Origin of the sequence: Pseudomonas sp. BAV 4579 (assembly GCF_009765395.1) — a bacterium.
GTDB classification, from domain to species: Bacteria; Pseudomonadota; Gammaproteobacteria; order Pseudomonadales; family Pseudomonadaceae; genus Chryseomonas; species Chryseomonas aestiva.
Genome location: NZ_WHOV01000028.1, coordinates 1 through 91,829, shown reverse-complemented (window position 1 = coordinate 91,829; position 91,829 = coordinate 1). Strand labels below are relative to the sequence as shown.

81 protein-coding genes, 1 tRNA gene and 1 pseudogene are annotated in these 91,829 nt (G+C 63.7%); 63 read left to right on the top strand and 20 right to left on the bottom strand.

Going from position 1 to position 91,829, the window contains the following annotated elements; genetic code table 11:
* Nucleotides 1-56 precede the first annotated feature (56 nt).
* Nucleotides 57-2,972 (bottom strand): ribonucleoside-diphosphate reductase subunit alpha, encoded by a 2,916-nt coding sequence (locus tag GSQ95_RS08755; RefSeq protein ID WP_158891720.1) that lies wholly within the window; start codon nt 2,970-2,972, stop codon nt 57-59.
* 605 nt (nt 2,973-3,577) lie between these two features.
* Nucleotides 3,578-4,318 carry a 4'-phosphopantetheinyl transferase gene (locus GSQ95_RS08750; protein WP_158891722.1) on the bottom strand — a complete coding sequence of 247 codons (741 nt, stop codon included), beginning with the start codon at nt 4,316-4,318 and terminating at the stop codon, nt 3,578-3,580.
* A gap of 375 nt (nt 4,319-4,693) precedes the next feature.
* On the opposite strand from GSQ95_RS08750, the gene GSQ95_RS08745 reads away from it, so the two are divergent.
* A complete protein-coding gene (locus GSQ95_RS08745; protein WP_158891724.1) occupies nt 4,694-6,043 on the top strand; it encodes a dicarboxylate/amino acid:cation symporter in 1,350 nt (449 codons plus the stop codon).
* A 430-nt stretch (nt 6,044-6,473) separates the two neighbouring features.
* Here GSQ95_RS08745 and GSQ95_RS08740 read toward each other — a convergent pair whose 3' ends face one another.
* The 3 genes from GSQ95_RS08740 to fabA form a co-directional block, all read right to left on the bottom strand.
* On the bottom strand, nt 6,474-7,688 hold the full coding sequence (locus GSQ95_RS08740; protein ID WP_158891726.1) for a sugar MFS transporter: 1,215 nt from the start codon (nt 7,686-7,688) through the stop codon (nt 6,474-6,476).
* A gap of 253 nt (nt 7,689-7,941) precedes the next feature.
* On the bottom strand, nt 7,942-9,159 hold the full coding sequence (gene fabB, locus GSQ95_RS08735; protein ID WP_133862490.1) for a beta-ketoacyl-ACP synthase I: 1,218 nt from the start codon (nt 9,157-9,159) through the stop codon (nt 7,942-7,944).
* Between the two features lie 11 nt (nt 9,160-9,170).
* A complete protein-coding gene (fabA, locus tag GSQ95_RS08730; protein WP_158891728.1) occupies nt 9,171-9,686 on the bottom strand; it encodes a 3-hydroxyacyl-[acyl-carrier-protein] dehydratase FabA in 516 nt (171 codons plus the stop codon).
* A 376-nt stretch (nt 9,687-10,062) separates the two neighbouring features.
* Here fabA and GSQ95_RS08725 point away from each other — a divergent pair, with 376 nt between their 5' ends.
* The 6 genes from GSQ95_RS08725 to GSQ95_RS08700 are packed head-to-tail and all read left to right on the top strand — an operon-like array spanning nt 10,063 to nt 14,061.
* On the top strand, nt 10,063-11,085 hold the full coding sequence (locus tag GSQ95_RS08725) for an NAD(P)H-dependent glycerol-3-phosphate dehydrogenase (RefSeq protein WP_158891730.1): 1,023 nt from the start codon (nt 10,063-10,065) through the stop codon (nt 11,083-11,085).
* A 31-nt stretch (nt 11,086-11,116) separates the two neighbouring features.
* Entirely contained in the window at nt 11,117-11,416 is a 300-nt protein-coding gene (locus GSQ95_RS08720) for a DUF4389 domain-containing protein (RefSeq protein WP_158891732.1), read from the top strand.
* Nucleotides 11,413-11,868: a phosphohistidine phosphatase SixA gene (gene sixA, locus GSQ95_RS08715; protein ID WP_158891734.1), complete on the top strand. Its 456-nt coding sequence runs from the start codon at nt 11,413-11,415 to the stop codon at nt 11,866-11,868. The genes GSQ95_RS08720 and sixA overlap by 4 nt, the downstream gene beginning before the upstream one ends.
* A 20-nt stretch (nt 11,869-11,888) precedes the next feature.
* Entirely contained in the window at nt 11,889-12,332 is a 444-nt protein-coding gene (locus GSQ95_RS08710; protein WP_158891736.1) for a hotdog fold thioesterase, read from the top strand.
* 31 nt (nt 12,333-12,363) lie between these two features.
* Nucleotides 12,364-13,245, top strand: a complete 882-nt coding sequence (locus GSQ95_RS08705) for an alpha/beta fold hydrolase (RefSeq protein ID WP_158891738.1) — start codon at nt 12,364-12,366, stop codon at nt 13,243-13,245.
* Nucleotides 13,246-13,251: 6 nt separating this feature from the next.
* A complete protein-coding gene (locus GSQ95_RS08700) occupies nt 13,252-14,061 on the top strand; it encodes a DUF4892 domain-containing protein (RefSeq protein ID WP_158891740.1) in 810 nt (269 codons plus the stop codon).
* Here GSQ95_RS08700 and GSQ95_RS08695 read toward each other — a convergent pair.
* Nucleotides 14,058-15,248, bottom strand: a complete 1,191-nt coding sequence (locus GSQ95_RS08695) for an MFS transporter (protein ID WP_256664504.1) — start codon at nt 15,246-15,248, stop codon at nt 14,058-14,060. The two genes, GSQ95_RS08700 and GSQ95_RS08695, sit on opposite strands and share 4 nt — an antisense overlap.
* A 343-nt stretch (nt 15,249-15,591) precedes the next feature.
* On the opposite strand from GSQ95_RS08695, the gene selD reads away from it, so the two are divergent.
* The 5 genes and pseudogenes from selD to GSQ95_RS27105 all read left to right on the top strand — a co-directional run bounded on the left by selD (nt 15,592) and on the right by GSQ95_RS27105 (nt 20,197).
* Nucleotides 15,592-16,626, top strand: coding sequence for a selenide, water dikinase SelD (selD, locus tag GSQ95_RS08690; protein WP_158891742.1), 1,035 nt, complete (start codon nt 15,592-15,594; stop codon nt 16,624-16,626).
* On the top strand, nt 16,626-17,726 hold the full coding sequence (gene mnmH, locus GSQ95_RS08685) for a tRNA 2-selenouridine(34) synthase MnmH (RefSeq protein ID WP_158891744.1): 1,101 nt from the start codon (nt 16,626-16,628) through the stop codon (nt 17,724-17,726). Before selD ends, mnmH begins: the two co-directional genes overlap by 1 nt.
* A 78-nt stretch (nt 17,727-17,804) precedes the next feature.
* The gene (locus tag GSQ95_RS08680) at nt 17,805-18,095 is read left to right on the top strand and encodes a hypothetical protein (protein ID WP_133862481.1); all 291 of its coding nucleotides are present in this window, start codon (nt 17,805-17,807) and stop codon (nt 18,093-18,095) included.
* A gap of 149 nt (nt 18,096-18,244) precedes the next feature.
* Nucleotides 18,245-19,312: pseudogene (locus tag GSQ95_RS27110) on the top strand (HAMP domain-containing protein); the annotation flags it as partial.
* 21 nt (nt 19,313-19,333) lie between these two features.
* On the top strand, nt 19,334-20,197 hold the full coding sequence (locus GSQ95_RS27105) for a methyl-accepting chemotaxis protein (RefSeq protein ID WP_372241636.1): 864 nt from the start codon (nt 19,334-19,336) through the stop codon (nt 20,195-20,197).
* A gap of 9 nt (nt 20,198-20,206) precedes the next feature.
* On the opposite strand, the gene GSQ95_RS08670 is transcribed toward GSQ95_RS27105, so the two are convergent.
* Genes GSQ95_RS08670 through GSQ95_RS08655 form a run of 4 tightly spaced genes read right to left on the bottom strand, consistent with a single transcriptional unit; the run spans nt 20,207 to nt 23,681 of the window.
* Nucleotides 20,207-20,941, bottom strand: coding sequence for a YciK family oxidoreductase (locus tag GSQ95_RS08670; RefSeq protein WP_158891748.1), 735 nt, complete (start codon nt 20,939-20,941; stop codon nt 20,207-20,209).
* Between the two features lie 8 nt (nt 20,942-20,949).
* Complete coding sequence (gene mupP, locus GSQ95_RS08665) at nt 20,950-21,621, bottom strand: N-acetylmuramic acid 6-phosphate phosphatase MupP (protein ID WP_158891750.1); 672 nt, start codon at nt 21,619-21,621, stop codon at nt 20,950-20,952.
* Between the two features lie 3 nt (nt 21,622-21,624).
* A complete protein-coding gene (gene ubiG, locus GSQ95_RS08660) occupies nt 21,625-22,323 on the bottom strand; it encodes a bifunctional 2-polyprenyl-6-hydroxyphenol methylase/3-demethylubiquinol 3-O-methyltransferase UbiG (RefSeq protein WP_059315629.1) in 699 nt (232 codons plus the stop codon).
* Between the two features lie 32 nt (nt 22,324-22,355).
* Nucleotides 22,356-23,681 carry a TRZ/ATZ family hydrolase gene (locus tag GSQ95_RS08655; RefSeq protein ID WP_158891752.1) on the bottom strand — a complete coding sequence of 442 codons (1,326 nt, stop codon included), beginning with the start codon at nt 23,679-23,681 and terminating at the stop codon, nt 22,356-22,358.
* A 118-nt stretch (nt 23,682-23,799) separates the two neighbouring features.
* On the opposite strand from GSQ95_RS08655, the gene mtnA reads away from it, so the two are divergent.
* The 4 genes from mtnA (at nt 23,800) to pheA (ending at nt 30,126) form a co-directional block, all read left to right on the top strand.
* The gene (gene mtnA, locus GSQ95_RS08650; RefSeq protein WP_158891754.1) at nt 23,800-24,873 is read left to right on the top strand and encodes an S-methyl-5-thioribose-1-phosphate isomerase; all 1,074 of its coding nucleotides are present in this window, start codon (nt 23,800-23,802) and stop codon (nt 24,871-24,873) included.
* A gap of 233 nt (nt 24,874-25,106) precedes the next feature.
* A complete protein-coding gene (gyrA, locus tag GSQ95_RS08645; RefSeq protein ID WP_158891756.1) occupies nt 25,107-27,944 on the top strand; it encodes a DNA gyrase subunit A in 2,838 nt (945 codons plus the stop codon).
* A complete protein-coding gene (serC, locus tag GSQ95_RS08640; RefSeq protein ID WP_158973773.1) occupies nt 27,944-29,029 on the top strand; it encodes a 3-phosphoserine/phosphohydroxythreonine transaminase in 1,086 nt (361 codons plus the stop codon). Before gyrA ends, serC begins: the two co-directional genes overlap by 1 nt.
* A 2-nt stretch (nt 29,030-29,031) precedes the next feature.
* Nucleotides 29,032-30,126, top strand: coding sequence for a prephenate dehydratase (pheA, locus tag GSQ95_RS08635; RefSeq protein WP_158892948.1), 1,095 nt, complete (start codon nt 29,032-29,034; stop codon nt 30,124-30,126).
* A gap of 24 nt (nt 30,127-30,150) precedes the next feature.
* Here the strand turns inward: pheA and bamE are convergent, their stop codons facing one another.
* Entirely contained in the window at nt 30,151-30,627 is a 477-nt protein-coding gene (bamE, locus tag GSQ95_RS08630; RefSeq protein WP_158892950.1) for an outer membrane protein assembly factor BamE, read from the bottom strand.
* Between the two features lie 288 nt (nt 30,628-30,915).
* Here bamE and mgtE point away from each other — a divergent pair, with 288 nt between their 5' ends.
* Nucleotides 30,916-32,361 carry a magnesium transporter gene (gene mgtE, locus GSQ95_RS08625; protein WP_372240057.1) on the top strand — a complete coding sequence of 482 codons (1,446 nt, stop codon included), beginning with the start codon at nt 30,916-30,918 and terminating at the stop codon, nt 32,359-32,361.
* A gap of 51 nt (nt 32,362-32,412) precedes the next feature.
* On the opposite strand, the gene GSQ95_RS08620 is transcribed toward mgtE, so the two are convergent.
* Nucleotides 32,413-32,727 carry an Arc family DNA-binding protein gene (locus GSQ95_RS08620; protein ID WP_007160462.1) on the bottom strand — a complete coding sequence of 105 codons (315 nt, stop codon included), beginning with the start codon at nt 32,725-32,727 and terminating at the stop codon, nt 32,413-32,415.
* A gap of 258 nt (nt 32,728-32,985) precedes the next feature.
* On the opposite strand from GSQ95_RS08620, the gene GSQ95_RS08615 reads away from it, so the two are divergent.
* The 9 genes from GSQ95_RS08615 (at nt 32,986) to GSQ95_RS08575 (ending at nt 41,296) form a co-directional block, all read left to right on the top strand.
* A tRNA-Arg gene (locus GSQ95_RS08615) sits at nt 32,986-33,062 on the top strand.
* A gap of 245 nt (nt 33,063-33,307) precedes the next feature.
* Nucleotides 33,308-34,330 carry a glycosyltransferase gene (locus GSQ95_RS08610; protein ID WP_158892952.1) on the top strand — a complete coding sequence of 341 codons (1,023 nt, stop codon included), beginning with the start codon at nt 33,308-33,310 and terminating at the stop codon, nt 34,328-34,330.
* 47 nt (nt 34,331-34,377) lie between these two features.
* Nucleotides 34,378-35,442: an FAD-dependent oxidoreductase gene (locus GSQ95_RS08605; protein WP_372240059.1), complete on the top strand. Its 1,065-nt coding sequence runs from the start codon at nt 34,378-34,380 to the stop codon at nt 35,440-35,442.
* Entirely contained in the window at nt 35,423-37,054 is a 1,632-nt protein-coding gene (locus GSQ95_RS08600) for a hypothetical protein (protein ID WP_256664502.1), read from the top strand. Before GSQ95_RS08605 ends, GSQ95_RS08600 begins: the two co-directional genes overlap by 20 nt.
* Nucleotides 37,055-37,059: 5 nt before the next feature.
* A complete protein-coding gene (locus GSQ95_RS08595; RefSeq protein WP_158892956.1) occupies nt 37,060-37,848 on the top strand; it encodes a pyridine nucleotide transhydrogenase in 789 nt (262 codons plus the stop codon).
* Nucleotides 37,848-38,681, top strand: a complete 834-nt coding sequence (locus GSQ95_RS08590) for a sugar phosphate isomerase/epimerase (protein ID WP_158892958.1) — start codon at nt 37,848-37,850, stop codon at nt 38,679-38,681. The genes GSQ95_RS08595 and GSQ95_RS08590 overlap by 1 nt, the downstream gene beginning before the upstream one ends.
* A complete protein-coding gene (locus GSQ95_RS08585; protein WP_158892960.1) occupies nt 38,678-39,034 on the top strand; it encodes an SMR family transporter in 357 nt (118 codons plus the stop codon). The genes GSQ95_RS08590 and GSQ95_RS08585 overlap by 4 nt, the downstream gene beginning before the upstream one ends.
* Nucleotides 39,035-39,047: 13 nt before the next feature.
* On the top strand, nt 39,048-39,896 hold the full coding sequence (locus GSQ95_RS08580; protein WP_158892962.1) for a glycosyltransferase family 2 protein: 849 nt from the start codon (nt 39,048-39,050) through the stop codon (nt 39,894-39,896).
* A 44-nt stretch (nt 39,897-39,940) separates the two neighbouring features.
* Nucleotides 39,941-41,296 (top strand): MFS transporter, encoded by a 1,356-nt coding sequence (locus tag GSQ95_RS08575; RefSeq protein WP_158892964.1) that lies wholly within the window; start codon nt 39,941-39,943, stop codon nt 41,294-41,296.
* A 42-nt stretch (nt 41,297-41,338) separates the two neighbouring features.
* Here the strand turns inward: GSQ95_RS08575 and GSQ95_RS08570 are convergent, their stop codons facing one another.
* The 4 genes from GSQ95_RS08570 to flgA all read right to left on the bottom strand — a co-directional run bounded on the left by GSQ95_RS08570 (nt 41,339) and on the right by flgA (nt 43,892).
* Nucleotides 41,339-42,073 carry a flagellar brake protein gene (locus GSQ95_RS08570; RefSeq protein WP_158892966.1) on the bottom strand — a complete coding sequence of 245 codons (735 nt, stop codon included), beginning with the start codon at nt 42,071-42,073 and terminating at the stop codon, nt 41,339-41,341.
* 88 nt (nt 42,074-42,161) lie between these two features.
* On the bottom strand, nt 42,162-42,632 hold the full coding sequence (locus tag GSQ95_RS08565) for a flagella synthesis protein FlgN (RefSeq protein WP_158892968.1): 471 nt from the start codon (nt 42,630-42,632) through the stop codon (nt 42,162-42,164).
* A gap of 54 nt (nt 42,633-42,686) precedes the next feature.
* The gene (gene flgM, locus GSQ95_RS08560) at nt 42,687-42,998 is read right to left on the bottom strand and encodes a flagellar biosynthesis anti-sigma factor FlgM (RefSeq protein ID WP_158892970.1); all 312 of its coding nucleotides are present in this window, start codon (nt 42,996-42,998) and stop codon (nt 42,687-42,689) included.
* A 165-nt stretch (nt 42,999-43,163) separates the two neighbouring features.
* Complete coding sequence (gene flgA / locus GSQ95_RS08555; RefSeq protein ID WP_158893042.1) at nt 43,164-43,892, bottom strand: flagellar basal body P-ring formation chaperone FlgA; 729 nt, start codon at nt 43,890-43,892, stop codon at nt 43,164-43,166.
* A gap of 99 nt (nt 43,893-43,991) precedes the next feature.
* Between flgA and GSQ95_RS08550 the strand changes: the two genes are divergently transcribed.
* From GSQ95_RS08550 to GSQ95_RS27100, 28 genes are all read left to right on the top strand, one after another.
* A complete protein-coding gene (locus GSQ95_RS08550; protein ID WP_044340938.1) occupies nt 43,992-44,924 on the top strand; it encodes a chemotaxis protein CheV in 933 nt (310 codons plus the stop codon).
* A gap of 42 nt (nt 44,925-44,966) precedes the next feature.
* Nucleotides 44,967-45,794: a protein-glutamate O-methyltransferase CheR gene (gene cheR / locus GSQ95_RS08545; protein ID WP_158892972.1), complete on the top strand. Its 828-nt coding sequence runs from the start codon at nt 44,967-44,969 to the stop codon at nt 45,792-45,794.
* Nucleotides 45,795-46,015: 221 nt separating this feature from the next.
* Nucleotides 46,016-46,438, top strand: coding sequence for a flagellar basal body rod protein FlgB (gene flgB, locus GSQ95_RS08540; RefSeq protein WP_158892974.1), 423 nt, complete (start codon nt 46,016-46,018; stop codon nt 46,436-46,438).
* A 2-nt stretch (nt 46,439-46,440) separates the two neighbouring features.
* Complete coding sequence (flgC, locus tag GSQ95_RS08535) at nt 46,441-46,878, top strand: flagellar basal body rod protein FlgC (protein WP_158892976.1); 438 nt, start codon at nt 46,441-46,443, stop codon at nt 46,876-46,878.
* A 16-nt stretch (nt 46,879-46,894) separates the two neighbouring features.
* The gene (locus GSQ95_RS08530) at nt 46,895-47,617 is read left to right on the top strand and encodes a flagellar hook assembly protein FlgD (protein WP_158892978.1); all 723 of its coding nucleotides are present in this window, start codon (nt 46,895-46,897) and stop codon (nt 47,615-47,617) included.
* A 28-nt stretch (nt 47,618-47,645) separates the two neighbouring features.
* The gene (flgE, locus tag GSQ95_RS08525) at nt 47,646-48,956 is read left to right on the top strand and encodes a flagellar hook protein FlgE (protein WP_158892980.1); all 1,311 of its coding nucleotides are present in this window, start codon (nt 47,646-47,648) and stop codon (nt 48,954-48,956) included.
* Between the two features lie 148 nt (nt 48,957-49,104).
* On the top strand, nt 49,105-49,845 hold the full coding sequence (locus tag GSQ95_RS08520) for a flagellar basal body rod protein FlgF (protein WP_158892982.1): 741 nt from the start codon (nt 49,105-49,107) through the stop codon (nt 49,843-49,845).
* 46 nt (nt 49,846-49,891) lie between these two features.
* On the top strand, nt 49,892-50,677 hold the full coding sequence (flgG, locus tag GSQ95_RS08515) for a flagellar basal-body rod protein FlgG (RefSeq protein WP_145008913.1): 786 nt from the start codon (nt 49,892-49,894) through the stop codon (nt 50,675-50,677).
* A 26-nt stretch (nt 50,678-50,703) separates the two neighbouring features.
* Nucleotides 50,704-51,399 (top strand): flagellar basal body L-ring protein FlgH, encoded by a 696-nt coding sequence (gene flgH / locus GSQ95_RS08510; protein ID WP_144959602.1) that lies wholly within the window; start codon nt 50,704-50,706, stop codon nt 51,397-51,399.
* 11 nt (nt 51,400-51,410) lie between these two features.
* On the top strand, nt 51,411-52,514 hold the full coding sequence (locus tag GSQ95_RS08505) for a flagellar basal body P-ring protein FlgI (RefSeq protein ID WP_145008914.1): 1,104 nt from the start codon (nt 51,411-51,413) through the stop codon (nt 52,512-52,514).
* Nucleotides 52,515-52,527: 13 nt separating this feature from the next.
* A complete protein-coding gene (gene flgJ, locus GSQ95_RS08500) occupies nt 52,528-53,799 on the top strand; it encodes a flagellar assembly peptidoglycan hydrolase FlgJ (protein WP_158892984.1) in 1,272 nt (423 codons plus the stop codon).
* A 9-nt stretch (nt 53,800-53,808) separates the two neighbouring features.
* Nucleotides 53,809-55,818, top strand: a complete 2,010-nt coding sequence (flgK, locus tag GSQ95_RS08495; protein ID WP_158892986.1) for a flagellar hook-associated protein FlgK — start codon at nt 53,809-53,811, stop codon at nt 55,816-55,818.
* A gap of 12 nt (nt 55,819-55,830) precedes the next feature.
* Nucleotides 55,831-57,420, top strand: coding sequence for a flagellar hook-associated protein 3 (locus tag GSQ95_RS08490; RefSeq protein ID WP_158892988.1), 1,590 nt, complete (start codon nt 55,831-55,833; stop codon nt 57,418-57,420).
* Nucleotides 57,421-57,437: 17 nt separating this feature from the next.
* Nucleotides 57,438-58,088 (top strand): TIGR02466 family protein, encoded by a 651-nt coding sequence (locus GSQ95_RS08485; protein ID WP_158892990.1) that lies wholly within the window; start codon nt 57,438-57,440, stop codon nt 58,086-58,088.
* A gap of 41 nt (nt 58,089-58,129) precedes the next feature.
* Nucleotides 58,130-58,903, top strand: a complete 774-nt coding sequence (gene rfbF, locus GSQ95_RS08480) for a glucose-1-phosphate cytidylyltransferase (protein WP_158892992.1) — start codon at nt 58,130-58,132, stop codon at nt 58,901-58,903.
* Complete coding sequence (gene rfbG / locus GSQ95_RS08475; protein ID WP_158892994.1) at nt 58,885-59,964, top strand: CDP-glucose 4,6-dehydratase; 1,080 nt, start codon at nt 58,885-58,887, stop codon at nt 59,962-59,964. Before rfbF ends, rfbG begins: the two co-directional genes overlap by 19 nt.
* Nucleotides 59,961-60,521 (top strand): dTDP-4-dehydrorhamnose 3,5-epimerase family protein, encoded by a 561-nt coding sequence (locus GSQ95_RS08470; protein ID WP_158892996.1) that lies wholly within the window; start codon nt 59,961-59,963, stop codon nt 60,519-60,521. Before rfbG ends, GSQ95_RS08470 begins: the two co-directional genes overlap by 4 nt.
* Entirely contained in the window at nt 60,518-61,744 is a 1,227-nt protein-coding gene (locus GSQ95_RS08465; protein ID WP_158892998.1) for a class I SAM-dependent methyltransferase, read from the top strand. Before GSQ95_RS08470 ends, GSQ95_RS08465 begins: the two co-directional genes overlap by 4 nt.
* The gene (locus GSQ95_RS08460; protein ID WP_158893000.1) at nt 61,741-62,658 is read left to right on the top strand and encodes an NAD(P)-dependent oxidoreductase; all 918 of its coding nucleotides are present in this window, start codon (nt 61,741-61,743) and stop codon (nt 62,656-62,658) included. Before GSQ95_RS08465 ends, GSQ95_RS08460 begins: the two co-directional genes overlap by 4 nt.
* A 31-nt stretch (nt 62,659-62,689) precedes the next feature.
* On the top strand, nt 62,690-63,337 hold the full coding sequence (locus GSQ95_RS08455; RefSeq protein WP_158893002.1) for a hypothetical protein: 648 nt from the start codon (nt 62,690-62,692) through the stop codon (nt 63,335-63,337).
* Between the two features lie 50 nt (nt 63,338-63,387).
* Nucleotides 63,388-68,103 carry a TIGR00180 family glycosyltransferase gene (locus GSQ95_RS08450; RefSeq protein ID WP_158893004.1) on the top strand — a complete coding sequence of 1,572 codons (4,716 nt, stop codon included), beginning with the start codon at nt 63,388-63,390 and terminating at the stop codon, nt 68,101-68,103.
* A 262-nt stretch (nt 68,104-68,365) separates the two neighbouring features.
* Nucleotides 68,366-69,517: a flagellin gene (locus GSQ95_RS08445; RefSeq protein WP_145008926.1), complete on the top strand. Its 1,152-nt coding sequence runs from the start codon at nt 68,366-68,368 to the stop codon at nt 69,515-69,517.
* A gap of 72 nt (nt 69,518-69,589) precedes the next feature.
* On the top strand, nt 69,590-69,973 hold the full coding sequence (locus GSQ95_RS08440) for a flagellar protein FlaG (protein WP_158893006.1): 384 nt from the start codon (nt 69,590-69,592) through the stop codon (nt 69,971-69,973).
* A 64-nt stretch (nt 69,974-70,037) separates the two neighbouring features.
* Nucleotides 70,038-71,534, top strand: coding sequence for a flagellar filament capping protein FliD (fliD, locus tag GSQ95_RS08435; protein ID WP_158893008.1), 1,497 nt, complete (start codon nt 70,038-70,040; stop codon nt 71,532-71,534).
* 96 nt (nt 71,535-71,630) lie between these two features.
* Entirely contained in the window at nt 71,631-72,014 is a 384-nt protein-coding gene (gene fliS / locus GSQ95_RS08430) for a flagellar export chaperone FliS (RefSeq protein ID WP_158893010.1), read from the top strand.
* Between the two features lie 17 nt (nt 72,015-72,031).
* Entirely contained in the window at nt 72,032-72,328 is a 297-nt protein-coding gene (locus GSQ95_RS08425) for a flagellar protein FliT (RefSeq protein WP_158893012.1), read from the top strand.
* A gap of 164 nt (nt 72,329-72,492) precedes the next feature.
* Nucleotides 72,493-73,971 carry a sigma-54 dependent transcriptional regulator gene (locus GSQ95_RS08420; protein ID WP_158893014.1) on the top strand — a complete coding sequence of 493 codons (1,479 nt, stop codon included), beginning with the start codon at nt 72,493-72,495 and terminating at the stop codon, nt 73,969-73,971.
* Nucleotides 73,972-74,060: 89 nt separating this feature from the next.
* Nucleotides 74,061-74,420, top strand: a complete 360-nt coding sequence (locus GSQ95_RS27100) for a transposase (protein WP_372241635.1) — start codon at nt 74,061-74,063, stop codon at nt 74,418-74,420.
* Nucleotides 74,421-74,971: 551 nt separating this feature from the next.
* On the opposite strand, the gene GSQ95_RS08410 is transcribed toward GSQ95_RS27100, so the two are convergent.
* Nucleotides 74,972-75,724, bottom strand: coding sequence for a YkgJ family cysteine cluster protein (locus GSQ95_RS08410; protein ID WP_158893018.1), 753 nt, complete (start codon nt 75,722-75,724; stop codon nt 74,972-74,974).
* A gap of 420 nt (nt 75,725-76,144) precedes the next feature.
* On the opposite strand from GSQ95_RS08410, the gene GSQ95_RS08405 reads away from it, so the two are divergent.
* The 7 genes from GSQ95_RS08405 (at nt 76,145) to GSQ95_RS08375 (ending at nt 87,301) form a co-directional block, all read left to right on the top strand.
* On the top strand, nt 76,145-77,344 hold the full coding sequence (locus GSQ95_RS08405; protein ID WP_372240058.1) for a PAS domain-containing sensor histidine kinase: 1,200 nt from the start codon (nt 76,145-76,147) through the stop codon (nt 77,342-77,344).
* Entirely contained in the window at nt 77,341-78,723 is a 1,383-nt protein-coding gene (locus tag GSQ95_RS08400) for a sigma-54 dependent transcriptional regulator (protein ID WP_158893020.1), read from the top strand. The genes GSQ95_RS08405 and GSQ95_RS08400 overlap by 4 nt, the downstream gene beginning before the upstream one ends.
* 241 nt (nt 78,724-78,964) lie before the next feature.
* Nucleotides 78,965-81,049, top strand: coding sequence for a transketolase (gene tkt, locus GSQ95_RS08395; protein ID WP_158893022.1), 2,085 nt, complete (start codon nt 78,965-78,967; stop codon nt 81,047-81,049).
* Nucleotides 81,046-83,865 (top strand): bifunctional transaldolase/phosoglucose isomerase, encoded by a 2,820-nt coding sequence (locus GSQ95_RS08390; protein WP_158893024.1) that lies wholly within the window; start codon nt 81,046-81,048, stop codon nt 83,863-83,865. Before tkt ends, GSQ95_RS08390 begins: the two co-directional genes overlap by 4 nt.
* A gap of 18 nt (nt 83,866-83,883) precedes the next feature.
* Nucleotides 83,884-84,861 (top strand): phosphogluconate dehydrogenase (NAD(+)-dependent, decarboxylating), encoded by a 978-nt coding sequence (gnd, locus tag GSQ95_RS08385; protein ID WP_158893026.1) that lies wholly within the window; start codon nt 83,884-83,886, stop codon nt 84,859-84,861.
* Nucleotides 84,862-84,944: 83 nt separating this feature from the next.
* Nucleotides 84,945-86,501 (top strand): glucose-6-phosphate dehydrogenase, encoded by a 1,557-nt coding sequence (zwf, locus tag GSQ95_RS08380; RefSeq protein ID WP_158893028.1) that lies wholly within the window; start codon nt 84,945-84,947, stop codon nt 86,499-86,501.
* A complete protein-coding gene (locus GSQ95_RS08375; RefSeq protein WP_158893030.1) occupies nt 86,483-87,301 on the top strand; it encodes an HAD family hydrolase in 819 nt (272 codons plus the stop codon). The genes zwf and GSQ95_RS08375 overlap by 19 nt, the downstream gene beginning before the upstream one ends.
* A 208-nt stretch (nt 87,302-87,509) precedes the next feature.
* Here GSQ95_RS08375 and GSQ95_RS08370 read toward each other — a convergent pair whose 3' ends face one another.
* Nucleotides 87,510-88,412, bottom strand: coding sequence for a LysR family transcriptional regulator (locus GSQ95_RS08370; RefSeq protein ID WP_158893032.1), 903 nt, complete (start codon nt 88,410-88,412; stop codon nt 87,510-87,512).
* 145 nt (nt 88,413-88,557) lie between these two features.
* Between GSQ95_RS08370 and GSQ95_RS08365 the strand changes: the two genes are divergently transcribed.
* The gene (locus GSQ95_RS08365) at nt 88,558-89,286 is read left to right on the top strand and encodes an SDR family oxidoreductase (RefSeq protein ID WP_158893034.1); all 729 of its coding nucleotides are present in this window, start codon (nt 88,558-88,560) and stop codon (nt 89,284-89,286) included.
* Here GSQ95_RS08365 and GSQ95_RS08360 read toward each other — a convergent pair.
* A complete protein-coding gene (locus GSQ95_RS08360; protein WP_158893036.1) occupies nt 89,283-90,203 on the bottom strand; it encodes a LysR family transcriptional regulator in 921 nt (306 codons plus the stop codon). The genes GSQ95_RS08365 and GSQ95_RS08360 overlap by 4 nt on opposite strands.
* Before the next feature lie 62 nt (nt 90,204-90,265).
* On the bottom strand, nt 90,266-91,264 hold the full coding sequence (locus tag GSQ95_RS08355; protein ID WP_133862424.1) for an acyltransferase: 999 nt from the start codon (nt 91,262-91,264) through the stop codon (nt 90,266-90,268).
* Nucleotides 91,265-91,745: 481 nt separating this feature from the next.
* Here GSQ95_RS08355 and GSQ95_RS26445 point away from each other — a divergent pair.
* On the top strand, nt 91,746-91,829 hold an 84-nt coding region (locus tag GSQ95_RS26445; protein WP_256664506.1), incomplete at its 3' end, for a hypothetical protein.

The following is a 91,829-nucleotide window of genomic DNA, read 5'->3' as shown; positions in this document are numbered from 1 at the left end:
CTCCCAGAGGGAGAGGGGATAAAGAGCGGCCCTCTGCTAAGAGAGGGCTTGGGGTGTTACTGGCAGGCTTCGCACTCGGGATCGTCGAGGCTGCAGGCCTTGGGTACCGGAGCCGGTGCCGCGGCGGGCGCCGCTTCGAACTTCTGCGCCGGGGCGGGAGCCGCGCTGGCCTGGACGCCGGTGATGGGATCGGCGCTCACGGCGTTCAGCTTGCCGGTGTTGATGGTGGACTTCTCGGTGCTGGTGGCAGCCAGGGCACGGAGGTAGTAGGTGGTCTTCAGACCGCGGAACCAGGCCATGCGGTAGGTCACGTCGAGCTTCTTGCCCGAGGCGCCGGCAATGTACAGGTTCAGCGACTGGGCCTGGTCGATCCACTTCTGGCGACGGCTGGCGGCCTCGACGATCCACTTGGTCTCCACTTCGAAGGCGGTGGCGTAGAGGTCCTTCAGATCCTGCGGGATGCGCTCGATCTGCTGCACGGAACCGTCGTAGTACTTGAGGTCGTTGACCATCACCGAGTCCCACAGGCCGCGCGCCTTGAGGTCGCGTACCAGGTAGGGGTTGATGACGGTGAATTCGCCCGAGAGGTTCGACTTCACATAGAGGTTCTGGTAGGTCGGCTCGATCGACTGGGACACGCCGGTGATGTTGGCGATGGTCGCGGTCGGCGCGATGGCCATGATGTTGGAGTTGCGGATGCCCTTCTTGGCACGCTCGCGCAGCGGGGCCCAGTCCAGGGTCTCGGACAGGTCGACCTCGATGTACTTGGCGCCGCGCTCTTCGATCAGACGCTTCTCGGAGTCGATCGGCAGGATGCCCTGGAACCACAGCGAACCCTGGAAGCTGGAGTAGCTGCCACGCTCTTCGGCCAGGTCACAGGAGGCCTGGATGGCGAAGTAGCTGATCACTTCCATGGAGGTGTCGGCGAACTGCACGGCGGCATCCGAACCGTAGGCGATGTGCTGCAGGTACAGCGCATCCTGGAAGCCCATGATGCCCATGCCGACCGGACGGTGCTTGAGGTTGGAGTTCTCCGCCTGGGGCACCGAGTAGTAGTTGATGTCTATGACGTTGTCGAGCATGCGCACGGCGGTCTTGACGGTGCGGGCGACCTTGGCCACGTCCAGCTTGCCGTCGACGATGTGGTTCACCAGGTTCACCGAACCCAGGTTGCACACGGCGATCTCGTCCTTATTGGTGTTCAGGGTGATCTCGGTGCAGAGGTTGGAGCTGTGCACCACGCCCACGTGCTGCTGCGGGCTGCGCAGGTTGCACGGGTCCTTGAAGGTCAGCCACGGGTGGCCGGTCTCGAACAGCATGGACAGCATCTTGCGCCAGAGGTCCTTGGCCTTGATGGTCTTGTGCAGCTTGAGCTTGCCGTACTCGGTCAGGGCTTCGTAGTACTCGTAGCGCTCTTCGAAGGCCTTGCCATAGAGGTCATGCAGGTCGGGCACGTCGGCGGGGGAGAACAGGGTCCAGTTGCCGTCCTCGAAGACACGCTTCATGAACAGGTCGGGAATCCAGTTGGCGGTGTTCATGTCGTGGGTACGCCGACGGTCGTCACCGGTGTTCTTGCGCAGTTCGAGGAATTCCTCGATGTCCAGGTGCCAGGTTTCCAGGTAGGCGCAGACCGCGCCCTTGCGCTTGCCGCCCTGGTTGACCGCCACGGCGGTGTCGTTGACCACCTTGAGGAAGGGCACGACGCCCTGGCTCTTGCCGTTGGTGCCCTTGATGTAGGAGCCCAGGGCGCGCACCGGGGTCCAGTCGTTGCCCAGGCCGCCGGCGAACTTCGACAGCATGGCGTTATCGTGGATGGCGCCATAGATGCCGGACAGGTCGTCGGGCACAGTGGTCAGGTAGCAGCTGGACAGCTGCGGACGCAGGGTGCCGGCGTTGAACAGCGTCGGGGTGGACGCCATGTAGTCGAAGCTGGCCAGCAGGTTGTAGAACTCGATGGCGCGGGCTTCTTTATCTTTCTCCATGTGCGCCAGGCCCATGGCCACGCGCATGAAGAACAGCTGCGGCAGCTCGAAGCGGGTGCCATGGCTGTGCAGGAAGTAGCGATCGTACAGGGTCTGCAGACCCAGGTAGGTGAACTGCTGGTCGCGCTCGTGATCGATGGCGGCGCCCAGGCGCTCCAGGTCGAAGCTGGCCAGTTTCGGGTCCAGCAGCTCCAGCTCCACGCCCTTGGCGACATAGGCGGGCAGGGCCTTGGCGTAGAGGTCGGCCATCTCGTGGTGGGTGGCGGATTCGGCGACGCCGAGGAAGCTCAGGCCTTCGGCGCGCAGGCTGTCCAGCAGCAGGCGGGCGGTGACGTAGGAGTAGTTGGGCTCGCGCTCGACCAGGGTGCGGGAGGTCATCACCAGGGCGGTGTTGACGTCCTTCTCGGCCACGCCGTCGTACAGGTTCTTCAGCGTCTCCTTCTGGATCAGCTCGCCGTTCACCTCTTCGAGGCCTTCGCAGGCTTCGGTGATGATGGTGTTCAGGCGGCCCATGTCCAGCGGCTGGGTGGTGCCGTCGGCCTTGGTGACGCGGATGCTCGGGTGCGGCTCGGCGATATCGCTGACGGCGCCCTGCTTGCGCTCCTGGCTGCGGGCTTCACGGTAGATCACGTAGCTGCGGGCGACCTTCTGTTCGCCGGCGCGCATCAGGGCCAGTTCGACCTGGTCCTGGATCTCTTCGATGTGGATGGTGCCACCGGAGGGCATGCGGCGCTTGAAGGTGCTGCTGACCTGGTCGGTGAGCTGCTTGACGGTGGTGTGGATGCGCGAAGAAGCCGCGGCGTTACCGCCTTCCACGGCGAGGAAAGCCTTGCTGATGGCCACGGTGATCTTGTCGTCGGTATAGGGGACGACGGTACCGTTGCGCTTGATGACGCGCAGTTGACCGGGGGCGGTGGCGCCCAGGTCCTGGCTGTCATCTTGCGCCGGGCGGCCCTGCTGGGCTTGCTCGCGGGTCAGGTCGGTGTGCATGCGGAACTCCCTTGATCGGAAAGAGGGGATCGTCGGCGAGCCGGCGATCCGGAAAAGTGTTGGTCTGGGCCTGCGCGACGACTGCTGATCGCGTCCTTATCCCTGAAGATTCCAACGAAAAGCCGTACTGTCACCGATTCCCGAGGGAATCGGCGTTCGGGGTCAAGGACCCTGAAAATTCATGATTCGGGCAACAGGATAAGCCCTCCTCGCTAGGGAAGACAGTCTTGACAGAGGGGTGTTTCGCCGTCCCGGGTCATACCGACGAACTGCTATATATGGTGGTGTGGGGGTGCAAGGGCCACTAGATGTCGCGTTTATCACATTTTCGGCTGTGGATAAGACGTGGATAAGCTGTTCGGGACTGGGGGGTATCCTGGGGGTGGTACCTGGCCAGTGCGCGTGAAGGCTGGGCTCAGAGCGGAGTGGTCAAATAACGTACAACACGACGGGTGTGGTGAGACGTAAGCGGCAAGGGATATACCGGTTCGCTATGAGCACCCTCTCCACCATAAGAAAACGTTCGATGCCCGCTGCGACGTTCTGCCCCGGCCGGCGTCCGTGCGCCTGATCGACCAGGGCAGGCTTCCTCTATATAGCGTCACTCAGTGACGAGGCGCGACCAGCGTCAACAGCCGATCTTCTTCGTCCAGGCGGAAGTGACCGCGCAGCGCGGTTCCGGCGGACCAGCGCGGCGACAGCTCGATCAGCAGCCGGAGATCGAAGTTGCCGCCGGGATCCATGGCGAGGATCTCGGCGTCCTGGAAGAAGAACATCTGCCCGACCTGGGGATGCAGCGCCTTGAACAGACTCTCCTTGGCGGAAAAGGCCAGGGTGATGGCAAAGGCCTGCTGCCTTTCGTCCAGCGGCTGCAGGCGTTTCCGTTCGGCCGGGGTGAGGATCTGCTCGGCCAGGCGCAGGGCCTTGTCCGGTTCGAGCAGGGTTTCCACGTCCAGACCAAGGCCCAGGTAGTCCCGTGCCTTGCCCACCACGGCGGCTGCCCAGCCATGGCTATGGGTGATGGCACCGACCCAGCCGGAAGGCCAGGCGGGCCCACGGTCCGTAGTGCGATGGCCGGGGACGACGGCGGTGCCGCTCAACTGGCGCAGGGCCTCGCGGGCACAGAGACGACCGGCCAGGTATTCGGCCTGGCGCTTGGCCACGGCGCGACGGATGTTGTCCGGCGGCAGGGCGCCGAGGCGCAGGGCGTCGCGCTCGAAGCTCACCTGGGCGGGATCGAAGCGGCAGTGCCGCAGGGCGAGGGCGTCGAGCTCGGCAGCCAGCGGCGGCAGCGGCTCGGGCGGCGTGCAGCAGCCGGGCAGGTCGGAGGCGGGCAGGGCAGGCATCTCAGCCGACCACTCGGGGAAGACAGCAACGGATCACGACGGGCTCCGATGAAAAGGCGCGTAAAGAATAGTCGACTACCGACTCCGGCTGGCGGAAAACCGCCTCGGGCCCGGGGGGATTTCCGCCGGTTTCCGTCGGATGGCGGGGTTCCGCCCGCTTCTGGCAACTAGACTTTCGACTGAAAGGTGCATGAAAGCTGGCCCTTTGATTGCGCACCAAGAAGTGGAACGGCGATTGCTTATATCTTGCCAGATGCTGGTGTCACCGTCGCACGGCCACCGGATCCACAACAAAAAGCTCTCAGGATGAGAGAGCCACTTTCAGTCAGTGCCCACTCAGACAGGACGTCAGCAGTGGCCACAAGGGATCGAGCCATGACAGCAACCGTCGATACAACAACAACTACCACAGCTCCCGCGCCCAAGGTGCCCGTCAAGCAGCCGCTCTACAAGAGTCTCTACTTCCAGGTGATCCTGGCGATCGTCCTGGGCATCTTGCTCGGCCACTTCTATCCCCAGACCGGCGCTGCCATGAAGCCCCTGGGTGACGGTTTCATCAAGCTGATCAAGATGGTCATCGCACCCATCATCTTCTGCACCGTGGTGACCGGTATCGCCGGCATGCAGAACATGAAGGCCGTGGGCAAGACCGGCGGCATGGCGCTGCTGTACTTCGAGATCTTCTCCACCATCGCGCTGCTGATCGGCCTGATCGTGGTCAACATCGTCCAGCCGGGCGCCGGCATGAACGTCGACGTCAGCACCCTGGACACCAAGGGCATCGCGGCCTATGCCGCTGCCGCGGAAAAGCAGACCACCATCGATTTCCTGCTGAACATCATCCCCTCGACGGTCGTCAACGCCTTCGCTACCGGTGAGATCCTGCAGGTCCTGTTCTTCGCCGTGCTGTTCGGCTACGCCCTGCATCGCCTGGGCGAGACCGGTCAACTGGTGTTCAACTTCATCGACCGCATCTCCCACGTCTTCTTCAACATCATCAACGTCATCATGAAGCTCGCCCCCATCGGCGCCTTCGGTGCCATGGCGTTTACCATCGGCAAATACGGCGTCGGCACCCTAGTGCAGCTGGGCTACCTGATGGCCTGCTTCTACATCACCTGCCTGCTGTTCGTGCTGCTGGTACTGGGCGCCGTGGCGCGCCTGCACGGCTTCAGCATCCTCAAGTTCATCAAGTACATCCGTGAAGAACTGCTGATCGTGCTGGGCACCTCGTCTTCCGAGTCCGCCCTGCCGCGCATGCTGACCAAGATGCAGAAGCTGGGTGCCGAGAAGTCGGTGGTTGGCCTGGTGATCCCCACCGGCTACTCCTTCAACCTCGACGGTACCGCCATCTACCTGACCATGGCTGCGGTGTTCATCGCCCAGGCCACCAATACCCAGATGGACATTACCCACCAGATCACCCTGCTGCTGGTGCTGCTGATCTCCTCCAAGGGCGCTGCGGGCGTCACCGGTAGCGGCTTCATCGTGCTGGCCGCCACCCTGTCCGCCGTCGGTCACGTACCGGTCGCCGGCCTGGCGCTGATCCTGGGTATCGACCGCTTCATGTCCGAAGCCCGCGCCCTGACCAACCTGGTCGGCAACGGCGTGGCCTCCATCGTGGTCGCCAAGTGGTGCGGCCAGCTGGACGAGCAGACCCTGAAGACCGAACTCGCTCGCGGCCCGAACGCCGTCGAAGTCGAGGAAGCTCGCCAGACTGCCTGAGCCTGACGCAAGGCCGCTCCTGGAGCGGTCCTGCGGTAACTGCCAAACGCCCGTGTCGAAAGATACGGGCGTTTTCTTTTGCCCAGGATACGGTGCGGGAGGTCGGCGGTGGCGTGCCTGGCTGAGAGTGCCGAGCGGTCAGTCGACGGGGCTCAGGGTGACGGCTAGGTGTCAGGGCGGCAGCTCCATCACGGGCGGAGTGGCAGCCGGGCTGGGCGAAAGGCGAAGAGCGGCAGGGCGTCCTGGGCGGGTCTTGCGAGCCCCCTCCTGCCGAAGGGCTGGTAGGGGCTGGGGGAATGACCCGTGAGCGCCGGACAGACGCGTACGACCCGCCAGGCAGCCGGGTTGTCGAGGCAGAGGTATAGGGAGAGGGGCGGGTAGCGGCAGGAGGGGCGAAGCGCTGGCAGGCCGCCAGCGCTTCGGGATTGGATCAGCGACGCAGGGTGGGGCGATAGCCCATCACGCCGTAGAACAGGATGTAGAGGTAGCAGACCAGCGGGATCAGGAAGGAGGGCAGCAGGCCGATGGTGTCGGCGAAGTAGCCCTGGATGGCCGGCACCAGCGCGCCACCGACGATACCCATGCACAGCAGGCCCGAACCCTTGGAGGTGAACTTGCCCAGGCCCTTGAGCGCCAGGGAGAAGATGGTCGGGAACATGATGGAGTTGAAGAAGCCGATGGTCAGCAGGGACCACATGGCGACCTTGCCACCTTGCAGCACGGCGATGGCCAGCAGTACGCCAATGGCGATGGCGTTGAAGGTCAGCACCAGATTCGGCCGCACCTTGGTCATGATCACACCGCCGATGAAGCGACCGATCATGGCGCCACCCCAGTAAAGCGACAGGTACTTGGCGGCGGTGGCGGCGTTCAGGCCGGCCACATCCGGGCTTTCCATCAGGCTCACCAGGTAGCTGCCGATGGAGACTTCCGCGCCCACGTACATGAAGATGCCGACCACGCCGAGCAGCAGGTGGCGATAGGCCCAGACGCTGCTGGCGGTCAGGGCGTTCTCATCAGTAGCGTTGTCCTGTTCGGTGTCCTTGATCTGCGGCAGGCGGAAGAGGCCGATGATCACCGCCAGGGCCACCAGCATGCCGGCCAGGATCAGGTAGGGCAGCTGCACCGAGTGGGCGGCGGAGTCTTCGCCGACCAGTGCCAGGATGGTCACCGCGCCCACCAGCGGGCCGACGGTGGTACCCAGGGAGTTGAAGGCCTGGGTCAGGTTGAGGCGCGAGGCCGCGGTTTCCGGCTTGCCGAGGATGGTGACATAGGGATTCGCTGCCACCTGCAGCACGGTGATACCGGCCGCCAGGACGAACAGAGCGGTCAGGAAGAAGCCGTAGGACTGGGCTCCGGCCGCCGGGTAGAACAGCACGCAACCGACGCCGGCGGTGAGCAGGCCGACGATGATGCCCTTCTTGTAGCCCAGGCTTTCCACCAGGCGACCCGCCGGGAAGGACACGATGAAGTAGGCGGTGAAGAAGCAGAACTGGATCAGCGAGGCCTGCAGATAGCTGAGGGTGAAGACTGCCTTGAGGTGGGGAATGAGGATGTCGTTCAGCGAGGTGATCAGACCCCACATGAAGAACAGCATGGTGAGGACGATCAAGGGTCCGCGGTAGCTCTGGTTTTGATTGTGCATTGGGGCTCCATGGGTACTACAGTTTCTTGTTTCTGTCCGGCATGTCCGGACAGCGCTGTCTAGGGCGGCTGCGCAGACACAGCGAAGCGGCGCGAGATTAAGCTATTCACGCTGCTGAATCCATTCTTCCTGGAGGTTCGCAGGCGAAGTGCCGGCGCCTTCGACCGCGGGGCCTGGGACCGGTTCAGCCGGCAAGGTGCAGAAATGAAAAACGGCGCCAGAGGCGCCGTTTGGGTCACACAAGCGAGGGCTATCAGCCCTGCCAGCGCTTCAGGACCAGGGTGGCGTTGGTGCCGCCAAAGCCGAAGCTGTTGCTCATGATGAGGTCCAGCTTGGCGTCTTCCTTGGTCTCGCGCAGGATCGGCAGGTCGGCGACCTCCGGATCCAGCTCGTCGATGTTGGCCGAGCCGGCGATGAAGTTGCCTTCCATCATCAGCATGCAGTAGATGGCCTCGTGCACACCGGCCGCGCCCAGGGAGTGACCGGACAGGCTCTTGGTCGAGCTGATGGCCGGAGCCTTGTCGCCGAACACGGCGCGCACGCCCTTGATCTCGGCCACGTCGCCCACCGGGGTGGAGGTGCCGTGGGTGTTCAGGTAGTCGATCTCGCCATCGACGGTGGACAGCGCCTGCTGCATGCAGCGGATGGCGCCTTCGCCGCTCGGGGCGACCATGTCGTAGCCATCGGAGGTCGCGCCGTAGCCGACGATCTCGGCGTAGATCTTGGCGCCCCGGGCCAGGGCGTGTTCGAGTTCCTCGACCACCACCATGCCGCCGCCGCCAGCGATGACGAAACCGTCACGCTTGCTGTCGTAGGCACGGGAGGCCTTTTCCGGCGTCTCGTTGTAGTCGCTGGAGAGCGCGCCCATGGCATCGAACAGCATGCTCTGGGTCCAGTGCTCTTCCTCGCCGCCGCCGGCGAAGACGACGTCCTGCTTGCCGAGCTGGATCTGCTCCATGGCCAGGCCGATGCAGTGGGCGCTGGTGGCGCAGGCCGAGGCTACGGAGTAGTTCAGGCCCTTGATCTTGAAGGGGGTAGCCAGGCAGGCGGAGACCGTGCTGCTCATGGTCCGGGTCACGCGGTAGGGACCGACGCGCTTGACGCCCTTCTCGCGCAGGATGTCCAGGGCTTCCATCTGGTTGAAGGTGGAAGCGCCACCGGAGCCGGCGATCAGGCCGGTACGGGGATTGGAAACCTGGTCTTCGGCCAGGCCGGAGTCCTTGATCGCCTGCTCCATCGCCAGATAGGCGTAGGCAGCGGCATCGCCGACGAAGCGCTTGACCTTGCGGTCGATCAATTCTTCGAGGTTCAGGTCGATGGAACCGGAAACCTGACTGCGTAGACCCATTTCGGCATATTCCGGATTGTGACGGATGCCGGCACGGCCTGCGCGCAGGTTGGCGGAAACGGTGTCTTTATCATTGCCCAGGCACGAAACGATACCCAGACCGGTAATGACGACGCGACGCATGCGAAAAGCCCTTAGAAGCTATCGGTGGAAGTGAACAGGCCAACGCGCAGACCTTCGGCGGAGTAGATCTCGCGGCCGTCCACGCTTACGGTGCCATCGGCGATGGCGAGAATCAGCGACCTGTTGATGGTGCGTTTGATATGGATATTGTAGGTGACCTTCTTGGCGGTCGGCAGTACCTGGCCGAAGAACTTCACTTCACCAGAGCCCAGGGCGCGACCGCGACCCGGATTGCCCTGCCAGCCAAGGTAGAAACCGACCAGTTGCCACATGGCATCCAGGCCCAGGCAGCCCGGCATTACCGGATCTCCTTCGAAATGGCAGCCGAAGAACCAGAGGTCGGGAAGGATATCGAGTTCCGCCACCAGTTCGCCCTTGCCGTATTTCCCGCCTACCTCACTGATATGCACGATCCGATCGATCATCAGCATGTTCGGTGCGGGCAATTGGGCATTGCCCGGACCGAAGAGCTCGCCACGGCTGCAGCGCAGCAAGTCTTCGTAGGTAAAGGCGTGTTGTTTGGTCATGCAAGCTCCTGTAGCTGGCCTAGGTCCAGGCCCTGGCGACTCCAATGGTCGCTCTGGGTATGGCTTCGTGTAGCAGTAGACTGCCGGGGCATGGGGAAAGTCACAGGCCAGCGCCCCGCTCGTTAACGGACCATTGTGCACTTTCCGCAGTCAATTCTCCATCCTGTGAGCCTGTTCAGGATCACGCGAGCTAGAGCCAAGCAAGGCGAAAAGGCCTGAGGAAGCGGAGTTTACGAGTGGTAAATGAGCATTCCGAAGAGCTTTTCAACGCCGTTTGGCCGACGCGCAGCAGATCATGAACAGGCTCTGAGCCGCGCGAGCGGCTGCCGTATACTGGCAACGAGGCCGCGCGATCGCGGTGAAGCCGAGAGTTTCGATGACAGTCCAATCCCCCATCGCCGTCCTGGGCGGCGGCAGTTTCGGTACCGCCCTGGCCAATCTGGTCGCCGAGAACGGGCTGCCGGTGCGCCTGTGGATGCGTGATCCGCAACAGGCCGAGACCATCCGTCGCGAGCGCGAGAATCCACGCTACCTGAAGGGCATCAAGGTGCACGCCGCGGTGGAGGCCACCAGTGACCTGCAGGGCGCCATCCAGGGCTGCGAACTGATCCTGGTGGCGCTGCCGTCCAGCGCGCTGCGCCAGGCGCTGGCGCCCATCGCCCAGCAACTGGAAGGGCGTTTTCTGGTCAGCACCACCAAGGGCATCGAGGCGCATTCCTTCATGCTGATGAGCGAGATCCTCGCGGAAATTGTGCCGCGGGCGCGCATCGGCATCATCTCCGGGCCCAACCTCGCCCGCGAGATCGCCGAGCATCAGCTCACCGCCACGGTGGTAGCCAGCGAAGACGAAGAGGTCTGCCGGCAGGTCCAGGCGGCGCTGCACGGCCGCACCTTCCGCGTCTATGCCAGCGCCGACCGCCTCGGCGTGGAGCTGGCCGGTGCCCTGAAGAATGTCTACGCCATCATCGCCGGCATGGCCGCGGCCCTGGCGATGGGCGAGAACACCCGCAGCATGCTGATTACCCGGGCCCTGGCCGAAATGACCCGCTTCGCCGTGCAGCGTGGCGCCAATCCCATCACCTACCTGGGCCTGGCCGGGGTGGGGGACCTGATCGTGACCTGCTCGTCGGAGAAGAGCCGCAACTACCGGGTGGGCCATGCCCTCGGTCGGGGACAGACCCTGGACGAGGCGGTGGCGCAGATCGGCGAGACCGCCGAGGGCGTCAACACCCTGCGCGTGCTCAAGGAAAAAGCGGATGAGTTGGGCGTCTACATGCCCCTGGTCAACGGCCTCTATGCGATCCTGTTCGAGGGTCGCAGCCTGGGCCAGGTGATCGAGGCCCTGATGGGCGGTGAGCCCAAGACCGATGTCGATGTGGCGGACGTCCCTTTTAATTGAGCCGCTACACTGTCTGAAAAGAGGAATTCCCATGTCTCAACCCGAGCATTCCCGCGAGCTGCTGGGCCTGCGCCTGATCTGGATGCTGCTGTTCCTGTTCGTCTGGCTGGGTGCGCAGTACGTGCTGGCGGTGGTGGTACTGGTGCAACTGGTGGTGCGCCTGATCAAGGGCGAGGCCAATCCCGGGCTGATCGCCTTCGGCGCCGCCCTGGGCGCCTATCTGGCGCAGATCGTCCGCTTCGGCACCTTCGCCAGCGAAGTAAAGCCCTGGCCCTTCGCCGACTGGCCGGCCACCGCGCAACCCGACGACCGCTCCGCCACCGCGCCATGAGGCTCTGGCTGCTGCGCCATGGCGAAGCCGAAGCGCGGGCGTCGAGCGACGAGGTGCGCGAGCTGACCGCGGCCGGTCGCGCCGAGGTGCTGCGCAGCGCCCTGCAGCTGCAGGAAGCAAAGCTGCAGCTCATCCTGGCCAGTCCCTATGTGCGCGCGCAGCAGACGGCGGCCCTGGTCCGGCAGCAACTGGGCTGGCCGGGCGAGGTGCGCAGCTGCTCCTGGGCCACGCCCGACGGCGAGCCGGAGCGCGCCCTGGCGGAACTGGCGCGACTGGAGGTGGAGGAGCTGCTGCTGGTGACCCACAATCCCTTCGTCGGTGAACTGGCCGGCTGGTTGCTGCACGGTCATCGGCAGGCGCCGGTGGCCATGGGCACCGCCTCCCTGCTGTGCCTGGAAGCGCCACTGCCCCTGGCCGGCGGTTTCGATCTGGTCAGTCGCTTCCACGCCTGACGCCCTTGCAAGGAAAGTACATGAGCATCTGGCAGACCCTTCCGGATCCCGCGGACCTCGAGCGTGCGCTCGAGAACACCCTGGCCGAACACCTGGACATGCGCATCGAGGCCTGGGACGACAGCAGCCTGACCGCCAGCATGGTGGTCGACCGCCGCACTCACCAGCCGATGGGGCTGCTGCATGGCGGCGCCTCGGTGGCCCTGGCGGAAACCGTGGGCTCGATCGCCAGCATGCTTTGCGTGGATCGCTCGCGCTTCTATTGCGTGGGTCAGGAAATCAATGCCAACCACCTGCGCGGGGTCCGGTCCGGGCGGGTGACGGCGGTGGCCCGGCCCCTGCATCTGGGGCGCAGCAGCCATGTCTGGGATATCCGTCTGAGCGATGACGAGGGACGCCTGACCTGTGTCTCGCGCCTGACGGTAGCCGTGGTCGCCTTGCAGCGGGACGCCTCCCAGGCATGAAGCCCGCACTGTCGTCGGCGGAGCCGGATTCATGACCGCCCAGGTGCAGGAATTGCGCCTGGAGTTGCCTCATATCGAGCTGAGCGCCCGGGTCTTCGGCCCGGAAGACGGCTATCCGGTGCTGGCGCTGCATGGCTGGCTCGACAATGCCATGACCTTCGCCCAGCTCGCCCCGCGGCTGCACGGTCTGCGCATCGTCGCCCTGGACCTGCCCGGACATGGCCTGTCGGCACATCGCCCCGCGGGCGTCGGCTATGCCATTCAGGACTATGGGCTGGACGTGCTCGCCGCAGCCCGGCAACTGGGCTGGGGCCGCTTCGGCCTGCTCGGGCATTCCATGGGGGCCATCGTTGGCGTCATCGCCGCCGCCGCCCTGCCGGAGCAGATCGAGCGCCTGGCGCTGATCGATGGCCTGCTGCCCTACACCACGCCGGCGGAGGAGGTCGCCGAGAAGCTGGGCAAGGCCTTGCTCGCCGAACTGGAAGTGCCCAATCGGCGCAAGCCGGTCTACGCCACAGTGGAAGACGCCGTGGCGGCGCGGTTGAAGGGCGCCCTGACGGTCAGTCGCGAAGCCGCCGAGTTGCTTGCCGAGCGCGGCCTGATGGCGGTGCCCGGCGGCTACACCTGGCGCTCCGATCCGCGCTTGCGCCTGCCCAGCCGGATCCGCTTCACGCCGGAACAGGCCGCCGCCTGTCTGGGTGCCGTGCGTTGCCCGACGGCGCTGGTGGTGGCCGCGGGCGGCCTGGTGGCGCCCCATGCCGAGGCCATGTGCCTGGCACGGCAGCAGCCGAATGTCCGTCTCCATGAACTGCCGGGCGGGCACCATCTGCATCTGGACGATGCCACGGGCGCCCAGGCCGTCGCAGATTGTTTCAATGCCCTCTTTGCCGCCGGCACCGGGCACGACGAATAATGCGGCATGCCTAGCCGTCCGTTTTGCTCGCGCTTTTCCTCCGTTCGACGCTCTCTGCTGATCGGCCTGCTGCTGTCCGCCGGGATGGCGCAGGCGGAGGTATTGCCGGAGATCGCGCCCATGGATCATGCCCAGCTCGTGCGCGAAAGCGGACCGGCCAACGCCGAACGCCTCTATCCACTGGGACCGGTCAGTCGCATTGGCGGTCGGCTGCGCCTGGAGGACTCGCTGCAGCTGGAAGGCCAACTGCTGACCCAGACCTTCGAACTGGCCAGCGGTCATCCGCCGCTGGCACGGTTGGACAGCGAACGGCAGCGCCTGCAGCAGCAGGGCGCGACGCTGCTCTACTGGTGCGAAGGGCGTGATTGCGGCGCCAGCAATGTCATCGCCAACAGCCTGCTGGGCGAAGCCATGCTCTATGGGCCGGATGATCAGCAGGGGCTGCTGGTGCTGCAACTGGCAGAGCCGCAGACGGTGCTGACCCTCTATGGCATCACCCGTGGCAATCGTCGCGGCTACCTGCATGCCGAGCGGCTGCAGGCCGGCCAGCCCCTGCCTGAACTGTTGCCGAGCGCCGCCACCCTGCTCAAGGAATTGCAGCGCGACGGCCAACTGCTCTTGCCCGCCCTGGAACGGGCGCCAGAGCAACCCTGGATCGCCCGCCTCGCGGCGGCCCTGGCGCTCAATGGCGATGTGGCGGTGATCCTCGGCGGCGTGCAGGCCACAGCCTGGCAGAGCGCCCTGCGCGAGGCGGGAATCCGCGCGCCGCGGCTGCAGACCGAAGCCGGTCGCGCCGCCGGGCTCTATTGCCGCTAGACGTCGTTGACGTAGCGGGTCCGCCCTGCGCCCAGGCCGAACAGCGTGGCCAGCACGGCGATCAGGGTAAAGAGCACGCCCATGGGCGCCCAGCCGTGGGTGGCGTCGTGGATGATGCCCACCAGCAGTGGACCGAGCGAGGCCAGGCTGTAGCCCGCGCCCTGGGCCATGCCCGACAGCCGCCCGGCGGTTTCCGCGTCCCGCGAGCGCAGCACAAGCAGGGCGAGGGCCAGGCTGAAGGTGCCGCCCTGACCCAGGCCGAGGATCACCGCCCACAGCCAGAGACTGCCGACGGGGGCGTACAGGCAGCCGAGCAGGCCGGCGAGGGTCAGACTCATCACCACCACGATGGCCAGGCGCTGGTCCTGGCAGCGGGTCGCCAGCCAGGGGGCGGTGAGGGCGCTGACCAGTTGGGTCATCACCGAGCCCGACAACATCAGGCCGGCCTGCACCATGCCCAGGCCGCGATCCATCAGCAGGGTCGGCAGCCAGCCGAAGACGATATAGGCCAGCGACGACTGCAAGCCCATGTAGAGGGTGATCTGCCAGGCCAGCCGATTGCGCCACAGCGAGCCGCCAGCACCCCGCGCCGGTGCGGTCGTGGGCGCCTGGCGCAGCTGTGGCAGCCAGACCAGCAAAGCGATCACGGCGACCAGGGCCCAGGCGGCGAGGGCGGGCTGCCAGTGGCCGTCGAAGGCTTCGGCAAGGGGCGCGGTGGCCCCGGCGGCCACGGCGGCGCCTATGCACAGCATCATGGTGTAGAGCCCCATCAGCTGGCCGGCCTGGGCGGGAAAGTCGCGCTTGACCAGGGCCGGCAGCAGCACGCCAAGGATGCCGATGCAGGCGCCGGCGATCAGGCTGCCGAGAAACAGCCCCAGGGGCGGCAGCAGGCTGCGCAGGACGATGCCACAGGCAAGCAGCGCCAGGATGGCGCCCAGGGTGCGTTCGCTGCCCCAGCGGCGCGCCAGGCGCGGCGCCAGGGGCGCGAACAACCCCAGACAGAGCACCGGCAGGGTGGTGAGCAGGCCGATGGCGCTGCTGGACAGGCCCGTGCTGGCCTCGATCTGCCGCAGCAGGGGCGCCAGGCTGGAGAGGGCCGGGCGCAGGTTGAGGGCGATGAGCATGAGGCTGGCGAGCAGCAGGCCGCGTTGCCAGGACGTGAGATGGGAAGTCGCTGAGGAAGACATGAGCACTGCTATGACCGGGGAAACCGCCAATGCTAGCGCACCCTGGCCATAACGCACGGCGCTTCCATTCGCTACCCTGCAACGGGAAAAAATAGTTGGCGGACCGGCTAAAAAATCGCCAGTTCGTCAATCGCCGCACCGCCGCTCGCTTGTCCGGGGTCAGCTGGAGGTTTTCCACGAGGTTATCCACAGCAACTGTGGATTACCCTCAGAAAACAGCCCTTTTGCTTTGGCGGGCGATCTGTTAAGCGCGGCCGGTGCCCGCCAGCAGACGGGCATTTGCTACTATTACGCCCCTTCGCGCTGCCTGTCGAACCAGCGCCATCGCTGAACCGGAGTAACGATGACCGATCCCATTCGCCTCACCCAATACAGCCACGGTGCCGGTTGTGGCTGCAAGATCGCCCCCAAGACCCTGGAGACCATCCTGGCCGGCAGCGGCGCCCAGCACCTGGATCCGCGGCTGTGGGTGGGCAATGCCTCGCGCGACGACGCGGCGGTCTATGGGCTGGATGACGAGCGCGGGGTGGTCTCCACCACCGATTTCTTCATGCCTATCGTCGATGACCCCTTCGATTTCGGCCGCATCGCCGCCACCAATGCCATCAGCGACATCTACGCCATGGGTGGCGATCCGCTGCTGGCCATCGCCATCCTCGGCTGGCCGGTCAACGTGCTGCCGCCGGAAGTGGCGCGCGAAGTCATCGCCGGTGGCCGGCGGGTCTGCGACGAGGCCGGCATTCCCCTGGCTGGCGGTCATTCCATCGACGCCCCCGAGCCGATCTTCGGCCTGGCCGTCACCGGGATCGTGGAAAGGCGCCACCTCAAGCGCAACGACACCGCGACCCTGGGCAGTCGTCTCTATCTGACCAAGCCGCTGGGCATCGGCATCCTCACCACCGCCGAGAAGCGCGCCCTGCTGCGGCCCGAGGATCGCCATCTGGCGCGCGACACCATGTGCCAGCTCAATCGTCCCGGCAGTCGCTTCGGTCGCCTGACCGGGGTCACGGCGATGACCGACGTCACCGGCTTCGGCCTGCTCGGCCACCTGGTGGAGATGGCCGACGGCAGTGGCCTCACCGCCGAACTCGACTTCGCCGCCATCCCCCGCCTCGAAGGGGTGGAGTTCTACCTGCAGCAGGGCTGCGTGCCCGGCGGGACCGAGCGCAACTTCGACAGCTACGGCAGCCGTATCGCCCCGCTGGCCGAAGACCGCCGCCAACTGCTGTGCGATCCCCAGACCAGCGGCGGCCTGCTGGTGGCCGTGGCGCCCGAGGGCGAGGCGGAATTCCTCGCCGTCGCCGCGGAACTGGGCCTGGCCCTGCAACCCATAGGGCAACTGGTGGATCGGCGTGCCCATGCGGTCGAGGTGGCCTGATGAGCCAGCGTGAGGATGCCCGCGACCTGCAGGCGCTGTTCCTGAGCGATGTCCCCCTGGTCGATGTCCGCGCCCCCGTGGAGTTCGGCAAGGGTGCCTTTCCCCAGGCGACCAATCTGCCGCTGATGAACGACCTGGAACGCCAGCGCGTCGGCACCCGCTACAAGCAGCAGGGCCAGCAGGCGGCGCTGCAGCTGGGTCATCAACTGGTGTCCGGGGCGGTGAAGGAAACGCGCATCCAGGCCTGGGCCGACTTCGCCCGGGCGCATCCCGAGGGCTATCTCTATTGCTTTCGCGGCGGCTTGCGCTCGCAGATCAGCCAGGAATGGCTGCGCAGCGAAGCCGGCATTGCCTATCCACGGGTGGTGGGCGGCTACAAGGCCATGCGCACCTTCCTCATCGACACGCTGCAGCAGGCGCTCGCCGAGTGCGGCTTCGTGGTGGTGGGCGGCATGACCGGCACCGGCAAGACCGAGGTGGTGGCCCAGCTCGACAACGCCGTCGATCTCGAAGGTCACGCCAACCACCGGGGCTCCAGTTTCGGCAAGCGCGCCACGCCACAGCCGGGGCAGATCGATTTCGAGAACAGCCTGGCCATCGATCTGCTGCGGCGCCGCCATGCAGGGCAGGCGCAATTCGTGCTGGAAGACGAATCGCGCCTGGTCGGTCGCTGCTCCCTGCCACTGGAATTGCACCAGGGCATGCAGCAGTACCCCTTGGTCTGGCTGGAAGACAGCCGGGAAAACCGCATCGAGCGCATCCTGCGCGACTATGTCATCGACCTGGCGGCGGAATTCATCGGCCTGCACGGCCCCGAACAGGGCTTCGCGCTGTTCGCCGAGCAGTTGCGCAGGAGTCTTTCCGGCATCGCCAAGCGTCTGGGTGGGGAACGCTTCCAGCGGCTCTCGGCCATCCTCGAAGAGGCCCTGGCGGAGCAGGAGCGCTCGGGCGACGTCGCGGCCCATCGTGGCTGGATCGAGGGGCTGCTGGCGGAATACTACGACCCCATGTACGCCTATCAGCGCGAGAGCAAGGCCTCCCGGGTGATCTTCAGTGGCGATCAGGCCGCCGTGGTCGAATTTCTGCGCAACCGGCGCTGAACAGCCTCCACGCTTGGCGGTCTACGCTGCGGTTATCCGGCCGTTCCGGCCGGCTGCAGGTCGCAAGGAGACAAAGAGATGAAAGCGAAACTGGTTCCTGTTCTGGCCGCCACCCTGGCCGCCGTGGTACTCGCAGGATGCTCGGGCAAGGTGGTCAATCGCGATAGCTGCGCCGCCCAGACCCGTTCCGCCTGGCAGGAGCTCGACCTGGCCAAGGCCGAAGGCTTTTCCGGTACGGTGAGCTATTCCAAGGCGCTGGCGCTGCTGTCCACCGCCAAGACGCAACAGCAGGTCGAGGCCTACACCGGCTGCGTGAAGAATGCCGAAAAGGCGAGCTTCTATATTCGCGAGTCCCGCGCCGGTCGTTGAGTGGTCGTGCGGCTGGCAAACGGCCGCCATCCAAAGCGACGTCGGCATAACCGCGTGCGACGGATAGCGGCCCGTTAGCCCCCCAGCCCCTCAAGAATCGGCTTCTGCGGACGACAGCGTCGGTAGAACTCATTCCATTGGGGTGCCGTATGAAAGGGATTGCCCGCTATCGCCTGGCCAATTGGCGAACCGCGACCAAACTGGCCGTGGGCTTTGGCCTGGTGCTGCTGCTGACCCTGGTGGTGGCCGTGCAGGGCGGGCTCGCGCTCAAGGACGTGGAACATCGCTTCGGTTCCCTGCGCGACATGGCCGCGGTCAACCGGCAGGTGATGCAGCTCCGCGCCCTGGAGCAGGGTTTTCGCCTCAGCGGCGAGGCGGCCCAGGCCGAGCACCTGCGGCAGGCGCTGCCGGTGGTACTCGATCACCTGGGACAGCTCGCGGCCGAGGTGGGCAGTGCCAACGCGGCCGATATCGACGCCGCCCGCGCGGCCACCCAGGCCTACGGCGCCGCCTTCGCCGACTATGAGCGCCTCAACACCTCACGCCGTCTGGCCATGGAAGGAGCGGCCTTCCTCGTGGAGGGCGCGGCCAACAGCCTGGACATCCTCCAATCCGGCCTGCTGGATGACGGCGCCTATGCCCTCAAGGACTCCGGCGGCAAGCAGGGCGCCGAACTCCTGACCCTGTCGCAACAGGTCGGCGAACTCTATCGCCTGATGCTCAAGAGCCTCGACGAAGCCCAGGCGCGGGCGAGCAAGAGCACGGTGGACGACCAGCCGCTGCCGTCGGCCAGCGCCGCATTGGAGCTGTTGGCCAAGGTCGAGCCGCAACTGAGCGATCCGGCCTATTCCTCGGTCATCCAGGACGTCTCCACCAACATCAAGGAATTCATCCGCCGCCTGGGCGACTATGCCGCCGCCCTGGCCCAGGAGCAGGCCGCCGGCGCGCGCATGACCAACCTGGCCGAGACCGCCGTGCAGCGGGTCGATGCCCTTTACGGCCAACAGGAAGTCGAACTGCAGGCGATGATGACCAAGCGCCTGCTGACCATCGGTGGCGTGGCCCTGCTGGCGTTGATCGTCGGCACCCTGGCCGCGCTGATCATCACCCTGGCCATCGTTCAGCCGTTGCGCAAGGTGATCGCCGCTGCCGAACGCATCGCCCAGGGCCAGCTGGACGTCGAATTGACGGTGGATCGGGGTGACGAGATCGGCCAGCTGCAGAGATCCAGCGCCAGCATGGTGGCGGCGCTGCGCGGCATGGTCCTGCAGTTGCAGAGCGGTATCGGCCGACTCGGCCAGTCCGCGGCCGCCCTGGCCGAGCAGGCGCGCGAGGCGCAGCTGGGCGTGACCCGCCAGCGGGAGGAAACCGATCAGGTGGCTGCGGCCATGGCCGAATTGGCCGCCACGGCCCAGGGGGTCGCCGCGGACGCCGAGGCCGCTGCCGGTGCTGGCGATCAGGCCGAACGCCAGGTCAGCGATGGCCAGGCGGTGATCGGCCGCAGCCTGGCTGGTATCGAGACCCTGGGGGTGGACGTTCGCGCCGCTGCCGAGCGGCTCCAGGGCGTGTCCCACGACAGCCAGGCGATCAGCAGCGTGCTCGACGTGATCAAGGCGGTGGCCGAGCAGACCAATCTGCTGGCGCTCAACGCGGCCATCGAGGCGGCGCGCGCCGGGGAACAGGGTCGCGGCTTCGCCGTAGTCGCCGACGAGGTCCGCGCCCTGGCGCGCCGTACCCAGCAGTCGAGCGTCGAGATCGAACAGCTCATCGTGGTGCTGCAGAAGGGCAGTGGCGAGGCGGTCGCGCGGATGCAGCAGAGCGAGACCCTGCTGGCCGGGACCCTGGGCAGTGCCGGTGACACGCGGCGCGCCTTTGCCGGTATCGCCACGGCGGTGGCCAGCATCCAGCAGAAGAATCAGCAGATCGCCGCGGCAGCGGTCCAGCAGCGTGGGGTGGCCGAAGAGGTCGCGGTCAATGTGACGCGCATTCGCGACGGTGCCGATCAATCCAGTCAGGCGATGGCGGCGACGGCCTCGGCCAGCCGCGAGCTGGCTGAGCTGGGTGACGAACTTTCGCGCCTGGTGCAGCGCTTCCACGTCTGACCGGCGCTGTTACTGAGCGTTGAGCGCATGGCCGGTGGTGCCCTGGCTGGCCGGACCGAGCAGATAGAGATAGACCGGCAGGATGGCGTCCGCCGCAGGCACCCGGGCCGGGTCCTCCTCGGGATAGGCCGCCGCGCGCATGGCGGTACGGGTACCGCCCGGGTTGACGCTGTTGACCCGGATACCGGCTTCTTCAAGCTCCTCGGCCCAGACCTGCATCAGGCCTTCGGTGGCGAATTTGGACACCGAATAGGCGCCCCAGCCAGCCCGGCCCTGGCGACCGACACTGCTGGAGGTGAAGATGACCGAAGCCTCACCGGCAGCCTTGAGCAGGGGCAGCAGGGCCTGGGTCAGGGCGAAGCCGGCCTGGACGTTGACCTGCAGCACCTGCGCCAGGGCCGTGGCGGGCGTCTGCTCCAGCAGTACCCGCGGCCCCAGCAGGCCGGCGTTGTGCACCAGGCCATCCAGACGACCATGACGTCGCTGCAGGCGCTCAGCGACGGCGGCATAGGCCGCCGCATCGGCCTGTTCGAGATCCAGCACCAGGGTCTCGGCTCGGCCACCGCCGGCCTGGATCTCCTGGCGCACCTGCTCCAGCGCCGCGGCATCGCGGCCCTGGAGGATGAGGGTCGCGCCCAGGGCGGCGCAGCCCTTGGCCAGGGCGGCGCCGATGCCGCGATTGGCGCCGGTGACGAGGATGATCCGATCTTTGAGCAGCTCGGCCGGAGCCTGGTAGTCGAACATCTGAACCCCTAGCAGCCGCACAGTGCGCGATCGAGCAGCGCACGCAATTCCAGCGGATGGTCGATGATGGCGTCGGCACCCCAGTGCTCGGGGTGGTCGTCCGGATGGATGTAGCCGTAGCGCGCCGCCACCGTCTTGCTGCCGGCGGCGCGGCCCGACTCGATGTCGCGCAGGTCGTCGCCGATGAACAGGGCAGTCTGGGGATCGACATCCAGTTGCCGGCAGGCCAGCAGCACCATCTCCGGGTCCGGCTTGCTGTGCGTGACATGGTCCGGGCAGACCAGGCAGGCCGAGCGCTCGGCCAGGCCCAGGCGCTGCATGATGGGCTCGGCGAAGCGCACCGGCTTGTTGGTCACCACGCCCCAGCGCAGCCGGGCAGCGTCGAGATCACGCAGGATCTCCTCCATGCCGTCGAACAGCCGGGTATGGACCGCGCACTGCGTCTGGTAGCGCTCGAGAAATTCCAGGCGCAGCGGTTCGAGTTCGGCGCCCAGCGGATCGACCTCGAAGCCGGCCAGGACCATCGCCTTGGCACCGCCGGAAATGACGCCGCGAAGGCGGGCCTCGTCGGCCGCTGCCAGGCCCCGGTCCTGGCGCATGGCCTGGATGATGGCGATGAAATCCGGCGCCGTGTCCAGCAGGGTGCCGTCCATGTCGAAAAGGACCGCTTGCAGACGCATGGCCTAATCCTCGCGCTGGGTGCGCACCATGTAGTTCACCGTCACGTCGCCTTCCAGCTTGTATCTCTTGGTCAGCGGGTTGTAGGTGAGGCCGATGACGTCACGCAGATTGAGGCCGGCGGCGCGGGCCCAGGCCCCCAGCTCCGAGGGGCGGATGAACTTGCGGAAATCGTGGGTACCGCGCGGCAGCAGGCGCAGCACGTATTCGGCGCCGACGATGGCGAACAGATAGGCCTTGGGATTGCGGTTGATGGTGGAGAAGAACACCTGACCGCCCGGCTTGACCAGGTCGTGGCAGGCCTTGATCACCGAGGAGGGATCCGGCACGTGTTCGAGCATCTCCAGGCAGGTCACGATGTCGTAGGTGCCGGCGTGCTTGCGCGCGTGGTCCTCGGTGGTCTCCTGGATGTATTCCACCGGCACGCCGGATTCCAGCTGGTGCAGCCGGGCCACCGCCAGGGGCGCTTCGGCCATGTCGATGCCGGTCACCTGGGCACCACGTTGGGCCATGGCTTCGCTGAGGATGCCGCCACCGCAGCCGACGTCCAGCACCTTCTTGCCGGCCAGACCGGCGTGCTGGTCGATCCAGTTAACGCGCAGCGGGTTGATGTCGTGCAGCGGCTTGAATTCGCTCTCGCGGTCCCACCAGCGGTAGGCGAGGGCCTCGAACTTGGCGATCTCGGCGTTATCGACGTTGGACATGGTGTTCTCCAGAGGCAAGGGAGCGGGGCGCGTCAGGCGCCCTGCTGGATACGGGTGGCCCACTGCTGCGCATTGGCTATGAGTTCGGCCTCGTCCAGGCGCACGAGTTCGCTCTGGCGCAGCAGCGGCACGCCGCCGACCCAGACGTCGCTGACGCGATCGCGGCCGGTGGCATAGATGAGTTGCGAGACGGGGTCATAGAGCGGCTGCTGGGCGAGGCCGCTGAGGTCGACGGCGGTCAGGTCGGCCGCCTTGCCGACTTCCAGCGAACCCAGGCAGCGCTCCAGGCCCAGGGCGCGGGCGCCGTTCAGGGTGGCCATGCGCAACGCGCGGTGGGCATCCAGGGCGGTGGCCGAGCCGGCGACGGCCTTGGCCAGCAGGGCCGCGGTACGGATCTCGCCGAGCAGATCGAGGTCGTTGTTGCTGGCCGCGCCGTCGGTGCCGATGGCGACATTGACGCCGGCCTGCCAGAGGCGCTCCACCGGGCAGAAGCCGCTGGCCAGCTTGAGATTGGACTCGGGGCTGTGGATGACGTGGCTGTTGGTTTCGACCAGATTTTCCAGATCCTCGTCGTCCACCTGAGTCATGTGCACGGCTTGGAAGCGCGGGCCCAGCAGACCCAGGCGCCGTAGCCGGCTGAGCGGCCGTTCGCCGGTCTGCTCCAGCGCCTGCTCCACCTCGAAGGCGGTCTCGTGGACGTGCATCTGGATCGGCGCCTGCAACTGCTCGGCGAGTACCAGGATCTGTTCGAGCTTGGCGTCGGCCACGGTGTAGGGCGCATGGGGGCCGAAGGCCACGCTGATGCGCTCGTGCAGCTTCATGTCGTCGAACAGCTCCAGGCCGCGACGGATCATGTCGTCGGCGGTACGGGCGCCGGGAATCGGAAAATCGAGGATCGGCAGGCAGACCTGGGCGCGCACGCCGGTGCGATGGATCGCCTCGCAGGCCACCTGGGGATAGAAGTACATGTCCGAGAAGCAGGTGATGCCGCCACGGATCTGCTCGGCGATGGCCAGGGTGGTGCCGTCACGAACGAAATCTTCGTCGACCCAGCGCCCTTCGGCGGGCCAGATGTGATCCTGCAGCCAGGTCTGCAGCGGCAGGTCGTCGGCCATGCCGCGAAACAGCGTCATGGCGGCATGGCCATGGGCATTGATCAGCCCGGGGATCAGCACCTTGCCCGGCAGCTCCAGGGTCTCCTTGGCCGGCTGTCGTAAGGCCTCGGCGCGCGGCGCGAGCAGGGCGATGCAGCCGTCGCGCACACCCAGCGCGTAATCGCGCAGGACCACTCCGGCCGGCTCCACCGGCACGATCCAGCTGGGGAGCAACAAGAGGTCCAGGGGCGCGGGGGTGGGCATCTGCGGCGGTTCCAAGAGGGGCGAGCCGGCAGTATAGCGGTCCTTGCGGCGCTACCGCTAAATCCGCACGCCGATGCCGGTATACTGGCGGGCTACAGATTCAGGTCGAGGAGAGATCATGCGAGAGCGTCTGCTGGCGGCGGAAAAGATCAAGGCGATCGAGTGGCGGGACGGTGCCCTGCACCTGCTCGACCAGCGCCTGTTGCCGCTGCGCGAACACTGGGTGGCCTGTCACGGCGCCGCCGAGGTGGCCCAGGCCATCCGCGACATGCTGGTGCGAGGCGCGCCGGCCATCGGCATCAGCGCCGCCTATGGCGTGGTGCTGGGTGCCCGCCAGCGCGCCGCGGCGGGCGAGGACTGGCAAGCGACTGTCAACGCCGACTTTGAACTGCTGGCGGCCTCGCGGCCCACCGCGGTCAATCTTTTCTGGGCGCTCAACCGGATGCGCGAGCGCCTGGCGCGCACCGCGGGGGAGGGCGCCCTGGCGGCGCTGGAAGCCGAGGCAATAGCCATCCACCTGAGCGATCGCGAAGCCAACCTGACCATGGCCCAGCTGGGCGTCGAGCTGATCCGCAAGCACGACGCCAGCAAGCAGACCTTCCTGACCCACTGCAATACCGGTGCCCTGGCCACCGGCGGCTTCGGCACCGCCCTGGGCGTGTTGCGCGCGGCGCACCTGGACGGCCTGGTGGAATGCGTCCACGCCGACGAGACCCGCCCCTGGCTGCAGGGCTCGCGCCTCACCGCCTGGGAACTGGCCGGGGAGGGCATCCCGGTCAGCCTCAATGCCGATGCCGCCGCGGCGCACCTGATGAAGACGCGCAACGTCGCCTGGGTGATCGTCGGCGCCGATCGCATCACCGCCAATGGCGATGTGGCCAACAAGATCGGCACCTACAACCTGGCGGTCATCGCCATGCACCACGGGGTGCGCTTCATGGTGGTGGCGCCCAGCTCCACCATCGACATGAAGCTCGCGTCCGGTGACGACATCCCCATCGAGGAGCGCGCCGGTCACGAGTTGCTGGAAGTGGGCGGGCAGCGCATCGCCGCCGGCGTGGAGGCCTTCAATCCGGTGTTCGACGTCACCCCGGCCGATCTCATCGACGCCATCGTCACCGAGCGCGGTGTGGTGGAGCGTCCGGACGCCAAGAAGATGGCCGAGCTGATGAATCGCCGACGCCTGCATTGAGGTGATCGTCAGGGGCGGATACATCCCTGAATGTGTTAGAATTTCGCTCTTTGCACAGGCTTTGTCCGAAAGCCCTCGGCAGGCGGTGATGCAGTGCCGAAAACCGGTTGGAGCGCCTCTTGCGCCGCCGGTGGCAGGCGCCGCCAGACGGGCTTTCGCCTCTCCTATATCAGGCTCGGCCGACGTGCGGACGAGCCCTAGCGCTTTTCAGATCAGAAGGAACCAGGCTTCTCATGGGTGAACTGGCCAAAGAAATCCTCCCGGTCAATATCGAAGACGAATTGCGGCAGTCGTATCTCGACTACGCGATGAGCGTCATCGTCGGCCGGGCCCTGCCGGATGTGCGCGACGGCCTCAAGCCGGTGCACCGGCGCGTGCTCTACGCCATGAGCGAGCTGGGCAACGACTGGAACAAGCCGTACAAGAAATCCGCCCGTGTGGTGGGTGACGTCATCGGTAAGTACCACCCCCACGGCGACACCGCCGTCTACGACACCATCGTGCGGATGGCCCAGCCCTTCTCGCTGCGCTACATGCTGGTGGACGGCCAGGGCAACTTCGGTTCGGTGGACGGCGACAACGCCGCGGCCATGCGTTACACCGAAGTGCGGATGTCCAAGCTCGCCCACGAACTGCTGGCCGACCTGGACAAGGAAACCGTCGACTGGGTGCCCAACTACGACGGCACCGAGCAGATCCCGGCGGTGATGCCCACGCGCATCCCCAACCTGCTGGTCAACGGTTCCAGCGGCATCGCGGTCGGCATGGCCACCAACATCCCGCCGCACAATCTCGGCGAAGTGATCGATGGCTGCCTGGCGCTGATCGAGAACAGCGAGCTGACCGTCGATGACCTGATGCAGTACATCCCTGGTCCGGACTTCCCGACCGCGGGCATCATCAACGGTCGTGCCGGCATCATCGAGGCCTATCGCACCGGTCGTGGGCGCATCTATGTGCGGGCCCGCGCCGAGGTCGAGGACATCGACAAGAGCGCCAATCGCCAGCAGATCGTCATCACCGAGCTGCCCTACCAGCTCAACAAGGCACGGCTGATCGAGAAGATCGCCGAGCTGGTGAAAGAGAAGAAGATCGAAGGCATCACCGAGCTGCGCGACGAGTCCGACAAGGACGGCATGCGCGTGGTCATCGAGCTGCGTCGCGGCGAAACCCCCGAGGTGGTGCTCAACAACCTCTACGCCCAGACCCAGCTGCAGACGGTATTCGGCATCAACGTGGTGGCCCTGCTCGACGGCCAGCCGCGGACCCTGAACCTCAAGGAACTGCTGGAAGCCTTCATCCGTCACCGCCGTGAAGTGGTGACCCGGCGGACCGTCTACGAATTGCGCAAGGCGCGCGAGCGTGGCCATATCCTCGAAGGCCAGGCGGTCGCCCTGTCCAACATCGATCCGGTCATCGAGCTGATCAAGAGCTCGCCGACCCCGGCCGAAGCCAAGGAACGCCTGATCGCCACGCCCTGGGAATCCAGCGCGGTACGCGAGATGGTCGAGCGCGCCGGCGCCGATTCCTGCCGTCCGGACGAACTGCCCGAGCAGTATGGTCTGCACGACGGCAAATACCACCTCTCCCCGGAACAGGCCCAGGCGATTCTCGACCTGCGCCTGCACCGCCTGACCGGCCTGGAGCACGAGAAGCTCATCGCCGAGTATCAGGAAATCCTGCTGCAGATCGGCGAGCTGATCCGCATCCTGACCAACCCCGAGCGGCTGATGGAAGTCATCCGTGAGGAGTTGGAAAAGGTCAAGGCCGAGTTCGGCGACAAGCGTCGCACCGAGATCATCGCCTCCCAGGTGGACCTGACCATCGCCGACCTCATCACCGAGGAAGACCGCGTCGTCACCATCTCCCATGGCGGCTACGCCAAGTCCCAGCCGCTGCACGCCTACCAGGCCCAGCGCCGGGGCGGTCGCGGCCGTTCGGCCTCGGCGGTCAAGGAAGAGGACTACATCGAGCACCTGCTGGTCGCCAACAGCCATACCACCCTGTTGCTGTTCTCCAGTCTGGGCAAGGTCTACTGGAAGCGTACCTACGAGATCCCCGAGGCCTCCCGCGCCGCCCGTGGCCGGCCGCTGGTCAACCTGCTGCCGCTGGCCGAAGGCGAGCGCATCACCGCTATGCTGCCGGTCGATCTGGAAGCCGTGCGCCAGCAGGCGCCGATCGGTGAAGAAGACCTGGGCGAGCAGGACGACAATCTGGACATCGAAGATGCCGTGCTGGTGGAAGACGACATCGAGAGCGAAGGGGAAGGCGAAGAGGGCGAGCTCCTTGATGCCGGCCAGGATGAGCCCACCGGCGCCTTCATCTTCATGGCCACCCGCAATGGCACCGTGAAGAAGACCCCGCTGGTGCAGTTCAGCCGTCCGCGCAGCAATGGCCTGATCGCGCTGAAGCTGGAGGAGGGCGACAGCCTGATCGCCGCCGCCATCACCGACGGTGCCCGCGAAGTCATGCTGTTCTCCGACGGTGGCAAGGTCATCCGCTTCAAGGAGCGCCATGTGCGCACCATGGGCCGTACCGCCCGCGGCGTGCGCGGCATGCGCCTGGCCGAAAGCCAGCGCCTGATTTCCATGCTGATCCCCGAGCCGGGCGCCGAGATCCTCACCGCCAGCCTCAACGGCTTCGGCAAGCGCACCGCCATGGCCGAATACCCGCAGCGCGGCCGCGGGGGCCAGGGCGTGATCGCCATGGTCATCAACGAGCGCAACGGTCCCCTGATCGGCGCCATCCAGGTGCTGGACGGCGAAGAGATCATGCTGATCTCGGACCAGGGCACCCTGGTGCGTACCCCGGTCGAAGGCATCTCCCGGACCGGCCGTAATACCCAGGGCGTCACCCTGATCAAGCTCGGCAAGGGCGAGAAGCTGGTGGGCCTGGAGCGGGTGCAGGAGCCTTCGGTGGACGAAGAGCTGCTGGATCACGAAGCCGAACTGGACGACGAGGTGCTCGACAAGGAGTTGCCGGTCGACAGCCACGAGCCGGACCAGGACGATGTGCTGCCCGGTGCCAGCGACGTACCGAGCGATGACCTTCCCAACGAGGATGACGAGTGATGAGCAAGCGTGCCTACAACTTCTGCGCCGGCCCGGCGGCCCTGCCTGAAGCTGTGCTGCGCCAGGCCCAGGCCGATCTGCTGGATTGGCAGGGCCGTGGCCTGTCGGTGATGGAGATGAGCCATCGCGGTGAAGACTTCACCGCCATCTCGAGCCAGGCCGAGGCCGATCTGCGCGAGTTGCTGGGTGTTCCCGGCAACTACAAGGTGCTGTTCCTGCAGGGCGGTGCCAGCCTGCAATTCGCCCAGCTGGCGATGAACCTGATGCCCGAGGGCGGCACTGCCGACTACATCGACACCGGCATCTGGTCGCGCAAGGCCATCGAGCAGGCGCAGCACTATGGCACCGTCAATGTCGCCGCCAGCGCCAAGGGCTACGACTACTTCGCCATTCCGGGGCAGCACGAGTGGCAGCTGTCCAAGGATGCCGCCTACGTTCACTACACCCCCAACGAGACCATCGGCGGCCTGGAGTTCGACTGGATTCCGGACGTGGGCGATGTGCCCCTGGTGGCGGATGCCTCTTCCGACATCCTCTCGCGTCCGCTGGACGTCTCGCGCTTCGGGCTGATCTACGCCGGCGCACAGAAGAACATCGGGCCCAGCGGTCTGGTGGTGGTGATCGTCCGCGAAGACCTGCTGGGTCGCGCCCGCGCCGCCTGCCCGACGCTGCTGGACTACAAGGTCGAGGCCGACAACGGCTCCATGTACAACACGCCGGCGACCTTCTCCTGGTACCTGTCGGGGCTGGTGTTCAAGTGGCTGAAGGAGCAGGGCGGCCTGCCCGCCATGGAGCGCCTGAATCGCCAGAAGAAAGAGCTGCTGTACGGCTTCATCGACGCCAGCGACTTCTACAGCAATCCCATCGCCCAGAACGACCGCTCCTGGATGAACGTACCCTTCCGCCTGGCGGACGAGCGCCTCGACAAGGCGTTCCTCGAGGGCGCCGAGGCACGTGGGCTGCTGTATCTGCAGGGGCATCGTTCGGTGGGCGGCATGCGCGCCTCCATCTACAATGCCGTCACCCTGGAGGCCGTCCAGGTGCTGGTGAATTATCTGGCCGAATTCGAGAAGGAGCACGGCTGATCATGTCGGAACACGAGCTCAAGGCCCTGCGCCTGCGTATCGACAGTCTGGACGAACGCATCCAGGACCTGATCAGCGAACGCGCTCGCTGCGCCCAGGACGTGGCGCGAGTCAAGATGGGAACGCTGGCGGAAGGCGAAAAGCCCGTGTTCTACCGGCCCGAGCGCGAAGCCCAGGTCCTCAAGCGGGTCATGGAGCGCAACGGCGGTCCGGTCCGTGACGAAGACATGGCGCGACTGTTCCGCGAGATCATGTCCTGCTGCCTGGCCCTGGAAGAGCCGCTGCACGTGGCCTATCTCGGCCCGGAAGGCACCTTCTCCCAGGCCGCGGCGCTCAAGCACTTCGGCAAGGCGGTGGTGACCCGGCCCATGGCGGCCATCGACGAGGTGTTCCGCGAGGTTGCCGCCGGTGCCTCCCAGTTCGGCGTGGTGCCAGTGGAGAATTCCACCGAGGGTGCGGTCAACCACACCCTGGACAGCTTCCTCGAGCACAACCTGTCGATCTGTGGCGAGGTGGAATTGCGTATCCACCACCATCTGCTGATCGGCGAAAACACCAAGGCCGACAGCATCACCCGCATCTATTCCCACGCCCAGTCGCTGGCTCAGTGCCGCAAGTGGCTGGACTCCTATTACCCGAGCGTCGAGCGGGTAGCGGTGGCCAGCAACGCCGAAGCGGCGCGGCGGGTGAAGGGGGAGTGGAACAGCGCGGCCATTGCCGGCGACATGGCGGCCTCGCTCTACGGCCTGACGCCGGTTCAGCAGAAGATCGAGGACCGTCCGGACAACTCCACGCGCTTCCTCATCATCGGCAACCAGGACGTGCCGCCCAGTGGCGACGACAAGACCTCCATCATCGTCTCCATGCAGAACAAGCCGGGCGCCCTGCATGAGCTGCTGTTGCCGTTCCACACCAACAACATCGACCTCAGCCGGATCGAGACGCGGCCTTCGCGCAGCGGCAAGTGGACCTATGTCTTCTTCATCGACTTCCTTGGCCACCAGGCCGATCCGCTGATCCGCGATGTCCTGGAGCGTCTGTCCACCGGCGCCGTGGCGCTCAAGGTCCTCGGTTCCTATCCCCGCGCCGTACTCTGACGGAGCAGGCGTTGGTTGCGGGCGTCAGCGGCGACGCACGCAGCCGTGCTCGTCGAAGGTCACCAGCCGCGTGCGGTCCTTGCGCTGGCGCGCCTCGTAGTGATAGCGGGTCAGGGCATCCAGCTGGGAAATCCGCTGCGGTGGCCCCAGGGCGTTCTCCACGTCCGCCCGGCTCATGCCGACCTTGACCTGTCCGCGGATGATCGCCTGGCGCCTTGCGCTGGCGCTGAGCAGATCGCCACAGCCATCCGTCTTGGCTGCCACCACCGTGGGCGGGCGCGCGACGTCCTTGCGGGGCGCGGCCCTGGGTTTCGCCATCAGCGTGGGTTTGGCGCCGCCCGGACGGGGACTGTCCGCGCGCTGCAGCCGGCTGTCGCTGTCCGAGGCGCAACCGCTGGCGGAAAAGGTGAGGTGGCCGCTGGCGTCTTCGCAGCGATACACCGTGGCGGCCTGGGCGGTGGTGCACCCCAGCAGCAGGCCGAGCACGAGTAGCTTCTTCATGGGACGTCCTCCTTGACGTAGGGGCTCAAGCTTAGCGAAGCCAGAGAGGTTCGGCGAGGGCCGGAAGCGTGCTCTCGTAGCCTTGCGGAAGCCTTGCAAATAGCTGTTTTGAAACCCTTTTGCCTTCGCACCCGTAAGCGGTCCGGTGTATCATCCCCGCCGTCAGCCCCGCCGGGGCAGTGGTTATCCCCCCTTATGGACTTACCCAGTCAATACTCAATCGCCTTTTTCGTCCCGTTGTTGAGTTAGGGTTCGTCGGTGCGCTCCGCCGGCGGGCCGGAGTGCGCTATGACCGTAGTGAACGAAGCAGAAATCAGAAAGCCCCACGAGACGCTGCAGGAGCGGCTCGCCCAGGTCGTGGAGTTGCTGGAGCGCTACGACCTCGCTGTCGAGGCGCGTGAAGACCACGACCGCGCCCCCGTATCCCCCGCCGATATTCCCGAAGAGGGCCTCGAAGAGCTGCGTGCCCGCCTGGACGAGCTGCACCCGGCCGACGTCGCCTTCATCCTCGAAGCCCTGCCGCGGGAAGACCGCCTGACCGTCTGGGGGCTGGTCAAGACCGAGCGCGATGGCGAGATTCTGCTCGAAGTCTCGGACGCGGTCCGCGAGACCCTGATCGCCGACATGGACGATCAGGAAATCCTCGCGGTGGCCGGCCAGCTCGACGCCGACGAACTCGCCGACCTGGCGCCGGATCTGCCGCGCGATGTCGTTCACGAGCTCATGGACGCCCTCGATGCCCAGCAGCGCGAGCGGGTGCGCTCCGCGCTGTCCTACGAAGAGGATCAGGTCGGCGCGCTGATGGACTTCGAGATGGTGACCATCCGTGACGACGTCGCCCTGGAAGTGGTGCTGCGCTACCTGCGGCGGCTGAAAGAGCTGCCCGACCATACCGACAAGCTATTCGTGGTCGATAACGACAGCATCCTCAAGGGCGTTCTGCCGATCAAGCGCCTGCTGGTCAACGATCCGGAAAAGCTGGTGGTCGAGGTCATGGCCAAGGAGGCGGTGGCCTTCCATCCTGATGGCGATGCCTATGACGCGGCTCAAGCGTTCGAGCGCTATGACCTGGTTTCGGCGCCGGTGGTGGACAAGAACGACAAGCTGGTCGGTCGTCTCACCATCGACGAGATGGTCGACCTGATCCGCGAGGAAAGCGAAAGCGAAGTCCTCAACATGGCCGGTCTGCGCGAAGACGAAGACGTCTTCGCCTCGGTGTGGAAGTCGGTGGGCAATCGCTGGACCTGGCTGGCCACCAACCTCATCACGGCCTTCATCGCTTCGCGGGTCATCGGCCTGTTCGAGGGTTCGATCGAGAAGCTGGTGGCCCTGGCCGCGCTCATGCCCATTGTGGCGGGCATCGGCGGCAACTCGGGCAACCAGGCCATCACCATGATCGTCCGCGCCATGGCCCTGGGGCAGATCAGCGTCACCAGCACCGCACGGCTGCTGCGCAAGGAAATGGGCGTCGCCCTGTGCAATGGCGTCATCTGGGGTGGGGTGATAGGGCTGGTGGCCTTCTATCTCTATAGCAGCTGGTCGCTGGGCCTGGTGATGATGGGCGCCATGACCCTCAATCTGCTGCTGGCCGCCTTCATGGGGGTGCTGATTCCCATGACCCTGCAGCGCTTCGGTCGCGACCCGGCCATGGGGTCGAGTGTACTGATCACCGCGGTGACCGACAGCGGCGGCTTCTTCATATTCTTGGGACTCGCTACCCTGTTCCTGATGTAGGGCAGGGTAGGGTTCTCCGGGCTGCCCAGGGGCAGGACAGCCCGGACGCCGTCAGGATGCGGCGTCGATGTCGTGGGCGATCAGCGAGATCAGGGCGTTCTGCTGACGACCCGACAGCTGCCGAAAGCGCTGCAGCAACTCCCGCTCGCTGGCGGTGATCTCCGGACTGTCCAGGCGAAGCCCGGGTTCGTCGCCAAGGGCGCCCTCTTGCTGCAAGCTCTGCTCGAGACGCGCGATGATTTCGGAGTTCATGCTGCGATGATGGTTGCGGGCCACATCCGCGATGCGCTCTCGCATGCCCTCGGGCAGACGCACGACGAATTTGTCAGCGGTACGGCTTGAGTAGGATCTAATGGCCTGGGTCATTGAGGTACTTCACCTGGAGTCAAAAATCAGTGAAGGCATAAGCCCTCGTCTCGTTCCGCTAGCACTCACGGTACCTTGGACTCTGTAACCACCTGTCCCTAGGTATTTGTTTTTATTGACGTCAATTTACCGACGTAAACAACAAATTGCAAAGCTGCCGAAGAACTTCATGCCGTTGTCCGTCCTCGCGCACTGCGGCGCTGCCGAACCGGAACATGACAAACCCTCCGCTGCTCGTTACCATGAGCGCCCTTTCCTGTCCCAGTAGCTCAATTGGATAGAGCATCCCCCTCCTAAGGGGAAGGTTGGTGGTTCGACCCCACTCTGGGACACCAGATTCCTTTCCAGCACCTCTCCTCGCGATCCGACGCCTTCAGGTGCCCTTGCCGAACCGTTACAGCAGTTTGGAGGATAGGGCAAAAACAGCGACTTTGTCCGACTTCCAGCCTCTTCCAGTGGCGATTTGTGGCTGTGATCACAGCATAGAGCAGCAGACGAAAACCTGCCGAATTTATCTGTACTCTCCGTTGGCTAACCGTCTGCATTGCTTGTATCTGGAGCGCCTCTGGAGGTTCGCGTCATGGCCTTTTATCCCGTCCTACTTTCAGTCGTGTTCGTCGTTCGTAATCAGGCTGCCGAGTTGCAGAGCGTGCTCGAGCGCGCGGCAACTGTTATCGGTCCCTTGGTAAGTGACTACGAACTTATCATTGTCGACAACGCCTCCGCTGATGACAGCGTAGCTCGACTCAAACAACTCACCAGCATTTCGGGCCTGCCCAACCTGCAGGTATATGCCCTGACCAAGGAAGTGGACTCTGATACCGCTGCCTGGGTGGGTCTGGAGAATGCGCTGGGTGACTTCGCAGTCGTCATAGATCCGGAAACCGATGACATCGCCTTCTTGCCTGACATGCTGCAACAGGCGGCCGGCGGCGTCGACGTGGTGTTCGCCAACAATCAGCAGAAAGTTCGGCAGACCCTGTCCTACAGTCTTTGCTCCAGAGGTTTCAACAGTCTCTACAAGCAATTCAACGGGGTCGATCTGGCCAAGGATGCGCCCCAGTACCGGATGCTCAGCAAGAAGGTCATCAATTACATCCTGCGCCATCCCGCGCCGGCATTGACCTACCGCCACCTGCCGGCGACGGCGGGCTTCTCCCGTACCAATCTCGAATACAGCGTGCCGCCGCGCAGTACCAAACCTAAGAGGCTGTCCGGCAGTTTCGATCGCGGTGCCCGTCTGCTGGTGTCCTCCACCCGCAAGCCCATGCGCATGGTCAGTTTCCTGTCGATCTTGGGGGCGCTGTCCAACCTGCTCTACTCCATCTACGTCATCGCCATCGGCTTGTTCAAGGATGACGTCGCACCGGGTTGGGTGACGATTTCATTACAGCAGTCCGGCATGTTCTTTCTCATTTCGCTGGTCCTGCTCGTCCTTGGCGAATATGTCCTGCAGTTGACTCACAGAGTCAACGAAGGACCGCTCTATCATGTCGCCCAGGAGTTCACGAGTGCAGTCATGACGCGCCGTGACAAGCTCAATGTCGAAGTAGTGCAGGGCGGTAATGCCGCAGGACCGGCTACTCAATTTGGCATGGCCTGACGATCATGAAAGATGCGATCGTCATAGGTGGCGGATTTTACGGGGCCATGACGGCCCTGTATCTCATGCGCGTGAGGGGCTTTGCGAAAGTCACTCTGATCGAGCGGGAAGACGGGCTGTTGAAACGTGCCTCTTACAACAATCAGGCACGTGTTCATAACGGTTATCACTATCCGCGCAGTTTCGTCACGGCCTTTCGCAGCCGGGTCAACTTGCCGCGCTTTTTGCGCGACTATCCCGATGTGGTAGTGCGGGATTTCACCAAGTTGTATGCCATTGCCCGCAACAACTCCAAGGTAACGGCCAAACAATTCGAACGTTTCTGCCAGGGGATCGAGGCCTCCCTGCAGCCGGCGTCCGAAGAATTAAGTCGATTGTTCGACGATCGATTGATCGAGGCGGTGTATCTCACGGAGGAGTATGCCTTCAACTCCGCCGTACTCGCCGCCGAAGTGAGTCGCGAGCTCGATGCCGTCGGCGCCGAGGTGCGCCTCAAGAGTCGCGTAATGGCGATCCGCGGTGAAACGGGGGGGCTGAGTGCCGAAGTCGTGGATGAAGCCGGACGGCAGGAGGAGCTGCACTGCCGCTACCTCTTCAACTGTACCTACAGCGGCCTCAACCAGTACGGCGGCGATTTCCCCGGTACGGCCACTCGATTACGCCACGAGATCACCGAGATGGCCCTGGTGGAGATGCCTCCGGAGCTGCGCAACCTCGGCGTGACGGTCATGGACGGTCCGTTCTTTTCCATGATGCCATTCCCGGCGCGCGGTCTGCATACCCTCTCCCATGTGCGTTACACCCCGCACCTGAACTGGGAAGACGCCAATGGCACCGATCCCTATGCCCTGCTCGACGACTACGACCGTGCCTCGCGAGCGGACTGGATGGTGCGCGACGTGGCCCGCTACATGTCGGCTGCGGCACGGGTGGAATACCGGGATTCGCTGTTCGAGGTGAAGACCATCCTGATGAAGAACGAAGGCGACGACGGCCGTCCCATCCTCTTCGAACAACATTCCCAGTTGCCTGGCTGCTATTCGATGCTGGGCGGCAAGATCGACAACATTTTCGATGCCCTGGAGCGCCTCGATGCCGAACCCTTCCTCTGATGCGACACCCAGGGGGGTGTCCGGCGTCGCCGGCTTCACCAGCGTTCTGGTCTTTTCCATCATCAATTTCTTTCTGTTCGGCAAGGGCGTCATCCTCGACCCCTTTCACCAGGGGGAATACTTCGCCACGCTGCCGACGCTGCTGCACAGTCAGCCGGGCGCCCATGCCTTCACCATCCATGGCGGGCTGGATTTCATCCCGGTGTGGCTGGCGGAGACCTGGTTCGGTGCCCAGCACACTTTCCTGGTGACCCAGATCCTCTATGGACTGTGTAATACCGGCGCAGCCTTGCTGCTCTGGGGAACGGCGGTGTTGCTGTGCCCCGTGCCCAAAGGCCGCGGGCGTCTGATCCTGCTGGTCGCCATGGGCGCCGTGGCGACCCAGGTGGTGGGCTATCGCGATCTCTTCCTACTGCTGTCACTGTTCCTCTTCTGCCTGCATCGCAAGGTGGAGACCACGCCGCGACGATTGGTCTGCGAGGTGCTGCTCGGCCTGGCGGCCGGCTTCAATCTGTTCTGGTCCTATGACCGCGGGATCGCCGGGGTGCTGGCCATCGGCTCGGCGGTACTGCTCACGCTGCTGCTGCATCGGCGCCATTTCCTGTCGTTGCTGACCTTCGTCGCAACGGTTGGCTGGCTTGGCTTTGGTACCGATTTCTTCGCCCTGACCGATTACGTCAAGAACCTGACCTTCCTCCTGGAAACCTCTTCCCAGTGGGGCTATGGCTTGAATGCCCGGCCGCTGGCGCTGAGCCTGCTGCTGGCAGTGCCTACGGCGCTGGCCGGTTTTGCCCTGATCCGCTGCCTGCCCTGGCCGTGGCGCTGGAGCGAGGATCTGCCGCTGATTGGCGCCCTGGCAGTGCTGCTCGCGATCTTCTTCAAGATCGGGGTCAATCGCGCGGACTTCCAGCATATCCAGATGGGCTTCTGGGTACCCCTGCTGAGCCTGCTGTATGCCGCCCGCCGACAGCGGCTGGCCCGCAACGGCGGCTGGGACATCTCGGCGCATCCGCGCGCGGCGGCTGCAGCCATCGGCGCTGCCGTACTGATGGGGCTGGTCGGACTTAATCCCTCGCCGTTCTTTGCGGTGCTGCTGGCGGGTGCGCTGCTGGCCTTCAGCCGGCGTCTGCTGGTACCCGCCCTGGCGGCGCTGCTGGTGCTGCTCGCCGCCTTCAATCTCTACAAGTCGCCGGTCGAGCGGGTGTGGGCCCAGGGACTCGCCTGGGTGCCGGCGTTGTCCGCCTTGCCGGATGACGCCGCCTTGGCCACGCCCGGGGTGCAATGGGCCTCGCGGCGCCTGCTGGAAAGCGGCGCCCACTGTGTGTTCGATCTGGCCAACAACGGAGTCATCAACGGGGTGACCGATCTGCCGGCCTGTACCAAGTACATCTATCCGGTCTATGCCACGCCGCCCTACGAGGCCGACCTGCTCAGCGATCTGCAGCAGGCCGATCCGCCGGCGGTGGTGTATTCGACGACCTTCTGGTCCTTCAAGCTGAACAACATTTCCATGCACGACAAGTTTCCACGACTCAAGGCCTACCTGGACGAGCGTTATCCCGTCGAGGAATGCCAACCGGACTATTGCCTGAGATTCAAGACCAAGGGGTGAGCTACATGAAGACCGACGCATTGATAGGGTACAGCGGCTTCGTGGGGTCGACGCTGCTCAAGCAGAAGGCCTTCGGCGCGCTGTTTCGCTCCACCAATATCGACCAGATCGGCGATCAGCCCTATGGCCAGGTCATCTGCGCCGGAGCGCCGGCGCAGAAGTGGATCGCCAATCGCGATCCCGCGGCCGATCGCGAGAAGATCGATGGCCTGATCGGCCACCTGTCACGCATCCAGTGCGATTCCTTCGTGCTGATCAGCACCGTGGATGTCTTCAAGCAGCCGCTTGCCGTCGATGAGACCACCGCGGTGGACGCAGAGGGGCTGCACGCCTATGGCGCCAATCGCTATCGACTGGAGCAGTTCGTTCGTGAGCATTTCGCCAATGCCCTGATCATCCGCCTGCCGGGCCTGGTCGGGCCCGGGCTGCGCAAGAACGTGATCTACGACCTGCTCAACGACAACAACCTGCATGCCGTGGAAAGCCGCGGTGTCTTCCAGTTCTATCCGATGGTCAATCTCGGCTATGACATCCAGACCGCCCAGGCTGCCGGGCTGGACCTGGTGCACCTGACCGCCGAGCCGATCAGCGTGGCGGACATCGCCAGCCAGGGTTTCGGACGCGACTTCGGCAACACCCTGGAGGGTACGCCAGCGCGCTACGATTTCCGCAGCGTGCATGCCGAGGTCTTCGGCGGCCGTGACGGCTACCAGTACAGCGCGCGCGACACCCTGCTCGCGGTCCGCGCCTACGCCCAGTCGGAACCCCCGGTCATCAAGGCGGAGGGTCAGTGATGCGCATCGCCATCTCCAATATCGCCTGGGATCCGACCGATGACGCCATGGTCGCCGAGATCCTGCAGCAATACCGGGTGGATGCCATCGACATCGCCCCCGGCAAGTATTTCGCCGATCCCAAGGCGGCTACCGCCCAGGAAATCCAGGTCGTGCGTCAGCAGTGGCAGGCCCGCGGCATCGAGATCACCGGCATGCAGGCGTTGCTGTTCGGCACCACCGGTCTCAATGTCTTCGGTACCGAGGACGTGCAGCACGCGCTGCTGGCACAGCTGGAGGGCGTCTGCCGGGTCGCCGAGGGGCTGGGCGCGACGCGCCTGGTGTTCGGCTCGCCGCGCAATCGCGATCGTTCGGGGCTGAGTGACGACCAGGCCCTGGCGCAGGCACGGGACTTCTTCCGCCGCCTGGGTGATGTGGCTGCGGCGCACCGGGTGCAGATCTGCCTGGAGCCGAATCCGCCTCGCTATGGCGCCAACTTCATGATCGACAGCGATTCCACCGCCGCCGTGGTAAGGGCTGTGGAACATCCGGCAATCCGTATGCAACTCGATACCGGCGCCCTGACCATCAATGAGGAGGACGCCGCCCGCGTCCTCGAAGAGCATGCCGAACTGATCGGTCACGTCCATGCCAGCGAACCGGATCTGATGACCCTGGGGGAGGGCGGTACCAACCACGAGGGCATCGCCTTCGCCCTGACCCGGCGGCTGCCGGAGCAGGTGGTCAGCATCGAGATGCTGCCAGCCAAGCAGGGCTCCAACCTGGCCGCGCTGGAGCGTGGCGTCCAGGTCGCAGTCAAGGCCTATCGCGACCTGCCGGAGGCTGCCGCATGAAGTGGCTGATCCTGATCCTAGGCATTGCCTCCAACGCCTCGGCGAGCGTGCTGGTGAAGCTGGCCATGCTGCCCCCGCGGCGCTTTCCCAGCCTGAGCGATCCCCTGGCCGCGCTGGCCAACTGGCCATTCTGGCTGGGACTGTTCATGTATGGCCTGGCCTTTCTGCTGTACGCCGCCGCCCTTGCCAAGCTGCCGCTGAACGTGGCGCATCCGGTGCTGACGGCCGGGGCCATCGCCAGCGTCGCCTTGTTGTCGGTGGTGATCTTTCGCGAAGCCTTTCCCTGGACCACGGCGGCAGGCATCGTCCTGATCATCGCCGGCGTCGCCCTCATCACGGCCCGTGTCGGTTGAACCTGGAGGACCTATGACTACTGCAATTCCCGCCACCGAGCGCGCCCTCTGGCAGGTGCCCAGCTATTCGACGACCTTCTGGAACGGTCGCAGCCGTCCGCATTGCGTGGTGATTCCGGTCATCAACGAAGGCGAGCGGATTCTCAACCTCTTGCGGCGCATGGCAGCGGCAAGGATCGCCGACATCGCCGATGTCATCATCGTCGACGGTGGCAGTACCGACGGCTCGCTGGAGCCGCAGCGGCTGCAGGAGCTGGGCGTGCGCGGGCTGCTGGTCAAGACCGCGCCGGGCAAGCTCAGCGCCCAGTTGCGCTGCGCCTATGCCTTCGTGCTCGACGAGGGTTACACCGGCATCGTGACCATCGACGGCAACGACAAGGACGATCCGGATGCCATCCCGCGCTTCATCGACGCCATCGAGCAGGGCTACGACTTCGTCCAGGCCTCGCGCTTCCTGGCCGGCGGCGTGGCGGAAAACACCCCCAAGTCCCGCGACTTCGCCATTCGCTTCATCCATGCGCCCATGCTGAGCCTGGCCTCGGGTTTCCACTGGACCGACACCACCCAGGGTTTCCGCGCCTACAGCCGGGCCATGCTGCTGGATCCGCGCGTGGCACCGTTCCGCGACGAGTTCACCACCTACGAGTTGCTGGCCTATCTTTCCTACCGGGTGCCGAAATTGGGCTATCGCTGCGTGGAACTCCCCACCGTGCGGCGCTATCCGAAGGGCGAGGTACCCACCAAGATCAGCAGCGTCAGAGGTAATCTGTCGGTGCTGCAGGTACTGATGAAGGCCTGTGCAGGTCATTACAACCCACGCCTGGGCGAGGACGCCCAACTGGCGGCGCAACGACGAAGCTGAGTCCGTCGCGCTTGCCGGGTGTGCAAGAGACGATGGAGTAGGCAATGGTGCGTGTGCTGTCGGCGTTTCGCGGGCTCTATTTCGCGACGCTGTTGATGTTGATCGGGACCGGTCTGCTGAGTACCTACCTCGGTCTGCGCCTGGCCGCCGATCAGGTGCAGGGACTCTGGGTCGGCGCCCTGACCGCCGCCTATTACGCGGGCCTTGTGATAGGCGGCAAGTTGGGGCATCGACTGATCGCCAAGGTCGGCCATATCCGTGCCTATGTGACCTGCGCCGGCGTGGTCGGCGCAGCGGTGCTGGGGATCGGCCTGCTGCCCTGGCTGCCGATGTGGCTGGCACTCAGGGTGCTAATCGGCATGGGCATGATGTGCCAGTACATGGTGCTGGAGAGCTGGCTAAACGAGCAGGCCGGCTCAGGCGAGCGTGGCAAGGTCTTTTCCGGCTACATGACCGCCTCCTACCTCGGCCTGGCGCTGGGGCAGGTGGTGCTGGTGCTCTCGCCCGATCTCGGCGTCGACAAGCTGATGCTGGTCGCCATCTGCTATGCCCTGTGCCTGGTGCCGGTGGCGGTCACCGGCAAGATCCACCCAGCACCGCTCAAGCCGGCGCCGCTGGAACCCACGTTCTTTATCCAGCGGATTCCGCAGTCGTTGACCACGACCCTAGTCGCGGGGCTGGTGATCGGCTCCTTCTATGGCCTGGCGCCCCTCTATGCCAGCGCCCAGGGCCTGCCAACCGAGCGTATCGGCCTGTTCATGGCCTGCTGCATCTTCGCCGGCCTGATCGCCCAGTGGCCGATCGGCTGGCTCTCGGATCGGCATGATCGCAGCTGGCTGATCCGGGTGGTCGCCATCGCCCTGACGCTGGCAGCCCTGCCACTGGCCGTGCTGCCCCACGTGCCGCCGGTGGTGCTGCTGCCGCTCGGCCTCATCGCCAGCCTGCTGCAATTCGTGCTCTATCCCCTGGCGGTGGCGCTGTCCAATGACCATATCGAAGGGGAGCGGCGGGTCTCCCTGAGCGCCATGCTCCTGGTGACCTTTGGCATCGGTGCCTGTATCGGTCCGCTGGTGGTGGGTGCCCTGATGAATCTGGTCGGGCCCAACATGCTCTATGCCTTTGTCGTGCTCTGCGGTGCCATCCTGATCTGGCGCATCCGCCCAGATGCGGTCACGGGCAAGCACCTGGTCGACGAGGCGCCGCTGAGCCACGTGCAGATGCCCGAAGGGTCGACCAGTTCGCCGCTGGCAGCTGCCCTGGATCCACGGGTCGATAGCCAGGTGGTGCATGACCAGATGCACACTGAGCCGGTCGTAGAGGAGGAGCCTGTCGAGGAGGAAGCACCGCTGCAGGAGGAGATCGAGTTCCTGCAGAACCCGCCTGAATCCAAGGCGCCCTGAGCGGTGGAGGAGGGCGTCCAGCGGTCGTGGACGCCTGGTCGGTCACTCGAACCGGCGGTTTTCCCGCTGCAACTGGTAGATGAAGCGCTCGATCTGGCGCTGGGCTGCGCCGGTCAGGCTGTTGAAACAGACGCCGACGTCGCTGTATTCCATACGCTCCGGACAGGCCACGTGGCGAATGGTCACCGGGGTGTTGATCGTCCCGATGGGCAGCTCGGCGCTGAAGCCCTGGACCTGCTGCCCCGGTTGCAGCAGATGAGTGACGTTGCCAGGGAAACGCAGCTTGCAGCCCGTGGCCGACAGGTCGATCAACTGGCCTCGCAGCTGGATCGGGCTGTTGCCCTGGCTCAGCTCCGCCGTCGCCGGCTGGGTCAGCAGCAACTTGACCCGATAGGCATTGCGCCGCTGGTGATAGGTGAGCTCGGTGGGCAGGCCGATCCAGTAGCAGCGATTGCCGTCCAGCTCGCTGAACTCGACCGGACGATCGATCTGCCAGGTGACCTTGATGCCTTCGTGGAAGCTGTCCACCCGGAACGACTGGCCCTGTTCGAGCAGGCGTTCGGCTTCACGTGGAATGAATTCGTCCAGCGCGATCAAGCCCTTGGCCTCGTCGATCTCGACGACGAAGCTCTGGAATTGCTGCCCCTGACGATTGAAGGTGATCCGCAGCGGAATATGCTGCTGTTGCGCCGGCCGCAGGCAGGCCAGGATCTCGCCCTTGGAGCGATAGACCTGGGGTGGCTGAGCGGCATGATCGCTAGCGGAAGAGCCTTGCACCTGGAAACTCCTGTAAACAGCGGTCAGCAAGGATACTGGCTTAACGCCATCTGTACAGTGAAAAACGCTGGCATGAGAATGCCCGTGATCAAGCCGAGCTCAGCGGACGCTGATAGCCGCTGCGGGTTTGGCTGCCGCGACTGTTGTAGAGCGTGGGCGCCGAGCTGCTGCCTTGCAGGAGGTTAAGCACCCGCGAAGTGCCTATCTGGCTGGCGTGGATGATCTGGCCATTACGGACATTGCGCTGCTTGCAGGCCTCGATCAACTCGCTCAGGCGCGCGGAAGCCGCCAGTAGCGCCTGACCTTCGTCCTGGCCGGCGGCGTACTGCTGCAAGCCGGCGAGATCATTGCTCAAGCTGGCCGAGCGAAGCAGAGCAGAGCGATGCTGGGCATGCTGATCGAGCTGTTTGAGCAGGATCTGCTTGCCACCGAGCAGACTTTCCAGCGCGACGAGGTCGCGTTGTGCGAGGGCTTGAAACTCCTCTTCGAGGAGCGCCAGCAACTGGTCGGCAAGCTCGACGTCGTTAAGGGTAATGGCGAGGAGCGGCGTGACGGGCATGGCTCGGGATCTCTTGGTTAATGTTTCTCACCAGGTCCGCCCGACGCCATAGCCTCAGGACTCGAAGGCGAGCAGCTTATCGGCGACCTTTTGGTTATCGACTTTGTAGGAGCCATCGGCGATAGCCTGCTTAAGGCGACTGACCTTGTCACTGTCGACCACCGGCAGATCCTTCAGCCCGGCGGTCAAGGAATTCAGCTGCTGAGCCGCGGGACTCAGGTTCACCGATTCGCCTAACTTCTGGCTGGTGGCTGTGGAGGTCACATCCTTGCTTTCCAGGCTTACACCGTTCTTCGGGGCCGAGGTGCTACGGGTGCTGATGCCCGACGTCGATGTTGAGTTCAGGCGATTGATGTCTATAGCCATTCGTGAAATTCCTCGGGATGTATCGCTCACATGTCCGGTTTATCGGCCCGCTGGGCGGAAACTTTAGCCGTAGACCTGTGCAGCGGTTCACATCTTTGGATTAGGGTCTTTTCTAGTCGATCGAAGCGCTTGGATGACTAGAAGTTACTCCTTTATCACGTCGAGCTAAAGAGCAACCTCGACTTGACCCTGATCGACCACGCGCCCCCGTATCACCCGGTTGGAGCTCAGATTACGGATGCGGATCTCCTCGTCCTTGGCACCGTCGGCGAGAGCCTCGCCCTGCATGCGAATGCTGAAAGACGAGGTGCGGGCATTGATTACAACCTGTTCGCCTTTGTGAACAAGTTCGGCCTGCTCGAGATAGGCCGGTGCCAGGGGCTGATCGCTCATCACTTGGCGCTTGAGCTTAGCACCAAGCACCGTCTCTAGGCTGGTCAGGTAGCCCTGGCTTAGGTTACCAACGTCACGCTCCACTAGCGCCACGTTGCTGTTGTCCAGTAGGGCTCCGCGCATCAGGGGCTGGAGGGCGACAACTATCGGTCGATATAGCTTGACCTGGGCGGGCACGAATACGGTCCACTGACTGGAGCCCTCGCAGCGAACCTTGATGCTGATACGACCGACGGGAGTAGGTTCGCCCTGCTGGGTAAGCGTCAGAGGTTTGTCGCACTCTGCCAAACGCAAGCGCGGGTCGATCGCCTTAACCTGGGTTTCATGGCGGGCGTTGAGGCTGGTATCCAGTAAATATTCCTGTACCCGTTCCTCAAGAAAACTTTCGACAGCGCCGATAAGTTCGTCAGGTGAAGTGTAGGCGTCTTCCGCAAAGGCCCTGCTTTGCAGACAGCAGAGTAGGGTCAGGAGGCCAAGGGTCAGTCTTCGAGCTAGAGTCATGGTCGGAAACACGTCGCTGCGATCTTTGTGATAAACCCATAAGCAAACCCCGTGCCGCGTTGTGAAAACCCGCTCGCGGGCATTTAAAGGAGTCATCTAATGGCTGGTGTATTGGACGCAGTCAACCAACGTACCCAACTGGTGGGCCAAAACCGTCTGGAACTGCTCCTGTTCCGCCTGGACGGCTCGCAGCTCTACGGCATCAACGTTTTCAAGGTGAAGGAGGTGCTGCAGTGCCCCAAACTCACCGTGATGCCCAAATCGAGTCCGGTGGTACGGGGCGTGGCCAGCATTCGTGGCGGCACCTTTCCCATCATCGACCTGGCCATGGCCACCGGTCGTCGTGGGCTGGAAGACATCAACAACTGCTTCGTGATCATCACTGAGTACAACACCAAGGTGCAGGGCTTCCTGGTGCGCTCGGTGGAGCGAATCGTCAACATGAACTGGGAAGGCATCAACCCGCCGCCCAAGGGTACCGGTCGGGATCACTACTTGACCGCCGTCACCCGGGTCGACAACCAGCTTGTCGAGATCATCGACGTGGAAAAGATCCTCTCCGAAGTCGCGCCCTCGGTCGAGACCGTGTCGGCCGGCGTCATCAGCGAAGTGGTACAGGCCAAGGCCGTCACCAAGCGCGTTCTGATCGTCGACGACTCCTCGGTGGCCCGAAAGCAGGTGAGCCGCTGCCTGGAAACCGTCGGGGTAGAGGTCATCTCCCTCAACGACGGTCGCCAGGCCTTGAATTTCCTCCAGGCGATGGTGGCTGAAGGCAAGCGTCCGGAAGAGGAATTGCTGATGATCATTTCCGACATCGAGATGCCGGAAATGGATGGCTACACCCTGACGGCGGAAATCCGTCATGATTCGCGGATGCAGAAAGTGCATATACTGCTGCATACCTCCTTGTCCGGCGTCTTCAACCAGGCGATGGTCAAGAAGGTCGGTGCGGACGACTTCCTGGCCAAGTTCCGTCCCGATGATCTTGCCTCCCGGGTAGCCGAGCGCATCAATGCGGTCGACAGTCACTAGGTGAAGGCATCTCTATCCCGGTATCCAGAAGGCGGAGCGGCAGTGTCAGCAGTCAACGCGGATTTTGTGCTTTTTCGTGATTTCCTCGAGAAATCCAGCGGGATCCTGCTCGGTGACAACAAGCAGTACCTGGTCTCCAGTCGGCTCAACAAGTTGATGGAGACCGAGGGGATCAAGACGTTGTCAGAGTTGGTACAGCGCATCCAGATGCAGCCCCGTGGCGGTCTGCGGGAAAAGGTCATCGATGCGATGACGACCAATGAAACCCTCTGGTTTCGCGACACCTATCCCTTCGAGGTGCTGAAGAACCGTCTCTTGCCGGAGTTGACCAAGAGCACCTTCGGCCAGCGTCTGCGGGTCTGGTCGGCGGCCTGCTCCTCGGGTCAGGAACCCTATTCGCTGTCCATGACCATGGACGAATTCGAGCGCAGCGCGGCAGGGCAGGGGCGTGGCGGCATGCAGATCGTCGCGACCGACCTCTCCGGCGCCATTCTCACCGCGGCCAAGTCCGGCGAGTACGATTCGCTGGCGATTGGCCGGGGACTGTCTCCGGAGCGCCTGCAGCGCTACTTCGACGTGCAGCAGCCGGGGCGCTGGGCGGTCAAGCCAGCGATTCGCAGCCGTATCGAATTCCGCGCGCTGAATCTGCTGGATAGCTACGCCAGTCTGGGCAAATTCGACATGGTGTTCTGCCGCAACGTGCTGATCTACTTCTCCGCCGAGGTGAAGAAGGACATCCTCACGCGCATCCACGGCACCCTCAAGCCGGGCGGCTATCTGTTCCTGGGTGCCTCCGAAGCCCTCAATGGCCTGCCGGATCTCTACCAGATGGTGCAGTGCAATCCGGGCATCATCTACAAGGCCAAATAGGCCGGTGTATTGACATCCAAGGGCAGACCCAGGTCTGCCCTTTCTTTTGCGCCAAAGTTTTGCCGCAGCCGATCCCGTGGCCGGCAAAGGCGGCGGAAAAACCTTGCCGCTTGCCGGCGTTCTGACTGCCGCGTGGCGCTAACCCCTTGATTTAGATGGGTACTGGAGACTGGCATGGGCCTTGCTAAACCGCTTGCAAGCCACGTCAAAGGTCTCTCGACATGAGCATCAGTTTCGACAAAGCACTCGGGTTGCACGAGCAGGCGCTGAACTTCCGTTCGCAGCGCGCCGAGGTATTGGGCAACAACATCGCCAATGCCGACACCCCGGGCTACAAGGCGCGGGATCTGGATTTCAGCGCCGTGATGGCGGAGCAGGCGGCCAAGAGCGCGCCGGGTGCTGCCGGCCACTATCAGCTGGAAACCACCAACAGCCGGCATATCGCTGCCGAAGGCTTCGATATGGGCATAGGCGACGCGGCCTTGAAGTATCGCATCCCCACACAGCCCTCGGTGGACCAGAACACCGTGGATGCGCAGGTCGAGCAGGCCAACTACGCCGAAAACGCAATGAATTTCCAGGCCAGCTTCACCCTGCTGAATAGCAAGTTCAAGGGGCTGATGTCAGCCATCAAGGGGGAATAACCATGTCCTTGAGTTCGTTGTTCAACATCGCCGGTAGCGCGATGAGCGCCCAGAACGTCCGCCTCAACACCGTGGCCAGCAACATGGCCAACGCCGAGTCGGTTGCTTCCAGCGTCGACCAGACCTACAAGGCTCGCCATCCCGTATTCGCTGCCCAGCTCAGCGAGGCCCAGGGCGGTTCCTCGCTGTTCGATGAGCAGGGCCAGGCCGGGGTCGGGGTGGAAGTGAAGGGCATCGTCGAGGACCAGAGCGAGGTGCAGAAGCGCTACGAACCCCATCATCCCATGGCGGACAAGGACGGCTACGTCTATTACCCGAACGTGAACGTGGTGGAGGAAATGGCCGACATGATCTCGGCCAGTCGGGCCTTCCAGACCAACGCGGAAATGATGAATACCGCCAAACAGATGATGCAGAAGGTACTGACCCTGGGTCAGTGATCGCTAGGGAGTTGCCATGACCACCACGTCTTCCACCACCAGTAGCAGCTCGCTGCTATCGTCGGTGCTGTCCAACAGCAAGGTATCGAGCAGCTCGGCGACGTCCAGCGGCGCGACGACCTCGGGCAGCACCACCAGCAGTCTCGGGAAGAACGACTTCCTGAAGCTGCTGGTCACCCAGCTCAACAACCAGAACCCGTTGAATCCCCAGGACAACACCGAGTTCGTCGCGCAGCTGGCTCAGTTCAGCAGCGTCGAGTCCTTGCAGAACCTCAATACCTCGGTGGATTCCATCGTCAGCAATTACAACTCTTCCCAGGCACTGCAGGCCTCTTCGCTGGTTGGTCGCTCGGTGATCGCCGCCGGCAGCACGGCGGTGGTCGATACCACCACCGGCATGACCGGCAGCGTGGTGCTGCCGTCGTCCGGCAGTGATCTCTCGGTGGGCGTCTATAACGGCGCCGGTTCCCTGGTCGACACCATTCCCCTGGAAGCCAGCAGCGCCGGCACCCACTCCTTCAGCTGGGATGGCAAGGACAGCTCCGGCCAGACGCTGGCGTCCGGCACCTACACCTTCAAAGCCACGGCCGCAATCGGTGGCACCTCCACGGCGCTGACGACCTACCTACCGAATACCGTGAGCAGCGTGACCCTGGGGACCAGCGGCAGCGACATGACCCTTAATCTCGCCGACGGCACCAACGTCGCCTTGGCGAACGTCAAGACCATAGGCCAGTGAGCCGGCCCCGCCGGACAGGAGTACAACCATGAGCTTCAACGTCGGCCTCAGTGGCCTCAATGCCGCCGCCACCGATCTCAGCGTGACCGGCAACAACATCGCCAACGTGGGCACCACAGGCTTCAAGTCCTCGCGCGCCGAATTCGCCGATGTCTATTCCAGCTCCATGTACCTGGGGTCGAGTTCCAACCAGCCCGGCGCCGGCGTGCGGACCGCGGCCGTGGCCCAGCAATTCACCCAGGGCAACGTGACCAGCACCGGCAACGCCCTGGACATGGCGATCAATGGCGGCGGCTTCTTCGTCATGAACAACAACGGCTCCAATCTCTATTCGCGAGACGGCACCTTCAAGACCGACGCCAATGGCTTCGTGGTCAATAACTCCGGCTACAACCTGCGCGGCTACGCGGCGGACAGCGACGGCAACGTGATCAGCGGCATCGCCACCAACCTGAAGATCGACACCACCAACCAGGCGCCTAAGGCCACGACCAAAGACACCGAGGTGTTGAGTCTCAACTCGTCGGCGACCGTTCCCACCACGGCCGCCTTCGACCCCAGCGATGCCACCAGCTTCAATAACTCGACGTCCACCAGCATCTACGACTCCCAGGGCAACGCCCATACCTTGACGTATTACTTCGCCAAGACCGGCATCAATACCTGGAACATGTACAGCCTGGTCGACGGGCGCAACCCGGCCGACCCGACGTCCACCACGCCCCTGAGCAACACCCTGACGTTCGACAGCACCGGCAAGCTCAGCGCCACGGGCGGCACCGGCCTCACCGTCACCAGCACCGGCAAGTTCGCGCTGAACAACTGGGTGCCGGCCACCGTGACCAACGCCTCCACCACGCCCAAGACCTATGGGGCCAACGGCGCGTCCGCCTCCACCACCGGCATCGCCATCGACCTGAGCAGTACCACGCAGACCGCGACCTCCTTCGCGGTGACCAGCAAATCCCAGGATGGCTACACCACCGGCCAGCTGTCGGGCCTGTCCATCGATACCGAAGGCAAGCTCTACGCGAGCTTCACCAACAGCCAGTCCAAGGTGATCGGCCAGGTGATCCTGGCCAGTTTCGCCAACAACCAGGGCCTGACCCCGCTGGGCAGCAACACCTTCGCCCAGTCGTCCACCTCCGGCCAGGCGGTGGTGGGAACACCGTCTTCCGGCACGCTGGGAACCCTGACTTCGGGCTCGCTCGAGGCTTCCAACGTCGATCTCAGTACCCAGCTGGTCAATCTGATCGTGGCGCAGCGTAACTATCAGGCCAACGCCAAGACCATCGAGACGGAAAACACGCTGTCGCAGACCATCATCCAGATCCGCTAACGGTTCTTTGACGGTCGCTGTGAAAAAGCCCTCTTTGTGAGGGCTTTTTTCTTTTAAATCAATGGAATGCAAAAAATGGCGCGCGCCTTGCTTAGGAGGTCTGGACCGTTTCAGACCCGTGGCGATACCGATCGCCCTGCGAGGACCTATGGACCGATTGCTATATCTCGCCATGACCGGCGCCAGCCAGAACACCATGGCCATCCAGGCGCACTCTAACAACCTCGCCAACATCTCCACCAGTGGCTTTCGCCGGGATTTCGAGCAGGCGCGCTCCATGCAGACCTTCGGCGAGAGCTACCCCTCGCGCGTCTATTCCATGAGCGAGCGTCCGGGGACCGACTTCACCCCGGGCACCCTGCAGGAAACCGGTCGGGATCTCGACGTGGCCATCCAGGGCGACGGCTGGATCGCGGTGCAGGGCGCCGACGGCAAGGAAGCCTACGTCCGGACCGGCAGCCTCAAGGTGGACGCCCTGGGCATGCTGCGCACCGGCAATGATTTGCCGGTCCTCGGCAATGGCGGGCCGATCGCCGTGCCGCCCAACCAGCAGATCGAGATCGGCCAGGACGGCTCCATCACCGTTCGCGGCGCCGGGGAAAACACCAATGCCCTGGCGGTCATCGATCGCATCAAGCTGGTCAATCCGGACCCGAAGACTATCGAGAAGGGCCTGGACGGGACCATCCGTACCAAGGACGGCAAGCCTGCGGCGGCGGATGCCAGTGTCCAGGTGGTGTCCGGCTTCACCGAGTCGAGCAACGTCAGTGCGGTGGAGGAGATGACCTCGATCCTCTCGCTTTCGAAGCAATTCGAACTGCAGATCAAGATGATGAAATCCGCCGAGGACAACGACGCGTCCATGGCAAAGGTTTTGCAATTCAGCTGATTGAACGCTGTTGACGCCTGATTCCCGGCGCCGAAGGAGAAAAACGATGATTTCCGCCCTCTATGTTGCCAAGACTGGCCTGGCCGCTCAGGACACCAACCTGACGACCATCTCCAACAACCTGGCCAACGTCTCGACGACCGGCTTCAAGCGCGACCGCGCCGAATTCCAGGATCTGCTCTATCAGATCCGTCGCCAGCCCGGTGCGCAGTCCACCCAGGACAGCGAGCTGCCTTCGGGTCTGCAGCTGGGTACCGGTGTGCGTATCGTCGGTACCCAGAAAACCTTTACCCAGGGCACCCTGCAAACGACCGAGCAGCCGCTGGACATGGCCATCAACGGCCATGGTTTCTTCCAGGTCCAGATGCCCGATGGCACCGTCAACTACACCCGCGACGGTACCTTCCACCTCAATGCCGACGGCCAGATCGTCACGGCCAATGGCTTTCCGGTGGAGCCCGCCATCACCGTGCCGGCCGATACCCAGACCTTCACCGTCGGCCAGGACGGCACCGTCTCCGTAACCCAGGCCGGCTCCTCGACCGTTACCACTATTGGCACCATCCAGACCGCCCAGTTCGTCAACCCGGGCGGCCTGCAGGCGATGGGCAACAACCTGTTCGCCGAGACCACCAGCAGCGGCGCGCCCCAGGTCGGTACGCCGGGCAACAACGGCCTGGGCACCATCCAGCAGAACACCCTGGAAACCTCCAACGTGAGCACCGTCGAGGAGATGGTGAACATGATCACCACCCAGCGCGCCTACGAGATGAATTCCAAGGTCATCTCCACCGCCGACCAGATGCTCGGCTTCGTCACCCAGAACCTGTAATAGCCACCCCTGCGAGGTAGCGCTCCATGAATCGTCTCTTTGCCGTCGCTCCGCTGTTCGGAGCGCTCGTTCTCGCAGGATGCGTAGCCCCGGCCGCCAAGCCGGACGATCCCTACTATTCCCCCGTGTTGCCACGCACCCCGGTGCCCGCGGCGCAGAACAACGGTGCCATCTTCCAGTCGGGCTTCGAGCAGAATCTCTACACCGATCGCAAGGCCTTCCGCATCGGTGACATCATCACCATCACCCTGCAGGAGAAGACCCAGGCCAGCAAGAACGCCAGTTCCGACATCGCCAAGAACAGCAAGTCGACTCTCGGCCTGACTTCCCTGTTCGGCGCCAAGCCGTCGATCCCCAATCCGCTGGCCGACGGCGACCTGAGCCTGGACGCTGGTTTCTCCGGCAACCGCTCCAATACCGGTAAGTCCACCGCCGCCCAGGGCAACAGCCTGACCGGCTCCCTGACCGTGACCATCGCCGAGGTACTGCCCAACGGCATCCTGGTGGTCCGTGGAGAGAAGTGGCTGACCCTCAATACCGGCAACGAGCTAATGCGCATCCAGGGCATGGTCCGCGCCGACGACATCGCCACCGACAACACCGTGCTCTCCACCCGCGTGGCCGATGCGCGGATCACCTATTCGGGCACAGGCTCCTTCGCCGATGCGAGCCAGCCTGGCTGGTTGAGCCAGTTCTTCGGCAGCGCCCTGATGCCGTTCTGAGGATGACCCCCATGCGCAAGACCCTGTTCGGCTTGTTCGCCCTACTGCTGGCGGTGCCCTTCGCCCAGGCCGAACGTCTCAAGGACATCGCCAATATCCAGGGCGTACGGACCAACCAGCTGATCGGCTACGGCCTGGTGGTGGGCCTGCCCGGGACGGGCGACCAGACCACCCAGACGCCCTTCACTATCCAGACCTTCAACAACATGCTGGCGCAGTTCGGCATCAAGGTGCCGGCTGGCACGAGCTCGGCCCAGCTGAAGAACGTCGCGGCGGTCTCGATCCACGCCGACCTGCCGGCCTTCGCCAAGCCTGGCCAGACCATCGATATCACCGTGTCCTCCATCGGTAACTCCAAGAGCCTGAGGGGCGGCAGCCTGCTGCTGTCACCGCTCAAGGGGATCGATGGCCAGATCTATGCCATCGCCCAGGGCAACCTGGTGGTCGGGGGTTTTGACGCCGAAGGCCGCGATGGCTCGAAGATTACCGTCAACGTTCCGTCGGCCGGCCGTATTCCCAATGGCGCTACCGTCGAGCGGCCGGTGCCTAGCGGCTTCGACCAGGGCAACAGCATTACGCTGGATCTCAAGCGCAGTGACTTCACCACCGCCAAGCGCGTAGTCGACAAGATCAACGAGACACTTGGCGCGGGTGTTGCATCTGCTGTTGATGCCGGCTCGATTCGTGTCACGGCGCCGGTCGATCCTGGCCAGCGCGTGGACTACCTGTCGATCCTGGAGAATATGGAGGTGGATCCGGGGCAGGAGGTGGCGAAGGTCATCGTCAACTCCCGCACCGGGACGATCGTCATCGGGCAGAACGTCAAGGTGTCGCCGGCCGCGGTGACCCAGGGCAGCCTGACGGTGACCATCAGCGAAGACCCTCAGGTCAGCCAGCCCAATCCCCTGTCGGGTGGGCAGACGGTGGTGACGCCCCAGTCAACCGTTAAGGCCAAGCAGGAGGCCAAACCGATGTTCAAGTTCGGTCCGGGAACCACCCTGGACGAGATCGTGAGAGCGGTGAATCAGGTGGGCGCTGCGCCTAGTGACCTGGTGGCCATTCTCGAAGCGTTGAAACAGGCCGGCGCGCTGCAAGCCGACCTGATCGTAATCTGATGGAGTAATGGCGATGACTGCACGCCTGGGCGGGACTTTCGATTCAGTGGATTCCGGTGCCTATACCGACCTGAACCGCTTGAACAATCTCAAGAACGGGGCCAATCGCGACAGCGAAAGCAACGTTCGTAAGGTCGCCCAGGAGTTCGAGTCGGTATTCCTCAATCAGATGCTCAAGTCGATGCGTTCGGCCAATGAGGTGGTCGCTCAGGATAGCCCGTTCAACAGCCAGACCACCAAACAGTTCCAGGATATGTACGACCAGCAGCTTTCGGTCAACCTCGCCAAGAACGGCGGTGGCATCGGTCTGGCGGACATGATGACCCGGAGCATGCTCAAGGATGCCGGCAAGACTTCTTCGACCGAGGTCGCGACCAACAAGAGCGCCGTTCCGGCGACCGCCAGCACCGCTAACGCAGGTGCCAGCGTGGCGATGGACATGCGTCGTGCCCTCTGGGATGGCAAGGCCTCTCAGGCAGTGGCGGTTGCCGGCTCGAACGGCGGTGCCAGTGCCAGTGCCAGCGAGCGCAAGGACGTGTCGGCGCTACTGAATTCCCGGCGTTTGGCCATGCCCAGCAAGGCCAGCGCGGCCCAGAGCCAGGAAGCCCTACTGGCAGCAGCGGCCAATACCGCCAGTGGCAACAGCGCGACAGCCGCCAATGCCACCAACTGGAAGGCCGTGCAGCAGTTGGGCACCCCGGCTACGGCCAGCGTGAGCGGCAGCGCCCGGCTGAATGGTGGCAGTGTCGCACCGCTAGGGCAGACTACAGGTAAGTCGGTGTTCCGGACGCGTCAGGAGTTCGTCGACACCATGCTGCCCATGGCGCAAGAGGCAGCAAAGAAGATTGGCGTGGATGCCCATTACCTGGTGGCTCAAGCCGCGCTTGAAACCGGCTGGGGCAAGTCCATCATCCGCGAGCGCGACGGCAGCACCAGCAACAACCTGTTCGGCATCAAGGCCCATTCGAGCTGGAGCGGTGACGTCGCCACCACCCTGACCACCGAATACCGCAATGGCAAGGCGAGTAAGGAAGCCGCGGATTTTCGCTCCTACGATTCCTTTAAGCAGAGCTTCGACGACTACGTGAGTTTCCTGCAGAGCAACGATCGTTATGGCAAGGCCTTGGCTAAGGGTGGCGATTCCAGCCAGTTCATGCACGAGCTGCAACGGGCCGGCTATGCAAGCGATCCGCAGTACGCCCGTAAAGTCACCCAGATCGCCCGCCAGATGAAGAGCACCTACGAAAACATCGCTGCGGTCGATACCTCGGTAAAGCGTACCTAAGGACAATCCATGGCCAGTCTCATTTCCATCGGTCTCTCGGGTATCCAGGCCAGCCAGTCGGCGCTCAGCACGACCGGCAACAACATCACCAATGTCGATACCGCCGGCTATTCCCGTCAGGCGACGGAGCAGCACGCGGCAGCTGCGCAAAACGTTGGCGTCGCCTACATCGGTAACGGCACGACCCTGGCGGACGTGCGTCGCTCCTATAGCCAGTATCTGACGACCCAGTTGCAGACCAGCACCGCACTGGACAACGAAGCCCAGACCTTTTCCACTGCTGCCAGCTCGGTGGATTCACTGTTGGCCGATAGCACCACTGGAGTCAGCACCGCCCTGAGCAAGTTCTTTTCGGCGCTGCAGACGGCGTCGGCGACGCCCACCGACAGCGCCTCGCGTTCCCTGGTGCTGACCAGCAGCTCTACGCTAAGCCAGAGATTTAATTCGCTCTCCAGCCAGCTCTCCGACCAGAGCACCTATATCAACACCCAACTGAGCGCGTCGGCGACGCAGGTCAATACCCTGGCGAACAAGATCGCTCAGTACAACCAGGCCATCACCGTGGCCTCTGCTGGCGGCACTACCCCCAACTCGCTGCTGGATGCACGAGACCAGGCCATCAACGACATGTCCAAGCTGGTCGGGGTAAGCGTGGTCAATCAGGATGGCAACTACAACGTCTACATCGGCTCCGGCCAACCACTGGTGGTAGGGGGCTCGGTGAGTTCGCTAAGCGCCCAGGCCAGTACCCTGGATCCCTCGCAATCCGCTCTGACACTGACGATGCCCAGTGGAATCGCCGTGGATGTCACTCAATCAATATCCGGCGGCTCCATGACCGGCCTGGTGCGTTATCGCGACGAGGTGGTGAATCCCTCGCTGAACAGCCTGGGTCGTCTGGCCCTTGTCGCCTCGGATTCGATCAACAAGCAGCAGGCCCAGGGGCTGGACCTGAAGGGCAATTTCGGCACCAAGGTATTCAACGACATCAACAGCGCCACGGCTATCGCCTCGCGCAGCATCGGGCGCTCCACCAACAGCGATGTCAATGCCAACCTCAATGTCACCATCGCCGACAGCAGCGACCTGACCGTCAGCGACTACCGCGTGGTTTTCACCAGCGCTACCCAGTACAGCGTTACCCGCCTGTCCGATGGCCAGGACCTGGGTAGCCACAGTCTCACCGCCTCGCCGGCGGACGAGATCGACGGCCTGCAGCTAGGGCTAAGGACGGGCAGTGTGACGGCGGGTGACACCTTCACCGTGCAGCCCACGCGCCTGGCAGCCAGTCAGGCCGCGGTCACCATGACCGATGCCCAAAGCCTGGCGTTCGCCTCACCGCTGAAAGCCGCGAGCAGTGCCGCCAACATCGGCACCGGTACCGTGAGCGCGCCGACCCTGGTCACCCAGCGCAGCATCTACGACAGCGCCTCGGCCAGCAGTCTGGCGACTAGCGTCCAGAACGCTATGCCGGTAAAACTCCAGTTCGGGGCCGCGGCCAGTGATGGTAGCCAGAGCTACACCATCTACGACGCGGGCGGCAACAGCCTGGGAACCGGCTCCATCGTCGCCGGCCAGAGTAATACGGTGAACGTCAACATCGCCGCCAACGGCTCCACGGTACCGAGTGCCTTCACCTTCCAGTTGACGCTTGCGGGCAAGCCCTCCAGCGGGGATACCTTCAGCGTCTCCTTCGGCGCCGCCGGCAGTACCGACAACACCAACGCCCTGGGCTTGCTGAACCTGCAGACGTCGGCCACCGTTGGCAACGCGAGCATGAACAACACCTACAGTAGCCTAGTGGAAACGGTCGGCGCCAAGACCAACCAGGCCAGCCTGGATGCCAGTGCGACATCGGCGATCCTCAAGCAGGCGCAGGCGAGCCAATCCTCGCTGTCGGGCGTCAATCTGGACGAGGAGGCGGCCAACCTGATCAAGTATCAGCAGTACTACAGTGCCTCGGCGAAGATCATCGAAATCTCGCAGACCGTCTTCAATACATTGATTCAAGCCTTCTAAGGGACGTCGGCCATGCGTATCTCCACCCCCCAGATGTTCTCGTCCAGCACCCAGGGCTACTCCGACGGCTATTCCAACATGACCAAGACCCTGGAGCAGATCTCCAGTGGGGTGCGCATCCAGACGCCGGCGGACGACCCGGTCGGCTCGGCGCGTCTGCTGCAGCTGGATCAGCAGAAGACGCTGTTGACCCAGTACAGCGGCAACATGACCACCGCCAACAATGCGCTGACCAATGAAGAGTCGGTACTCACCACCATCACCAACGTGCTGCAGAATGCGCGCGCCCTGGCCGTGCAGGCCGGCAACGGGTCCTACACCGACGCCAACCGGAGCGCCATCAGCGACCAGTTGGGCGACATCCAGGATCAGCTGTTCTCGCTGATGAACAGCAAGGATGCCAACGGCAACTACCTCTTCGCCGGCAGCAATGGCACGGTGCAGCCATTCGTCAAGAGTCCCGATGGCAGCTACAGCTACAAGGGTGACCAGAGCTCTCTGTCGGTACAGGTTTCCGACACCCTCAACTTGGCCATCAGCGACAACGGCTGGAGCACGTTCCAGAGCGCCCAGAACGCCGACCTGACCACCTCGAGCCTGACCACCAACCCCAATGCCGACGGGACCCAGCGCGTCTTCCTGTCCCAGGGCACGGTGACCGACGACAACAGCTTCAACAGCAGCTTCCGTAGCGGCGCGCCCTACAAGCTGCAAGTCCTCAGCAGCACCCAGTTTAAGATATCTGATGCCAACAACACCGACGTGACCAGCGAGGTCAGTGGCAACGGCTCCTACCAGACGACCACGGGCGATGCGGTAACCGTCAATTTCCGTGGCGCGCAGCTGGCCCTGGACGTGTCCCTGAAGTCCACTGACGACAGTACCGCCACCAGTTCGCTGGTAGCGGGGTACAGCTTCAGTTTCGGGGTCAAGCCGGAGACCTTCGACATCACCCGGACCGCGTCCAACACATCGACCGCCCAGCTCAGCGGTGGCAGCGTTACCAACGCCACCACCTACAGCACTACTTTCCCCAACAACGGCGTGCTGTTGAAATTCAGCTCGGCGACCGACTATTCGGTGTATGCGCTGCCGACCACCACCAGTAGCACCCCGTTGTCCACGGGTACCCTGGGCGGTACCTATCCGGCGTCCATCACCATCAATGGCGCGCAGTTCAGCATCAATTCGGCGGCGGCCAGCGGTGACCAGTTCACCGTGGCCGGCAGCAGCAACCAGACGCAGAACATCCTCGACACCATCAAGAACCTGCGGACCGCCCTGGATACGCCCACCACTAACGATCCGCAGGCCGAACTGAATATCCGCAACGCCGTGGCCTCGGCCATCACCAACCTCGACAACGGCATGAACCAGGTCTACAAGGTCACCTCGTCGCTGGGCGCGCGGCAGCAGACTATCGACACCCTGACCACCGAGAGCCAGAGCCTGTCGCTGTCCAACGCCACCACCCAGTCGTCCATTCGCGACACCGACATGTCCGAGGCTACGTCGAAGCTCACCTTGCAGCAGACCATGTTGCAGGCTGCCCAGGCCGCCTTCGCCAAGGTTTCCCAGCTAAGCTTGTTCGACAAGATCTGAAGGGGAAGCCAGCCGTTATGAGCCAGCCATTCGACACGGCCAACATAGAGATCAAGAAGCTCTTCGTCACGCCCTTGGCACAACTCGTCCATCCCGACGCCGAGCGGCTCAATGCCGAACTCAGGGCTGTGATCCTGGCGCGTCGCGCGCAGGACGCCGGGACTCGACACAGCAACGAGGGGGGCTGGCAATCGAGCCATGATTTCGACAGCTGGTCCGGCGCACCCGGAGCGGAACTCGCGGCCTTCGCCCAGGCCTTCGCGACCCAGCTCACCGCCGTCCACTCCGCGGAGCACGGCCTCATCGAGCCGTCCTTCCAATGGCGGTACAACGCCTGGGCCAACGTCAACGAAGCGGGGCAGGGCAATGCCCTGCATGGACATCCCGGAGCCTTCTGGTCGGGCGTCTATTGGGTGGACGACGGCGGCGCCCAGTCCGCCGACTGTGCCGGCGAGCTGGAATTCGTCGATCCGCGTGGCCTGATGCCTTCGGTCTACAATCCCGAATTGCGCATGCGCATCGAAGGCTGCCTGAGCGCGGGCTACTCGACCACCATCAGCCCATCCAGCGGCACCTTCGTGATGTTCCCCTCGTGGCTGATGCACGCGGTACGCCGGTTCACTGGCCAACGGCCACGCATTTCGGTGGCGTTCAACTTCGGTATTTAAGATCGGCTCGATGATGGAACGCCGATCATGGAGGATGACATATGAAGGCAGTTATCTTGGCCGGAGGCCTTGGTACGCGAATCAGTGAAGAATCCCATCTGCGGCCCAAGCCAATGATCGAGATCGGAGGCAAGCCGATCCTCTGGCATATCATGAAGCAATACGCCTTTCACGGCGTGAACGACTTCATCATTTGTCTGGGCTACCGGGGCTATGTCATCAAGGACTTCTTCGCCAACTACTTCCTGCATACTTCCGACGTAACCTTCGACATGCGCGAAAACCGCATGGAGGTGCATCAGAACTACAGTGAGCCTTGGCGGGTAACGCTGGTCGATACCGGAGAGGCGTCCATGACCGGTGGTCGGCTAAAGCGAGTCCGCCGTTATCTGCAGGACGATTCAGCCTTTTGCCTTACCTACGGCGATGGCGTGTCGGATCTGAATATCACTCAACTGATCGATTTCCACCACAGTCATGGTCGCCTAGCTACCGTGACGGCCGTGCAGCCCCTGGGTCGTTACGGATCGCTGGACTGTGTTGGTGATACGGTGCGGGGGTTTATCGAGAAGCCTCGCGGAGACGGCGGCTGGGTCAATGGTGGCTTCTTCGTCCTTTGCCCAGCTGTGCTCGACTTCATCGAGGGTGACGATACGATTTGGGAGGACACTCCCTTGTCTCGCCTGGCAGCCGAGCAGCAACTCCACGCCTTCCAACACCAGGGTTTCTGGCATCCGATGGATACGCTAAGGGACAAGAACTATCTCGAGCAGCTCTGGCAGGAGGGCGTAGCGCCTTGGCGGGTCTGGCAATGAACCCGGCCTTCTGGGTAGGCAAACGTGTGCTGGTCACCGGGCATACGGGGTTCAAAGGAACCTGGTTGCTCTGGCTGTTGCACCGGCTCGGCGCGAAGGTGGCCGGATTGGCGTTGCCAGCCACGTCGCCCAGCCTGTTCGAACTGACTGGCGCGCGCTCCATCGTTGATCATCATGAAGGCGATATCCGTGATCTCTCCACAGTGCGCCGGGTCATGGGAGAGGTGCGTCCGGAGATCGTTCTCCATCTCGCTGCCCAGGCGTTGGTCCGCGAGAGCTACAATGACCCGGTAAGTACCTATGGCAGTAACGTCATGGGTACGCTCCATGTGCTGGAAGCGATCAGATCCGTTGGCGGTGTCAGGGCCTGCGTGGTAGTGACTACTGACAAGATCTATGCAAACCGCGAGTGGCAATGGCCTTACCGTGAGAACGAGGCGCTGGGTGGACATGATCCCTATAGCGCCAGCAAGGCTTGTTGCGAACTCTTGGCGGAGTCCTATGCGGCGTCGTTCTTCGCTCCGGAGCGTTACGCTGAGCATGGTGTGGCGATCGCCACCGCGCGTGCTGGTAACGTACTGGGTGGTGGTGACTTCGCAACCAATCGACTGATTCCCGACGTGCTTGCCGCCTGGAGCAAAGGGGGTTCGGTCACCCTGCGTTACCCGGCGGCTGTCCGTCCCTGGCAACACGTCCTGGAACCATTGTCGGGTTATCTCCTGCTGGCCGAACGTTTGACCACCACCGCCGAGCGTGCCCGCGGCGCCTGGAATTTCGGCCCCGCCGAAGACGCTACCTGTACTGTCGAGCGGCTGGTCCAGTTGCTCGCCCGCGACTGGCCCCAAGCGCCCGGCGTGCGAGTCGATCCGGCCGAATTGCACGAAGCCGGGTTGCTCAAGCTTGATAGCAGTCGCGCGCGTGAGTACCTGGGTTGGCGGCCCCGTTGGTCGCTGGAGACGTGCCTATCTCAAACCCTCGCTTGGCATCGAGCGTGGCACGCCGGACTGGATCCGCGGCAGACCACTCAAGCCCAGATCGATAGCTACTTGGGCGCGTCATGACGGACATGGCCCTGCGCGATCTTCCGCTCCCTGGCCTGCGGTTGTTAACGCACCGGACGCATCAGGACGCGCGGGGGCGCTTCTCACGTCTCTACTGCCTCACCTGGCTGAATCAGGCGACAGCCCCATTCACCGTACGGCAGATCAATCTGTCGCAGACGTCACGTTGTGGCAGCGTTCGCGGGTTGCATTATCAACTCCCGCCCTTCAGCGAAGATAAGTTAATTACCTGTCTACGGGGCAGCGTTTGGGATGTCGCGGTGGATGTTCGCCAGGATTCGCCTACATTTCTGAAATGGCACGCCGAGCGCCTGCAGGCGGGAGATGGTCGCAGCCTGTGGCTACCACCCGGCTTCGCGCATGGCTTTCAGGCGCTCAGCGACGACGTCGAGTTGCTCTACCTGCACAGTGCCGACTACGTACCCGATCAGGAGTCCGGTCTTGCACCCGGCGATTCGCGGCTGGGGATCTCGTGGCCGTTGCCAGTCGTCAACCTGTCATCTCGGGATGCGGCACATCCGCCGCTAACGGACGCTTTTCGAGGAATAGTTGTATGAAGTGTCGTGCCTGCCAGTCACCCCTAAGGCTACCGCTGATCGACTTGGGAACGGCACCGCCGTCCAACGCCTTCCTCATCGAATCAGCCCTGAACCAGGTCGAGAATTGGGTACCGTTGAAAGTGATGGTCTGCGAGCAGTGCTGGCTCGTGCAGACCGTGGATTATCGCAGCGCTGAGACGCTCTTCGATGCGGATTATGTCTATTTCAGCTCCTACTCGTCGTCCTGGTTGGCTCATGCGCGACGCTATGTAGAGGGCGTCATCGAGCGCTTTAGCCTGGATGACCGCCATCGGGTGGTCGAGATAGCCGCCAACGATGGTTATCTGCTGCAATATTTCGCCGCCGCGGGTGTTCCCTGCTGGGGCGTGGAGCCCACGGCGAGTACTGCCCGAGCCGCTCGCGCCAAGGGCCTGGAGATACGCGAAGTGTTCTTTGACGCTGGTAGCGCCAGTGAACTGAGCGCAGAATTGGGTCGTGCCGACTTGATCATCGCCAACAACGTCTTGGCGCACGTCCCAGACATCAACGACTTTCTCGCTGGGTTCTCCCTGCTGCTGGCCCCAACGGGAGTAATCACTTTCGAGTTTCCGCATCTCCTCCGGCTGCTCGAGGCCCACCAGTTCGACACGCTGTACCACGAGCACTACTCCTATCTTTCCCTGAGCGTGGTCGAGCGCCTGGCGTGGAAGCAAGGCCTGGAGGTGTTTGACGTCGAACAGTTGGCCACTCATGGTGGCTCGTTGCGTCTCTACCTCCAGCATCGGAACGACGGTCGCCAGCAGGTGAGCGCAGCGGTGGCGCGACTGCTGCAGGAAGAGCAACTCGCTGGGCTCGATAGCGCAGCTCGGTATGCCACGCTGGCACCTGCTGCGGAGCGGATCAAACACGACTTTTTGCGCTTTTTGCTCGAGGCCAAGGCCGCTGGCAAGCGAGTCGTTGGCTACGGTGCCGCGGCCAAGGGCAACACCCTGCTGAACTATGCCGGTGTTCGTCAGGACCTCTTGGCCTGGGTGGCTGATGCCAGTCCGCACAAGCAGGGGCGTTACTTGCCGGGTAGTCGTATTCCTGTGGTGTCGCCCGCTCGGCTACTCGAGGAGCGTCCGGATTATGTGGTGGTGTTGCCCTGGAATCTGGTCGATGAAATTTCAACCGAATGGGCGTCCATCCAAACATGGGGCGGACGCTTCGTGACGGTTGTTCCAGAGCTGACCATCCGATGAGTGTTCTGCTGCTGACAGGAGCCAGTGGTTTCATTGGTAGCCCCTTGGTCAGGCAGCTCCTCGCGCAAGGACATCAGGTCCATGCCACCACGACGCGAACGCTGGAGTCTTGCACAACGCGACCAGGATTGAACTGGCATCGGATCGATCTGCTTGGAGGGGAGGCTGGTATTCAGTCGCTCTGCCGTCGAGTGGGCGCCGATCAACTGATCCATCTGGCCTGGTGCGTTGCGCCGAGCAACTACTGGACGACACCGGACAATCTCAAGTGGATAGTAGCCACTCAACAATTGGTGAGCGCCTTTCATGCCCAAGGCGGACGCCATGCGGTACTGGCAGGAACGTGTGCCGAGTACGACTGGCGCCAGGGTCTTTGTCGCGAGGATGTCACGCCGCTAACGCCGGCTACGCCCTATGGACGCAGTAAAAGACTGGTTCAGGAATGGGCGGTGCTGTTCGGTGAAATGCATGGGCTGAGCGTTGCCTGGGCGCGCATCTTTCACTTGTTCGGGCCTTGGGAAGCGGAGACGCGCCTGGTGCCCTCGGTCATCCGGGCCCTGCTCAGGGGGGAAGCCGCCCTGTGTTCTTCGGGTGAGCAGTGGCGTGATTTCCTGCACGTGGAAGACGTTGCCGCGGCATTCGTCCATCTGAGTGAGCAGCAGGCAACTGGCGTATTCAACGTGGGAAGCGGGGAGCCGGTACAGCTCAAGACCGTGATTGAATATTTGGCTCGGTCCCTGCAGGCGGAAGGTCTCGTACGACTGGGCGCCAGAAAAGCGTCGGAGAACGATCCGGCCTTTCTGGTCTCCGACTCGCGACGTCTGCACGCGTTGGGCTGGCGACCGTCATTTTCTCTGGAGGATGGCTTGGACGACGCGATGTCGTGGTGGCGCTCAAGGCTCCTGACCCACTGAATCTTGCACGTCCGCCGTGCGAAGGAAGGCTATGCAGCTGCAAGGTATGGATCGAGTAGGGCTACGTGATTACGTGACGCGCCAGCTGGAGCACTTCTTTCCTGACGGGCAGGCGCCGGGCCCGAATCTGGACATAGCCTTGGATAAGGCCCTGCACCGGCTGCAGCATTGCATAGCTCACGTCAAGGCCTGGCACTCGGATCGCTTTGATTACCTACACTCCAGTCAATATGCGACGTTTCTGTACTTCCTCGCCAACAGCCTTTGGCAAGTCGACCCGGATGCGCGCGTCTGTACCAAGCTGTTCCTGCTCAACAAGGCACTAAACGGTATCGATCTCTTCTACGAGATCGAGCTGCCACCCGTATTCTTCATTGGTCATTCGGTGGGGATCGTGCTTTCCAAGGCTCGCTATGGAAACTTCCTCGTGCTCTATCAGAACACCACCGTAGGCCGAAACCACGGCATCTATCCCGAGCTGGGAGAAGGTGTCGTCCTCTATCCTAACAGCGCTGTCATCGGTCGTTGCAACGTCGGGCCGCGCAGTTACATCGGTCAGGGGGTGAGCGTGATCAACCGGGATTTACCCGGGCACAGCTGCGTCTTCCAAGCCGAGGCTGGTGACCTACTCTGTCGTGAGCCGAAGCACGACATCCTCGGCGATTTCTTTCGCCTCTGATTGCGCGTCAGGTTTCGCGCTTTCTTCCTCTATTTGCCAGAGTGTCCACCATGAACGATCTCCTGACACTGGTCTTGCTCACCCACAACCGTCCCGCCTTTCTGGAACGTGCTTTGCGGTACTACGCGCGATTTCCCTGTCGCTTGTTGGTACTGGACTCTTCCGCCGTTCCTCAGCAAGCCTTGGTAGAGAGTTTCTCACGGGCTGAATACCGGCATTTTCCAGGTGATACGTTCACCTTCCTAGACAAGCTCAAGGCTGGCGTTCCGCATATCCAGACGCCACTGATGGCCTTCGTGCCAGACGATGATTTCATCCTGGGTGATGCATTGCAGGCGAGCGTGGAGTTTCTGACCGCTCATCCGGACTATTCGACGTGCCACGGCTATTGCCTGATGTATCTTGCCGAAGCAGCTTGTACCGTCTATCTGCGGCGCGATAAGAAGGTTTGCGAGGACCACTCTGCGTCACGGATTGCACAGCGATTGCACACGGGCTTCGGTGAGTACATTCCGCCGTTCTATTCGGTGGTCCGCACTCAGGTCGTTCAAGACTGGTACCGGTTGGTTCCGCAAGACACCACGCTCGAGTACCAGGAGATCGGCCACGCGTTCTATCTGCTGGCGCGAGGCAAAGTAAGGATCCTGCCGCAGCCTTATGTGATTCGCGAACTCAACTACCCGGTTTCGGACCACAACACCGATGTCCGGCTGGCACTGCAGGACAGTACGCCTGCGGGACTTCAACGCAAGCGGCAGTTCGCCGACCTCTTCGGCCAGTTGCTGGTGGCACTGGAAGGAGCTGGCACGTCGCCGGGTCAGGCGCGCGATATCCTGTTGGGCGCCTTCCACCGACTTGCCGATTGCCTGCAGCAGGAGCGCTCCCTCACTGCCGAACGTCTGTTTCGGTCGCAGTGGGTGGCGCCCATGGCCGAGCCGCAATGGCTGTTCGAGCCCCGCCAAGTGCCGGAGATGCCCTTTTACCGGCCTGAATTCTTCGCGTTTCTGGCACGCCTGGATTTCATGGTGCAGGGTTTGCCGGCTGGCAAGCTGCAACTGCAGCAGCGCGCTGAAATGCAGGCGTTGTTGGCTCCTCTGCTAGATGTCGTTCAGCACGACGGATTCGCGCAAGCCACCGTGGAGCAGCACCAGGGCGATATCCGTAAAGCCGTGGCCGCCTTGCCTTTCCATGCGGCCCTGGTGAAATGCATGACCCTTCTGGGCTCCGCCGAGGAGCGCCAACGGTGGCTAGAATGGCAGCAGGCTATCGCCGAATTGCAGCAGGAAGCACCGCAGGCCATCGAAAAGGGCACCGGCTTGCCGGCCGAGGTGACGACTGGGCGGCTATCCATCGACCTGGACGATGTACTGGTACTCAATAGGCCCGTCAAAGACGGCGAGCGCGACCCGGTCGCGATAGTGATTCACGCGTTCTATCCGGACGTCTTGGCGAGCATTCTCGACCGGCTCGTCCGACTCCAGCAGCCCTTGCATCTTTATGTGACATGCCCGCCAGAGGCGGCGGAGGCGGTGCTACTCCTGCTGGCCCAGAGCGGCTATCGGCACAGCCTGCTACGCACCGAGAATCGTGGCCGCGACGTCTTGCCTTTCCTGCGCATCCTGCATCTGGTACGGAAGGATGGACTGCCGGTCGTGTTGAAGCTGCACACCAAGAAGTCGTTGCATCTGGAGTTGGGTGCCGAGTGGGCGGATGCACTGTTTGACGATTTGCTGGCGCCTGCCCGTTTCGAGAAGAGTGTCGCTCAGCTGGAAAGCGGGCAGGGCGTCCTGATGGTAGGGCCGGAAAACGGTCTTCTGCCAGTTTCGCAGTTCCTCAAGGGTAACAATCTGCCCAACCTCCAGCGGCTTGCCCAACGGGCGGGATTGGCCGAAGACCAGATCCTCAATGGCGAGTTCTTCGCCGGTACCATGTTCTTCGCCCACCTTGATGTACTTCAACGCGTCCTGGATCTGGGCCTGGTGGCGGCGGATTTCGAGGCGGAGGCCGGTCAGACAGAAGGTACCCTGGCGCATGCCCTAGAGCGCTTTTTCTATCCTCTTGCCTGTGCGAGCGGCGGTGACCGCCAAGGCCAGGATTATCGCAATTGGTTGAAGACGCGGGTACTTGCAGACGTCGAGTACGAGCGTGTTCCGGCGCGCATCCAGCGCTGGGCGTTCCAGCCGAGCTTGCTGGCGGTGATAGTCGACGAGGTCGGCGACCCGGCCTATGTTCAGCAGACGCTGGATAGTCTTGCCGCGCAGCTCTATGACTGCGCCGCGATCCTGGTGCTATCGGATGCTGAACCCAGCGGCATAGCCGCGGCAGACAACCTGGTCTGGCAATCGCTCGGTGCCGGATGGGCAGCGCAGCTCAACGACCTGCTGCCGCAAATCGAAGTGGACTGGTTCTTCGTCGTACGTAGCGGTGACCACCTTGATCGCCACGCGTTGTTAGCCGTGGGCGATCGGATCGATAGCCATCCTCAGGCGCTCTGCTATTACACCGACGAGGACGAGATCAGCGGCGATCTCTATCGCGAGCCCGTGTTCAAGCCGGGATTCAATCTCGACCTTCTGCGTAGCTACCCCTATGTCGGGCCCGTGTTCTTCATGCAGCGTCAAGCCTTGATCGAGATAGGAGGTTTTACCGAGGTACACGGCGCACTGGCCGGAGTGGACGTCATGTTCCGCTTGGTAGAGCAATGTGGGCTGGACAGCGTCGGGCATATCGCCGACGTTCTGCTGCACGCTCGTCTTCATCTGGGTCGCTGGTTGTCGAACGATCGGATACCAGAACTATCGCGCCAGGTAGTGGGCGCCCATCTGGATCGACTAGGCGTGTCCCACCAATTCATGGTGGGTGCCATGCCGTTGATCAACCGTATAGCCTATCTGAGAGAGAGCTCCCCGCTCGTTTCCATAGTCATCCCGACGAAAAACCAACTCCCCATGCTGCGGCGCTGTGTGGAGTCGCTGCTCGAGCGTACCCAGTACCAGAACTACGAGATCCTCGTGGTGGATAACGACAGCCAAGAGGCGGATGCCCGCCAGTGGTTGGCTGGCATGGAAGAGATGGGTAGCTCCAAGGTACGCATCTTGCGCTATCCCTATCCGTTCAACTACTCGGCTATCAATAACTTCGCGATTACCCAGGCACTGGGCGACTATGTCGTTCTGCTGAACAACGATACCGCGATCTTCGACGGGGGCTGGCTCAGCGCCTTGCTCAATCACGCCCAGCGACCCGAGGTGGGTGCCGTGGGCGCCAAGCTCTATTATCCCGATGGCCGCATCCAGCACGGTGGCGTGGTCCTGGGCCTGCGTGGCGTGGCGGACCATCCCTTCATCGGCGAGTCCGGCCAGGCGCCCGGCTACATGCACCGCCTGCAGGTCGACCAGAACTACAGCGTAGTGACGGCTGCCTGTCTGATGATACGGAAAGCCACCTATCTTGAAGTAGGGGGAATGGACGAGCAGGACCTGAAGGTTTCGTTCAACGATGTGGACTTCTGCCTGAAGCTCACAGCGGCCGGCTACCTGAACGTCTGGACGCCCTACGCCGTGGTGATGCACGAAGCGAACGTGAGCCAGAATCTGGTCGATACCACGGCCATGGAAGCCAAGATCAAACGGTTCCAGGGCGAGCAGGCGGTCATGTATCAGCGCTGGCTGCCGCGCATCGCGCGTGATCCGGCCTACAACTCCAACCTGAGCCTGGACGGTAGCGGCTTTGCCCTGGATCACCGCAGCGAGACCGGGTGGCATCCCTTCGCCGTTCGCCAACTACCCTATGCGCTGTGCCATCCTGCCGATCCCTATGGGTGCGGGCACTACCGGATACGCAAGCCATTCGAAGCGATGCAAGGCGCGGGATTGCTGGAAGGCGGACTCAGCGAACGGCTCCTGACTCCGGTGGAAAAGGAGCGGCTGGCACCGACCAGCATCGTCTTCCAGCGCCAGATCATGTCCTTGCAGATCGAATCGATCCGGGAGGCAAAGCGCTATTCCCAGGCGTTCAGGATCTACGAACTTGACGACTATATTGTCGATCTGCCGATCAAGAATCGCCACCGGGCCCATATGCCGAAGGATGTCGCCAAGCAGCTTCGGCGCGGTGTCGCCCTGTGCGACCGCTTCGTCGTCTCGACGGCTCCGCTGGCCGAGGCGTTCAAGGATCTGCATCCCGATATTCGTGTCGCCGAAAACCTGCTGCCGTTGGATTGGTGGCAAAGCGTCAAGGGGCAGCGCCGCGACACCCGCAAGCCGCGCGTAGGCTGGGGTGGTGGCGTCAGTCACGATGGTGACCTGGAGCTGATCAGAGACGTGGTGAAGGATCTCGCGCATGAGGTGGACTGGGTCTTCTTCGGTATGTGCCCCGACGAGCTCCGCCCCTATATCAACGAGTTCCACGGCGGCGTGCCTATCGACCGCTACGCGGCCAAGCTGGCGAGCCTGGATCTGGATCTGGCGCTGGCCCCGCTGGAAGAAAACCTGTTCAACGAGTGCAAGAGCAACCTGCGACTTCTGGAATATGGAGCCTGTGGCTTCGCTGTGGTCTGCTCGGACCTGGTCTGCTATCGGGGCGACTTGCCGGTGACCCGGGTGAAAAATCGCTATCGCGACTGGATGGACGCCATTCGCATGCACCTCGCCGACCGGGAGGCCAGTCATAAAGCCGGTGAGGCGCTGCGCGAGGCCGTGCAGCGTGACTGGATGCTGACCGGCGCACGCCTGGAACGCTGGGGTTCTGTCTGGCTGCCGGATTGACCCAGCCCCCGTACCGAAACCAACGGCCAGAGAAATCTGGCCGTTGGCGTTTGCGGAGCCATCAAGTTTCTCGCCTTCCGCCCGATAACAAGAGGGAGTGAAGACATACGCCTTCGCTGTCTCGTCCAGAGTCAAGGTTTTTCCAAAAAAACCTAAAGAAATCTCCAGGCAAGACGATAACCATATCGAAGGTTCTCCAGGTCACATCGGGCGGTCCCCTTGGCCGGGAGCTAAAGCAGTATCCTAATCCACGAGGTTCTCCATCATGATGACCGTCAATACCAACATCGCTTCCTTGACCGTTCAGAAGAACCTGAACAACGCGTCTGGCAACCTGACCACCGCCATGACCCGTCTGTCCACCGGCCTGAAGATCAACAGCGCCAAGGACGATGCCGCCGGCCTGCAGATCTCCAACCGCCTGACCAGCCAGGTCAAGGGTCTGGACCAAGCCGTCTCCAACGCCAACGATGCCAATGCCATCGCCCAGACCGCCGAAGGCGCCCTGCAGGAATCCACCAACATCCTGCAGCGTATGCGTGTCCTCGCCGTCCAGTCCTCCAGCGGCAGCAACAGCACCGAAGACCGTACCTCGCTAAACCAGGAATTCGAGTCGCTGACCTCGGAACTGACCCGTATCTCCAGCACCACCACCTACGGTGGCGGCAGCAGCGGCATCAACCTGCTGGACGGTACCGCCGGTACCAACGGCACCCTGACCTTCCAAGTCGGCGCCAACGCCAACCAGACCGTCAGCTTCACCCTGAGCAATATGAGCGCCAGCAGCCTGTCCGGCTCCTCGTCGGTAGCCACCGGCGGCCTGGACCTGAGCAGCCTGGGCGTCTCGGCTTCGGGCGGTACCACTAGCTCCAGCGGTACCCTGAGCATCGCCGGCCAGACCGTGACCTACGCCTCCGGCGCCAGCTTCAACGACATCGTCAGCTCCATCAACAACAACATCAGTGGCGTCTCGGCTACTGCGGCCAGCTCGGGTAGCTCGACCATCAACCTCAGCTCCGCCAAGACCATCGACATCGGAGCGGGTACCGGTGGCGCCACCGGCGTATCCAGTGGTTCCTACGCCTCGGTTACCACCACCGGCAGCGTCCAGTCGCTAGACATCACCACGGCGGCCAACGCCCAGAGCGCCATGCAGGTCATCGACGGCGCCCTGAAGCAGATCGATACCCAGCGTTCCACACTCGGTGCCGTGCAGAACCGTCTGGACTCCACCATCTCCAACCTGCAGAACATCTCGGAAAACGCCACGGCAGCCCGCAGTACCATCCAGGATGCGGACTTCGCGGCGGAGACCGCCGAGATGACCAAGCAGCAGACCCTGCAGTCGGCAGCAACCTCGGTACTGGCCCAGGCCAACCAGCAGCCCGCCTCCGTACTGAAACTGCTCCAGTAATTCTGATCAGGGAAAGGGGAGGGCGCTGCGGCGCCCTTTCCGCGTTGTTAGGTTTTTTGGGAGGGTTGCACCATGAGCATCAACGTGAATTCGGTCGTTACGGGAACTGCCACGACGACCAGCGCCGCAGGGACGCCATCAGGCCACGTCGCTGGCGCCCCTTCCGCTACGGCCAACGCCAGCGGCAACGGGGCGACACCGGCCGACCAGGCCAAGACCGCCGCTGTATCGCCTAGTCGGGAAGAGCTGGAAAAGGCCGTTAAGGATTTAAGTTCCAGCGCCCAAGACTTGCATCGCAACCTTGAGTTTTCCTTAGATCAGGATTCCGGCGTTACCGTGGTTAAGGTGGTAAACAGCGCCAATGGCGAGTTGATCCGGCAGATCCCGTCGGAGGTCGTGGTCAAGCTGGCTGCGGACTTCAAGGAGTCCCGTCACCTGCTCAGCGAGAAAGCCTAGTTGGTGTGTCTTTTGCTTTAGTGATGCTACAGCAGCTGGACCGTCAATGTTTTGAGGACAGATCATGACCACTATCTCGTCAACTTCTTCGACTAGTTCGACCACTTCAAGCAGTTCGACTAGCTCGACGACGAGCAATTCTGCGTCCAGTGCCTCCGCCACTTCCGGGGCGATCAAGTCATCCACCGGTCTCGGTTCCGGGATCAACATCGGTTCGATCGTCGAGGTGCTAGTCAACGCGCAAACTGCTGGCAAGCAACAACAGATCACTACCTTGCAAAATTCGGCGCAGAATCGCCTGACTGCAGTAGGTACCCTGACCTCGGCGTTGAACGATTTCCAGTTGGCTGTGGCCAACCTGAATACCACGACCTCCTTTGCCGGATTGACCACGACTTCCAGTACCCCCGCAACGGCGACGGCAACGGTGGATGCCACCGCGGTAGCGGGTACCTATGCGCTGGATGTATCAAATCTTGCGACCGCGTCGAAGGTCGGCACCCAGTACATCTCGTCCGGGACCACCTTCGGATCAGGCAGCCTGACGCTGAGCCAGAATGGCAAGAGCTACAATATCAGCGTGAGTGACGGTGCCAGTCTGTCCAACATCCGCGACAGCATCAACAAGCAGAGCGCCACCTCGGGCATCTCGGCGAACGTCGTCACCGACTCCACGGGATCACGGCTAGTCCTGAGCTCCACCACTACGGGCGCCAACTCTACGATCGGCGTGTCCACCACCGGTAGCAGCTCTCTGTCGTCTTTAGCTATCGATGGCACTAAGGCCTATTCGACGTCGGGCGGCGGTTATCTGGTGCAGGGTACCGACGCCAAGTACACCCTAGACGGTTTGAGCATGACTAGCTCCAGCAATACCCTGGATACCGCCGTCACCGGAGTGACCTTTACGCTGGCGGCGCCAGGAAAGACCGACGTTACCGTGGGAGCCAATACCTCTGGGTTGCAGACCAACATCCAGACGTTCGTTGACGCCTACAATACGCTGGTTAATACCATCGGTACCCTTACCAAGGTCAGTACCACGACCGGAGAAGACGGCGCTTCCAGCACGAGCTCCGGGGCCCTGACTAGTGACGCCATGACCCGCACACTCATGCGCAGCCTGCAGAGTACGGTTTTCGGTACGTCCGCCGGCAGCGGCAATCTAAAGAACCTTACACAGCTCGGGATTTCCATGACTAACTCGGGAAACCTGACGCTGAACTCTTCGGCCCTGTCCACGGCCCTCGCGACTAACGCCAGCGATGTGCAGAACTTCTTCTCGGCTAAGTCGGGGCTGCTGAACAACATGAACAAGCTGGTCAATACCTATACCCAGAGTGGTACGGGGCTGATCGCTCAAGAGAAGTCGACGATCCAGACCAACCTGACGGATCTCAAGACGCAGCAGACCACGCTCACCGCGCGTCAGGCCAAGCTTACCGATATCCTCACCGCGAAATACAATGCGATGGATAGCCTGGTCGCCAAGCTGAACAGCACCAGCAGTAGTGTGCTGACTACCCTGAACGTGCTGAACAAGAACTCGTCTTCAAGTTGATCCTAGCTGTTTATTAAGGCTAAAGATTGCAGGGCGCGGGCCGATAGCTTGGATATCCAACACAGCATCATCTGTTGAATCCAAGGTAGCCAAATCATGTACGCACAATCTGCAGCGCTGCGCCAATATCAGAATATTGGTGTTCAATCCGGGGTCTTCGAGGCTTCACCGCATCGCCTGATCCAGATGTTGCTGGAGGGTGGTTTGAGCCGCATCGCCCAGGCCAAGGGCGCCATGCAAAACCAGAGGTACCTTTTGAAAGGCCAGTTGATCGGCAAGGCCCTGGCCATTATCGCCGGCCTGCGTGATGCCTTGAACTTCGATGCGGGCGAACTGGCGTATCGCCTCGACGCCCTGTACGGTTACATGGCTACCCGCTTGGCCGAGGCCAACCGTACCAACGATGCTCGCATCCTGGACGAGGTTGCTCAGCTGCTGCGTAATATCAAAGAAGGTTGGGACGGCATAACCGCTGCCTGACCGGGAGGGTGAGAGCCATGGCTACCATCGTTGTTCGTATCAATCAGCTTCGCAGTCAGCTGGAGCAGGCCCTCGTCGAACAGGACTGGGAGGCCATCGGCCGTCTTGATCTGGATTGCCGCCTGGCGGTCGATGTCGCCATGCAGGAAGCGCCGGGTGGTGAGACCGAGCTGACGTTCGCCTTGCAAAATCTTCTCAAGACTTACAAGGCCTTGATCGCCGCCACCACGGCCGAACGTTCTGCCATCGCGGTCGAGCTGACGCAGGCACAACGCGCCGACAAGGCCGCCAAGGTCTATCAGCTGTTCGGTTGACCGTCATCTGTCGGACGGTAATTCAAAGTTTGGAAATTTCTCCGCCATAAAATTGACCCCGCATCACAATTTGTCTTAACTTGCGCAAGATGCCGACCAGTTGGCACTTGGATGCAGGCGACACCTGCACGTAGCGAACCGACAAGCCGAATTGGGGCAGGGACATGTGGCGTGAAACCAAGATCCTTCTGATCGACGATGAGGCCGAGCGGCGCAAGGCGGTATCGGTCATTCTCGATTTTCTCGGCGAAGATCACCTCGCCTGCACCAGTTCCGATTGGCAAGCTACTCTCGAAGCGCTCGACAGCAGTCGGCAGGTCAGCTGTGTGCTGGTCGGTCGCGTCGACAGCCGGGGCAACAGCGTCGAGCTGCTTAAGCAGGTCGTGGCCTGGGACGAGATGGTCCCGCTGCTGTTGCTGGGCGAATCGGCGCAGCCGGAATGGCCGGACGACGTTCGCCGCCGCGTGCTGGTCTCTCTCCAGTATCCGCTGGCCTACAATAAGCTGCTGGATTCCCTGCACCGCGCCCAGGTCTATCGAGAGATGTACGACCTGGCTCGGGATCGCGGGCGTCAGCGTGAGCCCGAGTTGTTCCGCAGCCTGGTGGGTACCAGTCGCGCCATTCAAGGGGTGCGCAAGATGATGCAGCAGGTGGCCGATACCGAGGCCACGGTGCTCATCCTCGGCGAATCGGGTACCGGCAAGGAGGTGGTGGCGCGTAACCTGCACTTCCATTCCAAGCGGCGCGAAGCGCCCTTCGTACCGGTCAATTGCGGTGCCATCCCGGCGGAGTTGCTGGAGAGCGAGCTGTTCGGCCACGAGAAGGGCGCCTTTACCGGTGCCATCACCAGTCGCGCCGGGCGTTTCGAACTGGCCAACACCGGTACCCTGTTCCTCGACGAGATCGGCGACATGCCGCTGCCCATGCAGGTTAAGCTGCTGCGGGTACTGCAGGAGCGGACCTACGAGCGGGTGGGCAGCAACAAGACCCAAAGCGTGGACGTGCGCATCATCGCCGCGACCCACAAGAACCTCGAGCAGATGATCGCCGCGGGCACCTTCCGCGAGGATCTCTACTACCGCCTCAACGTCTTTCCAATCGACATGGCGCCGCTGCGCGAGCGGGGCGAAGACATCCCGCTGCTGATCAACGAACTGATCGCCCGGATGGAGCACGAGAAGCGTGGTTCCATCCGCTTCAACTCGGCGGCGATCATGTCGCTGTGCCGCCACGAGTGGCCGGGCAACGTCCGCGAACTGGCCAACCTGGTGGAACGCATGGCGATCATGCATCCCTATGGCGTCATCGGCGTGGCCGAATTGCCGCTCAAGTTCCGCTACGTGGAAGACGAAGCCGATCCCATGGTGGAATCCCTGCGCGAGGAATTGCAGGAACGCGAAGCCATGGCCGGCATTGGGACGCTCGAGGTCTCCTCCTCAGCGCTGCTGCCCAGTGAAGGCCTGGATCTCAAGGACTACCTGGCAAATCTGGAAAAGAGCTTCATCCAGCAGGCGCTGGATGATGCCGGTGGCGTAGTGGCGCGTGCCGCTGAGCGGCTGCGCATCCGTCGCACCACGCTGGTCGAGAAGATGCGCAAGTACGGCATGGGGCGCCGCGACGACGAGTTTGAAGAAGAGATCTAAGGTTCGCCTGAAAATTCGTATTAGGTAGGCTGAGTCTGTGATTGCAGCGGAGGCAAGCACTAACATTAGCTAGCGTTACGGCCTTTTGAATGAGTGCTGGCGTTGAGCGAGGAGATCGTTTCCCCGCCAGAAGGATGGGACGCCCACGCCGTGATGATCGGCAAATGCTCAATGTCATCCTCTGGATCCTACGCTCGGTCGCAAAATGGCGTGGCCTACGCGATCACTATGGTCCTGGAAAATGGTCTGCCAGGGCTGCCAACAAGTGCGATGACGGTACCTTCGAGTCCCTTCTGGCGCCCGCTGCATCTGAGGCTGCGTCAGGATTGTTATGTGGACCTGGGCATCTGGATGATCGATGCCAGTACGATCCCCGTGCCTCACGAGCCCTCATGTTAGGCAGAAAAAGCCTACCCAGACGAACCGCTAGATCATGCGCTAGGCAGTAACTGTGACGGACTAGGTACCGCTCCATCTGCTCTGATAAGTCCAGAGGTATCCGCTGACCTCAAGGTTTTGCTCGGGCAGCAGGCCGACTCGCAGCGCGCTTCTTTCCCTACTCGAAAATGTGCGGTGGCGAGGTACCAAAGATGGGCCATGCGAATGCTGCCGACGTGTCTTGGTCAATGCGGGATATGATAGCGAAGCGCTCCGGCATCGTTGGGACTGCGCGGGTATTAATCTGTCGTTGCCCAACGCAAGAGGCGTCGTAAGCCTCGTTTCAATCAATTCATGTACCACTAGCGCAATGCGGTCGAACGCCTACTCAGCCAGCCAACCGAAAAAACGCACCCTCTCCAATCGGTTCGAGAAGCCGGCTAGCAGCTTCAAGGCAATGGTCACTATGGCCTGTATGGACTGCTGCTGGCACACCGATTTTTCGAAAAAAGCTCAGGTTCTTTGAGTCAAGCATCGACTTGATGGGGCGTCGTTACCCAACTTGACAAAAGCCAGTTCAGAATTGCTGTTCTGCCTACTCCGGAGCCGGCGAGGCTTAGTCTCATGCTGCGCTCAAAGCGATGAATCCATAGTCCGTTTGCGTCAAGGCCGAAGCGATCAGCGCGCCGGTCGCCTTGAGCTGCTCCGCTAATTCGCGGTGCGATACATGAAGCGTCCAGTCCGTGGCCGCATCCATCGGTGGGTTGGTCATCACCTGCTCGGTCGCTGCCAAAAAATCTGAACCGTAAGGTCGGTAGGCGGTGAAGCCATCGCCTTTGAGTGCCGATGTGCGAATGCCCAAGGCGGCGCAAATCGCCGCCTTCTGACCTATTTCATCCCGATCAGCCTGTCGTGACCGCTCGATGAGCGTAATCAGCTCCACGTCCTGCAAACGCCCACCATGAATCAACGTCGGCCCCTGTTCCCAGGCATGCGGCGGACAATCTTTCATATGGGGCCTCAAGGGAAGATGCGGATTAATCTCCATTGGATAGATACGGCAGACCAGGGGTCGCTCGTCATAAATCGAGCAGCGGTTGTCGGCATCTAGCCGCATGCAACGCCCTGGATTATAGGCGGCGAAGGTAATAGCGACATAGGCGCGCGTCTCCCCGCACCACACCCGCAGAGAGCGCTGCTCGGCATGCTCGCGCTGCACCGGCGAGATCCCTTGACCGTCCTCGAGAAACGCTTCGACCAGGACGAGCAACTCACCCTGTTGCTGAGCCCAGCGGATCGCCTCGTTCAACGTCAGCGGTATATGGTGCGAGGTACAGCATTTGCCGCATCCTACGCAAGAAAAACGAGTGGACATCAGCGTAGCCTCTGTTGGGCAGAAAATTAACGATAGGCAGGAAAATGTCGCCATCAGTCTGGAATGCGATCCGTAGCAAGTCTTGCGCCAGCTGCGTTCGGCATGGAACGGCCAAGCGGCTTGTTGACCAACAGCTACGGCTTTTCAGCCAATCCTAGGCTGGTAGATGAGGCTGAGCGTAGCGAAGCTCAACTTTTCCGGCGGAGACCCCCTGTATCGGACTTAAACAATAAAAGCCTCCCTGGCCAACCTGCGCCTGGTAGCTCCCTGCCGGACCAGTCTCATCTACCGCTGCTTGGGTGGCGCTCCAGAAGTAGAAAAGGCTGCGCCGTTTTCCACGCTACGGCGCCTTGACGCCAGGGCGGCATGGGTCTTGCTCAAGCCTGGACAATGTCAATTGTCCGTCGCGAGCCCCAGCTGATGCCTGCGCAAGCCCTTTCTTCCGCTGCCCCTACCGACGCTGCCGTGGAGGCCTCCGCCTCGGCACAGGCCCGCGAAGCCCTGGGGCAGATGTCGCGTCAGCTGAGCGAATCCTTCCAGTTGCTCGAAGCCCGGATGAATTCGCTGCAGGGCGAACTGGAGTGGGTGTCTGCCCAGCGCCTGCAGGAGCTGGCGGAAAAGGAGCGCCTGGCCAGCCGGCTGCAGAATCTGCTCGACGTCCTGCCTGCCGGTATTGTAGTCGTGGACGGCGCCGGTCGTGTGCGCGACGCCAATCCAGTCGCCACCGCCCTGCTCGGCGAGCCCCTGGCAGGCGAGCTATGGCGTACGGTGATTGCCCGGGCCTTCGCCCCACGTCATGACGATGGCCACGAGGTATCTCTGCGCGATGGCCGCCGGGTCTCTATCGCCACCCGTTCGCTCGACGGCGAACCGGGGCAACTGGTGCTGCTCAACGACCTCACCGAAACCCGTCATCTGCAAGGCGAATTGGCACGACATGAACGACTCTCGGCACTGGGGCGGACCATGGCCTCGCTGGCGCATCAGATCCGGACCCCGCTGACCGCGGCGCTGCTCTATGCCAGCCATCTGGAGGAGGGCGGTCTGGCGCTGGCGCAACAGCAGCGTTTCGCCGGCCGCCTCAAGGAACGGCTGCACGAACTGGAAAACCAGGTCCGCGACATGCTGGTGTTCGCCCGGGGCGAATTGCCGCTGGCGGATCGGCTGACGCCCGCCGCGCTGTTCACTGCCTTGCGCGAGGCCGCGACCCCGCATCTCGGCGACTGCCCCGTGCGTTGGCAACTCGACGCCCAGGGCGGGCTGCTCACCTGCAACCGCGACATGCTGGTGGGCGCCGCCCTGAACCTCATCCACAACGCCCTGCAGGCCATGGCCGGCAGTGGCCGCCCGGGACGACTCAAGGTGCATCTCCATCGTCGTGACGGGGAGTTGCGCCTGGCGATCAGCGACAGCGGTCCCGGCATTCCGCAGGCGGTCCAGCAACGGCTGGGCGAACCCTTTCTCAGCACCAAGACCACCGGCACCGGTCTCGGCCTGCCGGTCGCGCTGGCGATGGCCAAGGCCCATGGCGGCCGTCTGACCGTGCGCTCCCGGTTGGGGCGCGGCACGCTGGTGACCTTCATCTTGCCGCTGCTGGCGAGCGAGGAGACCCCGGCATGATCCTGCCCATCCTGCTGGTGGAAGACGATCGCGCCCTGCGCGAAGCCCTGGCCGATACCCTGGAACTTGGCGGCTATCGCTATCGCGCCGTGGACAGCGGCGAGGCGGCGTTGCTGGCGCTGGCCGAGGAACCCTTTGGCCTGGTGATCAGTGACGTCAACATGCCAGGCATTGACGGCCATCAGTTGCTGGCCAGCATTCGGCTGCGCGATCCGGCGCTGCCGGTGCTGCTGATGACCGCCTTCGGCAGCATCGAACGTGCCGTCGAGGCCATGCGCGGCGGTGCGGCGGACTATCTGGTCAAGCCTTTCGAGCCACGCCTGTTGCTGGAGACCCTGGCACGATGCTGCCCCCAGGGACGGCGCCTGTCCGATGCTCGCCAGCCGGTAGCGGCCGATCCCCAGAGTCGGCAACTGCTGGAGCTGGCCAGCCGGGTGGCCCGGAGCGAGGCCACGGTGCTCATCACCGGTGAGTCGGGCACCGGCAAGGAGGTGCTGGCGCGCTTCATCCACGATCAATCGGCGCGGGGGGATGGTCCCTTCGTGGCGGTCAATTGCGCGGCCATTCCCGATCACCTGCTCGAGGCCATCCTCTTCGGGCACGAGAAGGGCGCCTTTACCGGGGCCATCGCCGCCCAGCCGGGCAAGTTCGAACTGGCCCAGGGCGGTACCCTGCTGCTGGACGAGATCTCCGAGATGCCGCTGGGTCTGCAGGCCAAACTGCTGCGGGTCCTGCAGGAGCGCGAGGTGGAGCGGGTCGGGGCGCGCAAGCCGCTGGCGCTGGACATCCGCGTGGTAGCCACCAGCAACCGCAAGCTGGCGGAGGAGGTGGCCGCCGGGCGCTTCCGCGAAGACCTCTTCTATCGCCTGTCGGTGTTTCCGCTGGCCTGGCTGCCGCTGCGCCAGCGACCGGCCGATATCGTGCCCCTGGCCGAACGACTGCTGGCGGTCCAGGCCGCGCGGATGAATCGTTCGGTACCGGTCCTGAGCCCTGCCGCGCGCCAGGCCCTGGCCGAGCATCCCTGGCCGGGCAATGTGCGCGAACTGGACAACGCCGTGCAGCGGGCGCTGATCCTGCAACCAGGCCAGCAGATCCAGGCCGAGGACTTCGGGCTGCACTGGTTGGCGAGCGGGGTATCCATGGCGCCTGCCGCCGCGCCTGTGCCAGCGACAGGCATTGGCGATGAAGTACGGCCGCTGGACGCCGATCTGCGCGATCGGGAATTCCAGGTGATTCTCGATACCCTGAAGGCCGAACGCGGCCGCCGCAAGGAGACCGCCGAGCGCCTCGGCATCAGCGCCCGTACCCTCAGGTACAAGCTGGCGCAGATGCGCGACGCCGGCCTGGATGTCGAGCTGGCCCTCGCCGCCGGCTACTGAGTGCGCAAATCGATAGCCGGCTATCTACCCGCGCGGAACCAACCCTCTGGCGTGCTGTTCTAGAGAAAGGATCGCGACTGCGGCGTGGGGTCGCAGAGGATGCATGCCCCCGCCGCCCCGGACCCTGTCCGGCCGCTTTGCTTTCTTCTCTTAGGCGCTGCCTTTGCTGAAAACGGTTTCACGGACGGTATTTGCCGTTTTCGCCGCGGGTGGCGCGCCTGCCAGCACGAGGACGCTTGCCATGGGTTCCACCGCACCTTCCAGCTCCAACGCCGACCAGCTTGTCATCAATACCATCCGTACCCTGTCCATGGACGCGGTGCAGAAGGCCAACTCCGGGCACCCCGGTACGCCGATGGCCCTGGCTCCGGTCGGCCACACACTGTGGAGCCGCTTCCTCCGCTATCACCCGGAGCATCCGGACTGGCCCAACCGCGACCGCTTTGTGCTGTCGGTCGGCCATGCCTCCATGCTGCTCTATTCGCTGCTGCATCTGGCGGGCGTCAAGGAAATCGACGAGCACGGCACCGCCACCGGCAAGGAAGCGGTCAGCCTCGACGACATCAAGCAGTTCCGCCAGCTGGATTCCAAGACCCCGGGCCATCCCGAGTACCGCATGACCACCGGCATCGAGACCACCACTGGTCCGCTGGGGCAGGGCTGCGGCAACAGCGTCGGCATGGCGCTGGCCCAGAAGTGGCTGGCCGCCCGTTTCAACCAGCCGGGCGTGACCCTGTTCGACTATGACGTCTATGTGCTCTGCGGTGATGGCGACATGATGGAAGGCGTCACCGGCGAGGCGGCCTCCATGGCCGGTCACCTGGGGCTGGACAACCTCTGCTGGATCTACGACAACAACACCATCAGCATCGAAGGCCACACCGAGCTGGCCTTCAGCGAAGACGTGGCCGAACGCTTCCGTGGCTATGGCTGGCACACCCTGCACGTCAAGGATGCCAATGACGCCGAAGCCCTGGCCGCCGCCCTGCATCGTTTCAAGGGCAACACTGGCAAGCCGACCCTGATCGTGGTCGACAGCCTCATCGGCTACGGCGCGCCCAACAAGCAGAACACCGCGGCGGCCCACGGCGAGCCCCTGGGTGCGGACGAGATCAAGCTGGCGAAGAAGGCCTATGGCTGGCCCGAGGATGCCGACTTCCTGGTGCCCGACGACGCCCGTCACCACCTGCGCGATGCCCTGCTGGAGCGTGCCAGCGGTCTGTACGAAGACTGGAACCGTGCCTTCGATCGCCTGCGTCAGGACGATCCGACCCGCGCCGATGAACTCCAGCGCATGCGCGCCGGTGAGATGCCGGCAGGGTGGGACGCCAAGCTGCCCAGCTTCGATACCGATGCCAAGGGTGTGGCCTCCCGCGAGTCCGGTGGCAAGGCGCTCAATGCCTTTGCCCAGAACATTCCCTGGCTGGTCGGCGGGGCGGCGGATCTGGCGCCGTCCACCAAGACCAATCTCAAATTCGATGGCGCGGGCAGCTTCTCCGCCCGTGAGCCGTCCGGGCGCAACATGCACTTCGGCATCCGCGAGCACGCCATGGGCTCCATCGCTAATGGCATGGCGCTCTGCTACCTGCGCAGCTTCACCGCCACCTTCCTGGTGTTCAGCGACTACATGAAGCCGCCGATCCGCCTGGCGTCGATCATGGAATTGCCGGTGGTATTCGTCTTCACCCACGACTCCATCGGCGTCGGCGAAGACGGCCCCACTCACCAGCCCATCGAGCATCTGGCGCAGCTGCGCGCCACCCCGGGTCTGCTGACCCTGCGTCCGGGCGATGCCAACGAAACGGTGCAGGCGTGGAAGATCGCGCTGCAGCAGACCAATCGACCCTCCTGCATGGTGCTGTCGCGGCAACCGCTGCCGACCCTGGATCGCGCCAAGTATGCCAGCGCCGAGGGCGTCGCCCAGGGTGCTTATGTGGTGGCCGATGCCGAAGGTGGCACGCCCCAGGTCATCCTCATGGCCACTGGCAGCGAACTGGGTCTGGCGATGCAGGCCTATGAGCAGCTTCAGGGCGAAGGGGTGAAGGCACGAGTCGTCTCCATGCCCTGCTGGGAGCTGTTCGAAGAGCAGGACGAGGCCTACAAGCAATCGGTGCTGCCGGACGAAGTCCTGGGCCGCGTTGCCATCGAGCAAGCCGGTCCCCTGGGTTGGGAGCGCTACATCGGTCGCAAGGGTGCCTCGGTGACCATGAGCACCTTCGGCGCTTCGGCGCCCATCGGCAAGCTGCAGGCCAAGTACGGCTACACCGTGGAGAATGTGGTCAAGCTGGCCAAGGAACAGGCACAACGCTCCGGGAGTGCCAAATGAGCAATCCACTCAAACAGCTGACGGAGCAGGGCCAGGCGGTCTGGCTCGACTTCGTCAGCCGCGAGTTCCTCGCCAAGGGTGAGCTGCAAAAGCTGATCGAGCGTGACGGCCTGACGGGCGTCACCTCCAACCCCTCGATCTTCGAGAAGGCCATGGGCCACGGCAGCGACTACGATGCCAGCCTCGAGGCCTTCCTCGAGCAGGCCGACGCCGAGCCGGTGGACGTCTACGAGCATCTGGCCATCGAGGACATCCAGCAGGCGGCCGACATCCTGCGGCCGGTCTATGACCGGCTCGAGGGGCGCGATGGTTATGTGAGCCTGGAAGTGTCGCCCTATCTGGCGCTGGATACCCGTGCCACCCTGGACGAGGCGCGCCGCCTCTGGCAGGCGGTAAATCGGTCCAACCTCATGGTCAAGGTACCGGGTACGCCCGAAGGGGCGGTGGCCATCCGCAAACTGATCGAGGAGGGGATCAACGTCAACGTGACCCTGCTGTTCGATCGCAATGCCTACATGGCCGTGGCGGAGGCCTATATGGCGGGTCTGGAAGCCCGGCTGCACCAGGGCAAGGACATCAGTCGGCTCGCCAGTGTCGCCAGCTTCTTCATCAGCCGGGTCGATGGCGTGCTGGACAAGCTGATCGACGAGCGCAAGGGCGAGGACGCCGAGCTGGGCGAGCTGCGTGGCAAGGTCGCCATCGCCAACGCCAAGCTGGCCTACCAGGACTACCAGCGGCTGATCCAGTCGCCGCGCTGGAAGGTGCTGGCAGCCAAGGGTGCGCGGCCGCAGCGTCTGCTGTGGGCCTCCACCGGCTCCAAGGATCCCGCCTATCCCGATACCCTGTATGTCGATCAGCTGATCGGCCCGGACACCGTCAACACCATGCCTCCCAAGACCATGGACGCTTTCCGCGACCATGGCACGGCAGCGCCCATGCTGAGCACCGATATCGAAGCCGCGCAGCGGGTGGTAGATGCTACGGTCCGTTTCGGGCTGGATCTCGATGGCGTGGCCAAGCGGCTGGTCAAGGACGGCGCTCGGCAATTCGAAGATGCTGCCGATGCCCTGCTGGGTGTGGTTGGGCAGAAGCGCCTCGATTTTCTCGGCGAGCGCCTGAATGCCGCGGACTATCGTCTGCCAGACGATCTGAAAGAAGCCGTCGAGGCCCGCCTGGACGAGGCGCGACGTGAAGGCTGGTCGCGCCGGCTCTGGCAGGGCGACGCCTCGCTCTGGACCGGTCGTGACGAAGACCAGTGGGTCGGCTGGCTGGCCGCGGCCCAGGGGCGTCAGGCCGATCCGGTTGCCCTCGAGGCCTTGACCGAAGCCGTTCGCCAGGAAGGCCTGGATACCGTGGTACTCCTGGGCATGGGCGGTTCGAGCCTGGGTCCGGAAGTCCTGTCCAACACCCTGGGTACCGCTAAAGGCGGACTTACCCTCAAGGTGCTGGATTCTATCGATCCGGCGCAGATCACTGCACTGGAAGAGCAGCTGGACCTGCACAGGACGCTGTTCCTGGTATCGAGCAAGTCCGGCTCGACCCTGGAGCCGGAAATCCTGCGGGCCTACTTCCACAAGGCCGTGGAGCAGGCGCTGGGTGCGGAAGAGACCCGGCGGCGCTTCGTTGCCATCACCGATCCGGGTTCCAAGCTCGAAGCCAGTGCCACGGCCGAGGGCTACCGCGCCATCTTCCAGGGCGATCCCCATATCGGCGGACGCTATTCGGTGCTGTCGGTGTTCGGCATGGTGCCCCTGGCGCTGCTTGGCCATTCGGTGGCCGACTTCTTCCAGGTGACCCAGCCCATGGTGCTCGCCTGCAGCCCCAGTGCGCCGCCGGCCATCAATCCCGGCATCCGCCTGGGCGTGGTCCTGGGCGAGGCGGTGCGTGCGGGACGCGACAAGGTCACCCTGATCGCCTCACCGGGTGTCGCCAGTCTGGGCGCCTGGCTGGAACAGCTGCTCGCCGAGAGCACCGGTAAGCAGGGCAAGGGCATCATCCCGGTGGACCTGGAGCCCCTCGGGGAGCCAGCTGTCTACGGCAGGGACCGGGTGTTCGTCAGCCTGGTGCTGGCCGGCGAGGAAGACGCCGAGCGCGACAGTCGCCTGCAGGCTCTGGCCGCGGCCGGGCATCCGGTGGTGGACATCCGTCTGGCCCGCGCCGAACTGATCGGCCAGGAATTCTTCCGCTGGGAGATGGCGACCGAGGTAGCCGGTGCCGTCATCGGCATCAATCCCTTCGACCAGCCCGACGTGGAAGCCAGCAAGATCAAGACCCGTGCCCTTACCGATGGCTACGAGCGCGAAGGTCGTCTGGCCGGCGACGAGCCGCTGCTGGAGGAGGGCTCGCTGACGCTGTTCGGTGATGCCGACCTGCAGGGGCAGGACACCGCCCGCGCGGCGATCAAGGCGCACCTGGCACGCCTGCAGCCCGGCGACTATCTCGCCGTGCTGGCCTATCTCGAGCGCAATGCCGTGCACGAGGAGGCCTTGGGCGCCATGCGTGATAGCATTCGCGACAGCAAGCGCGTAGCGACCGTCGGCGGCTTCGGCCCCCGCTTCCTGCACTCCACCGGACAGGCCTACAAGGGCGGTCCCAACTCGGGTGTGTTCATCCAGATTACCGCCGATGCCCAGAACGACCTGCAGATTCCAGGGCGGAGTCTGAGCTTTGGTGTCGTCGAGGCCGCCCAGGCCAAGGGCGACCTCGAGGTACTGGCCGAACGGGGACGGCGCTATCTGCGCGTGCATATCAAGGGCGGCGACATCGACGCCGGCCTGCAACAAATCGTCGAACTGGTCGAGGCGGCGGTCGCCTGACCTCAAGGAGTCATCAGCATGCAATTGGGAATCATCGGACTGGGCCGCATGGGCGGCAACATCGCACGGCGTTTGATGAAGCATGGGCATGAAGTCGCGGTCTATGACCGCAGTGCCGAAACCGTGGCCGGCCTCGGCAAGGAAGGCGCCATCACCGCCGACAGCCTGGACGGCGTCATCGCCGCTCTGGCACAGCCGCGGGCCATCTGGGTCATGCTGCCGGCGGGCGCGCCGACCGAACAGACCATCGCCGAGCTGGCCGACCGCCTGGCTCCCGGTGACGTCATCATCGATGGCGGCAACACCTACTACAAGGACGACATCCGTCGTGCCAAGACCCTGGCCGAGAAGGGCATCGACTATGTCGACGTCGGCACCTCCGGTGGTGTCTGGGGCCTGGAGCGCGGCTACTGCATGATGATCGGTGGCAAGTCCGAGGTTGTGGAGCGTCTGGAGCCCATCTTCGAGGCCCTGGCCCCCGGCTACGGCAGCATCGAACGGACCAGTGGCCGCAACGCCCCGGACGAACGTGCCGAGCGCGGCTTCATCTTCACCGGTCCGGCCGGTTCGGGTCACTTCGTCAAGATGGTGCACAACGGCATCGAGTACGGCCTGATGCAGGCCTATGCCGAGGGCTTCGACATCCTCAAGATGAAGAACAGCGACAAGCTGCCGGAAGACGAGCGTTTCGAGCTGGACCTGGCCGACATCGCCGAAGTCTGGCGCCGTGGCAGCGTGGTGTCCTCCTGGCTGCTGGACCTGACCGCCCAGGCCCTGACCGGCGACGTCGAGCTGGAGAAGTTCTCCGGTTCGGTAGCCGACAGCGGCGAAGGCCGCTGGACCATCGAGGCGGCCATCGAGGAAGCGGTGCCGGTCAATGTCCTGTCCGCTGCCCTCTATGCGCGCTTCCGTTCCCGCCAGCAAGCCACCTACGCCGACAAGCTGCTGTCGGCCATGCGCTTCGGCTTTGGCGGCCACGTCGAAATCCCGCAATAAAACCCCGGCCGTTCCCCTGTGGAGCGGCCACGGGCCGCGTCCCGGGGGACGGCATCAGCCGTCCTCGTGGATAAGGCCCTGTCATGACCGATTCTCCTGCCGTTACCCCCAGCACCGCCGCCCAGGAGCGCCGCTCCTGCACCAAGGCGCCCACCGCGCCGCCCGCCACGCTCTTTCTGTTCGGCGCCAATGGCGATCTGGTCAAGCGACTGCTGATCCCCTCGCTGTACAACCTGCTGCGTGACGGCCTGCTCGACGACCGCACCCAGATCATCGGCGTCGATCACAATCCCAACACCGACGAAGGTTTCGCCGACCGGCTGGAAGCCTTCATCCGCGACCAGGCCGAAGCCAAGGGCAAGTCCCGGGACGAGGCACTGGATGCCGATCTCTGGGGCCAGCTGCGCGGGCGCATCCGCTATCTGCAGGGTGACTTCCTCGAAGACGCCACCTATCAGGCGGTAGGCGAGCGCATCGCCCAGGCCGACACCGACAATGCCGTCTTCTACCTGGCCACCGCCGCCCGCTTCTTTGGCGACGTCGCCGAGCGCCTGGGCAAGGCCGGCCTGCTGGAAGAGCGCGAAGACGCCTATCGCCGACTGGTGGTGGAAAAGCCCTTCGGCGCCGACCTGGCCAGTGCCCAGGCGCTCAACCAGCGCCTGCTGGCGAACATGGACGAAAAGCAGATCTATCGGATCGACCACTACCTGGGCAAGGAGACGGTGCAGAACATCCTGATCAGCCGGTTCTCCAACGCCCTGTTCGAGTCGTTCTGGAACAACCACTACATCGACCATGTGCAGATCACCGCGGCCGAGACCGTGGGCGTGGAGTCGCGGGGCGATTTCTACGAGAAGACCGGCACCCTGAGGGACATGGTGCCCAACCACCTGTTCCAGTTGCTGGCCATGGTCGCCATGGAGCCGCCGGCGTCCTTCAATGCCACCTCGGTGCGTGACGAGAAGGCCAAGGTGGTCGGCGCCATCCGCCCCCAGACCACCGAAGAGGCCCTGGCCAATTCGGTCCGTGGCCAGTACGCCGCCGGGACGCTGAACGACAAGCCCGTCAAAGGCTATCGCGAGGAAGAGCGGGTTGATCCGCAAAGCCAGACCGAGACCTATGTGGCACTCAAGCTGTTCGTCGACAACTGGCGCTGGGCCGGGGTGCCCTTCTACCTGCGCACCGGCAAGCGCCTGACCGCGCGCGATACCGAGATCGCAATCTGCTTCAAGCACGCGCCCTACGCCCAGTTCCGCGACACCAAGATCGACCGGATGCGGCCCAACTACCTGATCATCCAGATCCAGCCCGACGAAGGCATGTGGTTCGACTTCCACGCCAAGCGCCCGGGACCCCTGGTAGAACTGGAGAACATCCGCATGGGCTTCGCCTACAGCGATTTCTTCGAGATGCAGCCCTCCACCGGCTACGAAACCCTGATCTACGACTCCTTGATCGGCGACCAGACCCTGTTCCAGCGCGCCGACAATATCGAGAACGGCTGGCGCGCCGTGCAACCCTTCCTCGACGCCTGGCAACAGGGCGGCGAAGTGGAAAGCTACGCCGCGGGCAGTGCCGGTCCCGCCGGTGCCGATGAACTCCTGCAGAAGGACGGCCGCTCATGGCATCCGCTGACCTGACCCCCATCGACCTGCTGGTGTCGGATATCGACGGCACCCTGGTGCGTGACGACAAGAGCCTGAGCGAGGCGGTGATCGCCGCCGTCAAGCGGCTGCAGGCGGCCGGCAAGGCCATTACCCTGGTCAGCAGCCGCCCGCCGCGGGCGCTGCTGCCGCTGGTACGCCAACTGGGCATTCATCAGGCGGTGGCCGGTTTCAACGGCGGCAATCTGGTGGAGGCGGACGGTACCCTGATCCGCGCCCATCGCCTGGCGGAGCCGGTGACGCGTCAGGTGCTGGAGCGGCTGGATAATGCAGCCTTCGAGGTCTGGCTGTTCGCCGACGACCTCTGGCTGACCCGCGACGGGGAGGGAGCTTATGTGTCGCGCGAGACCCGCGCGCTGGGGTATGGGCCGACCGTGGTGGACTCCTTCGAACCCTATCTGGATCGCGTCGACAAGATCGTCGCCGCCGGTAGTGATCACTCCGGCCTCGAAGCCCTGGAAGGCGAGTTGGGCGAGCGGCTGGGGGAGGGCGCCACGGTGCTGCGCTCCCAGCTCTATTACCTCGACATCACCCACCCCAAGGCCAACAAGGGCGATGCCCTGATCGAACTGGCCCAGGCCGCGGGCGTACCGGTTGCGCGCACCGCGGCCATTGGCGATGGCAGCAATGATGTGCCCATGTTCCGCCAGGCCGGTCTCGCCATCGCCATGGGCCAAGCCGGCGCAGGGGTCCGTGAAGCGGCTGACCGGGTAACGGCCAGCAACCAGGAAGATGGCCTGGCCCAGGCCATCGATCGGTGGATCCTGGAGAGCTGATATCGGTCGGTCGATGTTGGGCTTCGCTGCGCTCAGCCCAACCTACCGGATGCCTAGGTTGGGTGGAGGCAGCTCCATCACCGAAGCCCAATAGGGCCTGCCTTCGCCAGGTGGAAAAGGCTGCGCCTTTTTCCACCCTACGCGGGCTCAGGCGAGCGCCCCCTCTCCCTCCGGGAGAGGGCCGGGGTGAGGGACGCCCAAACCCGCGCTACCCCTCCTTCTCCTCCCGATACCCCCGCACATGCTCCACCAGCGCCCGCAACTTGGGCGCCAGGTTGTGGCGGTTCGGATAGTAGAGGTAGAAGCCGGGAAAGGGCGGCAGATAGTCTTCCAGCACCCGCTCCAGTTCACCCCGCGCCAGATAGGGGCGGAAGGTGTCCTCCATGCCAAAGGTGATGCCGCCTCCGGCCAGGGCGGTGCGTACCATCAGCAGCATGTCGTTGGTGGTGATCCGCGGCGCGACGGCCACATCGAAGGCGCGACCGTTCTCGCTGAATTCCCAGCGCCAGGGCGCCACCTCCGGGGCCGGGCGCCAGCCGATGCAGCGGTGGTCCGCCAGTTCGCGCGGGTGCCGGGGTCGGCCATGACGGGCGAAATAGCCCGGGGTCGCCACCGCCACTTCGCGCTGCGATCCGGTCACCGGAATGGCGATCATGTCCTGCTCGATCACCTCGCCCAGCCGTACGCCGGCATCGAAACCCCGCGCGACGATATCGAATTCCTCGTCGGTGACGGTGACGTCCAGGGTCACCTCCGGATAGGCCTCGACGAAGCTGGCCAGCAGCGGCCCGTCGAGAAAGCGCTCGGCGATGGAGGTGACCGCGACCCGTAACAATCCGCGCGGCGGGCCGGCGTGGCTGGCGTCCTCCAGGGCGCCCAGCAGACCGGCCAGGGGCCCGGCTATCTGCCGCTGCAGGCGTTCGCCAGCCTCGGTCAGCCGTACGCTGCGGGTGGTGCGCTGCACCAGCGAGCTGCCCAGCTCGTCTTCCAGACGGCGGATGGCCTGGCTGACCGCAGAGCGGCTGACGCCCAGGCGATCAGCCGCCACGCGGAAATTCTCGGCCGTGGCCACCACGACGAAGACCCTGAGCAGATTCAGATCAGTGTGCATTGGTGAGTCTCGCTAACCATGGCAGTCAGGAGCGGGGGAATTATCACGACAATGAGCTTTCGCTAAGGTGGTGGCAAGCCTGGAAGGGCACGCAGCCGATCAGTAGATCGTCCAGCCAAACCACCCCATTCGAGAGGAACACTTCATGGCTATCGACAAGGTCGTACTCATCACCGGCGCCTCCAGTGGCATAGGCGCGGGCATCGCGCGGGAACTGGGCGCGGCCGGCTGCAAGCTGCTGCTCGGCGCGCGCCGCAGCGAACGGCTGGAGGCCCTGGCGGCCGAGATCAACGCTGCGGGTGGCGAGGCCGCCTGCCGCCGGCTGGACGTCACCGACAGCGCCGACGTGGTCGCCTTCGTCCAGGCGGCTCGCGAGCGCTGGGGGCGGGTGGACGTCATCGTCAACAACGCCGGGATCATGCCGCTGTCGCCCATGGCCTCGCTCAAGACCGAAGAATGGATGCAGATGGTCGACGTCAACATCAAGGGTGTGCTCAACGGCATTGCCGCGGTGCTGCCGGAGTTCACCGCCCGTGGCGCCGGGCACATCATCAACCTGGGCTCCATCGGTGCGCTGTCGGTGGTGCCCACGGCGGCGGTCTATTGCGCCACCAAGCACGCGGTGCGGGCGATCTCCGAGGGACTGCGTCAGGAGCGCGAGGATCTGCGGGTCACCTGCATCCATCCGGGTGTGGTGGCAAGCGAACTGGCTTCCACCATCACCGATCCCGCGGCGCGGGCGATGATGGACGACTATCGCGCCATTGCCCTGCAACCCGACGCTATCGGCCGCGCGGTGCGCTATGCCATCGAGCAGCCGGACGACGTGGACGTCAACGAGATCGTCGTGCGTCCGACCCGCAGCGCCAACTAGACGGTCTCGGCCAGGGCTTCGAGAAAGCGCTCCAGCACCAGATTCGGTCGCCGGCCCTTGCGGGTGACGGCGGCCAGGGTGGTGTCGAAGTGGAAGCGCTCGGGATCGAGAGCGCGCAACTGACCCTGGGCCACCCAGGGCTGGGCGACGTGGTCGGGCAGGTAGCCGATGTAGCAGCCGGTAAGGATCAGAAAGGCCACGCCTTCGCGATCCGAGGCGCGTGCCGTGCAGTTCAGCGCGGCATGGCGTTCGTGGCCGTCCTGGTTGAGGAGGTGATTGGGGCCGACGGCGTCCTGAGCGGCCAGGAGGGCGTCGTCCAGCGCCGCGTCGGCCACCGCGAACAGCGGATGGCTGCGGCTGCAATAGAGCAGGGCGCGCTCTTCGTAGAGCGGCAGGTAGTCCAGCCCGGCCAGGGCATTGATCAGCGGCAGCACGCCCAGGTGCAGGTGGCCGTCGAGCACGCCGGTCTCGATCTCGCCGGGCAGGGTCATGCCGATGTTGACCACCACCCCCGGCGCGGCGCGCTTGAGCGCGGCCAGGGCATGGGTAATGCGCATGCGCGGCTGGGTCACCAGGTTGTTGATGATGCCCAGGTTCAGCTCGCCACGCAGGTGCTGGTGCAGCTGGTTGACCTCGCTGCGAAAGCCTTCCAGGGCGGCGAACAGCGACTGGCTGGCCCTGAGCACCTCGCGGCCTTCGTCGGTCAGGGAGAAACCGGCGCGCCCGCGCTGGCAGAGGCGCATGCCGAGGCGTTTTTCCAGGTCGTTCATGTGCAGGCTGATGGCCGAGCGGGTGATGCCCAGCCGGCCTTCGGCGGCGGTGAAGCTGCCGCATTCCACCACCGTCTTGAACAGTCGCAGCAGGCGGATCTCGAAATCGCCGACCTGGGCGAGCAGGGCCTTGCGCGTCGTCTTCATGGCTGCCACCGCAAATGCGGGACAGCATAAGGCGCCGTCGGGAGCGGCGCCAGCGACCGGTTTCAGGCGCCGATCAGGACCCGGCTGCGCTGCCGGGTGACCTGCTTGACCACCCAGACCGCGGCGATGCAGCAGAGCAGGGTGATCAGCGTCAGGCACAGGCGGGTGCCCAGGTACTGGGCGAAGTTCTGCTCACCCAGCAGGCGACCCAGCACGCGATAGGCGCCGGCGAGATAGCCGTGCAGGAAGTAGATGGCGAAGCTGTAGGCGCCCAGCAGGGCCATGCCCTTGGTCAGGCGGCTCTCGGCGTATCCCGGCGCCTTGACCTTCTGGCTGAAGACCGCGAACAGCAACAGGCACAGTGCCAGTTTCTGCAGCCCGTAGAAGGCGCTGTCGAGCACTGCCGCGCCACTCAGCAGCAGCAGGGCCGCCAGCAGCCAGTAACGCGCCTGGGGCCGTTGCAGCCGCTCGCGCTGTTCGCAGGCCAGCATGCCGCAGAGGTAGATCGGCAGGAAATGCAGGGCCGCCAGCAACGGATCGGCGTCATTGATCGGGCGATCGGACACCAGGAAATACAGCAGGCCGACCATGGTCGCCGCCGGCAGCAGGCCACGCTTGACGATCCACTCCAGGGCCGGCGCGAGCAGGAAGATCAGCGTCAGCGCCGGAATGAACCACAGCGGACCCAGGTGGGCGCCAGTGGCCAGCAGCAGGGCGGTCTGGGCAAAGGGCGGCCAGTCATGGAAGGCGTTCATGTCGATCCACTCGTGTTCCTGCTTGAGTCCGGAGACATAGAGCAGCACGGCGGGAATCGAGATCAGCAGATAGGGGAGGATGACGTTCTGCAGCTTCTTGCCCAGATAGACCTGGTAGCTGTATTTGCCGAGGTTGTAGCGAAAGAAGAAGCCCGAGAGCGCGACGAAGATGCAGGTGGTTTCCAGCGACAGCAGATTCAGGGCGATCTGCTGGTGCTCGGTGGTCTGGTAGCTGCCCACGGTCATGTGGTGGAAAACGATGAGAACGGCCGCCAGGCCGCGGATCCAGTTGAGCTGAATCAGCATGGGGGAGGTTTCCTTGAGGAATAGCTGAACCGCGCGCTCTGCCTCGGGGGAGGGGCACGGGTTGGCAAAAGCGGAAAGTTGGGTACGCGGCAGAGACGGCGGACAGGCTACCGCGCCCGGCTGGACTACGCGCCGGGAAGAGAGGTGAGGCGAGGGTGCCTCGGCGCCACGGGACTACGGTGGCAGGCGACCAGCTTAAAGTGTTTCAGGCAAGTTACTGATTACTAATCAAATTTGTTGGTTTCAAGATGTTTCAGCAGCGTCAAGTTGGCATGGATAATCGCGTTTAGAAAGCGCCTTTCAGGGAATCTGTGGCTGTATGAAGTAGCGTCGTTCTCCCTCGCCCATCCTGCTCGACCGGTCGCTCAACACCTCGTTTTTGGGTGAGGTTTCAGATACCTAGGCGCGAGAAAAAAACCATTTAACTCACGCAACGCCGGGCGCATCCTGCAGACTCAATGTCACCGCCCGAGGCCCCGTCATGAACCAGCCGCTGACCGTTTCGCCACCTGTCGCCGCCCAGCTCAACCTGCGTGCCCACTGGATGCCCTTTACCGCCAATCGC

Bases quoted from the DNA above. Each gene is read 5' to 3' on its own strand.
- GSQ95_RS08740 (WP_158891726.1), bottom strand. From the start codon at position 7,688: ATGCACAATCAAAACCAGAGCTACCGCGGACCCTTGATCGTCCTCACC.
- GSQ95_RS08420 (WP_158893014.1), top strand. From the start codon at position 72,493: ATGTGGCGTGAAACCAAGATCCTTCTGATCGACGATGAGGCCGAGCGG.
- GSQ95_RS08720 (WP_158891732.1), top strand. From the start codon at position 11,117: ATGTCTCAACCCGAGCATTCCCGCGAGCTGCTGGGCCTGCGCCTGATC.
- fliS (WP_158893010.1), top strand. From the start codon at position 71,631: ATGTACGCACAATCTGCAGCGCTGCGCCAATATCAGAATATTGGTGTT.
- GSQ95_RS08610 (WP_158892952.1), top strand. From the start codon at position 33,308: ATGGCCTTTTATCCCGTCCTACTTTCAGTCGTGTTCGTCGTTCGTAAT.
- GSQ95_RS08375 (WP_158893030.1), top strand. From the start codon at position 86,483: ATGGCATCCGCTGACCTGACCCCCATCGACCTGCTGGTGTCGGATATC.
- flgM (WP_158892970.1), bottom strand. From the start codon at position 42,998: ATGGCTATAGACATCAATCGCCTGAACTCAACATCGACGTCGGGCATC.
- flgH (WP_144959602.1), top strand. From the start codon at position 50,704: ATGAATCGTCTCTTTGCCGTCGCTCCGCTGTTCGGAGCGCTCGTTCTC.
- selD (WP_158891742.1), top strand. From the start codon at position 15,592: ATGACCGATCCCATTCGCCTCACCCAATACAGCCACGGTGCCGGTTGT.
- GSQ95_RS08655 (WP_158891752.1), bottom strand. From the start codon at position 23,681: ATGCCCACCCCCGCGCCCCTGGACCTCTTGTTGCTCCCCAGCTGGATC.
- GSQ95_RS08745 (WP_158891724.1), top strand. From the start codon at position 4,694: ATGACAGCAACCGTCGATACAACAACAACTACCACAGCTCCCGCGCCC.
- mnmH (WP_158891744.1), top strand. From the start codon at position 16,626: ATGAGCCAGCGTGAGGATGCCCGCGACCTGCAGGCGCTGTTCCTGAGC.
- GSQ95_RS08405 (WP_372240058.1), top strand. From the start codon at position 76,145: ATGCCTGCGCAAGCCCTTTCTTCCGCTGCCCCTACCGACGCTGCCGTG.
- bamE (WP_158892950.1), bottom strand. From the start codon at position 30,627: ATGAAGAAGCTACTCGTGCTCGGCCTGCTGCTGGGGTGCACCACCGCC.
- flgJ (WP_158892984.1), top strand. From the start codon at position 52,528: ATGACTGCACGCCTGGGCGGGACTTTCGATTCAGTGGATTCCGGTGCC.
- GSQ95_RS08580 (WP_158892962.1), top strand. From the start codon at position 39,048: ATGACTACTGCAATTCCCGCCACCGAGCGCGCCCTCTGGCAGGTGCCC.
- GSQ95_RS08355 (WP_133862424.1), bottom strand. From the start codon at position 91,264: ATGCTGATTCAGCTCAACTGGATCCGCGGCCTGGCGGCCGTTCTCATC.
- GSQ95_RS08400 (WP_158893020.1), top strand. From the start codon at position 77,341: ATGATCCTGCCCATCCTGCTGGTGGAAGACGATCGCGCCCTGCGCGAA.
- GSQ95_RS08755 (WP_158891720.1), bottom strand. From the start codon at position 2,972: ATGCACACCGACCTGACCCGCGAGCAAGCCCAGCAGGGCCGCCCGGCG.
- mtnA (WP_158891754.1), top strand. From the start codon at position 23,800: ATGCGAGAGCGTCTGCTGGCGGCGGAAAAGATCAAGGCGATCGAGTGG.
- GSQ95_RS08410 (WP_158893018.1), bottom strand. From the start codon at position 75,724: ATGTCCACTCGTTTTTCTTGCGTAGGATGCGGCAAATGCTGTACCTCG.
- GSQ95_RS08520 (WP_158892982.1), top strand. From the start codon at position 49,105: ATGGACCGATTGCTATATCTCGCCATGACCGGCGCCAGCCAGAACACC.
- flgA (WP_158893042.1), bottom strand. From the start codon at position 43,892: ATGACTCTAGCTCGAAGACTGACCCTTGGCCTCCTGACCCTACTCTGC.
- GSQ95_RS08390 (WP_158893024.1), top strand. From the start codon at position 81,046: ATGAGCAATCCACTCAAACAGCTGACGGAGCAGGGCCAGGCGGTCTGG.
- GSQ95_RS08425 (WP_158893012.1), top strand. From the start codon at position 72,032: ATGGCTACCATCGTTGTTCGTATCAATCAGCTTCGCAGTCAGCTGGAG.
- GSQ95_RS27105 (WP_372241636.1), top strand. From the start codon at position 19,334: ATGGTGGCGGCGCTGCGCGGCATGGTCCTGCAGTTGCAGAGCGGTATC.
- GSQ95_RS08670 (WP_158891748.1), bottom strand. From the start codon at position 20,941: ATGTTCGACTACCAGGCTCCGGCCGAGCTGCTCAAAGATCGGATCATC.
- GSQ95_RS08465 (WP_158892998.1), top strand. From the start codon at position 60,518: ATGAAGTGTCGTGCCTGCCAGTCACCCCTAAGGCTACCGCTGATCGAC.
- GSQ95_RS08485 (WP_158892990.1), top strand. From the start codon at position 57,438: ATGAGCCAGCCATTCGACACGGCCAACATAGAGATCAAGAAGCTCTTC.
- fabA (WP_158891728.1), bottom strand. From the start codon at position 9,686: ATGACCAAACAACACGCCTTTACCTACGAAGACTTGCTGCGCTGCAGC.
- GSQ95_RS08590 (WP_158892958.1), top strand. From the start codon at position 37,848: ATGCGCATCGCCATCTCCAATATCGCCTGGGATCCGACCGATGACGCC.
- GSQ95_RS08705 (WP_158891738.1), top strand. From the start codon at position 12,364: ATGACCGCCCAGGTGCAGGAATTGCGCCTGGAGTTGCCTCATATCGAG.
- GSQ95_RS08725 (WP_158891730.1), top strand. From the start codon at position 10,063: ATGACAGTCCAATCCCCCATCGCCGTCCTGGGCGGCGGCAGTTTCGGT.
- GSQ95_RS08450 (WP_158893004.1), top strand. From the start codon at position 63,388: ATGAACGATCTCCTGACACTGGTCTTGCTCACCCACAACCGTCCCGCC.
- flgE (WP_158892980.1), top strand. From the start codon at position 47,646: ATGAGCTTCAACGTCGGCCTCAGTGGCCTCAATGCCGCCGCCACCGAT.
- GSQ95_RS08360 (WP_158893036.1), bottom strand. From the start codon at position 90,203: ATGAAGACGACGCGCAAGGCCCTGCTCGCCCAGGTCGGCGATTTCGAG.
- flgC (WP_158892976.1), top strand. From the start codon at position 46,441: ATGTCCTTGAGTTCGTTGTTCAACATCGCCGGTAGCGCGATGAGCGCC.
- GSQ95_RS27100 (WP_372241635.1), top strand. From the start codon at position 74,061: ATGAGTGCTGGCGTTGAGCGAGGAGATCGTTTCCCCGCCAGAAGGATG.
- GSQ95_RS08490 (WP_158892988.1), top strand. From the start codon at position 55,831: ATGCGTATCTCCACCCCCCAGATGTTCTCGTCCAGCACCCAGGGCTAC.
- mgtE (WP_372240057.1), top strand. From the start codon at position 30,916: ATGACCGTAGTGAACGAAGCAGAAATCAGAAAGCCCCACGAGACGCTG.
- flgK (WP_158892986.1), top strand. From the start codon at position 53,809: ATGGCCAGTCTCATTTCCATCGGTCTCTCGGGTATCCAGGCCAGCCAG.
- flgG (WP_145008913.1), top strand. From the start codon at position 49,892: ATGATTTCCGCCCTCTATGTTGCCAAGACTGGCCTGGCCGCTCAGGAC.
- GSQ95_RS08600 (WP_256664502.1), top strand. From the start codon at position 35,423: ATGCCGAACCCTTCCTCTGATGCGACACCCAGGGGGGTGTCCGGCGTC.
- GSQ95_RS08550 (WP_044340938.1), top strand. From the start codon at position 43,992: ATGGCTGGTGTATTGGACGCAGTCAACCAACGTACCCAACTGGTGGGC.
- GSQ95_RS08605 (WP_372240059.1), top strand. From the start codon at position 34,378: ATGACGGCCCTGTATCTCATGCGCGTGAGGGGCTTTGCGAAAGTCACT.
- GSQ95_RS08455 (WP_158893002.1), top strand. From the start codon at position 62,690: ATGCAGCTGCAAGGTATGGATCGAGTAGGGCTACGTGATTACGTGACG.
- GSQ95_RS08695 (WP_256664504.1), bottom strand. From the start codon at position 15,248: ATGTCTTCCTCAGCGACTTCCCATCTCACGTCCTGGCAACGCGGCCTG.
- GSQ95_RS08460 (WP_158893000.1), top strand. From the start codon at position 61,741: ATGAGTGTTCTGCTGCTGACAGGAGCCAGTGGTTTCATTGGTAGCCCC.
- GSQ95_RS08595 (WP_158892956.1), top strand. From the start codon at position 37,060: ATGAAGACCGACGCATTGATAGGGTACAGCGGCTTCGTGGGGTCGACG.
- GSQ95_RS08710 (WP_158891736.1), top strand. From the start codon at position 11,889: ATGAGCATCTGGCAGACCCTTCCGGATCCCGCGGACCTCGAGCGTGCG.
- GSQ95_RS08505 (WP_145008914.1), top strand. From the start codon at position 51,411: ATGCGCAAGACCCTGTTCGGCTTGTTCGCCCTACTGCTGGCGGTGCCC.
- fliD (WP_158893008.1), top strand. From the start codon at position 70,038: ATGACCACTATCTCGTCAACTTCTTCGACTAGTTCGACCACTTCAAGC.
- GSQ95_RS08700 (WP_158891740.1), top strand. From the start codon at position 13,252: ATGCCTAGCCGTCCGTTTTGCTCGCGCTTTTCCTCCGTTCGACGCTCT.
- zwf (WP_158893028.1), top strand. From the start codon at position 84,945: ATGACCGATTCTCCTGCCGTTACCCCCAGCACCGCCGCCCAGGAGCGC.
- mupP (WP_158891750.1), bottom strand. From the start codon at position 21,621: ATGCGTCTGCAAGCGGTCCTTTTCGACATGGACGGCACCCTGCTGGAC.
- gnd (WP_158893026.1), top strand. From the start codon at position 83,884: ATGCAATTGGGAATCATCGGACTGGGCCGCATGGGCGGCAACATCGCA.
- gyrA (WP_158891756.1), top strand. From the start codon at position 25,107: ATGGGTGAACTGGCCAAAGAAATCCTCCCGGTCAATATCGAAGACGAA.
- flgB (WP_158892974.1), top strand. From the start codon at position 46,016: ATGAGCATCAGTTTCGACAAAGCACTCGGGTTGCACGAGCAGGCGCTG.
- GSQ95_RS08440 (WP_158893006.1), top strand. From the start codon at position 69,590: ATGAGCATCAACGTGAATTCGGTCGTTACGGGAACTGCCACGACGACC.
- GSQ95_RS08565 (WP_158892968.1), bottom strand. From the start codon at position 42,632: ATGCCCGTCACGCCGCTCCTCGCCATTACCCTTAACGACGTCGAGCTT.
- GSQ95_RS08750 (WP_158891722.1), bottom strand. From the start codon at position 4,318: ATGCCTGCCCTGCCCGCCTCCGACCTGCCCGGCTGCTGCACGCCGCCC.
- GSQ95_RS08530 (WP_158892978.1), top strand. From the start codon at position 46,895: ATGACCACCACGTCTTCCACCACCAGTAGCAGCTCGCTGCTATCGTCG.
- tkt (WP_158893022.1), top strand. From the start codon at position 78,965: ATGGGTTCCACCGCACCTTCCAGCTCCAACGCCGACCAGCTTGTCATC.
- GSQ95_RS08620 (WP_007160462.1), bottom strand. From the start codon at position 32,727: ATGACCCAGGCCATTAGATCCTACTCAAGCCGTACCGCTGACAAATTC.
- GSQ95_RS08470 (WP_158892996.1), top strand. From the start codon at position 59,961: ATGACGGACATGGCCCTGCGCGATCTTCCGCTCCCTGGCCTGCGGTTG.
- fabB (WP_133862490.1), bottom strand. From the start codon at position 9,159: ATGCGTCGCGTCGTCATTACCGGTCTGGGTATCGTTTCGTGCCTGGGC.
- sixA (WP_158891734.1), top strand. From the start codon at position 11,413: ATGAGGCTCTGGCTGCTGCGCCATGGCGAAGCCGAAGCGCGGGCGTCG.
- GSQ95_RS08575 (WP_158892964.1), top strand. From the start codon at position 39,941: ATGGTGCGTGTGCTGTCGGCGTTTCGCGGGCTCTATTTCGCGACGCTG.
- GSQ95_RS08370 (WP_158893032.1), bottom strand. From the start codon at position 88,412: ATGCACACTGATCTGAATCTGCTCAGGGTCTTCGTCGTGGTGGCCACG.
- serC (WP_158973773.1), top strand. From the start codon at position 27,944: ATGAGCAAGCGTGCCTACAACTTCTGCGCCGGCCCGGCGGCCCTGCCT.
- pheA (WP_158892948.1), top strand. From the start codon at position 29,032: ATGTCGGAACACGAGCTCAAGGCCCTGCGCCTGCGTATCGACAGTCTG.
- GSQ95_RS08680 (WP_133862481.1), top strand. From the start codon at position 17,805: ATGAAAGCGAAACTGGTTCCTGTTCTGGCCGCCACCCTGGCCGCCGTG.
- rfbF (WP_158892992.1), top strand. From the start codon at position 58,130: ATGAAGGCAGTTATCTTGGCCGGAGGCCTTGGTACGCGAATCAGTGAA.
- GSQ95_RS08585 (WP_158892960.1), top strand. From the start codon at position 38,678: ATGAAGTGGCTGATCCTGATCCTAGGCATTGCCTCCAACGCCTCGGCG.
- GSQ95_RS08365 (WP_158893034.1), top strand. From the start codon at position 88,558: ATGGCTATCGACAAGGTCGTACTCATCACCGGCGCCTCCAGTGGCATA.
- ubiG (WP_059315629.1), bottom strand. From the start codon at position 22,323: ATGTCCAACGTCGATAACGCCGAGATCGCCAAGTTCGAGGCCCTCGCC.